The organism is Defluviitoga tunisiensis, assembly GCF_000953715.1.
GTDB lineage: Bacteria > Thermotogota > Thermotogae > Petrotogales > Petrotogaceae > Defluviitoga > Defluviitoga tunisiensis.
The window spans coordinates 634077-749419 of sequence record NZ_LN824141.1; the positions used below are offsets into that span (position 1 = coordinate 634077).

The 115343-nt window shown below is 30.9% G+C and carries 109 protein-coding genes and 7 tRNA genes (2 of these 116 cut by a window edge); 89 read left to right on the forward strand and 27 right to left on the reverse strand.

Annotated features, from left to right (window positions below):
- The 27 genes from DTL3_RS02975 to DTL3_RS03105 form a co-directional block, all read left to right on the forward strand.
- Positions 1-960: the 3' portion of an acyl-CoA mutase large subunit family protein gene (locus DTL3_RS02975; protein ID WP_045087461.1), read on the forward strand. The gene continues 720 nt to the left of window position 1, outside the view; 960 of the gene's 1680 nt are visible here — the last part of the coding sequence; the start codon falls outside the window, past its left edge; it ends in the stop codon at positions 958-960.
- Between the two features lie 324 nt (positions 961-1284).
- Positions 1285-1686 (forward strand): cobalamin B12-binding domain-containing protein, encoded by a 402-nt coding sequence (locus DTL3_RS02980; RefSeq protein WP_045087462.1) that lies wholly within the window; start codon positions 1285-1287, stop codon positions 1684-1686.
- Complete coding sequence (meaB, locus tag DTL3_RS02985; protein WP_052670308.1) at positions 1664-2608, forward strand: methylmalonyl Co-A mutase-associated GTPase MeaB; 945 nt, start codon at positions 1664-1666, stop codon at positions 2606-2608. Before DTL3_RS02980 ends, meaB begins: the two co-directional genes overlap by 23 nt.
- Positions 2592-2990 carry a methylmalonyl-CoA epimerase gene (gene mce, locus DTL3_RS02990; protein WP_045087463.1) on the forward strand — a complete coding sequence of 133 codons (399 nt, stop codon included), beginning with the start codon at positions 2592-2594 and terminating at the stop codon, positions 2988-2990. The genes meaB and mce overlap by 17 nt, the downstream gene beginning before the upstream one ends.
- A 361-nt stretch (positions 2991-3351) precedes the next feature.
- The gene (locus DTL3_RS02995) at positions 3352-4908 is read left to right on the forward strand and encodes an acyl-CoA carboxylase subunit beta (protein WP_231854042.1); all 1557 of its coding nucleotides are present in this window, start codon (positions 3352-3354) and stop codon (positions 4906-4908) included.
- A gap of 24 nt (positions 4909-4932) precedes the next feature.
- Entirely contained in the window at positions 4933-5334 is a 402-nt protein-coding gene (locus tag DTL3_RS03000) for an OadG family protein (RefSeq protein WP_045087464.1), read from the forward strand.
- Between the two features lie 15 nt (positions 5335-5349).
- Complete coding sequence (locus DTL3_RS03005) at positions 5350-5808, forward strand: biotin/lipoyl-containing protein (protein WP_045087465.1); 459 nt, start codon at positions 5350-5352, stop codon at positions 5806-5808.
- A gap of 52 nt (positions 5809-5860) precedes the next feature.
- Positions 5861-7153, forward strand: coding sequence for a hypothetical protein (locus DTL3_RS03010; protein WP_045087466.1), 1293 nt, complete (start codon positions 5861-5863; stop codon positions 7151-7153).
- A 138-nt stretch (positions 7154-7291) separates the two neighbouring features.
- A complete protein-coding gene (rpsF, locus tag DTL3_RS03015) occupies positions 7292-7702 on the forward strand; it encodes a 30S ribosomal protein S6 (RefSeq protein WP_144403465.1) in 411 nt (136 codons plus the stop codon).
- 18 nt (positions 7703-7720) lie between these two features.
- Positions 7721-8245 (forward strand): single-stranded DNA-binding protein, encoded by a 525-nt coding sequence (locus DTL3_RS03020; RefSeq protein WP_052670309.1) that lies wholly within the window; start codon positions 7721-7723, stop codon positions 8243-8245.
- Positions 8246-8274: 29 nt separating this feature from the next.
- Positions 8275-8505, forward strand: a complete 231-nt coding sequence (gene rpsR, locus DTL3_RS03025) for a 30S ribosomal protein S18 (protein ID WP_045087467.1) — start codon at positions 8275-8277, stop codon at positions 8503-8505.
- A 167-nt stretch (positions 8506-8672) separates the two neighbouring features.
- Positions 8673-9122: a 50S ribosomal protein L9 gene (rplI, locus tag DTL3_RS03030; protein WP_045087468.1), complete on the forward strand. Its 450-nt coding sequence runs from the start codon at positions 8673-8675 to the stop codon at positions 9120-9122.
- 20 nt (positions 9123-9142) lie between these two features.
- On the forward strand, positions 9143-9970 hold the full coding sequence (locus DTL3_RS03035) for an MBL fold metallo-hydrolase (protein ID WP_045087469.1): 828 nt from the start codon (positions 9143-9145) through the stop codon (positions 9968-9970).
- A 20-nt stretch (positions 9971-9990) separates the two neighbouring features.
- Positions 9991-10458 carry an NfeD family protein gene (locus tag DTL3_RS03040; protein ID WP_052670311.1) on the forward strand — a complete coding sequence of 156 codons (468 nt, stop codon included), beginning with the start codon at positions 9991-9993 and terminating at the stop codon, positions 10456-10458.
- Between the two features lie 43 nt (positions 10459-10501).
- Positions 10502-11413: an SPFH domain-containing protein gene (locus tag DTL3_RS03045; RefSeq protein WP_045087471.1), complete on the forward strand. Its 912-nt coding sequence runs from the start codon at positions 10502-10504 to the stop codon at positions 11411-11413.
- A gap of 17 nt (positions 11414-11430) precedes the next feature.
- Positions 11431-11952, forward strand: coding sequence for a hypothetical protein (locus tag DTL3_RS03050; protein WP_045087472.1), 522 nt, complete (start codon positions 11431-11433; stop codon positions 11950-11952).
- 104 nt (positions 11953-12056) lie between these two features.
- The gene (pdo, locus tag DTL3_RS03055; RefSeq protein WP_045087473.1) at positions 12057-12728 is read left to right on the forward strand and encodes a protein disulfide oxidoreductase; all 672 of its coding nucleotides are present in this window, start codon (positions 12057-12059) and stop codon (positions 12726-12728) included.
- 143 nt (positions 12729-12871) lie between these two features.
- Entirely contained in the window at positions 12872-13834 is a 963-nt protein-coding gene (gene trxB / locus DTL3_RS03060) for a thioredoxin-disulfide reductase (RefSeq protein ID WP_045087474.1), read from the forward strand.
- Positions 13835-13953: 119 nt separating this feature from the next.
- Positions 13954-14229 (forward strand): 30S ribosomal protein S15, encoded by a 276-nt coding sequence (gene rpsO, locus DTL3_RS03065; protein WP_045087475.1) that lies wholly within the window; start codon positions 13954-13956, stop codon positions 14227-14229.
- Positions 14230-14346: 117 nt separating this feature from the next.
- Positions 14347-16431 carry a polyribonucleotide nucleotidyltransferase gene (locus DTL3_RS03070; protein WP_045087476.1) on the forward strand — a complete coding sequence of 695 codons (2085 nt, stop codon included), beginning with the start codon at positions 14347-14349 and terminating at the stop codon, positions 16429-16431.
- A 97-nt stretch (positions 16432-16528) separates the two neighbouring features.
- Positions 16529-17755 carry a M16 family metallopeptidase gene (locus DTL3_RS03075; protein ID WP_045087477.1) on the forward strand — a complete coding sequence of 409 codons (1227 nt, stop codon included), beginning with the start codon at positions 16529-16531 and terminating at the stop codon, positions 17753-17755.
- Positions 17756-17786: 31 nt separating this feature from the next.
- Positions 17787-18827, forward strand: coding sequence for an HD-GYP domain-containing protein (locus DTL3_RS03080; RefSeq protein WP_045087478.1), 1041 nt, complete (start codon positions 17787-17789; stop codon positions 18825-18827).
- Positions 18824-19495, forward strand: coding sequence for a metal-dependent transcriptional regulator (locus DTL3_RS03085; RefSeq protein ID WP_084217115.1), 672 nt, complete (start codon positions 18824-18826; stop codon positions 19493-19495). The genes DTL3_RS03080 and DTL3_RS03085 overlap by 4 nt, the downstream gene beginning before the upstream one ends.
- Positions 19496-19525: 30 nt before the next feature.
- Positions 19526-20338 carry a purine-nucleoside phosphorylase gene (locus tag DTL3_RS03090; protein ID WP_045087480.1) on the forward strand — a complete coding sequence of 271 codons (813 nt, stop codon included), beginning with the start codon at positions 19526-19528 and terminating at the stop codon, positions 20336-20338.
- Between the two features lie 28 nt (positions 20339-20366).
- Positions 20367-21347, forward strand: a complete 981-nt coding sequence (locus tag DTL3_RS03095; protein WP_045088577.1) for a DHH family phosphoesterase — start codon at positions 20367-20369, stop codon at positions 21345-21347.
- Positions 21348-21428: 81 nt separating this feature from the next.
- Entirely contained in the window at positions 21429-22757 is a 1329-nt protein-coding gene (locus DTL3_RS03100; protein ID WP_045087481.1) for a hypothetical protein, read from the forward strand.
- 601 nt (positions 22758-23358) lie between these two features.
- On the forward strand, positions 23359-23982 hold the full coding sequence (locus DTL3_RS03105) for a sugar O-acetyltransferase (protein ID WP_045087482.1): 624 nt from the start codon (positions 23359-23361) through the stop codon (positions 23980-23982).
- 202 nt (positions 23983-24184) lie between these two features.
- On the opposite strand, the gene DTL3_RS03110 is transcribed toward DTL3_RS03105, so the two are convergent.
- A tRNA-Leu gene (locus DTL3_RS03110) sits at positions 24185-24274 on the reverse strand.
- Positions 24275-24426: 152 nt separating this feature from the next.
- Here DTL3_RS03110 and DTL3_RS03115 point away from each other — a divergent pair.
- Together DTL3_RS03115 and DTL3_RS03120 are read left to right on the forward strand one after the other, a co-directional pair.
- Positions 24427-25743 (forward strand): NAD(P)/FAD-dependent oxidoreductase, encoded by a 1317-nt coding sequence (locus DTL3_RS03115; protein WP_045088578.1) that lies wholly within the window; start codon positions 24427-24429, stop codon positions 25741-25743.
- Positions 25744-25801: 58 nt separating this feature from the next.
- Positions 25802-25876: transfer RNA gene (locus tag DTL3_RS03120), tRNA-Gln, on the forward strand.
- 51 nt (positions 25877-25927) lie between these two features.
- On the opposite strand, the gene DTL3_RS03125 is transcribed toward DTL3_RS03120, so the two are convergent.
- The 7 genes from DTL3_RS03125 to DTL3_RS03155 form a co-directional block, all read right to left on the reverse strand.
- A complete protein-coding gene (locus tag DTL3_RS03125; protein ID WP_045087483.1) occupies positions 25928-27844 on the reverse strand; it encodes a peptidylprolyl isomerase in 1917 nt (638 codons plus the stop codon).
- A gap of 298 nt (positions 27845-28142) precedes the next feature.
- Positions 28143-29123, reverse strand: a complete 981-nt coding sequence (locus DTL3_RS03130) for a thiamine pyrophosphate-dependent enzyme (protein WP_407919245.1) — start codon at positions 29121-29123, stop codon at positions 28143-28145.
- 13 nt (positions 29124-29136) lie between these two features.
- Positions 29137-30306 (reverse strand): pyruvate ferredoxin oxidoreductase, encoded by a 1170-nt coding sequence (porA, locus tag DTL3_RS03135; RefSeq protein ID WP_045087485.1) that lies wholly within the window; start codon positions 30304-30306, stop codon positions 29137-29139.
- A gap of 15 nt (positions 30307-30321) precedes the next feature.
- Positions 30322-30630: a 4Fe-4S binding protein gene (locus DTL3_RS03140; RefSeq protein ID WP_045087486.1), complete on the reverse strand. Its 309-nt coding sequence runs from the start codon at positions 30628-30630 to the stop codon at positions 30322-30324.
- Positions 30623-31198, reverse strand: a complete 576-nt coding sequence (locus tag DTL3_RS03145; RefSeq protein WP_045087487.1) for a 2-oxoacid:acceptor oxidoreductase family protein — start codon at positions 31196-31198, stop codon at positions 30623-30625. Before DTL3_RS03145 ends, DTL3_RS03140 begins: the two co-directional genes overlap by 8 nt.
- A 33-nt stretch (positions 31199-31231) precedes the next feature.
- Entirely contained in the window at positions 31232-32839 is a 1608-nt protein-coding gene (locus DTL3_RS03150) for a glycoside hydrolase family 57 protein (RefSeq protein ID WP_045087488.1), read from the reverse strand.
- Positions 32836-33567 carry a DUF4912 domain-containing protein gene (locus DTL3_RS03155; RefSeq protein WP_045087489.1) on the reverse strand — a complete coding sequence of 244 codons (732 nt, stop codon included), beginning with the start codon at positions 33565-33567 and terminating at the stop codon, positions 32836-32838. Before DTL3_RS03155 ends, DTL3_RS03150 begins: the two co-directional genes overlap by 4 nt.
- A 225-nt stretch (positions 33568-33792) precedes the next feature.
- On the opposite strand from DTL3_RS03155, the gene DTL3_RS03160 reads away from it, so the two are divergent.
- The 4 genes from DTL3_RS03160 (at position 33793) to DTL3_RS03175 (ending at position 34163) form a co-directional block, all read left to right on the forward strand.
- A tRNA-Pro gene (locus tag DTL3_RS03160) sits at positions 33793-33868 on the forward strand.
- 32 nt (positions 33869-33900) lie between these two features.
- Positions 33901-33976, forward strand: a tRNA-Gly gene (locus DTL3_RS03165).
- Positions 33977-34052 (forward strand) — tRNA-Arg (locus DTL3_RS03170).
- 36 nt (positions 34053-34088) lie between these two features.
- Positions 34089-34163 (forward strand) — tRNA-His (locus tag DTL3_RS03175).
- 36 nt (positions 34164-34199) lie between these two features.
- Here the strand turns inward: DTL3_RS03175 and DTL3_RS03180 are convergent.
- Genes DTL3_RS03180 through DTL3_RS03220 form a run of 9 tightly spaced genes read right to left on the reverse strand, consistent with a single transcriptional unit; the run spans position 34200 to position 41999 of the window.
- Positions 34200-35396 carry a L,D-transpeptidase family protein gene (locus tag DTL3_RS03180; RefSeq protein ID WP_052670313.1) on the reverse strand — a complete coding sequence of 399 codons (1197 nt, stop codon included), beginning with the start codon at positions 35394-35396 and terminating at the stop codon, positions 34200-34202.
- Positions 35329-36531 (reverse strand): bifunctional phosphopantothenoylcysteine decarboxylase/phosphopantothenate--cysteine ligase CoaBC, encoded by a 1203-nt coding sequence (gene coaBC, locus DTL3_RS03185; RefSeq protein WP_045087490.1) that lies wholly within the window; start codon positions 36529-36531, stop codon positions 35329-35331. The genes DTL3_RS03180 and coaBC overlap by 68 nt, the downstream gene beginning before the upstream one ends.
- Positions 36532-36554: 23 nt before the next feature.
- Positions 36555-37952 (reverse strand): glutamate--tRNA ligase, encoded by a 1398-nt coding sequence (gene gltX / locus DTL3_RS03190; protein ID WP_045087491.1) that lies wholly within the window; start codon positions 37950-37952, stop codon positions 36555-36557.
- Positions 37946-38479 (reverse strand): TIGR00725 family protein, encoded by a 534-nt coding sequence (locus DTL3_RS03195; RefSeq protein WP_045087492.1) that lies wholly within the window; start codon positions 38477-38479, stop codon positions 37946-37948. Before DTL3_RS03195 ends, gltX begins: the two co-directional genes overlap by 7 nt.
- A gap of 5 nt (positions 38480-38484) precedes the next feature.
- Entirely contained in the window at positions 38485-39195 is a 711-nt protein-coding gene (lptB, locus tag DTL3_RS03200) for an LPS export ABC transporter ATP-binding protein (protein WP_045087493.1), read from the reverse strand.
- Between the two features lie 10 nt (positions 39196-39205).
- Positions 39206-39685 (reverse strand): OmpH/Skp family outer membrane protein, encoded by a 480-nt coding sequence (locus tag DTL3_RS03205; protein ID WP_045087494.1) that lies wholly within the window; start codon positions 39683-39685, stop codon positions 39206-39208.
- A gap of 28 nt (positions 39686-39713) precedes the next feature.
- Entirely contained in the window at positions 39714-40448 is a 735-nt protein-coding gene (gene rlmB / locus DTL3_RS03210) for a 23S rRNA (guanosine(2251)-2'-O)-methyltransferase RlmB (protein ID WP_045087495.1), read from the reverse strand.
- Positions 40421-40840 (reverse strand): Mini-ribonuclease 3, encoded by a 420-nt coding sequence (locus tag DTL3_RS03215; RefSeq protein ID WP_171820577.1) that lies wholly within the window; start codon positions 40838-40840, stop codon positions 40421-40423. Before DTL3_RS03215 ends, rlmB begins: the two co-directional genes overlap by 28 nt.
- Entirely contained in the window at positions 40833-41999 is a 1167-nt protein-coding gene (locus DTL3_RS03220; RefSeq protein WP_045087496.1) for a glycosyltransferase family 4 protein, read from the reverse strand. Before DTL3_RS03220 ends, DTL3_RS03215 begins: the two co-directional genes overlap by 8 nt.
- A 275-nt stretch (positions 42000-42274) precedes the next feature.
- On the opposite strand from DTL3_RS03220, the gene mutL reads away from it, so the two are divergent.
- Positions 42275-44194 carry a DNA mismatch repair endonuclease MutL gene (gene mutL / locus DTL3_RS03225; RefSeq protein WP_171820578.1) on the forward strand — a complete coding sequence of 640 codons (1920 nt, stop codon included), beginning with the start codon at positions 42275-42277 and terminating at the stop codon, positions 44192-44194.
- Positions 44195-44285: 91 nt separating this feature from the next.
- Here the strand turns inward: mutL and DTL3_RS03230 are convergent, their stop codons facing one another.
- Together DTL3_RS03230 and DTL3_RS03235 are read right to left on the reverse strand one after the other, a co-directional pair.
- A complete protein-coding gene (locus DTL3_RS03230) occupies positions 44286-45791 on the reverse strand; it encodes a 5'-nucleotidase C-terminal domain-containing protein (protein ID WP_045087498.1) in 1506 nt (501 codons plus the stop codon).
- A 47-nt stretch (positions 45792-45838) separates the two neighbouring features.
- Positions 45839-46735, reverse strand: coding sequence for a damage-control phosphatase ARMT1 family protein (locus DTL3_RS03235; protein WP_045087499.1), 897 nt, complete (start codon positions 46733-46735; stop codon positions 45839-45841).
- 273 nt (positions 46736-47008) lie between these two features.
- On the opposite strand from DTL3_RS03235, the gene rpmH reads away from it, so the two are divergent.
- The 6 genes from rpmH to DTL3_RS03265 all read left to right on the forward strand — a co-directional run bounded on the left by rpmH (position 47009) and on the right by DTL3_RS03265 (position 50765).
- On the forward strand, positions 47009-47143 hold the full coding sequence (gene rpmH / locus DTL3_RS03240; RefSeq protein ID WP_045087500.1) for a 50S ribosomal protein L34: 135 nt from the start codon (positions 47009-47011) through the stop codon (positions 47141-47143).
- Positions 47144-47152: 9 nt separating this feature from the next.
- Complete coding sequence (rnpA, locus tag DTL3_RS03245) at positions 47153-47527, forward strand: ribonuclease P protein component (protein WP_045087501.1); 375 nt, start codon at positions 47153-47155, stop codon at positions 47525-47527.
- On the forward strand, positions 47508-47771 hold the full coding sequence (gene yidD / locus DTL3_RS03250) for a membrane protein insertion efficiency factor YidD (protein ID WP_045087502.1): 264 nt from the start codon (positions 47508-47510) through the stop codon (positions 47769-47771). Before rnpA ends, yidD begins: the two co-directional genes overlap by 20 nt.
- A gap of 40 nt (positions 47772-47811) precedes the next feature.
- Positions 47812-49200, forward strand: a complete 1389-nt coding sequence (yidC, locus tag DTL3_RS03255; RefSeq protein ID WP_045087503.1) for a YidC/Oxa1 family membrane protein insertase — start codon at positions 47812-47814, stop codon at positions 49198-49200.
- 8 nt (positions 49201-49208) lie between these two features.
- Positions 49209-49865: an RNA-binding cell elongation regulator Jag/EloR gene (gene jag, locus DTL3_RS03260; RefSeq protein ID WP_052670317.1), complete on the forward strand. Its 657-nt coding sequence runs from the start codon at positions 49209-49211 to the stop codon at positions 49863-49865.
- Between the two features lie 63 nt (positions 49866-49928).
- Positions 49929-50765 carry a hypothetical protein gene (locus DTL3_RS03265; protein ID WP_045087504.1) on the forward strand — a complete coding sequence of 279 codons (837 nt, stop codon included), beginning with the start codon at positions 49929-49931 and terminating at the stop codon, positions 50763-50765.
- An 83-nt stretch (positions 50766-50848) separates the two neighbouring features.
- Here the strand turns inward: DTL3_RS03265 and DTL3_RS03270 are convergent.
- Together DTL3_RS03270 and DTL3_RS03275 are read right to left on the reverse strand one after the other, a co-directional pair.
- Positions 50849-50923: transfer RNA gene (locus DTL3_RS03270), tRNA-Glu, on the reverse strand.
- Between the two features lie 83 nt (positions 50924-51006).
- The gene (locus DTL3_RS03275) at positions 51007-52329 is read right to left on the reverse strand and encodes a sigma-70 family RNA polymerase sigma factor (protein ID WP_045087505.1); all 1323 of its coding nucleotides are present in this window, start codon (positions 52327-52329) and stop codon (positions 51007-51009) included.
- A 350-nt stretch (positions 52330-52679) separates the two neighbouring features.
- Between DTL3_RS03275 and rsxC the strand changes: the two genes are divergently transcribed.
- Genes rsxC through rsxA form a run of 5 tightly spaced genes read left to right on the forward strand, consistent with a single transcriptional unit; the run spans position 52680 to position 57506 of the window.
- On the forward strand, positions 52680-54005 hold the full coding sequence (gene rsxC, locus DTL3_RS03280) for an electron transport complex subunit RsxC (RefSeq protein ID WP_084217119.1): 1326 nt from the start codon (positions 52680-52682) through the stop codon (positions 54003-54005).
- A gap of 1 nt (position 54006) precedes the next feature.
- Positions 54007-54984, forward strand: a complete 978-nt coding sequence (locus DTL3_RS03285; protein ID WP_045087506.1) for an RnfABCDGE type electron transport complex subunit D — start codon at positions 54007-54009, stop codon at positions 54982-54984.
- Complete coding sequence (locus DTL3_RS09750; RefSeq protein ID WP_231854044.1) at positions 54981-56318, forward strand: FMN-binding protein; 1338 nt, start codon at positions 54981-54983, stop codon at positions 56316-56318. The genes DTL3_RS03285 and DTL3_RS09750 overlap by 4 nt, the downstream gene beginning before the upstream one ends.
- 1 nt (position 56319) lies before the next feature.
- Positions 56320-56940, forward strand: coding sequence for an electron transport complex subunit RsxE (gene rsxE, locus DTL3_RS03295; protein ID WP_045088584.1), 621 nt, complete (start codon positions 56320-56322; stop codon positions 56938-56940).
- Positions 56937-57506, forward strand: coding sequence for an electron transport complex subunit RsxA (gene rsxA / locus DTL3_RS03300; RefSeq protein WP_045087507.1), 570 nt, complete (start codon positions 56937-56939; stop codon positions 57504-57506). The genes rsxE and rsxA overlap by 4 nt, the downstream gene beginning before the upstream one ends.
- Positions 57507-57577: 71 nt before the next feature.
- Here rsxA and DTL3_RS03305 read toward each other — a convergent pair whose 3' ends face one another.
- Positions 57578-59629 (reverse strand): metallophosphoesterase family protein, encoded by a 2052-nt coding sequence (locus tag DTL3_RS03305; protein WP_045087508.1) that lies wholly within the window; start codon positions 59627-59629, stop codon positions 57578-57580.
- A 161-nt stretch (positions 59630-59790) separates the two neighbouring features.
- Here DTL3_RS03305 and frr point away from each other — a divergent pair, with 161 nt between their 5' ends.
- The 39 genes from frr to DTL3_RS03500 all read left to right on the forward strand — a co-directional run bounded on the left by frr (position 59791) and on the right by DTL3_RS03500 (position 102995).
- A complete protein-coding gene (frr, locus tag DTL3_RS03310) occupies positions 59791-60354 on the forward strand; it encodes a ribosome recycling factor (RefSeq protein WP_045087509.1) in 564 nt (187 codons plus the stop codon).
- Positions 60355-61095, forward strand: coding sequence for a polyprenyl diphosphate synthase (gene uppS, locus DTL3_RS03315; protein ID WP_045087510.1), 741 nt, complete (start codon positions 60355-60357; stop codon positions 61093-61095). It begins immediately after the preceding gene.
- Positions 61096-61100: 5 nt separating this feature from the next.
- Entirely contained in the window at positions 61101-61946 is an 846-nt protein-coding gene (locus tag DTL3_RS03320; protein ID WP_045087511.1) for a phosphatidate cytidylyltransferase, read from the forward strand.
- A 23-nt stretch (positions 61947-61969) separates the two neighbouring features.
- Positions 61970-62368, forward strand: coding sequence for a type II secretion system protein (locus tag DTL3_RS03325; protein ID WP_045087512.1), 399 nt, complete (start codon positions 61970-61972; stop codon positions 62366-62368).
- Positions 62369-62482: 114 nt separating this feature from the next.
- Positions 62483-65113 carry an alanine--tRNA ligase gene (gene alaS / locus DTL3_RS03330; RefSeq protein WP_045087513.1) on the forward strand — a complete coding sequence of 877 codons (2631 nt, stop codon included), beginning with the start codon at positions 62483-62485 and terminating at the stop codon, positions 65111-65113.
- 4 nt (positions 65114-65117) lie between these two features.
- On the forward strand, positions 65118-65921 hold the full coding sequence (locus tag DTL3_RS03335; protein ID WP_052670320.1) for a patatin-like phospholipase family protein: 804 nt from the start codon (positions 65118-65120) through the stop codon (positions 65919-65921).
- Positions 65918-66583 carry a hypothetical protein gene (locus DTL3_RS03340; RefSeq protein ID WP_045087514.1) on the forward strand — a complete coding sequence of 222 codons (666 nt, stop codon included), beginning with the start codon at positions 65918-65920 and terminating at the stop codon, positions 66581-66583. Before DTL3_RS03335 ends, DTL3_RS03340 begins: the two co-directional genes overlap by 4 nt.
- A complete protein-coding gene (locus tag DTL3_RS03345; protein WP_045087515.1) occupies positions 66567-67703 on the forward strand; it encodes a type II secretion system F family protein in 1137 nt (378 codons plus the stop codon). The genes DTL3_RS03340 and DTL3_RS03345 overlap by 17 nt, the downstream gene beginning before the upstream one ends.
- Positions 67693-68112 (forward strand): hypothetical protein, encoded by a 420-nt coding sequence (locus DTL3_RS03350; protein WP_045087516.1) that lies wholly within the window; start codon positions 67693-67695, stop codon positions 68110-68112. The genes DTL3_RS03345 and DTL3_RS03350 overlap by 11 nt, the downstream gene beginning before the upstream one ends.
- 20 nt (positions 68113-68132) lie before the next feature.
- The gene (locus DTL3_RS03355; RefSeq protein ID WP_045087517.1) at positions 68133-68582 is read left to right on the forward strand and encodes a hypothetical protein; all 450 of its coding nucleotides are present in this window, start codon (positions 68133-68135) and stop codon (positions 68580-68582) included.
- Positions 68563-68958 (forward strand): hypothetical protein, encoded by a 396-nt coding sequence (locus DTL3_RS03360; protein ID WP_045087518.1) that lies wholly within the window; start codon positions 68563-68565, stop codon positions 68956-68958. The genes DTL3_RS03355 and DTL3_RS03360 overlap by 20 nt, the downstream gene beginning before the upstream one ends.
- A 194-nt stretch (positions 68959-69152) precedes the next feature.
- Complete coding sequence (locus tag DTL3_RS03365) at positions 69153-69734, forward strand: hypothetical protein (RefSeq protein WP_045087519.1); 582 nt, start codon at positions 69153-69155, stop codon at positions 69732-69734.
- A gap of 25 nt (positions 69735-69759) precedes the next feature.
- Complete coding sequence (locus DTL3_RS03370) at positions 69760-71844, forward strand: hypothetical protein (protein WP_045087520.1); 2085 nt, start codon at positions 69760-69762, stop codon at positions 71842-71844.
- Positions 71845-71877: 33 nt separating this feature from the next.
- Positions 71878-72693 (forward strand): AmmeMemoRadiSam system protein B, encoded by an 816-nt coding sequence (gene amrB, locus DTL3_RS03375; RefSeq protein ID WP_045087521.1) that lies wholly within the window; start codon positions 71878-71880, stop codon positions 72691-72693.
- A gap of 26 nt (positions 72694-72719) precedes the next feature.
- On the forward strand, positions 72720-73055 hold the full coding sequence (locus DTL3_RS03380) for an Asp23/Gls24 family envelope stress response protein (RefSeq protein WP_045087522.1): 336 nt from the start codon (positions 72720-72722) through the stop codon (positions 73053-73055).
- Positions 73056-73068: 13 nt separating this feature from the next.
- Positions 73069-74742 carry a DAK2 domain-containing protein gene (locus DTL3_RS03385; protein ID WP_045087523.1) on the forward strand — a complete coding sequence of 558 codons (1674 nt, stop codon included), beginning with the start codon at positions 73069-73071 and terminating at the stop codon, positions 74740-74742.
- Between the two features lie 16 nt (positions 74743-74758).
- On the forward strand, positions 74759-75622 hold the full coding sequence (locus DTL3_RS03390) for a glycine--tRNA ligase subunit alpha (protein ID WP_045087524.1): 864 nt from the start codon (positions 74759-74761) through the stop codon (positions 75620-75622).
- Complete coding sequence (gene glyS / locus DTL3_RS03395; RefSeq protein WP_045087525.1) at positions 75615-77681, forward strand: glycine--tRNA ligase subunit beta; 2067 nt, start codon at positions 75615-75617, stop codon at positions 77679-77681. The genes DTL3_RS03390 and glyS overlap by 8 nt, the downstream gene beginning before the upstream one ends.
- Before the next feature lie 50 nt (positions 77682-77731).
- Entirely contained in the window at positions 77732-78844 is a 1113-nt protein-coding gene (locus tag DTL3_RS03400; protein ID WP_045087526.1) for a TM0106 family RecB-like putative nuclease, read from the forward strand.
- Positions 78845-78850: 6 nt separating this feature from the next.
- Positions 78851-79393, forward strand: a complete 543-nt coding sequence (locus DTL3_RS03405; protein WP_045087527.1) for a chromate transporter — start codon at positions 78851-78853, stop codon at positions 79391-79393.
- Complete coding sequence (locus tag DTL3_RS03410) at positions 79390-79953, forward strand: chromate transporter (protein ID WP_045087528.1); 564 nt, start codon at positions 79390-79392, stop codon at positions 79951-79953. The genes DTL3_RS03405 and DTL3_RS03410 overlap by 4 nt, the downstream gene beginning before the upstream one ends.
- A gap of 35 nt (positions 79954-79988) precedes the next feature.
- Positions 79989-80681, forward strand: coding sequence for a dTMP kinase (locus DTL3_RS03415; protein ID WP_045087529.1), 693 nt, complete (start codon positions 79989-79991; stop codon positions 80679-80681).
- A 7-nt stretch (positions 80682-80688) separates the two neighbouring features.
- The gene (gene cls, locus DTL3_RS03420; protein WP_045087530.1) at positions 80689-82149 is read left to right on the forward strand and encodes a cardiolipin synthase; all 1461 of its coding nucleotides are present in this window, start codon (positions 80689-80691) and stop codon (positions 82147-82149) included.
- A gap of 288 nt (positions 82150-82437) precedes the next feature.
- Positions 82438-83379 (forward strand): ABC transporter substrate-binding protein, encoded by a 942-nt coding sequence (locus tag DTL3_RS03425; RefSeq protein ID WP_045087531.1) that lies wholly within the window; start codon positions 82438-82440, stop codon positions 83377-83379.
- Between the two features lie 4 nt (positions 83380-83383).
- Positions 83384-84373, forward strand: coding sequence for an ABC transporter permease (locus tag DTL3_RS03430; protein WP_052670322.1), 990 nt, complete (start codon positions 83384-83386; stop codon positions 84371-84373).
- The gene (locus tag DTL3_RS03435; protein ID WP_045087532.1) at positions 84346-85077 is read left to right on the forward strand and encodes an ABC transporter ATP-binding protein; all 732 of its coding nucleotides are present in this window, start codon (positions 84346-84348) and stop codon (positions 85075-85077) included. Before DTL3_RS03430 ends, DTL3_RS03435 begins: the two co-directional genes overlap by 28 nt.
- A gap of 69 nt (positions 85078-85146) precedes the next feature.
- A complete protein-coding gene (locus DTL3_RS09845; RefSeq protein ID WP_269446383.1) occupies positions 85147-85278 on the forward strand; it encodes a hypothetical protein in 132 nt (43 codons plus the stop codon).
- The gene (locus DTL3_RS03440) at positions 85269-88445 is read left to right on the forward strand and encodes a UvrD-helicase domain-containing protein (RefSeq protein ID WP_045087533.1); all 3177 of its coding nucleotides are present in this window, start codon (positions 85269-85271) and stop codon (positions 88443-88445) included. The genes DTL3_RS09845 and DTL3_RS03440 overlap by 10 nt, the downstream gene beginning before the upstream one ends.
- 215 nt (positions 88446-88660) lie before the next feature.
- Entirely contained in the window at positions 88661-89884 is a 1224-nt protein-coding gene (locus DTL3_RS03445) for a M20 family metallo-hydrolase (protein ID WP_045087534.1), read from the forward strand.
- A 45-nt stretch (positions 89885-89929) separates the two neighbouring features.
- Complete coding sequence (locus DTL3_RS03450; RefSeq protein ID WP_045087535.1) at positions 89930-90544, forward strand: CBS domain-containing protein; 615 nt, start codon at positions 89930-89932, stop codon at positions 90542-90544.
- A 31-nt stretch (positions 90545-90575) separates the two neighbouring features.
- A complete protein-coding gene (locus DTL3_RS03455) occupies positions 90576-92021 on the forward strand; it encodes a glycogen synthase (protein ID WP_045087536.1) in 1446 nt (481 codons plus the stop codon).
- Between the two features lie 46 nt (positions 92022-92067).
- Positions 92068-93063 (forward strand): galactose-1-phosphate uridylyltransferase, encoded by a 996-nt coding sequence (galT, locus tag DTL3_RS03460; protein WP_045087537.1) that lies wholly within the window; start codon positions 92068-92070, stop codon positions 93061-93063.
- Between the two features lie 542 nt (positions 93064-93605).
- Positions 93606-94793 carry an ROK family protein gene (locus DTL3_RS03465; RefSeq protein WP_045087538.1) on the forward strand — a complete coding sequence of 396 codons (1188 nt, stop codon included), beginning with the start codon at positions 93606-93608 and terminating at the stop codon, positions 94791-94793.
- 35 nt (positions 94794-94828) lie between these two features.
- The gene (locus DTL3_RS03470) at positions 94829-96076 is read left to right on the forward strand and encodes an extracellular solute-binding protein (RefSeq protein ID WP_052670324.1); all 1248 of its coding nucleotides are present in this window, start codon (positions 94829-94831) and stop codon (positions 96074-96076) included.
- A 60-nt stretch (positions 96077-96136) separates the two neighbouring features.
- Positions 96137-97024: a carbohydrate ABC transporter permease gene (locus DTL3_RS03475; protein WP_045087539.1), complete on the forward strand. Its 888-nt coding sequence runs from the start codon at positions 96137-96139 to the stop codon at positions 97022-97024.
- Positions 97025-97037: 13 nt separating this feature from the next.
- Positions 97038-97880 carry a carbohydrate ABC transporter permease gene (locus tag DTL3_RS03480; RefSeq protein ID WP_045087540.1) on the forward strand — a complete coding sequence of 281 codons (843 nt, stop codon included), beginning with the start codon at positions 97038-97040 and terminating at the stop codon, positions 97878-97880.
- 1 nt (position 97881) lies between these two features.
- The gene (locus tag DTL3_RS03485; RefSeq protein WP_045087541.1) at positions 97882-99561 is read left to right on the forward strand and encodes a glycoside hydrolase family 66 protein; all 1680 of its coding nucleotides are present in this window, start codon (positions 97882-97884) and stop codon (positions 99559-99561) included.
- A gap of 298 nt (positions 99562-99859) precedes the next feature.
- Positions 99860-102043 (forward strand): TIM-barrel domain-containing protein, encoded by a 2184-nt coding sequence (locus tag DTL3_RS03490; protein ID WP_045087542.1) that lies wholly within the window; start codon positions 99860-99862, stop codon positions 102041-102043.
- A gap of 529 nt (positions 102044-102572) precedes the next feature.
- Positions 102573-102995 (forward strand): hypothetical protein, encoded by a 423-nt coding sequence (locus DTL3_RS03500; protein WP_045087544.1) that lies wholly within the window; start codon positions 102573-102575, stop codon positions 102993-102995.
- 227 nt (positions 102996-103222) lie between these two features.
- On the opposite strand, the gene DTL3_RS03505 is transcribed toward DTL3_RS03500, so the two are convergent.
- From DTL3_RS03505 to DTL3_RS03525, 5 genes are read right to left on the reverse strand one after another with little or no spacing between them, the layout of a single operon-like run.
- Positions 103223-104107: a glycoside hydrolase family 130 protein gene (locus DTL3_RS03505; RefSeq protein ID WP_045087545.1), complete on the reverse strand. Its 885-nt coding sequence runs from the start codon at positions 104105-104107 to the stop codon at positions 103223-103225.
- A 26-nt stretch (positions 104108-104133) separates the two neighbouring features.
- Positions 104134-104967, reverse strand: a complete 834-nt coding sequence (locus DTL3_RS03510) for a carbohydrate ABC transporter permease (protein WP_045087546.1) — start codon at positions 104965-104967, stop codon at positions 104134-104136.
- Positions 104964-105851, reverse strand: a complete 888-nt coding sequence (locus tag DTL3_RS03515) for a carbohydrate ABC transporter permease (RefSeq protein ID WP_045087547.1) — start codon at positions 105849-105851, stop codon at positions 104964-104966. Before DTL3_RS03515 ends, DTL3_RS03510 begins: the two co-directional genes overlap by 4 nt.
- Positions 105852-105865: 14 nt before the next feature.
- Positions 105866-107119, reverse strand: coding sequence for an extracellular solute-binding protein (locus DTL3_RS03520; RefSeq protein ID WP_045087548.1), 1254 nt, complete (start codon positions 107117-107119; stop codon positions 105866-105868).
- Position 107120: 1 nt separating this feature from the next.
- Positions 107121-108122 carry a LacI family DNA-binding transcriptional regulator gene (locus DTL3_RS03525; protein ID WP_045087549.1) on the reverse strand — a complete coding sequence of 334 codons (1002 nt, stop codon included), beginning with the start codon at positions 108120-108122 and terminating at the stop codon, positions 107121-107123.
- Positions 108123-108464: 342 nt separating this feature from the next.
- On the opposite strand from DTL3_RS03525, the gene DTL3_RS03530 reads away from it, so the two are divergent.
- The 5 genes from DTL3_RS03530 to DTL3_RS03550 form a co-directional block, all read left to right on the forward strand.
- Complete coding sequence (locus tag DTL3_RS03530; RefSeq protein WP_045087550.1) at positions 108465-109775, forward strand: alkaline phosphatase; 1311 nt, start codon at positions 108465-108467, stop codon at positions 109773-109775.
- Between the two features lie 145 nt (positions 109776-109920).
- Positions 109921-111267 (forward strand): hypothetical protein, encoded by a 1347-nt coding sequence (locus DTL3_RS03535; RefSeq protein ID WP_045087551.1) that lies wholly within the window; start codon positions 109921-109923, stop codon positions 111265-111267.
- Positions 111268-111453: 186 nt separating this feature from the next.
- Complete coding sequence (locus DTL3_RS03540; protein WP_045087552.1) at positions 111454-113688, forward strand: hypothetical protein; 2235 nt, start codon at positions 111454-111456, stop codon at positions 113686-113688.
- 584 nt (positions 113689-114272) lie between these two features.
- Positions 114273-115211 (forward strand): carbohydrate kinase family protein, encoded by a 939-nt coding sequence (locus DTL3_RS03545; protein ID WP_052670327.1) that lies wholly within the window; start codon positions 114273-114275, stop codon positions 115209-115211.
- Between the two features lie 31 nt (positions 115212-115242).
- Positions 115243-115343 carry the beginning of a pseudouridine-5'-phosphate glycosidase gene (locus tag DTL3_RS03550; RefSeq protein ID WP_045087553.1) on the forward strand. The gene runs 823 nt beyond the window's last position, so only the first 101 of its 924 coding nucleotides appear in the window; its start codon is at positions 115243-115245; its stop codon lies off the right edge, out of view.

Sequence of the window (115343 nt, forward strand, 5' to 3'; positions counted from 1 at the left end):
AGCGGATATCATATCAGAGAGGCAGGAGCAAATTCTGTTCAGGAGGTTGCCTTTACATTAGCTGACGGAATTAGTTATGTTGAAGCTGCTATTAAAGCTGGATTAGATCCAAATGAATTTGGAAAAAATCTTTCTTTTTTCTTTAGCTCTCATAACAACTTTCTTGAAGAAATAGCTAAATTTAGAGCATCAAGAAAATTATGGTCAAAAGTTATGAAAAAACGATTTGGTGTAAGCAATGAAAATGCGATGAAATTGAAATTCCATACCCAAACTGCTGGATCAACGCTTACTGCCCAGCAACCATTAAACAATATTGTAAGAGTAACACTTCAAGCTTTAGCTGCAGTTTTAGGAGGTACTCAATCTCTCCATACTAACTCTTTTGATGAAGCATTGGGATTGCCAACAGAACAAGCTGTAACTATTGCTTTGAGGACACAACAAATAATTGCTCATGAATCTGGGATTTCAGATACTGTAGATCCATTTGCAGGTTCTTATGTTATTGAAAAAATGACATTGGAAATTGAAGAAAAGGTAGAAGAATATTTAAAAAAGATAGATGAACTAGGTGGAATGGTTAAGGCTATAGAGATTGGTTATCCCCAGCAAGAAATACTAAACACAGCATATAGAACTCAAAGACGAATAGAAGAGAAAGAAGAAATAATTGTCGGAGTTAATGAATATAAATCTGAGAATGATGAAAAAATAGAAATTTTGAAGTTAGATGAGGATATTGAAAAGAAACAAAAAGAGCAATTAAGAGCACTTAAAACAGACAGGAATCAAAAAGAAGTTTATTATTCCTTAGAACGTTTAAAAAAAGCTGCCTGCGAAAATGAAAATTTGTTTCCATATGTTATAAAATGTGTGGAATCATATGCAACTATAGGGGAAATAACAAAAGTTTTAAAAGAGATATATGGGGAATATCACGAAAATTTGTCTATTTAACAAAAATCAAAATTTTATAAAATTAACCCTCATTTTTATATGAAGTTTTAGAGATCTAGATTGAGGTTAAAATTTTGTTGAATTATAGCTTTGGAAAAGAAGGTTTTCTAAGAGTAAGCATTTGAATTAATAATGGGTCGAGGGCGTAGCCCTTCCACCTTACTCTGTACAAGCACCGAAAAGGTTAAGAGATTAAGAGTTAGTAGGGATTAGAATTGAGGAGGTATTTTGTAAAAAAATCAACGCAAAAACATATATATAATGCAGTTTTTAGAATTTCTAATGACAGAAAATTTTTTTTAGAAAGGAGGGTAGCTTTCAAGTATGAACAAAAAAATTAGGGTTATGATTGCAAAGCCAGGTCTTGATGGGCATGATAGGGGCGCAAAGATAATAGCCAGAGCATTGAGAGATGCAGGAATGGAAGTAATATATACTGGGATAAGAAGAACACCAGAAGAGATAGTAGAGGCTGCAATACAAGAAGATGTTGATTTAATAGGTCTATCTATACTCTCAGGTGCCCATAAAATTTTATGTAAAAAAATTATATCGCTTTTAAAAGAACGGGAAGTTGAAATTCCAGTTATTTTAGGAGGAATTATACCAGAAGAAGATGTATCTGAACTCAAAGAAATGGGAATAATTGAAGTTTTTTCTCCTGGAACTTCTATAAACGAAATTGTAGAGAAGGTGAAAGCTATTGCAATGGCAAGAAAAGTATGAACAACTTATACATCGATTTAAAGCTAAAGATAAAGTAGCTTTAGCTAAGATGATATCTCTTGTAGAAAACAATATAATTGAATCGTGGGATATAATATCAAAATTGCAATCAGATTCTCCGCCTAAAAATTCTTATGTTATAGGAATAACAGGGAGTTCCGGAGTTGGAAAAAGCACATTTATTTCTAGACTAGTTCAATTATTTGTAGAAAGCGAAGAGAAAATAGGAATAATATTGATAGATCCGAGTAGTCCTTTTTCTGGAGGAGCTTTTTTAGGGGACAGGATAAGAATGTTTGAACTTTCCAAATTTTCGAATGTATATATAAGAAGCGTAGCGAGTAGAGGTGCACTTGGTGGATTATGTAACTCAATTTATGACATTATAGATATTATGAAATCATTTGGTTTCGATAAAATAATTGTTGAAACGGTTGGAGCAGGACAAACAGAAACCGAAATTTTTTATGCTTGTGATTCAGTTATTTTGATATTGTCTCCCGATTCAGGAGATGAGGTACAGATTTTTAAAGCAGGGATTATGGAAATAGCTGATTGTTATGTAGTAAATAAAATTGATCTACCTTCTTCTAAAAAGTTTATGGTGCAAATGGAAAATTTTATCAATTCTGAAAAGAATATTCAAAAGAAGTTATTCGGTGTAAGTGCCTTAGAAAACAAGGGATTAGATAAGATAAAAACCTGGATAGAATTGCAACAAAAAGAAGAAAAAGAGAATACTCCAAAAAAAGAAATAAGGAGAAAAATACGAGTAAAAAATTATCTTACAAATGCCATTGAAAATATAATAAATGAATTATCAAATGATAATAATGATGATATATATTCTTTAAGAAATAAAGTGTTGAATTTTTTGTGCGGTAAATTAGGGGGTGAATGGTACGATGAAAGTAAAAATTGATCACATAGGTATAGCTGTTAGGTCAATAGAAGAATCACTTAATTTTTATCAAAACCTTCTTGAATTAGAGAAGAGTGGAGAGAAAGTTTTAGAAGATAGAGGCATAAAAGTAACATTTTTATATATAAATGATGTTAGAATTGAATTAATGGAACCAATCAGAAATGATTCTGAAATTTCTAAATTTTTAGAAAAAAGGGGTGAAGGAATCCATCATATTGCTTATCAAGTTTCAGATATAGAGCATTTTCTTAAAAAAGCTAAAGAATTGGGATACAAAACATTATCAGATAAACCTGAAGTTGGTGCTGAAGGAAATTTGGTGTTTTTTCTACATCCTAAGTCTGTACATGGGATATTAACAGAATTTGTCGAAAAATGAAAATTATAGGAAAGATTATTGATAGATGTTTAAATTTGTTATAGTAACTTTTGAAAAATAAGATTTTCTAAAAATGGGTTCAGGGCGGAGCCCTCCCTCTTTCCTAGTTACAAGTACCGAAAAGGTCAAAGAAATTCAAATAGTGACTTTTGAAAAATAAAATTTTCTAGAAACGGGTTCAGGGCGGAGCCCTCCCTCTTTTCCAGTTACAAGTACCGAAGAAAAGTTTAAATGAACTAAGAGTTAGTAAGTATTTAAAGTAGGAAAATATTTAGCAAAAAAATCAAATACTAAACAGATATAATGCAGATTTTAGAATTTCTAAAGACAGTATAAATCTATTAACAGGGGAGGATAACTAATGCCGGATGAAGAAATGCAACAAAAGATAGATGAATATAAAAAAAGGAAGGACAAGCTTTATCTCGGTGGTGGAAAAGATAGAATAGACAAGCAACATAAACAAGGAAAATTAACGGCTCGTGAAAGAATAAGCCTTCTTGTTGATGAAGGAACTTTTGAAGAAATAGATATCTTTGTTAAGCATAGATGTACTTATTTTGGGTTAGATCAAAAAGAATTTCCATATGATGGAGTTGTTACTGGATTTGGAGAAATAAATGGTAAAAAGGTCGCGGTTTTTTCACAAGATTTTACAGTTCAGGGTGGATCATTAGGAGAAATGCATGCTAAAAAGATCATGAAATTGCAAGATCATGCCTTAAAATATGGTATCCCAATAATAGGAATAAATGATTCTGGAGGCGCTAGAATTCAGGAAGCGGTAGATGCGCTTTATGGTTATGGAGGAATATTTTATAGAAACACACTATCTTCTGGTGTGATTCCTCAGATCACCATCATAGCTGGACCATGTGCTGGAGGTGCTGTTTATTCGCCAGCTTTAACAGATTTTACTATCATGGTTGATAAAACTTCTCAAATGTTTATAACTGGTCCTCAAGTTGTAAAATCTGTAACGGGTGAAGATGTTGACAAGGAAACACTTGGAGGAGCAAAAATACATAACTCCAAAAGTGGGGTAGCACATCTTTTAGCATCAAATGATGAAGAAGCAATGAAGATAACAAGAAAATTACTATCGTATCTTCCTCAGAATAATATAGATCCAGTTGAAATTTTTCCTTACGATGAGACTTATAGATTATCAGAAGATATTAATTCAATGGTATCGCCCGATCCTAAAAAGAGCTATGATGTTAAGAACATAATAGAACTTGTTTTCGATCCTGATAGTTTTTTTGAAATACATCCCCATTTTGCAAAAAATATAGTGGTTGGTTTTGCAAGACTTCAAGGACAATCAGTAGGAATTATAGCAAATCAACCAAAGATTCTTGCAGGTTCTCTAGACATAGATGCGTCGGATAAAGCCGCTAGGTTCATTCGATTTTGTGATGCGTTTAATATCCCTATTATAACTCTTGTTGATACCCCCGGTTATTTGCCAGGGGTTAATCAAGAACATGGAGGGATAATAAGGCATGGTGCCAAACTTTTATATGCATATTCTGAAGCGACTGTTCCTTTAATAACAGTTATATTACGAAAAGCATATGGAGGAGCTTATATTGCAATGGGATCACAACATTTAGGTGCCGATTTTGTATTTGCTTGGCCTACTGCAGAAATTGCTGTGATGGGACCTGAAGGGGCTGCAAATATAATATTTGCAAAGGAGATAGAAAGCTCTGAAAATCCTGAAGATACAAGACAAAAATGCATCCAAGAATATAAAGAGAGATTTTCAAACCCATATGAAGCTGCATCAAGAGGGTATATAGAAGATGTTATTGAGCCTAAAGAAACTCGAGAAAAATTAATTAAAGCTCTTTCCGCGTCTTTTTCCAAAGTAGAGTCGAGACCTTCAAAAAAGCATGGCAATATACCTTTATAACGTTAATTTATTGAGGGATAATATATGATTAATGTGTGGATGTTAACAATAATGGGTATTTTGATAGTTTTTTCTATATTAATTGTATTGTATTTTGTAATAATGTCATTTAAATTGTTCTTTAGACCAAATAAAACAAAGAAAAAACAACAAAATATACCCATTAAAGAACCTATTGAACCATTGAAATTAAAAAAGATAAAAAGCAAAGAATTAGATTTGACTGAAGAGGAACTGGTTGCGGTTGTTGCTGCGATCAGTATGTATTTTGTTGGTAAAGAGTTTGAAATAAAAAGTATAACTAGGATGGACCTTCTTTCAGAAAGATATAAAAAAAATAAATTAAAAGACTTCAATAGAACAAAATGGCAGAAACATAATCCTTCAGTTTCATGGATTCCCTATCGTAAAAAAAGGTGGAGGTAATGGAGGTTATCTATTATGAAAAAAAAATTTAAGGTTACTATAAACAACAAAACCTATGAGGTTGAAGTTGAGGATATTGGCACTGAGCTTTCGATAAGTGAAGATGCACGAACAGAGATTTCAAGAAGGGTAGAAGATGATACGAATATAAAGTCATTAGAAAAGAGGAAAAAGAAAGAAGCTAAAAAAAGAAAAGAAAAAGAAGTTTTTTCGAAAGAAGTTAATCAATTATCAGAGGAAATGGCATCGACTTCAGGCTCAGAGAAAGAAGTTAAGGCTCCTCTTCCTGGGATTATTATTGATGTTTTTGTTAGTGAAGGACAGAAGATAAATGTTGGAGACACTTTAGTAGTTATAGAAGCAATGAAAATGGAAAATGAGATACCCTCAGAATACAGTGGAACTGTTGAAAAAATTTTTGTTAAAAAAGGAGATACTGTTGAAGGAGATCAAATCTTGATGTTAATTAAATAATATATTATAATAATACATAATATAGTTAATAAATGAGGAAGGGGGTTGTAGCATGCTTAAAAAAAGAACTTTGATTATGGTCATATGTTTGTTCTTTACTTGTTTGGTTTTTGCTGTTAACTTCGAAATTGGCTTTCAAGGATTTTATGATTTTGAGGAATTTAACGACAGAATAGGAGTAAAGATTTATCATTTAGCTCCTAACTTTGATTTTGTAGCTGATATAGGTTTTTACAGTGATGATAAATACAGTTTCTACGAATCAGACTACTATTTCGATCATTACTTTTTAATTGAAAATGGTTATATTACCTTTCGCAGTTTTAATAACAACATAAAATTTAGTTCAGGAATAAAAGATTTACAGGATGAAATCAACTCACCTTATTCTTTATTTTTTTCTTCAGAAAAGATATCTCAACCTTACCTAGAATTAGGTTACGAAGATGAGCATATGTTTTATGATACCCGCTGGATTCAGTTAGTTAGTTCAAGTAATAATTATTTTGATGAACCAAAAAGTATGAATTATAAAACTTATGGACTAAAATTTGGTGATTTTAGATTTGGATATCAAGATGCAGTTGTTTACAATAGAGAGTTTGATTTCTTTTATCTTTTTAATCCACTGCCGGTGTATTTTTCACAAGAAATTAGAGCTTCAGAGAACATTATGCCATGGGCAGAGAAATCGAAAAACGACAATTCTTTGATGGGTTTTTTCATTGATTATGACAAACCAACTTATTATTTTTATTCTCAAATATTAGTTGATGATTTAAACACTAACAGGTTCTTTTATCCAGAAAAAGATCAAAATCCCGACAAAATTGCATTTTCTTCCGGAATAACATTTAAAACCAGCGCAGGCAATTTTGGTTTACACGGTGCCCTTGCTACTCAATATACGTTTGAACCTGGAGGAGGACCTTCATATACAGTATATCCTCTAAATAAATATTACGATAAAATAATTAACTACAAAGAAAATTATATTGGTTATAAATATGGAGAAAATGCCGCATCTGTCTTGGTAGATTATCTATACACTTATAAAAATAGATTTGACATATATTCGTCTTTTGAAACAGTATTCTCGGGAAGTAAATCTCCTACAAAGAATATTGCACCTACACACTTTTTAGATGAAGATACATTAGAAAAATCATTTATTTATACAATTTCAGCAAATTTATATTTTAAGTTTTTTGAGCTCAATGCTTCAGCACATGTTGGGAAAATTTTCAATGAACTCACATATGATGATACTAATGATTGCTTTGTTCCAAGCAATACAGATAAAGATTTACTTAACGTTGACTTAGGATTCAAAGTAAAATTTTAATATAATTTTTAAAGAAATAAAATAACAAACTTCATTTTTTCTGATATAATCGTACGTGAATTATCAAGAAATAAAATTCCTGCCTCTGAAATAAAAATATTAGAATCAGAGGCCATAGACCATAGGAGGAGGTATACAGTGAGCAAAAGGTATTATGAAACAATGTTTATTATACGGACAGATCTTTCAGAGGAAGAAAGAGAAAATTTAGCGCAAAAGGTTAAAAACTTCATCGAAGAAAGAATAGACGGTGAGGTCGAAGAGTTTACAAGATGGGGTGTCAGAAGATTAGCGTATAGAACCCAGAAAGGCAAATTTACCGAAGGCGATTACACCTACATAATCTTTAAGGCAGAACCAGATAAACTTAAAGAATTAGAAAGTTTCTATAGGGTAACGCAAGAAATATTTCGATATCAAACTATCAGGAGAGAAGATCTAGAGAAAAAGCAAAAAATAAGACAAAAAGAATCTAAAATAAAGGTAGAGGAGCCTGTACAAGTTATCGAAGAAGATAATAAAGAAAATAGCGAATCAGAGAATGAATAATAAGCAGGAAGTGATTTAATGTCTATTTCATATAATAAAGTCATTTTGGTAGGGAGATTAACAAAAGACCCAGAGGTAAGGTCTACAGTTAAAGGAGATCCTGTTGCCACTTTTAGGCTAGCAGTTGATAGACAATTTTCAAGTGATCCGAATGCAACAGATTTTATAAATATTGTTGCTTTTGGAAAACAGGCAGAATTTGCTTCTAACTACCTCAAAAAAGGTAAGTTAATATTAGTTGAAGGATCTCTTCGTATAAATCAATGGACAGATAGAGACAATGTTAGACGGGAAAAAGCTGAGATTTGGGCTAATAGAATGAACTTTATGGAAACGAAAAAAGATGAAGAAGAAAGAATATACTCTAATACCGATATAATTGTAGAAGAAAGTGTCCATAATAACAACGATAACAACAATTTTATTGAAAGTATTGATGATGAAACAGATGCTTCAGATTATGAATTACCAGAATTTGAAACTGATGAGTTGTTTGGATTAAATTTTGAAGATTTGGACAAAGACTTATTTTCTGAAGAATAGAGCATGAAATAATGGAGGTGCTTATATAAATGGCATATGTTAGAAGGGATAGAAAAACTGTTAAACGATGTAAATTGTGTCGAGATAACGTAGAATATATTGATTATAAGGACTTAAGACGATTAAGAGAATATATAAATGAAAAAGGAAAGATTATACCTAAAAGAATAAACGGGAATTGTGCAAAGCATCAAAGAATGGTTAGAAACGCTATAGAAAGGGCTCGAAAAATGATGCTTTTGCCATATACAAACGATTAATTAAAATGTTATGATATTAAAAATAGATAGAGGGATATACTCTCTATCTTTTTTTTAGTTTCAAGATAACATAGATTTTTTAAATAGCGTATAATTAATATATCATAATGTAAAAGATAAGAATTTCGTATGACTAATATGGTAAAATTAAGGAGGTTAAAATATCTATGAAAGTATTGTTGTTAGAAGATGTACCAAAATTAGGCAAAAAAGGCGAAATAAAAGAAGTTTCTGATGGTTATGCAAGAAATTATCTTATTCCTAGAAATTTAGCTGTGGAAGCTACCAATGGATATATAAAACATATAGAGGAAAATAAAAAAACAGAAGAAAAAAGGAAACAGAGTATAAAAGAACAAAGCGAAGAAATTTTAGAAAAGCTAAAAGATGTAACTGTAGTTATTAAAGTTAAGGCTGGTGAAAAAGGGAAGTTATTTGGGGCAGTTACTTCTCAAGACATAGCTAGCAAAATAGAAGAAATGGTTGGGATACAATTTGATAAGACATGGTTTGAAGAGAAAGTTAATTTAAAAGAAGTAGGAACCTATATGGTTAAAATTAAACTGCCACAAGGAGTAAAAGGTGAAATCAAGGTAGAATTAATACCTGAGAAATAAATTAACAGGGGTTGTCATAGTTGGAGTTTATAATTAAATCTAAGGCGCTTTACACAACATGGGTCTTTTACAAACCACAAAGATTACTTTTTGATGCAGGAGAAGGTGTGAGCTCAGAGCTAGGTAATAAGATATATGGCATTGAAAAAATTATTCTTACACACTCACACGTTGATCATATTGCAGGTTTATGGGGTATAATAAACACACGCAATAACGCGATGGGAAGTAGAAACAAAAAGTTAGAAATATACTATCCCAAAGGTTCTACAAACATTATAGAATATCTTGAATTCATAAAGAAAATGAATAAAGGGTTAAGATATCGCTTAGAAACTCATGAGCTAAATTTAACGGATACTATTAATTTGGATAATAAGAGATTTTTAAAACCATTCAAAACCAGACATACCCCAGGAGAAGTTTCATTTGGTTATCAGATATTAGAAAAGAGAAAAAGACTGAAATCAATGTATAGAGATTATCCTCAAGATGTAATAAAAGATTTAATAGTTAATCAAAAGAAAGATATTTTAGAAGAATATGTAGCAAACATTTTAACAATAACCGGAGACGCTCTACCTATACCCCCTGAATTTGCAAAAAATTGTGAGACATTGATACATGAATGTACTTTTTTTGAAGAGTCGGACAGAAAAATAAGAAATCATACATCTCTACCTGAACTAAAAAAACTTGTTAAAGCGACTTTCCCAAAAAGATTAATTGTATATCACGTATCTAGTAGGTATAATAGACAAATTAATAAAGTTAAAAATGAGTTAAGACTTGAGTTTCCAGATATAGATATAGAGATAGTCCATCCGGAAAAAGTTACAAAAATATAGTTGAAATGGGGGTTGTTAATATGGGTCAATGGGGTTTATGGGTAATATTTGCTATAATTTTTGCAATTGCAGAAGCCTTAACTCCAACATTCTTTTTTCTATGGTTTGCAATTGGTGCAGGTGCTGCTGCAATAACCTCTTTGTTTATTGCTTCTGTTTCTTGGAACCTAGCAATTTTTCTGGTTGTTTCATTCACTCTTTGGATTTCTACCAGAAAACTAGTCAAAAATTTATACAAGAAATCTACAGATCTAAAAACTTTTCAAGATCAAATTGTTGGAATGAAAGGCAAAATAATAAAAATCAATGAGAATGGCGAAAAAATATTGGTAAAGATTAAAGGAGATGTATGGCGAGCTTATCCTGATGAAACCGAAAAAGAAAAGTTAGAAGTAGATGATGAAGTCTTGATTACGAAGAGATCGGGGAATTTTGTTTATGTAAAAAAAATAAGATCCGAAAACGGTGAAGATAGCAATTTTGAATAAGCGAATTCCTTAAGTAAGCGTATATAAAAGGGGGGCAAAAGGTATGTTAGTTGTATTAATAATAGTAGTGATTTTTCTGATTATTGTGGTATCAATGAGTTTAAAGATTATTAGACCGTATGAAAAGGGACTTATTGAAAGATTAGGTAAATTTCATAAAATGGCAGAACCAGGACTTAATTTCATAGTACCTTTTATTGAAAGGCTTATTAAAGTCGATTTGCGAGAAATGTTAATCGATGTTCCACCTCAAGAAGTTATAACAAGGGATAACGTCATAGTAACAGTTGATGCAATTATTTACTATGAAATAACCGATGCTTACAGAGTAACATATAATGTTGCAGAGTTTATTCCTGCCGCTATAAAATTAGCTCAGACAAACTTGAGAAATGTTATAGGAGAATTAGAATTAGATCAAACCTTAACCTCAAGGGAGAGAATAAATACAAAATTAAGAGAAGTATTAGATGAGGCTACTGATAAGTGGGGAGTCAGGATAACCAGAGTCGAAATCAAAAAAATAGATCCGCCTCAGGATATAATGGAAGCAATGAGTAAGCAGATGAAGGCAGAGAGAACTAAAAGGGCTGTAATTTTAGAGGCAGAAGGTTATAGGGAGGCAGAAATAACAAAAGCTGAGGGAGATAGAAATGCAGCAATATTAAGAGCAGAGGGAGAGGCTGAATCAGTTAAGAAAATAGCAGAAGCAGAGAAATTCAAACTTAGTACTGAAGCGGACGGTGAAGCAGAAGCCATCTCAAAGGTTTTTGAAGCAATACATAAAGGTCATCCTACAAATGAACTTATTGCCATAAGGTATTTAGAGTCTTTGAAGGCAATCTCTGATGGAAAAGCGACTAAAATATTTATGCCATATGAAATTTCTAGTATTTTAAGTACTGTAGCGGGAATAGCAGAAATTTCTAAAGATAATATTTCTGAAGGTAACTAAAACGTAAAGAGGTAAATATGATTTTTTTAGAGATTTTATTGCTCAATACAATAGCAATCATATCTGCTTTTTATATTATTAAATTTCTTATTTTAAGAAATTATCAAATTTTTGCTTTTATTCAATTATTTAATATATACGGAGCAATGTCTTTTGTTCTTTTATTTTCATATTTAAGGTTCTTAACAGGTTATATAATAGTTCTTGAGTTGCTTACTTTTCTCGTTTTACTGTTCTTTTATATTAGGGCATTTGATGCAGCAAATAAAAAGTATCATGAAAGATTTAAAGTTATAATCTTATCGTTTGGTTATACCAAAAAGACTTATTTCAATAACTTCTTATCAAAAAAAATATTAGCAAGAGGGTTCGAAGCTTATCTTGTAGGTTTAGGCTTTTGTTATTTAGTGAATAAATTGTTTTCTTTGCTATATTGGCCTTTGAATCCCGCAATTGCAGTGATACCTTCGATCTTATTTTTTTTAGCTTCTGTTATTAAAGTAAGTAAAAATAACAAAGTATATAAATTTTTAATATAGACTAAATAATAAAATGTTAAAATACCCATAGGGGGTATATTAAATCTAAAAAATGATAAATTACAAAAATTATAATGTAGATAAAACACTCGGAGGTTTAAAAAATGGAGAAATTATTAGATAAAGAAACACGAATTAAGGTACAAGAAATTCTGGAAAACATGGAAGACAATGTTCAGTTAGTTCTAATTAAAGGTAATAATGATTATTCTGAAATTTTAGAACAATTATTGTTGGAATTGACAGAATTAAATGATTTGATTGATGTTAAAGTTTTTTCAGCAGATTCCTTTGATTACGATACGTATGAAGTAGAGAAAGATTTACTTCCTGCAATGTTCATTCTTGATAGCGAAGGTATCGATTATGGAATAAGGTTTTATGGAGTGCCTGGAGGACACGAGTTTATCACATTGTTACAAGATATTTTAATTGTATCTACCAAAAAAATTATGGATTTTAGTGAAGATAACATCGAAAAAATAAAAAGTATAGATAAGGAAATTAGAATTAGAGTTTTTGTTACTCCTACCTGTCCTTATTGTCCAAGAGCTGTGTTAGCTGCACATCAAACAGCAGTCATTAACTCAAACATAATTGGAGAAATGATAGAGGCAAACGAATTTGAAGAATTATCTGTAAAATATGATATTAAATCTGTGCCTCATACTGTAATTGAGGTAAAAGAAAATGGGATATGGGTAATGAAAAACGAATTTATTGGCGCTTATCCTCAAAATAACTATATTCTTGAAGTTCTAAAAGCCATAGAATAATAAAACAGAGTGCATCAACTACATTAACAATTATTAAGGTTAAAATGAATAAAACTTGTTTCTTTGATCTCATTTTTATCTTTTACAATGTCCGATTTATAACATATATTGTTGTTTTTGTAGGTTAGGAAGGAGGAAGCCCAGTGTTTTTTAATGTTGAGTCAGTTAATATAAATAATAAAATTAAAGAACAATACGATATAGTAATAATTGGAGGAGGTCCTGCTGGTTTATCTGCAGCTCTTTATGGGGTACAGGGCGGTGTATCTGTATTGGTATTAGAAAAAGCCTTAGAAGGGGGACAAATGAATACTACAGATGTAATAGAGAATTACCCAGGCTTTGTGTCAATAAAAGGCCAAGAGCTCTCGATGCTTATGAAAGAGCATGCAGAAAAGTTTGGAGCAGAGTTCTATTCTTCAGAAGTGATTAACATGGAGTTTAAAGATGATTTAATACTAACTAATTTGGACGATGGTAATACTGTAAAGTCTAGGGTACTTATAGTAGCAAGTGGTTCTAAGCCAAAAAAATTAGGTGTTAAGGGTGAACAAGAATTTACTTCAAAAGGCGTCTCGTATTGTGCTAGTTGTGATGGACATTTTTTTAAAAACATGAAAGTGGCTGTTGTTGGCGGTGGTAATTCTGCAGTAGAAGAAGCCGTGTACCTTTCTAATATAGCAAAAGAAGTACACCTAATTCATCGACGAGATAAATTGAGAGCAGATAAATTATATCAAGATAGAGCGTTTTCAAGAGATAATATTAAGTTTAAATGGAATTCTGTTGTAGAAGAGATAAAAGGAGATTTAAAGGTAAAAAGTTTAGTTATTAGAAATACACTAACCAACGAAGTTTATGAGGAAGAGTTCGATGGAGTTTTTATTTTTATTGGAATATTACCTGAAACTAGTTTTTTGCCTAAAGGTTTTTTTGAAACTGATGAATATGGATTCATAATTACTGATGAGACGATGTTAACTAATATAAATAGGGTTTATGCAGCTGGAGATGTAAGACACAAGGATATCCGACAGATAGTTACTGCTGTTTCTGACGGTGCAATTGCAGCTTCAAACGCTATTAGGAAATATCTTAATATATAACATAAAAATGAAATTGACAAATTAGAAATATAATTGTATAATATAGGAGAACCTTAACTCAGTTTAGGAATTATCCCTTTACTTGGTTATAGGAATAATTTGCAGGAGGTTTTTGATCGATGTCTAGAGGATTAGAACCAGAAATAAAAGAACAGATCATTCAAGAATTTCAAATTAGCGATAAGGATACAGGATCTATTGAAGTACAGGTAGCTCTTCTAACCGCAAGAATTAAGCATTTAACTGAACATTTAAAGGAACATCCAAAAGACTATCATAGTAGGCGTGGTTTGATGACTATGGTTGGAAGAAGAAGAAAGATGTTAAAGTACCTTAAAAAGAACAAACCTTTAGTTTATCAAGATATAGTTACTAAATTGGGAATAAGAGGTTAAATAAAATTAATCTATAAAAAAGCGGGGCTACTAGCTCCGTTTTGTTTTTATATTTAGCAATAATTACAAATTGAAAATATATAATGTATATTGCAAAAACAGAATGGAGGTAAAAAAATGAAAGTATGGGAAAAAGAACTTTTTGGAAGAAAACTGCGATTAGAGTATGGGAAAGTTGCTAAACAATCGCTAGGATCAGTTGTTTTGACCTATAACCAATCAACTATATTGGTTACAGCTGATGCGGAAGAAGAACCAGTAAAAGGTGGAGATTTTTTTCCATTGACAGTGGAATTTCAAGAAAAATTTTATGCGGTTGGGAAAATTCCCGGAGGTTTTATAAAAAGAGAAGGAAAACCTAGTGATGAAGCTATTCTTGCGGCCAGGCTCATTGATAGACCCATAAGACCATTATTTCCTGAAAACTTCTATAACGAAGTACAAGTAATAGTAACAGTTTTTTCAATGCTAGGTGATGATAGTATTGAAACATGGGGAATAACAGGAGCTTCTCTAGCGTTAAATCTATCGCCAATTCCATTTAACGGTTTAGTAGCAGGTGTAAGAATAGGATATGTTGATGGACGATTTATAGTTTTTCCAACGCAAGAAGAATTAAAACGATCTAAAATGGATATAGTAGTTGCTGGTACTAAAGAGGCATTAACTATGGTGGAAGGAGAAGCTTTGGAAGTTAGTGAAGAAGAGATGGTAAAAGCCTTAATGTTTGCGCAAGATGCAATTAAGGAAATTATAACTTTTGAAGAAGAGATTTTGTCAGATTTTAATGTTGAAAAATGGGAAATAGAAGAAGAAAGAGTTCCAAAGGAATTTATAGAAGATTATTTATCTCTCATAGATGAATTGGAATTAAAGAATGCTTTACTAACTCAAGGAAAAAAGAATAGAGATAAAGCAATTGCTAAGTACAAAGAAGATGTGAAAAGCAAGTTTGAAGAAGAGTTTTTAGATAAATGGGGAGAAAGTTTCTACGCTGAAAAATTTTCCTTTTTGAATAAGGCATTTGAAGATAAACTCCAAAAAACAATGAGGGCACTCATTATTAATGAAAATAGAAGAGTTGATGGTAGGGGTGTAGATGATATCAGGGAGATTAGCTGTGAAGTAGGCTTAATACCAAGAGTTCATGGCTCAGGCCTTTTTACTAGAGGCGAGACTCAATCTTTAGCTGTTGTAACATTAGGAGCTCCTATGGATGTTCAATTAGTTGATACAATATTTAGTGATGAAGAAAAACGATTTATGCTACATTATAATTTTCCTCCATTCTCTACGGGTGAAGTTAAGAGATTGCGTGGAGTAAGTAGGAGAGAAATTGGTCATGGGCATTTGGCTGAAAGAGCTCATAAAAATCTCATTCCAAGTGATATGGAATTTCCTTATACAATTAGAGTTGTATCAGAAATATTAGAATCAAATGGTTCTTCTTCAATGGCAAGCGTATGTTCAGCTTCTCTAGCACTTATGGATGCAGGTGTTCCTATTAAAAAGCATGTTGCTGGTATTGCAATGGGACTTGTTTTCGAGGAAGATAGATTTGTTATTTTGACAGATATTTTAGGTATGGAAGATCATTTAGGAGATATGGATTTCAAAGTTGCAGGAACCAGAGAAGGAATAACAGCTTTTCAAATGGATGTTAAAACAAACAAAATAGATGAAAGTGTCCTTAAAATTGCTTTAGAAAAAGCAAAAATAGGCAGATTAAAAATATTAGATTTAATGTATAAAACAATTGCTGAACCACGAAAAGAATTAGCTTCTGAGGTGCCTATAATTAAAGTTATAAATATACCAGTTTCTAAAATAGGAGAAGTAATAGGGCCAAGTGGAAGAGTAATAAAAGAAATAAGCGAGATATATGATGTAGAAATATATATTGAGCCCGATGGAAGAGTTAAAGTCAACGGTAGAAATCTTGAAAAAGTAAATGGCGCAGTTAAATATATAAAAGATATGACCGAAGAGGTTGAAAGCGGGAAAATTTTTGAAGGAACAGTAAAAAGAGTGGAAAATTATGGCATTTTTGTCGAAGTGTTGCCTGGAAAAGTTGGTATGCTACACAAATCAAATTTAAAGGACAAACTAGATACCTTTAAGATAGGAGATAAGGTAAAAGTCGAAGTTCTGAGTGTAGAAGAGCAAGGAAAGTTTCAATTGAAACAGCTTAAAGAAGAATAAAAAACGTGCGGATTTAAACCGCATGTTTATATTAATTATTGCGGTACCGCAATAATTAATATAAACATTTAAATAGTTTGAAAAGGGGTAGATAAATTTGTACAAACATGAGAGATTAGACAATGGACTAGATGTAATTTTGGTACAAAGAGAGTCGATGATGAGTGCATCAATACTTTTTGGAGTAAAAGTTGGTTCTGCAATGGAAAATGAATCTATTGCTGGTATTTCTCATTTAATAGAACATACAGTTTTTAGAGGTACAGAAAAAAGAAATAGTGTTCAAATTAAAAATCCAATTGAAGAAGTAGGAGGAGAATTAAATGCCTTTACTTCTAAAAATTTTACAGTATACTTTTCAAAGATTCCTACTACAAAAGTAAGTGAAGCGATTGATATACTATCTGGGTTAGTTTTCGAACCAAAATTTAGAAGTGAAGATATTGAGCGCGAAAAAAGTATAATATTAGAAGAAATAGCGTCATATGAAGACGATCCAGGAAGCATAGTTATTGAAAATTTATATCAACATATATTTGATGAGGATTTTGCAAGACCTGTTCTAGGTTATAGGCAGACAGTTACTAATATCAATTATGATATAATTATAGACTACTATAGTAAATTTTATCACCCTCAAAATGTCTATGTCGTAATAGTAGGTAAATTTAATGAAGATAAGGTATTAAATCAACTTAATAGTATTAATTGGTCAAAAAATAATTGTTCAATAAAGAGTGAATTAAAAAGTCCAGAAATAAAAAAAGAAGATATAAAAATCGAAAGAACAAAAAAGGATCTTTCTTCAAACTATATAGTTCAAGGTTTTATAGCCCCTCCTAAATTAAGTAAAGATTATTATGCAACACTTATCTTAAATACATTTTTAGGAAGCGGAATGAGTTCACTTTTGTTTTCAAAACTCAGAGAAGAAAGTGCCCTGGTGTATGAAGTTGCTTCTCATTATGAAGCATATCCCTTGAGAGGGTTGTTACTTTTTTTTGCTTTATCAAATGATGAAAAAATACCGTTGTTATTAGATAAATTTGAAGAAATTATAATAATGATACAAAATCAAAATAAAATTGGTAAATGGTTTAATTATGGTAAGAATCGACTAATAGGTCAGCTAACTTTAAGTATGGAAAACAATTTATCTGTTGCATTAACCATTTTTGATTTATATGTAAATTATGATAAAATTATTACAATGGAAGAGTTTATTAACCAAATTGAAAAAACAGAAATTGAGGATGTTATTAGAGTTGCAAAAAGTATATCTCAAAGCAACAAATATATATCTTTGCTTTCTCCAGGTATATAAATCTATTGAATACAAAGGTAGGTAGATTAGAATGAAAAGTGTTCCTTTCTATGAATTGAAACCTGGTCAAGTCGTCGCAGAAGATGTGTTTAAAGGTTCTACCCTTTTAATTTCTAAAGGTACCGTATTAAGGGCAAGAGATATAGAAAGGCTCAAAAATCATGGCATTAAAACAGTTACAGTTTATGATGAAACTGACTTTGTTACCGGTGCAATACAAGAAAAAATTATCGTTCAATTTGAAGATATACCTTCCTTAGTAGATGAAGAACAATATTCTCAATGGCATGAACAATTTGAAATAGTTAAGGATATCACCTATTTGAAGGAAGATACATCAGAGCTTGAAGAATTGGTTGAAGATATCTATAAAAAATTTTTAAAAGCTGACGATTTGGTTTTGAACCTTTTTCATTCTATAGGGGAGAAAGCATTAAACGCCCATTCAATAAATACAGCAATAATTTCCACGTTAATAGCTTCAAAACTTGATATGCCTGAAATGTTCTTAAACTCATTGTTAAAGACTTGTTTATTGCACGATATTGGATACAGTTTAATAGGTAATAGAGTAATATTTGATTACGACAATTTAGATGATATGACTGTGAGATCGCATATTTTGTCTGCGTATGAGATGCTGAGAAGTATTCAAAGTAAAATTGGTAAAGATGTGGTAGACTCTGTTTCGACACATCACGAACGTTTTGATGGAAATGGAATATTTATGAAATTAAAGGAAAATTCAATAAGCCCGTTAGTTAGAATACTACAAGTGGGGGACGCCTATGATTCTTACATAGAATCAGGTCATTCTCCGTATAATGCTATGAGTTTTCTATTGAGATATTCTGGTTTGATTTTTGATCCATATTATGTTAGTGTCTTTTTTTCAATTGCAGGCTTATATCCAACTGGAACAGAAGTTATTTTAAATAATGGTAAAAAAGCTGTAGTCATTCGTAAAGGGAAAACTTCTTCATTTCCAGTAGTTAAATTTGATAACACCATTGTGGAAACTGGAGTAGAATCAGGCTTGTTTATAAAAGAAGTTGTTCGAAAAGGAGAATGAATTTGGATAATAATCTTTCAGAAAGTTTAGAAAATTATCTTAGAGCAGTATATACATTACAAATAGACGGAAAAGTACCAAGAATAAAAGATATTTCCAAGATGCTCGGGGTCAAAGATGCATCTGCTGCTGAAGCAATTAAGAAATTAGAAAAAGTTGGTTATGTTAAACATCAACGTTATGGATACGTTAATTTAACGGATAAAGGTATGTTAGCAGCTGAAAGAGTTTATAGGAGATATATTATTTTAATCGATTTTTTAGTCAATGTTTTAGGAATAACAAAAGAACAAGCTTATAATTTAGCTTGCGGAATTGAGCATCACATAACCGATAACTTCTATATTGCATTAGATGGACTATTGCTCTTTTTAAAAAGAAATCCAATAGAATTTAATAAGGCGAAAGAGTTCATTTCAAAGTATCAAAAGGCAATGCCTCATGATTTAAAAACCACGCTTTGGGATTTACAACCTTCTGAATCTTGCGAGGTGGTGGATATTTCTGGTGGTGAAAAACAAAGAAAAAATTTGATTAGTAAGGGGACTTCGCCGGGTTTAAGATTAAAAGTACTTGCAAAAACGAAAAATTATATAGAAGTATTAGCTAACGAAATGGTAATAAGACTTACAAAAAATGAGGCACAACATGTTGTTGTTAGTGAATAAGTGAATTTTTAGTACAAGGAGAGAAAATATATGTCTTTAGAGATAGAAAAAGCAACACAATATATAAAAGAAAATATAAAAGTAAAACCAGTTATAGGAATGATTTTAGGCTCAGGGTTGGGGTATATTGCTGACAAAGTTGAAAATTCTATTTCTCTAAATTATAAAGATATTCCCTATTTTCCTATATCAACGGTAGTCGGACATGAAGGAAGCTTGGTTGTTGGTATGATTCAAGGTGTTCCTGTAATAGTACTCAAAGGGAGGTTTCATGCTTACGAAGGGACCGATTTAAAAAAGATTGTTTTTCCTATATATGTTATGAAAAAATTGGGAGTTCAAGGGCTAATAATAACAAATGCTGCAGGTGGAATAAATCGGACATACCATCCCGGAGATATTGTTGCAAATAAGGATTTTATAAATTACACATTTAAAAATCCTCTTATTGGTCCGAATATGGACGAATTTGGTCCTAGATTTCCTTCAATGGTTCAACCAGTTGATAAACAATGGCTTAAATCAATTATAGAAGAATCTAAGAAACAAAATATAGAAATTAAAGAAGGTACTTACCTTTGGACACTCGGGCCCTCTTATGAAACTCCTGCAGAAATAAGATTATTTGATAAATTAGGTGCAGATTTAGTAGGGATGTCAACGATGCCTGAGATAATAGCTGCTAAACATATAGGATTAAAAGTTGTTTCTTTTTCTGCAGTAACAAATATGGCAGCGGGAATTCTGCCTCAACCGCTTAGACATGAAGAGGTTTTACAAACAACGGAAAGGATAAAGAACAAGTTTGAAAAAGTTGTGTATAATGCAATAAAATCATTTTGAGATAGGGGGATTTGAGAAGTTGCATAAGGTGGATGAAAAGATAATCGCTTCAGAAATTAACAAAAGTAACAATATACTTCTTGTTGGACATATACTTCCCGATGGTGATGATGTAAGCTCATTGGTTTCCATGTCGCTAGGCCTAGAAAAACTTGGAAAAAGGACTTTAGCAGTTATAGATGACGATATTGGAGAATATCTATTAGAATTTCCTTTAGTTAAAAAAAAGATTAAAAAATTAGATAGTGAGATCGAACAGAATATCTGTAATGAATTTGATTTAATGATAGTATTGGATTCCTCTTCACCTGACCGAATAGGAAGATTAGAAAATTATTTAAATTTTTTTCATGTCATTGTTATCGATCACCATATTACTAACACAAATTTTGGAAATGTCAATTGGGTAGATCCAACAGTGGGAGCTACCGCACAGATGGTTTATAGGCTATTAAATTTTATGAGTGTTGATTATGATGAACAATTAGCCACGATGAATCTCCTAGGAATCGCAACAGATACGGGTTTTTTTAAGTATGAAAATACAGGTCCAGAAACATTTAGGGTAGCTGCAAGTTTGATAGAAAAAGGTGCAAGTATTAGCTATATTTCTAATAAAATTCATGGCAATACTCCTTTGGAGCATATTTATCTATACAAAGATGTTATATCAAATCTTAAATTAGCTTCACAAGGTTTGATAGCTTATTCTTTAATTACCCTAGATATGCTTTCAAAATACAATATTCTTCCGAAAGATTCTCCATCATTAGTAGAAAATCTTCGTTCAATTAGAGGAGTGGAAGTAGCTATGATCTTTCAAGAATTTGAAAAAAATTTATATCATGTTTCACTTAGATCAAAAGAGTGGGCTGATGTTTCAAAAATAGCTTTAGATTTTGGAGGAGGGGGACATCCTAGGGCTGCTGGTTTTTCTATAAAAGCAGAAGATATCCTTGTTGAAATTCAAAAGATTGTCGAACACATAACTAACTTTTTAAAAAGCTAAGTTGGTAATACATTAATGGATTAAATCATTATATCCAAATAAAGTTATTTATATATCCCCTAAAGAGGAGGAGAGTAAATATTGCATAATAAGAATTGCAAGTGCCCGAAGAAAATCTTATTTATTTTTATTTTGACAGTTTGTTTCATCTTATCAGTTTTTTCACAAGATATTTTAGAATTGGTTCCTTCAAATTCTAAAGCCGTATTTTATTTTAAAGATTTAGCTAAATTTTATAACGATTTGAAGTTGGTGCCAACTACCAAAAGTTTGCTTTTAGAACCATTTAATGGAGAAATGCTAGTATCCGCTTTAACACAAATGTATTTAAGTGCCTTAAAAGTCGATTATCAAAATTTTATAAGTCAGTTAGATACTAACTTAGCGTTTTTTATCCAAGAAAATACTGAAAATAATTACGCTTATGGTTTTGTTCTTGGGCCAATCAAAGATATGAATTCATTTTCCTCTGATTTAAAGGCATTACTTGATCCAATAAAAAGCTCGGGCTATGAATTTACAACCCTTCAAAAAAATATAAATAATGAAGAATATTTTATTTTAATTGCTGATGAGAATGTCTATGAATCTTCGAAAAAGGGTGTTGAACAGTTAAAAGAAGTTATTGAGGATAGAAGTGGATTATATTATATAGTAAATACTTCAGATTATCAAGGAAATGGATATTTTTATGTTATTGATAATTTATTAATGGGAAAAAGCACAGGTGATTATGATCCGGATTTTGTTGATAAAAGCTTTGTTAAAAATCCAAGTGAATATCCGTTTTTCGGAAATTTATTTATTACATCTGGTTTTATACCAAAAGATCTTGACGCATTTGCTAGCCTAATAGACAATTTTGTAGATTATCAAATCATAAAGAATCTCTTGACATTGTCTAGTGGAATAGAAGTTAATGCAGATATATTATCTATTAATTTCAATGACAACTTCTCGCAAATTTCTGAAAATAATTATATAAAAATTAAAACTGAAGCTAATGTTGAGGATATAATTCCGATATTAAAAGAGAATAATATTGAATACAAAAAAACCGCTCAGAATACACTTGAGTTTTATGTTAAAGATGAAATAGTCAAGCAGAATAATAAAAAAGAATCTGTTAAATACACATACTATGTTTGGAAAGATGATTACCTTTTTATTTCAAGAGACAACCAAAAAAATTTGCAAAAAAAGATGAATCAAAAGCCAAAATTATCTGAAAATACTTTGTTTAAAAAATTAAGTAATCAAATAGGAGTAGGAGATATAGCTTATGTATTCTTAGACATTACTTCTATTTTTAGACAGTATGGACCAGGTTTAGAAGATGAAAACGGGTTATTATTAAGTGTAAAAAATATAGGTGAAAGACGGTTAGAGATTAATTTTGTACTACAATAATACAAATAAAATTTTTCTTAGTTTATTAAAAACCAGCCGTTTTAATCGGCTGGTATATATATTGTTTACCAAACTATTATAAATTGCGTATGATATAAACCTTTTTATCTGCTTTGCTATTCTGTAAGGTTCTTTCACAAACATTTGTAAAATGCTTCTGCATAATAACATATGCTATCTACACCCTGAGCGTTTTTCAAAGAACAAACTCCATATTTTTTAACAGATTCCAAATTAAGGTAAATCATGTTGAAAATGATTAATTCAAAGTGAAATGTAATGCAAAATGCAAAGATTTAATTTAGGGACTTTGGAAATGAATGTTTTCTAAAAGTAAGCATTTAAATTTATAATGGGTTCAGGGCGGAGCCCTCCTACGGTATTGGTATAAGTACCAAAAAATTCAAATAGAGGTTATGGAAATGAATGTTTTCTAAAAGTAGGCATTTAAATTTATAATGGGTTCAGGGCGGAGCCCTCCTACGGTATTGGTATAAGTACAAAAAAATTCAAAAAATTCAGTTCTAAAGCATATATAATTAATAAGAATTTTGGAATTTCTAAAGTTAGTAAGATTTAATTCTCGAGGAGGAAAACTGAAATGAAGATGAAAGATAAAATGCACACAGGAGAGCTTTATTTTCCAGGTGATGAGGAGATTATTGAGTGGCAGACAAAATGCCTAGACAGGCTTTATGATTTTAATATGACACGTCCTACGGAATTTGAAAAACGTCAAGCACTTATGAAAGAAATGTTTGCAGAAATTGGAGAAGGTTGTTATATAGAGCCTCCTTTTCATTCAAATTTTGGTGGGGCACATTGTCATTGGGGAAAGAATATATACGCTAATTTTAATTTGACAATGGTCGATGATACCCATATTTATGTTGGAGATTATACTATGTTTGGTCCAAATGTTACCGTAGCAACTGCTGGACATCCAATCTTACCTGAACTTCGCCAGAAAGGATATCAATATAATGCACCTGTGTATATTGGTAAAAACTGTTGGATTGGTGCCGGGGTAGTTATTTTACCAGGTATAACTATTGGAGATAATGTTGTGATAGGTGCCGGAAGCATTGTAACAAAGGATTTACCATCTAATGTAGTTGCTGTGGGGAATCCTTGCAAAGTACTTCGTGAAGTTAATGAGTACGATAAGGAGTATTACTTCAAAAACAGAAAAATAGATTATTCAACAATAATAAAGGAAGAGTAGTTTGGTTAGGAAAAGATTTGAGAACTAGATTTAAGGATGATATTTTATTGTATTTAACAAAATTATTGTTATTTTACGATAACTTCTACAAGGATCTAAACTTAATAATGACATCTTAAGGTTAAATTGTGCATTAAAGTTTCAAAAATGTGTTGAAAAAAAGCTCGAAACCCTTAAATAGGATTTACGAGCTGTTGTTATTTGGTGCCGAGGGCGGGAGTTGAACCCGCACGAGGTTCTCCACCCCAACGGATTTTGAGTCCGCCGCGTCTGCCTATTCCGCCACCTCGGCGTTAAGTAAATTATATAATAATATTCAGCTTGATATTACAGAGTTATTATACTATAATTATAATAAAATGTCAAGGTGTGTTACAGTAATGATGGTATATTGAGTAAAGCTCTGATTGATAAAATTTTTAAGACAACTTGTAAGGAGTGAACATAGTGAAAAAAATAGCTTTGATAGGTTTTGGAGCATCAGCAATAGGATTTTTAAAGGGGTTTGAAGAGTTTGGATTGAATAAGATATATTCAGTTGATGTATATGAAAAAGGTGAAGATATTGGAAGAACAGGTTTTGGGGGCTTAAAATATGATGGTAAATTATTTATATCGAAAGGAATGGGTGGAGACCTGGAAATTCCATTAAGTGTACAAAGAAGGGTGGTCGAATTTTACCTACTAAAGTCTGGGTTGGCTAAAACAGATAATAAAGGAATAGTGGTATTTTCAGAAAATCTTGAAAGAGGAGCTTCTTTTGAGAATGAAGAATTATACAAAAAATTTTATCATGCAGGTTTCGAACCAATTAGGTCTCATTTCTATCACTTGGGAACAGATTTATTGACCGAAACTGTGCAAAAAATCTATGAAGATTATATAACTATAGATAATGTTAATTTTCATTTTGGAGAAGAAGTTATACAAATAATTCCACAAGAATCCAAGGTTGTGGTTGTTACAAAAAACGGAGAAGGAGTTTATGATAAGGTTATTGTAGCTGTTGGAAGAAGAGGGCACAAACTGGTAAATGACATGGTTAAAAATCACCCTGAACTAATTTTATCAAATGACAAAGTGGATTTGGGGATAAGATTTGAACTACCAGATCATGTAGTAGCGGAGTTAAACAAGGAAATGTATGAATTTAAAATTAGGTTGAGATCAAAGACGGGCTATATAGTTAGAACATTCTGTAATAATCCTTCAGGAAAAGTTACAATAGAAAAATACGATGATTTTGTTACCGTTAATGGACATGCCAATTCCAATCAGAAGACCTCAAATACAAATTTTGCTATATTAGTCACGCATTCTTTTACACAGCCTTTTAACGATCCGGTTGGTTATGGTTCATATATTTCCAAACTTTCGAATATATTAGCTGGTGGAGATAAAGTAATTCTTCAATGTTATGAAGATTTTAAAAATTCAAAAAGGACTAAGAAGTTAGGTAGGGTGGAACCAACTTTAGATTCTAGTTATTATATTCTAGGGGACTTAAATTTAGCTTTACCTAGAAGAACGATAGAATCTATTATTGATTTTTTAGAAAGACTTGAAGAGGTTATTCCAGGAATTACCTATCCAGATAATCTTTTATATGGAGCTGAGGTAAAGTTCTACACAAACAAGATAAACAATGGTTTTTTTGAAAATATAAAGATTATAGGCGATTGTAGCGGATGGACTAGGTCTATTACCTACGCTACAGCACATGGTTATATGCTAGCTAAAAGTATGTCTGAGATGAATTAAAACTTAGTTGACAAAGTTATAATCATATGTTATAATAAAACTCGGGATGATAAGTAATTGGGACGTAGCCAAGTGGCAAGGCGACGGACTTTGACTCCGTTATTCGTAGGTTCGAATCCTACCGTCCCAGCCAATATAAATAAAAGAAGCGGGGAAGTTATCTTCCCCGCTTCTTGTTTTCTTTTTATTGAACTTCCACTTCTGTAGCGGTTTTTGTGGAATCTTCTATAGCTTTTCTTGTTTCTTCAATTAATTTATCTATATCAGAGTAATATTCAGGATCAATTTCTTTTATTTTTTCTAGATAATACAATTTTAAGTCATTTAGTGATAACATTTCTGCAAGATCTAAACCTAATTCTAAAGCTTCTAACTTAATGCTAATTTCTGCTTCTTCGGACTCTATTACTGTTTGAATGTTGACAAGAATTTCATTAATTGGTTGTTGAAAAAACATAAAAAGGTACTGAGGACCTAAATAGTTTATATATTGTTTTAGTTGATTCATCTGTAATTCAGAGTATTTTACCTTTACTTTAAGATCTTGAGGATTAAATTGATAGTACAACTGTACTACAGATGAAGAAGAAGGATATTGAGCAAATAAATCTGATAATACTTTTGTTAAATTAGTCTTAGTCTTCTCAAATTTATTTTCCAATTCTATTTTTAGAGCTTCAGCTTCTTCTAAAGTGGTTATTCCCATATTTTCTACGGATTCTTTAGTGTTGAGAAAATCTCTTGCTGCCTCATACTTAGCTTTCTCATTAGCAATTTCATCGTTCTCGTCTGATAATTGATTAAGTTCTTCAATTTTCTTGTTAATCTCATCTAAACCCAATATTGAAATATTTGGGTCGACATTTTCTGACAGATAAATGTAATTATTTAGATTAGTTAACTGTGTTGAATAACTATTTAATAGATCGGTTGTTAGCATTGTATATATTGCAAGATAATCTGAATCTACTTCTAGAGAGATATCCTCACCTTCAAAAATCAAATCTTCAAGTTCTTTGGCTAAATTTTCTTTGGCTTTTTCATCTAAAGTATTTGAAAATATTTCGTGCATATACAAGAGTTTAGTGTCATAATATATTCTTCCAAAATTCTCTTCTTTTTTATAATTGACTAACCATTCCTGAAATTTTTGTTCTTGAAGGGTATTTTCAATTTCTGTGTAAACATCTTCATATAAAAATACATCTTGAGGGTTTTCAAAGATCTTTTTATCTGTTACCTTTATTAAATGGAAACCATAGGTAGTTTGAACAGGCCCTACTATTTCACCCTTGGGGGCATTGAACGCAGCGATTTCAAAATTTTCTTCTAATTCTCCATGTTTTACCCAACCAAGATCGCCAGAATTTGTTGCGTTGGATGTATCTAGCGAATACAGAGCCGCTGCTTCTTCAAAAGATAAATTTCCGCTAATGATGTCATCCTTCACTTGGTTAGCTGTAGCTTCATCTGAGACTAGTATGTGTTGTACTTTTATCTGTTCGTAATTATTTTTTATATCTTCAAAATTTTGCTCAATATAACTCATAGCTTCATCTCTAGAAACCGCAGCAACAGCATTTCGTACATTACTTTCTAGTATTCCGGAAGCTAATAGACTCTTGACAGCATCTTCGCTTCCGTAATAACTAACTATCATATTCCAATTATTTTCATTTGCCTTTAAATTGTTAATGGATTCATTCAAGGTTTTAGAATCAGGTAAAAGATTGTTTTGTTCAGCATAGTATTGAATTAGTCTTTGATCATAAAGCATATCAACTATTTGATTTTTAAGAACTAGATAATCAAAAACAGGGTCTAGCTGTTGTCCGTAGTATAGTTGATACATCTGAGCTTGTTGTTGAGAAAGGGCATTAACTTCATCCTTCATAATCCAATAAGGATACTCGAGCTCCACCCCGTCCTTAGTAATAACTAATACCGAGTTTTCTTTATTGAGGGTAGAGTCTTGAACCACAGAAGAGGTTCTTTTTGATGATAGGTATGTTGCTATAGACCACCAGACAATACCTGCTAAAAAACCTGCTATAACCAAAATAGTAATAAGCTTCTCATGTTTTTTAAACCAGTTGTTCATCTATATATTCCTCCTAACTTATAAAGAGTATAAATATTTTTAAACCATATAAAAGGTATATTCATTTAACTAGACATTTCACTGTTTAGAATACTATAACTAATAATTCGTGCATAGGCTCCATATTAAAAACAGTTTGATTTACCATATACTAATTATTTAAAATGTATCAATCAAATTTTTAAAGACACTTATCAGTAATTTTATCACATATTCGATGAAAAAGTACTAACATTATACCCTGAAATTAATAAAAAGGGGATAAAAATCCCCTTTTTAATGAGAATAGAGTTTCAACTTATATTTTTGTTCTGATAGGTTTATCTTTTGTTATTTCTTCAAGTGCTAGCAATCTATCCCATTTAGCATTTACATAGTTTTGTAACTCTTCAATGATCTCATTAGCATCTGGTCTCTTCATCAGCTTATTGTATCTACCAAGTTTTGTTATATATTCTTTTACAGGTTTAAAGGTTTTAGGTTTCTTAGTGACTTTGTATACTCCCATGTTATATTGCCATAAAGGCCAATACTTTGTTTCAACTGCTAACTTAGTTACTTCAACTCCTGAATCATCAGGTATTCTCCAAAATCTCACACATGGAGCTAATACAGCTATGAATGCAGGACCAGGGAATTCTAGGGCTTCTTGCATTTTTTTCATAAAATCCCATGGTTCTGAGGTAACCGCAGTTGCTGCGTAAACCCCTTCATGACCAGCTATTATATCAACTATGCTCTTTTTTAATTGTAGTTTTCCAGAAGAAGCTTTTCCCAAAGGTTCTGTTGTTGAATCGGCACCTGGGGGTGTAGATCCTGAACGTTGATTACCTGTATTCATGTATCCTTCGTTATCATAGAGTATATAAACAAAGTCGTGTCCTCTTTCAATAGCTCCAGAAAGAGATTGTAAACCTATATCATAGGTTCCGCCGTCTCCACCTATTGCTATGAACTTAATCTTATCATTGTCTATTTTCTTTCTATTTCTTAGTGACCTATAGGCTGATTCGACACCTGAAATTGTTGCGGCTACATTTTCAAATGCATTATGTATATAGGGAACATTCCATGAGGTGTAAGGAAATATTGATGTTGAAACTTCCAAACATCCTGTAGCTACTCCTACAACGGGTTCATATCCTAAACTTTTAGCAGCTAGCGTAGCCCAGTTTGCAACCATTGGAGCATTACAACCCGGACAAAGCCTATGACCTTGAGCAAAAGCCCAATCATTGTTTTCAACGTAATCCACTAAATCTCTTATATTAGGCACAATTGTCCACCTCCAATTATTCTCTTAATCCTAAATATCTTTGTTCGTCAGCGAGTAAATTACCATTAAAAGCGTCTTCAAAAGCTTGTCTTATCATTTTAGGAGATGTGTTTCTTCCTCCTAAACCATAAATATAAGAACCAAGCTTTGGTCTTGAAGGTACTTCGTATAATGAAGATTTTATTAATGAATACAAAGGAGCTTCTTTTCCAAAAGACATAGCTCTATCTAAAACAATAACTCCTTTGCGACCATTCAAAACTTTTTGGAATTCTTTTTTAGGAAAAGGTGTAAAAACTTGAGGCTTAATTAATCCAACCTTTTTTCCTTCTTCTCTAAGTTCATCAACTACATATTTTGCGGTTGATGCTGTAGAATTCATTATTACCATTATATAGTCAGCGTCGTCGGTTTTATATAAATCAAGAAAGTCGTATTTTCTACCAGAAATTTCTGCAAATTCCTCAAAAACTTTTGGTAATTCTTCATACGCATGTTTCATGCCTTCTTCTTGTTGTCTATGATGCTCAAAATAATAATCAAAAAGATCAACCGGTCCATAAGTTACAGGATTTTGAGTATCAAGTAGAGAATATTTGGGATTCCAAGTTCCTACAAACTCCTTAACCACTTCATCGTCAAGCATTTCAAAGCTTTCAACACCATGAGAAGTGATAAATCCATCTAAATTAACCATAACTGGTAAAAGCACATTTTCTTTTTCAGCTAACTTGGTGGCTATTATCATAAAATCATAAGCTTCTTGGTGGTTTTCAGTAAAAAATTGAATCCAACCTGAATCTCTAGCCAACATTGCATCAGAATGATCACAATGAATGTTTAAAGGGCCAGAAAGGGCTCTATTTACAACAGGCATTATAATTGGTAATCTATTTGAAGCAGCTATGTATACAATTTCAATCATTAAGGCTAATCCATTAGCAGCGGTTGCTGTCATAGTTCTAGCACCTGCAGCAGCAGCTCCAACAACTGCACTCATAGCTGAATGTTCAGATTCAACGGGGACTAGTACAGTATCAACTATTCCGTCTGCAACAAAATTTGCATAATATTCAACTACGGGTGTTTGAGGCGTGATAGGATAAGCTGCCACAACATCAGGATTAATTTGCCTCATAGCATGAGCTACAGCATGAGCTCCTGTAACAGTTAATTTCACAGGCATTTATTTTAACCTCCTTTATTCATCAAGAAATTCTGATTCTGGTTTCATTTCAATGGCATTAACCGGACAAACAGCTGCACATACTCCACAGCCTTTACAATAATCCATGTTAAATGCACCTAGTTTCATTTTTTTACCATCGATGCTACCTTCTATCGCCATATCTGGACAATATAACCAGCATTGCATACAATTTATACATTTTTCTCGATCAACAACGGGTCTTGAAACTCTCCATTCACCAGTTTTATATTGTCTTGATGTGGCTGGTTTATCTATAACCCCACCAATGGGAATATCTTTCCATCCTTTAAGGTTACTCACTAAACTTCACCTCCTGGTAGCCCCTTTCTAAAGCTCTAATGTTTGCTTGTACAACACTTTCAGAGAATTTTCTAGCAAATGCGGCTCTGATCTTCTGTTTTACAGCATCCATGGGGACGACGTCTGTTGCCCTAATTAAGGCACCTATCATAGTAGTATTAGGTATAGGACGACCAATTTCTTCTAGAGCAATTTCAGTAGCAGGAACTACACCTATTTTGCCTTTAAATTTTGTAAGCTTTCTCACTTCTTCAATACTTCTTGTAGTATTCACCAGTAACAATTTATCTTCTGATAGTCCACTGGTAATTTCCGGATTTTTCAAGAGTGTATCATCAATTACACATACAACATCTGGATTTTCTATGTCACTTCGGAGCCTGATTGGGACATCTGCAATTCTGTTGAATGCTTTCATAGGAGCACCAGTTCTCTCTGCACCGTATTCTGGGAATGAGGTAGAATATTTTCCAGATTCCTCTGCGGCCTCTGTTAGAAATTGAGAAGCACTTTTTGCTCCCTGTCCCGCTCTTCCATGCCATCTTATTTCAAAATATTTTTCAGGCACTTGTTTATCCTCCTTTCAATAGTATGAATTCTTTTAGTATTTGCTCGCAAAAATTTTATAATCTAAATCTTTAAAAATACCGTCTACCCATTCATAGTAGGAGAGTGTTTGTTCATTTATCTTTTTTTCTATGAGCATTTTTTCTAATTCCAAGAATCTGTTAACACAATTTTTAATTTTCATATTTGCATACTCTACTGTGGTATTGGTAGTCATTATAAAAGGCCAATCACTCGCTTGAATTAAAAAAACTTCACGTGCCATTTGATTCAATAATCTTTTCTCTAAAGAGGAAGGATTTTGATAGGTATTAGCATAAAGGATCATTTTTTCAGTCATGTCATAGATATATCTATATATCCAACTATTTGAGGAATTTAACCAAACATCATGATAACCATTGGCTCCCCACGAAGATTCAGCAGGTGTAACTATTTGAACCTTTTCTATCGTGTCAATTACCTTCGAAGGGGTGCATGACTCTAGATTATCAAGTTGGGCTAGATTTCTAAAAATATACTCTAAAAACAAAGGTCCTTCATACCACCAATGACCAAATAATTCAGCATCAAAAGGAGCAACTATTATTGGTGATTCACCTTCGATCGAATTCTTAATTTTTTCTATTTGAGATAATTTTTTCAAAACAAAATCTTTAGCATGGCCTTTTGCGGCGTTTTTTGCCTCATCCACATCATATATTTCTTTTTTATCTAAAGGAAGATTTTTATCAGTAACTCTGTAATATTTAATTCCAGTATTACATCTAATTCCGCTTTTGTCTATGTACGGTTTTATATACTCTTCCTCTCTTTCAAAACCTATGTCTCTATAAAACTCTCTATACCTAGGATCACCAGGATATCCTATTTGTGAACTCCATATTTGCTCGCTTGATTCGGGATCTCTAGCAAAGACAAAGACATTGTTAGGGGTAATTATTGGTCTATATACCCCATATTTTGGCGCAGGAGCGGCAAAATGAAATGCATGAGAATCAACAAAAAAATATTCGATATTTTCTTCTTTAAAATATTTATCTAGCCCTTCATAATAAGCACATTCAGCAGACCACATACCTCTAGGATGTTTTCCAAAATTCTCTTTAAATGTTGAAATAGCCACCTTTAATTGGGCACGTATAGCTTCTGGATATTCTCTGTAAAGCGGTAAATAAGAATGCGTACCATTAGATGTTATCACTTCAATGTAACCTTTATCTTGAAATTCTTTAAAAGCTTTTAGAATATTCTGATTGTATTGGTCAGAATATATCTTCATAGCTTCGATAAATTCTTGTCTATAAAATTTTGCAATTTGCATTTTTTTAGGATCTTCATTTTTAGTTCTTTGAATTTCTTTTTCTGTTAACTCAATTAATTTGGAGAGATGATTTAAATATTTGGTTTGCAAACTATTTGAAGTTAGCATTTCCATAAGTGGAGGGGAAAAGCTTATAGTCAGATTAAAAGGTATTTTGTCTTTTTCTAGGGATTTAAAAACTTTTATTAGCGGAATATAAGTTTCAGTAATAGCTTCAAACAACCAACGTTCTTCCATGAATTGCTCAAAATCAGGATGGTGTATGTATGGAAGATGTGCATGTAGAACTAACAATAAACCAGCTTTAAATTGACTCATATTGAAGAACCTCCGTCGGAAATGAAGGGAAAAAGCAACTTTTGATTGTTAACCATTTGTTTACTACTAACCTCCGTTAGTTTGGTAGGAATATCTTGTATATGGTTACTTTCTTTTTCCTCAATAATATTATTTTTCCCCTTGATTATTAGCCATTTTTCTTTATCTATTATCATTGGTGTTGATCTAGGAGTTTTTACACTTTTAGATTCTAGAATCACTTTAAAAATATTATTTTCGTCTTTTGTCCCAATTTGAACAATATAACTTGAATCTTCATGAGGTACATTGAGGAAATATTCAGAGGAACTTTCTATGGGGACAAAATCTTCAAAAATGTAATTATCCGTTGTTTCTGTTGTTTTAGGAGATTCTAATATCCTGAGAAACAGCTTTGATGCTTTTTTTGTTGAAATTTTATTTATGGTTTTTTTAGAGAAATCCCAGTAGGTGTAGACCCACCGAGGATTTACAGGTATTAATTTTAGCTTATCTTTCTTTTGCAAATTTGAATGTTCGGTTGTTTTCTCCACTTTTTGAGTATCTATCTCAAAAGATTTCTCGATTTTTTTAATTTCATTCAAAGTAAGCTTTAGTATGTCTTTTTTTTTCATATTTCTTTTTAGTTTTATACCCAAATTCTTAGCTATATTTCGTAGCTCTTGAATAGTTGGTTCATCAGCTTTGAAAGAAGTTAGATAACTTTTTTTAACTTTTTTGGTTTTCATAAATACTTACCCCCTTAAATATTTTTTTGATATTAAGGGTATAATTTAGTAAATTTTTCACATTTATACAAACGATCATAATTATTTTATCACAAAATTAATTAAGAATATATCGATTATTTATTAATTTTGTGATACCTACTTTAAATAAAAATTAGAAGGAAATTTACAAAATTGTGTTGACAAATATATATCATTGTGATATTATATATTTCGATAGGGAAACGGAGCGTAGCGCAGTTGGGAGCGCGCCGGTCTTGGGCACCGGAGGTCGCTGGTTCAAATCCAGTCGCTCCGACCATTTTTGTTGCTTTGGAACGAGATAAGTTATCTGCGGCCGTAGCTCAACTGGTAGAGTATTGGCCTTCCAAGCCAAGGGTTGCGGGTTCGATCCCCGTCGGCCGCTCCAGCGCCTGTAGCTCAAAGGATAGAGCATTGGATTTCTAATCCAAGGGCTGTGGGTTCGAGTCCCGCCAGGCGCACCAATCTTTGTTTTTTTATGTATATGTTTTTTAATAATGGTGGCTGTAGTTCAGTGGCAGAACGCCTGACTGTGACTCAGGATGTCGTGGGTTCAAATCCCACCAGCCACCCCAAATAATTAAAACCTCACGAGATAGTTTCGCGAGGTTTTAATTTTTGCTATTATATACATAAACTTCCGTTCCTAATGAAGTGATAAAATCTATTTCTTCCACATCAAAATTGAACATTCTGATACAGCCATGTGATATTCTTTTTCCTATTTCCCAAGGTTTTGTAGTTCCATGAATTCCATATTGGGGATTTGAAAGCTGTAACCATCTTGTTCCCATACCATTAAGAAGCGAGCCTGGCGGAATATATTCATCATACCAGTATAATGCGGGATCTTTTTCTTTATATGATATTCTGTAATAGCCAGGTGGAGTGTAATCACTCATTCCTACAGCTACAACGTATGTTTTTAAAAGTTGTTCATGAAAATAAAGGTACATTTTATTTTTTGAAAGATCTATTTCTAAGTGTATTGGGCTTTCATAATATTCAACTTTTCCGATTTTTAAGGCTTGGCCAGGATAGATTAGAGATGGATCTCGTAAATTATTTATGTTAACTAAATCACCCGGGAGGACATTATATTCTCTTGCTATTTTATATAAGCTTTCTCCTTTTTGTACTATGTGATAACCAATAATTTCAAATTTTTGTTGAGGTTTTAAAATATTTTCTGTTATTACTACCTCGCTTAGTTTCAAAAAAGTAGAATCTACTTTAAAATAAATACCATACCTATTTCTGAATATAAATTGAGTTCGATAAAGTCCTTCTTTAAGGTTTTTTAAGGCGTTTAGAAAATCTTCTTTACTGTCAAATTCTTTACCATCAATAATGATATCAATTAAGTATAATGTATTGTTTGGGTAAAAGTCTAGGTAATATTCATATCCATTTGGACCTATAGAAGTAGTTATTTCAACTTTAATTTCCGGAACAAAATCTTCCTTTGCCAAGAAATTATTAAAAAAATGTGATATATACTGACCATCTTTATCAGTCGAAGATACTAAGAAAGAATAAACGTCACCAGTATAAGAATTTAAATTGACATAAAAACTATATACATTTTCCCTAACTTGAGAGGTAATCAATTTTTTTCGTATTCCCCCATCATAAATGTAAACATCGGGAATACTTTGAAGTTCTATTAAGCTTTCAAGATTTATTTTAACAGTATTTTTTGATTGATCATATTCGCTTGGATACATTAAAAAGAAATCTTCAGAAAAACTTATTATAGATGTAATCAACAATACCAGCAGCAATAATTCTCTTATTATTTTTTTCAAGTCGATATTCCTCCCCATCACTATAAACAATTATCTCATTTTCGTCGGATTCAAATCCAATATCTTTTCTAGAAACATCATTTACAATAATCATATCTAAATTTTTCTCTTTGAGTTTCTTTATGGCATTTTCTTTATGATTTTGGGTTTCTGCGGCAAATCCAATTAAAATTTGATTCTTGCTTTTTTTCTTTCCCAATTCTTTTAAGATATCAGGATTTTTTTCTAACACAAGAGTAGGAATGTTGTCTTTTTTTATTTTCTGAGTAGAATAATTTTTAATTCGAAAATCGCTTACCGCCGCTGTCATAATAATTATATCACTATTTTCCGAGTGTGTTGCTATTGCTTTTTCCATGTCAATAGCGCTTTCAACCGAAATAATTTTTTTTACTAGTGAAGGAGGGGGTAAATTTACAGGGCCTGATACAAGGGTCACTTCTGCCCCCCTACAAGCAAACTCACGAGATAGTTCATATCCCATTTTACCACTAGATCTATTAGAGATAAATCGTACAGGGTCTATTTTTTCAATAGTTGGTCCAGCACTAATTAATACCTTTTTATTATGAAAATCTTTTTTGCAGAGTAAATATTCTGCATATTCTATTATTTTTTCATTGTCAGGATAGCGACCTTTTCCAGATTCTCCATCAGCAAGATGTCCAACTTCTGGTTCTACAATCATCCATCCATCTGTTTCTAAAGTTTTTAAATTTCTTTGTAAGGCTATATTTTCATACATTCTTACATTCATTGTAGGGACAATTAATTTACTATTTTTTGCAAAAGCAATTGCAGTTGATGTTAACAAGTCATCACCTATACCGCAAGCTAATTTTGCGATAATATTTGCAGTTGCAGGAGCAACAATAAATATATCTGCCCAGTTAGAAAGTTGGGTGTGTGGTATCCAACCCCCTTTTACATCAAAGGTAGAATAGTATACATCGCAATTACCTACAGCAGAAAAAATTTGGTCTGAAATCCAGTTTTTAGCGTTCTCTGTCATAATAATCTTCAAATCAACGTTCATCTTTCTTAATCTGGAAACCAGATCTATGACTTTATATATGGCAATCCCACTTGATACACCAATAAGAATTTTTTTATTTTCTAAATAGGGGTATTTCATATAACCTCCCATTTTCTCATATTTCATCTATTAATATTATTAGAAAAATCTACGGCTTTTTTTAGTCTATTTATGGTTTGTTCTTTTCCTAAAACTTTTATGGATTCATATAAACCGGGTGTAACTAGTTTTCCTAAAATTGAACCTCTAATTGATTGAAAAACATTCTTTTTTCCGGTAATATTTAAAGCTGCTATTTGTTTTAAGGTGTTCTCAATATTGTTTATTTCAAAATAATCAAGTTGTTGCAGTTGGTCTATAGTTGTTTCAATAACTTCTTTAAACCAAGGTTTGCACATGTATTTTTTTACAAATTCTTCTTCATATTCAAAGTCATCTATGAAAAAGTTTCGAGAGAATTCATATAATTCTTTCAATGTTTGAACCTTTTGTCTTGATATCTCAATTACTCTTTTTATATAAGTATCTTCTGCAGCTATCTTAATTTTACAATAATTACTCCAGTCTAAAAAATTTTGATAAACTTCATCTATCGGATTGTTACGTAAATGAACTTCATTGGTCCATAATAATTTGTTATAATCAAAGACTGTTGGGCTTTTTGATACGCTTTTTATATCGAAATCTTTATACTTCTCTCTAAAATCGAAAATTTGTTCATTTGCGTTCCAACCTAATAAGCTAAGATAATTTAGCAATGCTTTGGGTAGATATCCTTCTTTTCTAAAGTAAGATATAGATACTTCCCCGTGCCTTTTTGAAAGGGGCGTTTTGTCTTCACCTACAATTAAAGGTAAATGAGCAAATTCAGGTAAATTAAAGGATAGGGCATTATACAGCAATATCTGTTTTGGTGTGTTTGATATATGATCTTCTCCTCTAATCACATGGCTTATTTTCATAAGATAATCATCTATTACTACACAAAAATTATATACTGCAACCCCATTTGATCTTAAAATAACAAAGTCATCTATATTATCAGTATTAAATTCTATTAATCCTCTAATTAGATCATTAAAAGATATTATCTTTCCTTTCTCAACCTTAAATTTAACAACAATTGAATAGTTATCATTTGAATCTGTTTTATATTTATTAGGTAGTGGATTACCTTCAAAGACTATTTCTTCTCCTTTATATACTGAATAATATGCTTTGTCTTCTTTTAGCAATTGATCAATGTATTTTTTATAAATATCGAGTCTTTCACTTTGTCTGTATGGCCCATATTTTCCTTTTTTGTCTACACCTTCGTCGTAATCCAAACCAGCCCATCGTAGTTCCTCTATTATTGCATTTTCATATTCTATCTTTGACCTTTCTGTGTCTGTGTCTTCAATTCTAAGAATAAACTTACCGTCATTTTTTTTAGCAAAATACCAATTAAATAAAGCAGTTCTTAGTCCTCCAACGTGTAAATTACCGGTTGGACTAGGGGCAAATCTTACTCTTACCAATCTTTTTTCACTCCTTGTTCAATTTCTTTTAAAGCTATTTCCATTTCTGTGACTTTATAAACTTGCCTTAATTCTATCAATTTTCTGTTATCTAAATATTTTTCTTCAATTAAAATTTTTGTTATATTATCAGTCCAACCTCCAGTGTTTCTAAATAAAATTATAGGTTTCTTATATGAATAAGCACCCAAAATTTCTATTGCTGTTCCAATTTCTCCACCTAAACTAACAACAGCATCAACGTTTTTAAGCATTATAAATGACCGCATGTTAAAATCTAAACCGGTTTTGATAGGAAGAGTTAGATATTCATTCCCTTCTTCTCCCCAAGGTAAATATCCTATAACATAGCCACCGTTGTTTTTAGCTGCTTTTGAAACAAGATGCATAACTCCATCTCTACCGCCATTTACTAGTATCCAATTATTTTTTGCGATGCATTTTCCAATTTCAAGACATATCGATGTTAAAGATTTTATAGGTTCTTTATAAATATCACCAGAATATCCAATAACTCCTACGTTCAAGACCGTCACCAACCTAAATAATTTGCTTTGACATTTTCATCTTGTAAGACATTTTTTGGCGAACCCCTAGCAATAATTGTTCCTTTATGAATAACGTATAGTTCATCAACTACTTGTACTATTTCATCTACACTATGGTCAGTTACTATTATTGAGATTCCTGTTTCAGATAATTTTCTTATAATCTTTTGAATATCTTTAACGGTTATAGGGTCTATACCTACAAAGGGTTCATCTAGAAGAATAACCTTAGGATTAGTGAGTAAAGTTCTAGCAAATTCCAACTTTCTCTTTTCTCCACCTGATAAAGAGTAAGCATATTGATGTTCTAAGTTGTCTAATCCAAATTCTTTTATGATTGATGATATTTTATAATCAGCATTGTCTATCTTAAGCAAATCAGAAATCATTTGTAGATTATCTATAACTGTTAAGTTTCTAAAAACAGAGGGTTCTTGTGGCAAGTATGCTAAACCACTAAGAGCCCTTTTATGTATGGGTAAATGGGTTATATCTACGCCATCGAGATGGATTTTACCTGAATTTGGAACAACGAGTCCAAGAATTATTTTAAAAAGAGTACTCTTTCCAGCACCATTAGGTCCTAATAAACCAGTTACAATTCCTTTTTTAGATTGAAAGTTGACATCTATAAGTACTTTCTTTTTCCCATATTTTTTTGCTATATTTTTACAATCAATTATTACATTTTCCATATATGTAAGATTATTTCACATTTATGTAGCTTATAATAACATCCGTTAAGTCTAATGCATCTTTTACGTAAATAATTGCACTTTCATAAATTATTAAATCATAATTATTTGCTTTTGCATATTCTCCTATTTTTTGAGCTACTTCGGATACAACAGAATCAATTTTAGTTTGATAATCATTTTGAAGTGTCTGTTGATACTGATTAACAGTTGATTGTAATCTTAAATAATTTTGTTGTAGTTCTTCGTCTGTAGCCCCTGATTGTTGAAGTTGCTTGAATTGATTTTCCATTTCATTTATTTTGTTTTGGTAATATTGAATATCAGATTGATATAGTGACTGTAGATCCTGCCACTTGTAATAACTTTGAACTGTCTTTTCTAAATTAACATATCCAATCTTTAAATTAGAAGTTCCTTGAGAGAACCCTAATAGAGCAATAACCATAATAGCTCCTAACACTAACATCTTTTTTAGATTTTTAATCATAAAACACCTCCGAGTATTTTAAAGTTTTTTAATTAATCCCTTTTTTTAAAAAATCTCTCTGTTTCTTTACCTCAAAAAGAATTATTCCAGCACTTACAGATACATTTAAAGAATCAACATTATTTGACATAGGTATAGTGATCAATTGGTCACAATGCTTTTTAACATTTCTCCTTAAACCACTTCCTTCATTACCATAGACTAAACATACATTTCCGCTAAAATCTATTTCGTAGTATGGTGTACCAACTGAATCAGTCCCATAAACCCAAACATTCCATTTTTTTAATAATTCTATTGTATTAGATAAATTGGTTACCTGAATTATGGGTATTTTAAATACCAAGCCTGATGAAACTTTAACAACTATGGGAGTAACTTCAACTGTATTGTCTTTTGGAATAATTATAGCATCTGCACCAGCTGCAACTGAAGATCTTATAATAGCTCCAAAATTATGTGGGTCATGTATTTGATCTAACATTACTAAGAACAAGTTCTCTTTATCTTCTAAAATATCCAGTGATTGGTAGGAGAATTCGTTACCAATATCAATCACAATACCTTGATGTTTATTTGTCAAAGACATCTTTTCAAGTATATCATTATGTGCAAAACTATAAGAATAGCCTTTTCTTTTAGCAAGCTCTACAAATTCATTTAAAGTACCTTTTTCTGTCTTTGAATCACTAAAGAAAATATGTTTAATCTTATAATCTGATTCAATTATTTCTTTTAATATGTTTCTTCCATAGACATACAACTATCAATCACTCCTAATAGTTCCTTTATTCTTTCATAATTTTTTGTTAAAAATAAATAGCCAATAACTGCTTCAAAACCTGTAGATTTTCTATATTCATTATCGTTCCCTCTTTTTTTAGCTCCATTAGAGTTTACAGCTCTTTTATAATACTGCTTTTCGGTGTCCGTAAATTCTTCATAAATTAAGTCAATAAACCTTGAATGAGCTTTTGCACTTAAGAATTTTTTTGAGTTTTCATAAACTGTGCGAGTCTTTACTCTTCCATCACCTAATAATTTAACTTTATAAATAAGGCCTATAACTGCATCTCCAATATAGGCAAAATTATCTATAGGAATTTCTCTTAAATCTGCAAGTTGAAATTCAAATATATCTTCGATATTATTCATCTTCACCGCTCATAATCTCCCTTTCATATAAATCTAGAATATTTTTTACACAAGTTTCAATAGAGTAGTTGTTTTTGACAAAATCTTTTGCTTTTCGGGATAACTCTTCATACAGAGTATTATCTCTCAATAACCTTAGAATTTCATTAACAAAATCATCCTCGTTTAATTCTTTTATCATTATTCCACCTGCATCTTCCTGAGAGAGAAGATCATATACACCCAATTTTCCCAAAGCTACTACGGGTGTTCCCGCACTCATGGCTTCCAAAACTACTAATCCTTGTGTTTCTGTATAAGAGGCAAATATAAAGATATCAGATTGCTTATAGGCATCTATAACCTTTTCTCGAGGTTGAGCATCGGTAAAAATAACGTGTTCTTTAACTTTTAATTCTTGGGCTAAAAGTTCTAAATTTTCTTTTTCGGGTCCGCCACCAATAATTACAAATTTAACATTTTTTTCTTCTGCAAATACTTTAGAAAAGACCTTAATTAGAAAATCTATATTTTTTTCTTTACCCAATCTACCTACAAATATAAGTATTCTATCTTCTTCTTTTATCGAAGGATACTCTTTCCTTAAGTCCCAAGTTATTGGATTATCAAAAGAGCTAATATCTATTCCTGTGGGTATTACTTCTATATGATAAGATGGAACTCCATATTCTATGAGGGTATTTTTAATGTTGTTTGTTGGAGCTATTACTTTATCTAATTTCAAACACCAGTTTTTGACCACTTTTTGAGTGAGCTCAACCGGTGGCCTCATTATGGGTGGTAAATAATGCAGATAATATTCATACATAGTATGGTGGGTTCCAATATGTTTAATATTTAACAATCTTGAAACAGACATAGCCAGAATTCCCATTGAAAAAGGGTCATGAGAATGAACTATATCAAGATTTAAATCTTTTATTTTAAAAACTTTCCATGAAAAAGGAATAGCTACTCTTTGCTCTTTCTCAAAAGGAAACTTTACAGCAGGAAATTCAATTACATTTTTTTCTTCTCTTGTATAATTAATATCATATTTTGGTACAAAAAGAAAAACATTATGTCCAAGTTTTTCCATTTCATCTTTATATAATTTTAAAGCAGTAGCAACCCCATTTTTTTGAGGTATATAGGTATCTGAAAACATCCCGATATTCATTTTGTATACAGCGTAGGTTTTCTTAAATATATACGAAAATACGCCTTTCCTCCTATTTGTGAATTTTATAATGCATGAAATAATAAAAATCTGACACTCTCAAATTGCTGAGAATGATCTATTGTATATTGCGTTAAAAGATAAAAAAAGAATTAATTATTCTATACCCAAACTAATTATAACAAAAAATTAAATATTTTATAAGTAATAATAGTTTAATTCATAAAATGATATAATTAAAAACAACTGATATTATATATTTTTTTGTTAAAAATGTGATTAATTTAAGTGAAGAAAGGAGAAAAGGCGAGCCGACAGTTATGATTAGAATAAAAGAGTTACCTAAAGAAGTAATTATCAAAATAGCTGCAGGAGAGGTGGTTGCAGGTCCTAACTCTGTAGTTAAGGAACTTTTGGAAAATTCATTAGATGCTGGGGCAGATGAAATTACAATTGAGATAGTTGATGGTGGCAAAGCAATAATACGTGTTGAAGATAATGGATGCGGTATGACAGCCGAAGAAATGAAATTATCAATAATGCCACATACAACAAGTAAAATATCTACTATTGAAGACTTGTATTCACTTCAAAGCTTTGGTTTTAGAGGAGAGGCGTTGGCATCAATATCAAGAGTATCTAAAATGAAAATGATATCCAAAACTCAAGAAGAAGAGATAGGAACCCAATTAGAAATATTTGGTGGAGAAATAGTTGATGAAAAAAAAGTGAATGCAAAAACAGGAACGATAATTGAGGTGGAAGATCTCTTTTACAATATTCCAGCAAGGAGAAAGTTCTTAAAAAGCGAATCTGTAGAAGGAAGATATGTAACAGAAATCATTGAAAAATTTGCCTTATCAAACTCTGTAAATCTTGTATACTTAAGAGATAAGAGAGAAATTTACCATTTCACGAAAGACTTGGATTTAGTAACCAAGTGTTTAAAAATTTATCCCGAATTAAAAAGTAAAGATTTAATAGAAATCTTCTATGAGGATACCTCAATAATAATCTCTGGCATAATATCAAATCCCAAAGTGGCTAGGAGTAATCGAACCGCCCAAACTTTTTTTGTAAATAAAAGATATATAAAAGCCGCTTCGCTTTTTTCAATTTTAGAAAAAGGTTATGGAGAAATGTTAGAAAAAGGGAAGCATCCTTATTCGGTCATTTTTATAGACCTTCCTCCAGATACGATAGATGTAAATATTCATCCTCAAAAGTTAGAGGTAAAGTTCAAGGAGGAACAAAAAATTGTTATGTTATTAAAAAATGTTATCAGAGAATCACTCTTAAAAAAGACTAAATTCACAATAGAATTTGTAAGTACTCGCTCTGATAATGAAGAAAAACAACAACAAGAAGAAAAAATATCTAATATTAATCCAATACAGGATTTATATGTCAAAAGTGCAAATACAGAATCATTTGACGATCAGGTTTTTAAAGAAAGCTCAGTTTCATTTGATCCTAGAAGTGAAGGTAGAAGATTTGATCCAAATGAATTAAGAATCAACAAATTTAAAGAACATAACGTTCATGAAATCAATAAAAATATGTATTTTGATTTTGATAGGATTAAAAATGAATTCAAAAAGGATGAAACTTTTTTTGATTTAGATTTGAACAATTTGATTCGAATTTTAGGAACAGTGGCAAATAGATATATTATTGTTGAAACTAAAGAAAGTATTTTAATCGTGGATTTTCACGCAGCTCATGAAAGATATATCTTTGAAGAATTGAAAAAACAGATAAGTGAAAAAGGTTCTTTGAGTACAAATCTTTTAATTACTCCGTATAAAATTAATTTAGACGAAATAAGAAAAAGCATAATAATAGAAAATAAAGATTATTTAGAAAAACTAGGAATTATTATTGAAGAGAAGAGTTATGAAGTATACGTTAAGGGTTTACCTACAGGAATAGATTATAATGACATAGAGACAGTTATTTGGAACATAGCAGATGAATTACGTGTTATTGATTTTGAAGGTGCAGAAAAAATTTTTGATAAAAATTTGGCTACCATAGCTTGTCGTTCAGCAGTTAAAACAGGTGATAATCCTGTGGGTTTGGAAAAACTGTTAACTGAGATTTTAGAAAATAAGTTGTTAACCTGTCCTCATGGAAGACCAATAATGATGCATTTAAGTTTTAAAGAATTAGATAAATATTTTGAAAGAACGTAAACAAACACAAACCAGCAATATACTGATAGTAAAATAATAAAAAAGGCGCCCGTTGTTGGCGCCTTTTGAGTATGATTAATAACGAATTTTATTAATTTAAATATTTGATTCTTTGTTCGGAAGGATAATCTTCAATAACCTCCAAATACATAATATATTCTGCTAAAACATCTGCATCGGTGAATCCTGTATCATAACCAGGTTTACCGACGAGCATGGTGTAACCATCGCCACCAGCAGCCACATAGTTATTAGATACAACTTTATAAGTTTTGTTAAGATCTAAAGGTTCTCCATTTATTTTAACATTAATAGGTTTGCCATCCTTAATCTCTGCAGTCATTCCACCAACATGAAGTTTTGCTCCTTGACCGTCTGGAATAGTTGCAGCATATTCTAGAACAGCCATTAAATCTTTCCCTGTTAGTTCCATCACATAAACTGTATTGCCAAAAGGAAGAACAGTTAGGACATCCCTATATGTTATTTCTCCAACATCTATAGAGCTTCTAATACCGCCACCATTAACTAAAGCCACATCTGCACCTGTTTTCCATATCATAGAGTCTGCTATTAAGTTGCTCAAGTTTGTAGCGTGACTCCTCACATGTGCTCTTTCACCATCAAGAAGAACGTTAGTTACCCCAACAACTTGATCAAGGGCGGCGGATCCTAACTGATAGAACATATCAGAAAACATTTTTATGAAAGGATCTTCTGGAATATCTGCAGTTATAGGTATTAACTCGCCTCTCCAGTCGACAACTCGACCACTGTCTACCCATAAATCTATTCTACCTAAGAATTTACCGTGTTCTCCTGCTTGAGCAATAATGACATCATTTATTAATACAGGTGAATCTAAAACAGAATGTGTATGACCATCGATTATTACATCAATTCCTCTGAAAGATTTGGCAAGTTCATTTGTTGATGTAAATTTAACTGGAAGGTTTGGTTCGGGATTTTTATCATCATAGTAACCTAAATGTGACAAAACAACAACTACATCAGCTTTTTCTTGAACTATAGGTAAATAGTTTTCTAGAGTTTCTTTTGCATTTACTATAGTATTATCCCCTAAATATATTGGTTCTAAAACTAAAGTTTGCTCTGTTGCAAGACCTATAATTCCCACTTTTAAATCTCCAACTTTTTTAATGATATAAGGCTCAAAAATCGGTCCGCCGTGTAGATTGTCAACATAGTTAGCAGCAACAAAAGGGAACTGTGCAATTTTACTTTGTAGTTCAAGGATCTCAAAAGGTTTATCAAATTCGTGATTTCCAAGCGTCATAGCATCTAAACCCATATAACTTAATATCATAAAATCTGGCAAGGCATTTACTTGATCTGATTCTGGGACACCAGTATTAACGTCACCTGCATGAACAAAAAGTACATAGCCATCTTCTTTTTCGACCTCTTCTTTAACCTGGTTAACAATAGTCGCAATTCTTGCAAATCCTCCACCATCGTCTGTACCCCATACGTGTCCATGTGTGTCATTTAAATGTAGGATGACAAGATGCGTAGGTTTTGCAAAGATCGATAAAGCCACCAACAAAATCAGAATGACGCTAGTAAGTTTTTTCACTTGGATCCCTCCTTTAAATTTGTGATACCATATAACGGAGTAACCTATTATTTCACATTAGTACTGTTTTTTTTGAATATTAAGTCACCTACATTAACACCTAAAAGTTCAGATATGACTTTGCAATTAACAACCAAAGAAAAATATATAGGTTTACGTGAGCTAAGGTTAGCTAAACTTTCATAGTTTGCTTGGCCTTTTACTATTATTATATCAGCATTTTCAAAAATATTTTTAAAGGTTGAAGTGGAATCCTCCCACAATGTACCTAAATAATCTGAACCACTTTCAAATGGGATAGAGATTTCCTTTAAAAAAATTTCTTCGGCGTCTTTCATAGTTGCACATTTATATACAGGTTTAGATTTTACAGCAGAATGGATTATCAAATTTGGATAAATGTCTTTTATTGTTTTAATAAAAAGTTTATCAAAAACAATTTCCCCTGCATAATTATGAATAAAGAGTAAAGAATTAGCTTTTTCTAAATCTTTATTTAATTGTTGAAAGTCGTTTATAACTATCGTTTTATTTCTGAAAAAACTATTTATTTCTATCTCTAATTCCCCAAAAGAATTTTCTGAAGTATGGCTAAATAGTTCACCCATTACACAAAGCTTAAAAGCTGATTTTAAAGGGTCTTCAGTGGATAAACACAAATCAATTAAGTCGTCGTAAATCTCTAAGAAATGCTGATTTGCATTTGTTTTTTCGATATAAAAGTAATCTTTATTTGGAAAAATTTCAAAAAATGTGTCAAAAAAAATCTTAGACAAATATGAAAACTCTAGGTCTGGATTAAGTTGATTCAAAATTTTTTGGATCATTGTCTTGTAATCGTTAAAAATTTGAGTGGATGAAAAATGATTATTGGCTATTACCTTTGGCAATAATTCGGAAGCATAGTTTAGTATACAATTTATACATTTATAATCCACTTTCACATTATTCACTCCTTGAAGATTTTTTCATAAATATATTGAGATATTGAAGAGAAATTATCCTAATTAATTTTATCATCCTAAAATTAAGTAAGTATTTTATTTCTTATAGTTTTGTTAATAAATACTTGACAAAATTTGTTACCTCATTTTATTGACAATACAACAATAAACCATTATAATATTATTCGATAAATTTAAAGAATATTCTTTTAGTATAATATTGATATAATTGATATAATATATATAATAATTTTAGAACTTGGAGGTGTAAAAATGAAAAGGACATATCAACCATCAAAAATTAAACGTAATAGGACACACGGATTTTTGGCAAGGAAGAGTACCCCAGGAGGTAGGAACGTTTTAAGAAGAAGAAGAGCTAAAGGAAGAAAAAGATTAACGGTTTAGATTAGCATTATGAGTGATCAGAAATTACCTAAAAGGGAACGTCTTAAATTTAACAAAGATTTTAAAAGGGCTTTTGAAAAAGGAAAAAGGATAATCGATACTTATTTTGTTATCATTTATTTTGAAAACAATTTAAGATATAGTAGAATAGCTACTGTAGTTAGAAAAGATTTTGGTAAGGCCTTTCAAAGAAATAAAATTAAAAGATATATTAGGGAAATTTACCGAACTAATAAAACGTTTTTTCCAAAAGGGTATGATTTTGTGTTTATACCCCGAAAGTTTTTATCTGATAACTTTTGTAAAGTTAGTTATTCTGAATTAAGAGAAATGATTTTATCTATGGTTAAGAGGATGACAAAAAATGAAGAAGTTTGTTCTTAAGTCTATTGAGTTTTATCAAAAACGTATTTCTCCAACCACTCCTCCCCGTTGCAGGTATATTCCTACTTGTTCTGCTTATACTTATGAAGCAGTTGAAAGATTTGGGGTATTTAAGGGATTATATCTGGGATTAAGACGTTTTTTAAGGTGTAATCCTTTACACAAAGGAGGGTATGATCCAGTGCCAAAAACCTTTAGTTTTCTTTCTAACAAGAATAAGTCTAAAAAATGTCTAGACGTTTAGACATAGTTTTTTATTTTAAAAATGTGAAGGAGTGTGTGACTTGAAAAAAAGAATTATTCTACTTCTTTTCTTAACAACTTTAGCTATTTTTACTTTTGCGATTCCAGAGATTCAGGTTTCAGAAAGTTCTCTTCATGATACTATATTTATTGAAATGAAGCTTTATAAATTAGTACTTGATAAGGATGGACATATTGTAAGCTTTGAGCTTTATGATAATAGAACTAAGAAATTCAATTTAGTATATGAGTATATAGGTGACAGTTTTGACGTTCTAGACGAAACCACAATGGAAGAAATTTTACCGATTAGTTATGATTACTTTGTTCCAAATGATCGAGGTTATATAGAAATTAGATATTTTTATCCAGAACAAGGTGAAAAAATCTATAAATTCTATAATGATCCAAATTTTCATTTTGACGTTGAGTTTAAAAATTTAACTGGCTATATTACTTTACCAACAATATCTTATACCTCAGGAATTAGGTATAAGAATAATGATTTTGTCTCTTATATTGATAAATCACCATTAACAGGGGCTAAATTAGATGCAACATTAGCTTTTCATGCCCCATCTAATATTGAATTATATGAAAATAAATATTTATTTAAAATCAATGGTGAATCTTGCTCATTAATATCTTATTTAGGTCCCACCAAGAAATTATTTTTGAAAGAAACATTCTCTAACATAGATGATGGAGCTGTCTATTCTAATATATTAAATTTAATTAAAGATCTAGGAAAGTTTGGTTTTTTTTCTAACATATTTTATGGTTTAGTTTATTTTTTCTGGTGGCTATTTACTGTAACAGGAAATTTTGGTTGGGCAATAATTTTATTTACTTTGATAGTCAACGCAATCTTATTCCCAATCTATGGAAAGCAGAAAAAATCTGCTATTGAAATGAAACAACTACAACCTGAATTAGATAAAATTAAGAAGAAATATAAAAATCCACAAAAACAACAAGAGGAAATGATGAAGTTATATCAAGAAAAAGGTATTAATCCTGCAAGTGGATGTTTAACTTCTTTAATACCGCTACCTATAATGATCATGTTATGGCAGGTTATTTATTATTTTGAAGGAAGTTATGCCTATAATCCAAGGTTCTTTTTTTGGACAGACCTTTCTATAGGTGGGTTTAAAGCAAACTTTCCGCTTTTATTAATAGCAATTGTTGCATCGATAATAAATGCCATGTTAATGTCTCAAGATTCCAAAACTGCATGGACATCGGTTATTATGTCTGTAATTTTCCCTTTCATGTTAATAGGATTACCTGTGGGAGTATTCATTTATTATGCAATGAATAATATAGTACAAACGTTGTTAACTTTTATTTATAACAAAATCTACAAAGTTAAAGGTATTTCTGTTAGACAACTTTTTGGTTTGGGTCCTAAGCCTGTCAGGAGGTGAACGTCGAAGTGCTAAAAATAGAGCAAAAAAAAGTTTTTGAAGGAAATGATTTAGAAACGACTTTGGAAAAGGTGAGAGAAGATTTTAAGGTTCAAAGTAATGAAGAAATATCGTATAAGATTATTCAAGAGCCCTCGAAAGGTTTTCTTGGTATTGGGAAAAAACCTATTATACTAGAAGCATACCTAAACGAACAATACTTAATAAATAGGGTAAATGAGTTTTTAGAGTCAATCCTATACTATTTTGAAGAAGAGGTAGACATTAAAATTAAGTGTCATAATAAAACTATTACTATTTACTTAGAAGGGGAAAGCTTAGGTAAAATTATAGGAAAACAAGGAAGAAATCTTGGGGCGCTTCAACATCTTGTTATGATTTATGTAAACAGAATGACTGACACTAAATTTGACGTAAGATTGGATGTAGGAGAATACAGAAAAAAAAGGAAAAAGAATTTAGAATTAATTGCCGAGCAAGCTGCTAAAAGAGCTATAATAACGAATACTAAGGTTGAACTATCTCCCATGTTTGCTTTTGAACGCAAAGCAATACATGAGTATATAAAGAACAATTATCCCAAATTAGCAAGTGTTTCGGTTGGATTAGAACCATATCGAAAAGTTGTTATATATCCATCAAGAAATGGGAAACGTAGATACTAGTATATAGTGTACATGGTTTTATCTTTAGTTTTAGTAACTAGCATACTTGGGGGAGGATAAAAAGTGCGAACAATTTATCAGTATCAAGAACAAACTCTCTCCATTATTACAAAAGACAAAAATCCAGATTTAGGAATAATTGGTGGAATTGAAGTAGAGCACATAGTTGATAAAATAAGAGATAATTCAACCATTGTTACTCAAGTCGGAGGACCTGGTGGAAAACTCGCATTATATTTAAATGATTTCTTTCATTTAAAGCCTATAATATTAGATTTTCTTAGTATAGATGAGTATTTTGATCTAATATTAAAAACTTTCCAAATGAAGAAAATACAAGTTGTTTGGTTAGATAAACCTTTGGGTAACAAGAGAAAAATAAGAATCTTAAATGAAGATAAAGAGTATATAGATCTAAGAGAAACGAAATTGAAGATTGAGGCAGAATTTTTGATCCAATTTTTACATAATTTAAAAAATGTATATGTATGTTATGAAGATTGGAATCAAAAAGTTTTAGATTTTATTAATTCAAAAAATCGAACAATTTTTGTACATCTAGATAATCAAAAAATGGATAATGATACAGTATTTTACTGTGATTACCTATTTTTAATTGCCAAAGAATCTACAAATCTACAAGGTGTCAATAACTTATTAAAAAATCTTAATACAACAAGCAATATAATCATTTCCAAAGAAGCTATAATGTTTCAAGACAAGATTTTAGAGGTACGCGTAATGCAAAAAAAATATTTTGATGAAGCTGTTGCAGCGTTTGAAGCTGCTTTTATAAGTTGTCTAACAAAAGGAGCCACCCTAAAAACAGCTCAAGAAAATGCTTTTGGATTGTACTGTCATGTATTAGAAAATGGATCTATTCCTACTGAAAGACTATAAAAGTTATATAAAATGAAAATGCAGCGATGGCGTTGTCATCGCTGCATTCTTCAATTATACAACTTAGAAGAAGTTAGATGGGGTGGCAGCCCCACAGGGAATCGAACCCTGACTCTTGGACTGAGAATCCAATGGACTAACCATTATCCTATGGGGCCATCGTGAGCTACATCATACATTCATAGAAATTATATCATTATTGGTTAATCCTGTCAATCACTTTTTTAGCTTAATATTGCGATTAATACTCATTAAGTATATTTTCGATCATCTTTCTTCTAACAGGATGTTTTAGCTTTCTAATAGATTTAGATTCTATCTGCCTTATTCTTTCTCGAGTAACGTTGAAATATTCCCCGACTTCCTCTAATGTTTTTTGCTTACCATCAATAAAACCGAATCTCATCTTTAGTACCATAGCTTCTTTAGTTGATAATGTGTCAATTACTTCTTCAACCTTTTCACGAATAATCATCTTACGTCCTTCTTCATGAGGGGTAGGGATATCAGAATCAACGAAATCTAATAATTCAGATTCACCCTCACTATCAACATCATTTGATATCGGAGCATTTAAAGAATAAATATTTTTAGAGCTTACCAATATTTCTTTCATCTTTTCAACAGGTTTATCCATTAATTCTGCTAGAGTTTCCAAATTAGGAGCTTCACCGTTTTCTTGAACATATTCATTAACAATGCGGTTCATTTTATTAATCGTTTCTACAAGATGTACAGGTATTCTTACAGTTCTGCCTTGATCTGCAATTGCTCTAGTAATTGCTTGTCTTATCCACCAATAGGCATAAGTTGAAAACTTATACCCTTTTTTCCAGTCAAACTTTTCTACTGCTTTCATTAGTCCAATGTTTCCTTCTTGTATTAAATCCAAAAAGCTTAGACCTCTACCTGTATACCTTTTTGCTATACTAATTACTAACCTAAGATTACACTTAATTAATTCATCTCTAGCTCTTTTATCGCCTTTTTTTGCCCTCATTGCTAATTTTCTTTCTCTGGAAGGTGTCAGAAGTTTACTTTTGCTTATTTCTTTAAGGTAGATTTTTATAGGATCTTGCATTGAAATGTTGTCACACATTTCAACTTCTAACTCAGAAAAGCCCTCAAAAATATTATCTATTTCTTCGTCAGTGAAATCTTCGTAAAAACTCTCTAAGACGTTTTCGTTATCCTCATCTTCTTTAGTATTAGATCCATATTCTGACCCCAAATTTTCGCAATATTGCTCCAGTTCATCACCATCAATTACAGATATCTCTGCTTGCTTTAACTTATTGTAAAAATCTATGAGGAACTCAAGGCTAAATTCGTCGTTGTTAAAAGATGTTATGACCACTTCTATTTCTTCAAAGGTTATTGTGTTGTTGTTTTTCAAGGCTTTATTTTTAATCTTTTTGACAATATCAACTCGTTCACCGTTTTTTTCCTTTGGAGATTTAGTGGTCAATGTTCGAGAGGTAGTTTCTTTCTTTAGGTAAGGCTCCGATACTTTTACTTTTGATGTGTTAATGTTAGAATCACAACATTTCTTTTCTTCCAACATTCAAAAATCACCTTCTACTATTAAAAAGTAAGAATTAACATTATTAGAAAATTAAATTAAAGTTTAAAAGTTAAACTTATTAAGTGCAAATATAATTCATTAATAACATGAAATTCTAATAACTAAGATTAAATTTGTATTTTTACTTATATAACTGTAACTATTATACAATTTTAATATTAACAACACATGAATACGCAATTAACAAACAAAAATTTAATAATTTTCACAAAGAATACATTATTAGTGTCTGTATTTGATGTTATAATAAAAGCGGTGGAGATACAATTATACAAGTTACTTTTTTCACAACTTTTAAATTTATAAAATATTGCAAAGGAGGTAATTTTGTGCCAACATTTACTTTTAAAGGTGGTGTTCATCCTCCCCAGATGAAAGAACAATCTAGGGATAAAAGTATTCAAAAACTTCCGCTGCCTGACATAGTTTATCTGTTTATGAGTAACCATTTAGGAGTGCCTGCAAAACCAGTAGTTAAAGAAGGAGACTTTGTGAAAACTGGTCAACTTGTTGGTGAAGGTGCAAAAGGTATATCTGCTAATATCCATTCTTCGGTAACTGGTGAAGTTATGGGGATTGAATCTATAGTTAATGCTTCAACCGGAAGAAGAGATCAGGCTGTTGTTGTAAAAAGAACTTCCGAGGATCAGTGGGAATATGTAAAACATGATGCTGATTTTAAAAAATTTACTAAAGAAGAAATAATTCAAATAGTAAAAGATTCAGGAATTGTTGGGTTGGGTGGAGCAATGTTTCCAACTCATATTAAAATGAGTATTCCTGATAATAAGGTTGTAGATTATTTGATAATTAACGGTGCTGAATGTGAACCTTATATTACCATAGATGAAAGAATAATGAGAGAAAAAGCTAATGAAATCATAAAAGGTATTGAAATTATGGATTATGTGCTAAATCCGAAGAAGATTTTCATTGGTATTGAAAATAACAAACCAGAAGCTATTGAAACTCTAAAGAAAAGTATTAAGAATAAAGTAAAAATTGAAGTAGCCCCATTACAGACCAAATATCCTCAAGGTGCTGAGAAGCAATTAATAACAGCAATTACCAAAAGGGAAGTGCCAGAAGGTAAGTTGCCAATTGATGTTGGGACGCTGGTTTTTAATGTTTCTACTGTTTATGCTGTATATGATGCAGTAATAAATGGGAAACCTTTAGTTGAACGAGGAATCACTATAACGGGGAAAGGGGTTAAAAATCCTGGTAATTATTGGTTTAGGATAGGAACCAAAGTTTCAGATCTTTTAAATTTTGTTGGTATTGTTGAAGCAAAAATTGATAGAATTCTATACGGTGGTCCTATGATGGGGATTCCGATCCCAAGTATTGATTTACCAACATTTAAAGGTAACAATGCTATAACAGTCTTGACAAACGAAGAAATATTAAGAAGAAGAACTTATCCTTGTATAAGGTGTGCATCTTGTGTTGAGGTTTGCCCCATGGGTTTGCAACCCTATTATCTCAAGAAACTTGCCGATGCTAGAAAGAACGATTTGGCTCAAGAAAATGGGATATTAAGTTGTATTGAATGTGGTGCGTGTTCATACATTTGTCCGTCAAATATTGATTTATCTAGAACTTTTCAGACAACCAAAAAAGTAATTCAGGCAATTCAGAAAAGGAGGGGTTGATTTGAGACTTAGTACCGAAGCTGCTCCCCATTTTAGAACAAATGATACTACCCAAAAAATAATGTTAGATGTGTTAATAGCTTTAACTCCTGCTGTTATCGTATCAACATGGATTTTTGGTTTAAGGGCTCTTTTTATTATGCTTTTTTCAATGGTATTTGCAGAGGTATTAGAATATGTAACCGTAAAATTTTTGAAAAAACAAAAGGATTTTAAACCAGATTTTTCTGCCTCTGTTACGGGATTGCTTTTAGGAATGAATCTCTCATTAGGAGTTAATTGGTGGCAAATAATGATTGGGGTAGTTGTGTCTATATTAATAGCTAAGCACGCTTTTGGTGGATTGGGACAGAATTTTTTCAATCCAGCTTTAGTTGGAAGGGTATTTTTAATGATTTCTTTTCCTACTGCTATGACTACTTGGTATCAACCTTTTTATTATAAAAGTCCAAGTATAATGACTGCTGCTTCACCTTTATCTATGTTATCGGAACAAGGAATTGACCAAGTATTAAGCAATTATAGCTATTGGGAAATGTTTGTTGGAAAGATTCCTGGTTCTATTGGTGAAGTAAGTGCATTAGCTCTAATTATAGGGTTCATTTATTTGCTTGTGAGAAATAGAGTTAAAGTTATGATTCCATTATCTTATATTGGGACCGTTGTAGTATTTAGCTCCATTCTCTATTTTGTAGATCCTATAAAGTTTGGCAATCCATTATTTCATATCTTGACAGGTGGATTGATGTTGGGAGCGCTTTTTATGGCTACAGATATGGTAACTACTCCTATGACCCCAAAAGGTGAATTTGTATTTGGAGTAGGTGCAGGTGTTTTAACCATTTTAATAAGGTCATTTGGTGGTTATCCGGAAGGAGTATCTTTCTCAATTTTAATAATGAATGCATTTGTTCCATTGATAGATGATTGGCTCAAACCTAGAATATATGGCACTTCTAAAGGAGGTGCTGAAAATTGAAAGAACACTTAAAAACAGGTCTTATCTTAGCAGTATTTATGTTGGCCTCCGGATTATTAGTATCAATTGTTTATAATTTTGTAAGTCCATATTTAGAGCAAGGAGATATATCAAACACATTAAAAGCTATAGAAGAAGTTTTAAAGGATCCTACATCTGGATCATTGATTATTTCAAGTATTCCAAAAGATAAAAAGTCCCTTGATGAAGCTGTTTGGAAAGATAGTCCAGATGGAGTGCTGTATACAAGTTCAAAAGGGGCTAAAGTGTATTCTCCGTCCTACATGTTTAAAGAAGGTAGCAAGGAGATATATGTTTTAACTGTCTCTGGTTTAGGTTTTGGTGGAGAAGTTAAAAGTATTCTTTCTTTAGTAAAAGAAAATAATGAACTTAAATTAAACAAAATTGAAGTATTAGATTATTCTGGTGAAACGCCAGGCCTTGGTGCAAAAATTGCTCAAGATTCTGTAAAAAGCAGATTTTACAATATTCCACAGGAAGGATTGATATCAGGAATCCGAGTTGATAAAGATGCAAAAGCTAGTATATCAACAGAAGAGATAGACAGTTACAAAGAACAAGGAATTGTAAAGACAAGTGATATTATGACAGGTGCTACTATAACAGCAAGAGCAGTAGCTGATTCAATAAACGCTGCTGTAGAATTTTTAAATCAAGAAGGAGTTCTTAAAGCTGAATTGAAGGAAGTTTCTGTAGAGCCAAGTGATGTTCAAGAAGAAATTGATTGGAACGTTATTTTACAGGCAATTGATAAGATTCTTATCGATAGTGAAACTGGAGAATATCTTGTTTCAGACGTACCTACAGATCTAGATAGTTTAGAATCAGCCATTTGGAAGGAAAATTCGGATGGAGTATTATATACAAGTTCAAAGGGTGCAAAAGTATATTCTCCTAGTTATAAGTTTACAGAAGATGCCAGAGAGATATACGTTTTAAATATTGCAGGAAAAGGCTTCGGAGGGGAAGTTAAAAGTATAATATCCTTTGTTAAGGAGAATAACGAACTAAGGTTGAACAAAATTGAGGTTTTAGATTATTCTGGTGAAACGCCAGGCCTTGGAGCCAAGATTGCAGAAGATAAGGTTAAAGAAAGATTTTACTCAATACCTTATTCTGGTCTATCTTCTGGTGTGAAAGTTGATAAAGATGCTGGTGTTACAGTATCTTCAGAAGAAATAGAAAACTACAAAAAACAAGGTGTAGTTAAAACTAGTGATGTAATGACCTCTGCTACAATTACTGCCAGATCAGTAGCTGATTCAATAAACGCTGCAGTAGAATTTTTAAAACAGGAAGGGGTGATTGAATAAAATGGCTGATATTAAAAATTTTACTAATGGCTTGATAAAAAACAACCCAACTTTTGTTCAAGTTTTAGGAATATGTCCTACTCTAGCAACAACGACAAGTGCTAAAAATGCTTTAGGCATGGGAGTAGCTACATTATTTGCTTTGATACTATCTAACATAGTTATTTCATTAATAAGAAAAATTGTTCCTGAAAATGTTAGAATTCCGATATATATAGTGGTTATAGCTTCTTTTGTTACTGTTATAGATTTATTGATGCATGGTTTTCTCCCCGAGTTATGGGAATCTCTTGGTATTTTCATACCCCTTATAGTTGTTAATTGTATTATTATGGGAAGAGCAGAAGCTTTCGCTTCAAAAAACGGAGTAATAGATTCAATATTTGATGCACTTGGTAATGGTTTGGGTTTTACAGGTTCTTTGTTTTTAATAGGAACAGTGAGAGAGTTAATAGGAAATGGAAGTATATTAGGAATAAATATTTTTGGAAATTCTTTTAAGGTTCCCTTACTTGTTTTAGCACCTGGAGCTTTTCTGACTTTAGGTTTGTTACTTGCAATGTTTAATTCAATAGGTAATTCTAAGAAAAACAAGCAGAAAAAGGTAGGTGCTAACAAATGAATTTAGTTTTACTTTTTATTTCAGCAGCGTTAATAAACAACGTTCTCTTGTCTAGATTTTTAGGAGAATGTCCTTTTTTAGGGATGTCAAAGAGTAAAGATTCAGCTATAGGAATGGGACTTGCTGTTATTTTTGTTATTACTATATCAGGAGCCATAACATGGTTTTTAAACGAATTATTAGTAATTTTAGGACTAGAATTTTTACAAACTATATCTTTTATTCTTATAATTGCTGTGTTAGTGCAATTTGTTGAGCTTTTCTTGAAAAAAACAAGTCCCTCTCTTTACGATGCATTAGGGATATATCTTCCTTTAATAACTACAAATTGTGCTATATTAGGTATGTCATTATTAAATATAAGAGAAAATTATAATTTTATAGAGGCTGTAATCAATTCATTTGGTTCAGGATGTGGATTTGCACTTGCATTGATAATATTTTCAGCTATTAGAGAGAAAATGCAATTAAATGATGTTCCAAAAGCATTCGAAGGAACAGCTCTAGCATTGGTAACTGTGGGGTTGTTATCTATGGCGTTTATGGGTTTTTCAGGTTTAGTATAGTTATACTCTGTCAATTTTTAAGGCATAAGATAATCTATAAGGGAAGATTGATATCAATCTTCCCTTTATTATTAATGTATGTAAAACTCATCTATTATCTCGTTTATCTCATTATATTCATTTGGAAAAAGAGGATTTATAATTTCAGCCACAGCAATAACAGTTGCTTTTACAGAATCTTCAGTAACTTCAAAATTGATATAGTGCAATTTACCTAGTACATGTTTAATATGCCAGGCTAAAGGTTCCGCACTGTGATCTGTGTTAAGTTTGGCTCCACCACCACCTGTTGTTATAAACATTATGCCATCCTTATAGTAACGTTCATAGGCGTGAATATGACCATTTATAACTACATCTACTCCATATTCTTTGAATAAGGGTAACCAGTATTTGGTATTATAATGACCGTCCGGAGAATTTTCATCCATAGGTCCATATTCGGTTGCTGTAGTCCAAAAAGGATGATGAAAAGCAACAAAAATGAAGGCACTATCTTGGTTATTTTTTAAGTCGTTTTCAAGCCACTTAACTTGTTCTTGAAATAAAGAAGTATTTTCAAGGATATTTGAGTCCAAAATGATAAAGTGAGAGTTTCCATAATTAAAGGAATACCATCTTTTTGAATAATCACCGCCTCCACGAGGTAACTCAAAAGCTCTATAATAAAGTTCATTGTTTCGCTCATGGTTACCTAAAGCTGTGTAATAAGGAACTTGAGAACCTATTGGATAAGCTGATTCAAAAAAATTTGACCAACTCTTTTCAGAGCTTCCCTCTTCTGTATGATCACCAGGTTTAACAACAAAAGCAAAGTTTAATATATCTGAATTATCATTAATTATTCTATTAACTACATAGCTGTGTAAATAATCATATATTTGAGTATCACCGTAAACTAAAAAGTTAAAACTTTTAATTTCTTCATCATAAGGCTTTATTTGAAAGCTTTTTGTCTCAGATTCTAAAGAGTTACTATAAGTATCGTCAACTCTTATAGTATAATTATATATCCCACCAGGTTTTAATCCTTGAAGAGAAACATGATGATATTCCATAGGAATTAAATCGTAGGTCTGTAAAATATCATTAGGATTGTTTTCAAGATATACTTCAATTTCCGCTCTAGCAGGAATAAATGTTCTGAAATTAACTGTTATGCCATTTTCTGATTTATTAGTTAAAAGTGGTTGATAGAAAAAGTAATTTTCAGGAACATCTAATATAATATAATCACTGTTTAATAAACTCATCGATTCAGTTTTCAAATTTCCAAAATCAACTTTGATTTGGTAATCGTCATTTGATGGAATAAAAAATAAAGCCATTTCATTTTCATCGACTATTTGAACAGATCTAATTTTTTTTAACTTATCTTCGAGCACCACTCTTATCCCTTGAGAAGATTTTCCATTATTTAGCTGGATTTTTTTACCAAAGGTCTGAAAAGCTATACCATGCATTTCATAATACTCTTTTTCAATATCTGCAATACTTTTTTCTACCTTAATGACCCTGTTAAATGTAACTTTTTCATTAGAATTCAATGTAAGTATTGATATATTACTGATCATATTATTTCCAGGAATGATTCTATCAAAAGAAGGTTTATCAAGAGGTAAATATCCAAAACCTCCATAATCCTGTTGCAGCAAAAAAACATGATTATTCATTAATTTTGTATTACTAAAAAATGGGAATGTATCTGAATAATCAATTATTTCAACTAACTGAGATTTTTTTGTTTTATTTGACAAATTTATTATAGTCGTAGAAATAAATATATTATTGTTTTCTAAAGTGTATTTAGTAAGAACTTCAAGTTCATGTCCATAAGATATAAAGCTAATTGAATTGTCTGAAGTCTCTTGTATTTCACTTATTAAACTACTCCCAGAGATTAAAAATTTGTGGTTTGAAATGAGTGACTGATCAAAATTAGCTAATTTGACAGATTTTATGAATCCAACGTTTTCTCCGTCAGTAAAAAGTTCTACCTTTAAGTAATCGTTGTGCAAAGTACATGAATTATTTTGTGAAATATTAGGGTTAACAGAAAATAATGTTATAGAAAGAAATAAAAATAAAAAGAAAAAGAAAAAGATAAAATAACTTTTTTTCATAAATTGTACTACCTCCTTCAAATTGGGATAAAAAAATTAATGCAATGTGATATAATAAATTTTGATTCTGATATAAAAGTACATAAATTAATTATACTACACTCTATTTGATTAATTTTGCTAAAGACTTTTTTATATCTTGAACAAGTGGAGGTGAAATAATGGCAAGGAAAAGCGTTTATGCTAAGCAAACAGAAGAAAAGATGGCGAAAGTAGTAGAACATTTTGAAGAAGAGTTAAAAAAAGTAAGAACCGGTAGACCATCAACGGCTTTTTTTGAAGATATTAAAGTAAACTACTATGGAACGCCTACCCCAATTAATCAAATTGCCAACATGAGTATAGGTGAAGATAGAACTGTCATAATTAGTCCATGGGATAGAAAGATGCTTGAAGCTATAGAAAAAGCAATAAACTCCTCAAACTTTGGCTTCAATGCAATAAACGATGGGAATGTGATTAGAGTAAAGTTTCCAACCCCTACTGTAGAGGATAGAAAGAAATTAGTAAAACTTACTAAAGAGATGTTAGAAGAAACAAAAGTTGCATTAAGAAATATCAGAAGAGAAGATATAAAAAAGGTAAAAGATGACAAAAATAATTCCAAATTGAGTGAAGATGAAGCTAAAAAGATTGAAGAAGAAATTCAAGAAGTCTTAAAGAGTATGGAAGAAGAAGTCGAAAAAATTTATGAAAGAAAAGAAAAGGAGATTATGGAAAATTAAATGGAGATCTCTAACGAAATTCCAGATGGTATTAATTTACCTACCCATATTGGAATTATAATGGACGGAAATGGTAGATGGGCTACAAAAAATAATAAAGATAGATCGTATGGTCATGAGCAAGGGGCGGTTGTGGCAGAAAAAGTGATAGAATGGACTAAAGAGTTTAATGTAAAGTATCTCACTCTATACACTTTTTCGGAAGAAAATTGGAAAAGGCCAAAAGAAGAAATAGATTTTTTGTTTGAGCTTTTTGTAGGTTATTTTCAAGTAAACTTTAAAAAGATAATCGATAATGGGGTGAAGATTGAATTTATTGGTAGAATTGACAAGTTACCAGATGAAGTGTTTAAATCTTGTATTGAAATAAGAGAAATGAGTAGTCAAAATAAAGATTTAACTGTCATTCTTGCACTAAATTACAGTGGTAGACAAGAAATTGTTGATGCAGTCAACAAAATTTTAAATCAATCTAAAGAACAAGTGAGTATAGAAGACATTAACGAAAATCTGTATCTTTCTAATGTTCCATATCCTGATTTAATTATAAGAACAGCTGGTGAAAAAAGACTTAGTAATTTTCTTCTTTGGCAGTCGGCTTATGCAGAACTTTATTTTACTGATGTATTGTGGCCAGATTTTTCTCGTGAAGAATATATTAAGGCACTTTTAGATTATTCCAAAAGAGAAAGAAAATTTGGAGCAATACCTATCCAAGCTAATATAAATCAAGTGGAGTGACGTCTTTGAATAAAAAAGAGCTCGCAAAGAGAACAATATCAGGTGTGATATTAGGTCCAATTGTTGTTTTTTCTTTTTTAACCTATCCTACTCTCCTTGGATTAGTCACTGCTATTGTTATGATTTCATCTTTTGAATTGATAGAAATGTTTACAAGTGATTTAAAAAATCCTTTAATTAAATTTCTTATAACTTTTATCGTAGGAGCCTCAACTTTAGTATATGGTTTTGCTCTTGAAGCTGAATCTAGAGGGATTTTACCTTTTGAAGCTGAAGGTACTTTCTTTTTAGGTTTTGTAATCTGTATTATTTTGATATTGATAAATGTGAAAGAAATAAAATATACAAAAAGATTAATTGAATCATCTGCTTTGAGCTTATTATATGTTTCTTTCTTTCTTTCTCATTTTTATTTAATTCAAATGAATTATGGATCTGGTTTAGCGATCATGGCTCTTACATCTGTTTGGGCTTATGACGCAGGCGCTTTTTTTATAGGTTCGAAGTTTGGTAAACATAAACTTTCTCCACATTTCTCTCCTAAAAAAAGTTGGGAGGGATTAATTGGAGGAATTGCATTTACTTTTGTGTATTTGTTTATTTTTGATTTTATTGGATTATTATTTTCTGTAATGCCGAAAATGGATATCTTGCATTTTTTTATATTCGCCTTAATGGTTGGAATTTTTGACACTATTGGAGATCTTATGGAATCTGTTATTAAACGATATTATAATGTTAAGGATTCAAGTAAGATTCTTCCCGGACATGGAGGAATGCTTGATAGGATAGATGGCTTATTGATAGCCACGCCTATGTGGTATCTGCTTTTGGCTATAATAGGGGTTTAAATAAACATAAGGATGGGTTAAAAATGATTAAGCAGAAATTTAAAGAAGGATTTACACTAATTGAGGTACTGGTTGTGTTAGGTGTTATTGCTATCATTGCTAGTATTGCCGTTCCCTCAATTAAAGGGATTATCACTCAAGCCGAAGCTACAAAAGTAATAACAGATATGAGAAATGTAGAAGTTGCTGTATTAAATTATTCACTTTTTAATAGCAACTTAAAAGATTTGAACATTGAAACATTAGTTAATGAAAACTATTTAAGTACAACTCCTGAGAATATACAAATATCCGCAGGTGGATCAAGAGAAATTAAAATAGAATATACAGGTGAAGATCTATCTGGAAAAGATTTATATAAAATCGATAAAGATATCTCTTATTCAGAGGGTTCTTTCCCCTATTTACTTGTTACATATTAGCGCTTGAGGTATTTTGAGATATGGGAAAATATATAGATGAGAATAGTTAGGGAAAAATGTAATTACACAAATTTTCAAAAAACAAAACTGGTAAAAACAGGAGGAATTGTTTAGATGAACTATTTGAATTCGGACGAAATAAGAGAAAAATTCTTGTCGTTTTTTGAATCTAAAGGTCATAAAAGATTGCCAAGTGCTTCATTAATACCAAATGATCCACAGTTACTATTTACAGTTGCTGGGATGGTCCCATTTAAGCCAATATTTTGGGGTAAAGTTGAACCTACCTATACTAGAGTAACTACATGTCAAAAATGTATTAGAACTAATGATATAGAAAATGTGGGACGTACACCTAGACATCATACTTTTTTTGAAATGTTAGGGAATTTTTCATTTGGCGATTATTTTAAAGAAGAAGCAATAGAATGGGCATGGGAATTCTTGACAAAAGAATTAAATATGAATTCTGAAAAATTATGGGTATCAGTTTATGAAACTGATGATGATGCTTTTAACATATGGAAAAATAAAATAAACATACCAGAGAATAAAATATTAAGATTTGGGAAAGACGATAATTGGTGGGGTCCTGCAGGACCTACAGGACCTTGTGGTCCGTGTTCAGAAATTTATTATGATACTGGACACGTTGAAAATTGTCCTGATCCTGACAATTGTACACCTGCATGTGATTGTGGAAGGTTTGTAGAAATTTGGAATATTGTATTTACCGAGTTCTATGCGGATGAAGAAGGAAATTTATCTCCTTTACCAAGAAAGAATATTGATACTGGTGCGGGATTTGAAAGAATTTGTGCTGTCGTTCAAGGAAAATATGATAATTTTAAATCAGATTTGTTTAAAGAAATTATTGAAGAGATTGAAAAGACGTTCAATGTGAAATTTGGACAAGACAAAGAAACTGATGTATCAATAAAAGTTATAGCTGATCACGCTAGAGCAATATCCTTTTTAATCTCAGAAGGCATTCTTCCCTCTAATGAAGGAAGGGGATACGTACTTAGAAGGTTGATTAGGAGGGCTGTGAGGCACGGAGCTTTATTAAATGCCGAAGGACCATTCATGAGAAATATTTTAGAAGCTGTCATAGAAAAAATGGGAAAAACATATCCAGAGCTGATCGAAAAGCAAGAGTTAATTAAAAAAATCACTTATATAGAAGAAGAAAAATTTTTTGAAACCTTAGAAAAAGGTGTAGAAAGGTTAAATAAAATAATTGAAACATTAGATAATACAAAGGTTCTTCCTGGTTCTATTGCATTTGAACTATATGATACCTATGGTTTTCCTTTAGATATTACTAAAGAGATTTTAGAAGAAAAAGGAATAATGGTTGATGAAGATGAATTTAATCAATTAATGGATACTCAAAGAGAAATGGCAAGATATGCTTCAGGGTCGGTTGAATACGATAAAACCAAATCAATTTACAAAGAGGTTATCAAAAGAATAAATCAAACTGAGTTTATAGGTTATGAAATGCTCGAATCTGTTCAGGAAGTAAAACTGATTGTTAGAGATAATAATTTAGTTACAGAAGCCAAAGAAGGTGAAGAAGTCGAATTATTCTTCTTAAAAACCCCTTTTTATGCTGAAAAGGGAGGACAGGTTGCAGATAAAGGAATAATTTTTTCAAACCTATTTGAAAGTGAAGTAGTAGATGTTCAGTTCGTCAGTGAAAAAGTCATCTCTCACTTCGTAAAAATAAAAAGAGGGAATATAAAAGTTGGGGATGAAGTAACACTTAAAGTTGATGAATCCCGAAGAAAAGCAATTGAAAAAAATCATACTGCCACACATCTTATTCATGCTGCATTAAGAAAAGTAATTGGTAATCATGTTAAACAAGCAGGTTCGTATGTAGGACCTGAAAGGCTGAGATTTGATTTCACTCATTTTGAATCATTAAGAGAAGATGAAATCGTAGAAATCGAGTGTCTTGTCAACGAACAAATTCAAAAAGCTTTACCAGTAATTACTTATATAAAAAGTTTAGATGAGGCAAAAAATCTAGATGCACTTGCACTTTTTGAAGAAAAATATGGCGACACTGTTAGAATCATTGAAATAAATGAATTTTCGAGAGAATTTTGCGGTGGCACCCATGTATCTAATACCGGTGAAATAGGTATGTTAAAAATTATTTCCGAATTTTCAATTTCATCTGGTGTAAGAAGGATAGAAGCTATTACTGGCATAGAAAGTCTTAAATATGTGAATCATTTAGAGAAAATAGTAAATAGTATTGCAACTAAATTAGAGGTGTCAAGGGATAACATTGAGAGTAAAATAGATGAATTTATGAAAATAATAAAAGAACAAGAGAAAGAAATCAAGAAATTACAATCTCAACTTGCATCAAAGGAAATCGAAAGATTCCTAGAAAATCCTATATTAGTGAAAGGTGAAAAAGTTATAGTTGCTATTTTAGAAAACGTTGACAAAGACGTACACGCAAATACAGCGGATGTTTTATCACAAAAGCTAGGTAAAGGTGTTGTTATCTTATTTAATAAAAATAATGAAAGCAATGTCAGTATCATAGTTAAAGTTTCAAAAGAGCTGATTAACAAATTTAACGCAGGACATATTGCTAAAAAGATTGCTTCTTATCTTGGGGGTGGAGGTGGAGGAAGTCCTATCTTCGCTCAAGCAGGGGGTAAAGAAGTAAAAAAGCTTGAAGAGGTAGTTAAAAACATTTCAAATTTTCTGGAGGACTGATTTTTTGCGTGCACTAGCTTTATCAGGCGGCGGAGCAAAAGGCGCTGCACATGTGGGCGCTTTATTGGAATTAGACAGAATGGGAATAAAGTTTGATATGGTGGTAGGAACTAGTATTGGCGCATTAGTAGGGGTAGGGTATGCAGCGTTAGGAAACGTAGATTTATTGTATGAATATGCATTAAATTTGCAAAATACACCGCTGATTAAGAAAGCCCCGTCGTCAAAAGAGATTAAACCTTTTATTAAGTGCTTAGGATCTAGCATGTTGCCAGCTAGTTTACCATCCTTTCTTTATTTTTGGGTTTTAAACAAAATTCTAAAAAACTTGAGATTTGAAGACTTACCTATACAATTTGCATGTACCGCTGTGAATATTGAAAACGGTGAATTAACAGTATTTACACAAGGAGATATTTTACCTGCCGTGAAAGCAAGTATGGCAATGCCTGGTGTATTCAAGCCTGTTAAGATAGACGGGAAAAAATATACAGATGGTGGAACCTTGGAAATTCTTCCAATAAGAACAACTAAGAGATTAGGGGCTGACGAAATCGTTGGACTAAAATTGCTTTCAAAAAAGCGAGATTATAGTGAAGTAAAGAATTCAGCAGACGCATTTGATAGAATAGATGGAATAAGAGAGAATATATTACAAACTATTACAGAAAGCGATGCAAATATTATTATTGAATTACCTACTGAAAAATATAAAACATTAGATTTTACGCAGACTCAAGAACTTATAGAAACAGGAAGAAAAGCAGTAATAGATAAAAAAGACGAAATATTGGAGAAGCTAAGATGATATTAGTTAGTGGTGGTTTTGGATGGAATGGAGTCAAAGCCGCAATGAATCTTAGAGAACTAGATTTATCAAAGTATGATAAAGTTATTACAAATGGACTAACTGGATTTTGTCTGAGTTGTTATAAACTAGGAAAAATTATGCTTTTAAAGGAATCACTTAATATAATAGAGCCATTCTTAAATAAAATAGATAAAGATTATTTTTTTATTGGAAATATTAGAAATTGTCTCTACCTTTCAAAGGGTTTAGGCAATTTTGATTACGAGATCAAAGATACAGTAAAGATCAATTTTAATCTAGAAATAGAGCTTATAGATTTAAAGACTGAGGAGATCAAATTAAAAACGATAGAAAATTTAAAAGATGCTTTATTTTATTCTACGCTTATTCCAGGCATAAGGCCTCCAAAAGATTGGCTATATAACACTGCATCTTTATCAAGAACACCGTGTTACTCTCTATTGAAATTGAAGAATGAAGACATACATATTTATGATCTAGGTTATAATTATTATAAGCATTCAACAATTCAAAGAACATACAAGACGATACAAGTCATGAGAAGTAAATATTTTTATGAAATATGTTTAGACATACTTAAAAAAAATAATAACGTAAAAATATTTAAATTTGAGGAAAAAAATGAAAAAACTCTTTAAAGTAGAGCTCATAGACAAGTTTTTGGATAAACAATATGTCTGTTATTTGCTGCTAAATAAAGAAGAAGAGGTATACGAACTTTTCAGTAATCTTGAATTAAAAGTTATCAACATTCGTGTTGATAACTTTTATTTTTCCACAAAAAAAATTAATGTTGATAAAATGAAAATAATAGTTGAAAACTTATATTTGCTTGTAAATTCGGGTTTAACGTTATTTGAAGGATTGAGCTTCTTAGTTTTCAACGATCAGGTTGATAAGTTCATAAGAGGTGTGTTGTTCAAAAGTTATTTTATGGTGAGAAAAGGATTGGATTATGAAACCTCCTTTGATTTTTATGAATTGGACGAGTATTTTAAGTACGTAATGAATATATCTAAAACAACATATTCTTTAAGGAAAAATTTGGCAAACCTAAAAGATTATTATGATAATATGATACTTTCTAGAGAAAGTGTAGAAAAATCAACAATTTATCCTTTTTTAGTTTTTTCTTCGATTGTGGTGATATTAATTCTTTTAAAGTTTTTTATCATTCCAGAATTTTCATCATTATTAGGTTATGAAATTAATTTAAAGTTGTCAACATATTTATTGACATTTTTGTTGATAACTTTTTCATTTACGTTGATAATTTTAATCATTGGGAAAAAAAACGACGTAATATGGACAAAAATTCCAATATTAAAAACATTTTATAAAAATTATATACTTTACACATTTACTAGAGAAATTAATCTCTTGATAAAAAGTGGTCTAACCCTCTATGATTCGCTTGAAGTAGTTTTATCCAACACTCAATCTCAGTATATATTATCCAAGTTTTTATCCGCATCAATTTATTTAGAAAGTGGCCAAGATATAAATGAAGTATTTTCAAAAGTTAATGATGTTAAAGAGTTCTCTTTAACTATGAGTATTTCCAAGTGGAAAGGCGACTACAAGGAAGTATTTGATTTTTTAGAAAGGTATTATTACTCTTCTTTTAAAAGGGCATCAGAAAAATTATTGAAGATGTTAGAGCCGATGTTAATAGTTTTTTTATCATTAATTGTTGTTAGTTTAGCATATGAAATATACTCCAACGTATATATAGGAGGGATGGGTTTTGAAATATAGAGAAAATAATACTTCAAATGCAGGATTTTTGATTATGGAGGTTATAGTGTATCTGCTGATTGAGATAATTTTTTTTGGAATAGTTGGATATTTTGTAATATTTCCTATACAAGAGATGTTTAGCATCCTTACAGAAAGATTTATAGCTTCAGAAGTAGTGTATAAAACAAGAAGTGCATCAGTACACTATGGTGCAAATAATCTCAACGGAATCTTTTCTAGTCATATAATTCAAGGAAAGGTTAAGTTTATTACAAATGATATAAGATATAGAATTGAATCAAATTCAAATGAAAACCTGTTTTGGAGTTCTGGAAAAATAGTTGGTAGAGGCGGAAGAATAGTAAATAGTGAAGGTAAGACTATATTTAATGTTGTGCCCGTAACAGGGGCACTTACAATACCATAAGTATTTTTAGAGAAAATACGATGATAAAGTTTAATTATAAAAGAAAAAAAGTAGTTATAGACCATATAGATTCTTTCATAAAACCATTTCAAAACGAATTTCAATTTAGAAAGACATACTTTAATGAAATATCTAATAAGTTAATCTATTACAAAAAAATATTTGTATCTGACATAATTTACTATTATGTATTGTCAATGAAAGATTATAAAAAGTACAAATATTCATGTTTTATAGATACTTTTTTTCCTGTACAAGCACTGATTTTAAGAAAAGTTTTGAGTTTAGATCAAGGAAAATATATTATTAAAACTAGTTTTTATAATTATGAGTTTATTCGAAATCACGAATATGGGTTTTCAGGGATTATTGTAAAAGAAAAACCTAACATTATTATAAATGATGAAGAATTAAAATCTTTGGCAATAGATTCTTTGGAGGATTCAAAAAATGTTCTTTATAGAATCTAGTTTAAGAAAGTGGTTGAAATATGTATTTGTTCTAATGATATTATGTATATCAATATTATTAATTTTTGAAATATACGGAAAATATATCGTCATCAATGATTTTCAGGTTCAGCAAAAAAAATATGAAGCCCAGTATAATCAATACATCAAGCGTGTAAATCAACAGAGAGAAGAGTTTAAAGAATTTTTTGAATTTCTAATTGAAAATGACCTCTACCTTATAGAATTTGATTATTCTTATTCCGGTGGTATAAAAGCAAAAGTTTCTTCTTTTCTTGAACCTTCTACAAAAATTGTTTCGAAATATGAAATTATAGAAATAAGTAAATTAAAGATAAATGATAAATACTATGTGGTTCTAGAAATAAGCCAGTAAATAGATACTTTAGGAATGAAGATTTTCTAAAAATGGAATTTTTAACTTATAATGGGATTAGGGTGTGGCCCTCCCCATTCCTCGGTGCAAGTACCGAAAAGTTTAAAAATGAATTATTTTGTAATTTCTAAAGCGAGGATAAATCAGTAAACTGAAGGAGGACAACAATAAAACATTATCTAATAATATTTATCTTGATATTAATAACCCTTATTTTTGTTAAAAATTATAAATTAAAAGAATCTCAAAACAATATTTTTGAGATTTATATTAGTGAAGACATAGAAGCAGTTTATAATTCAACATATAAGTTAGAAGAAGATTTGCAAGATGTTTTTGAATCACAGTTGTTAATAGAACATTTAACTTTAAAAAGGCAAGACGACCTTTTTTTAGAATTAAGTAACACTTTTAATCTTTCTGTGGTTTTCTCCCCTCCAATATTCAATTATGTAGGAATAAACAAAAAAACTTCAAATTTAAAACCTGACAATATTCAATCTTCTCATAATTTTGATCCCCTGTCTACTTTAGCAATAGAATTTAACGAATTATGGAATAACAAAGAGTTTTTTACAAAATATGAGAAACCAGGCGTAGAATTTTCAGGGGTATATAAAGATATGAATGGAGAATATAATGGTTTTATCTACTTTTTTGATTCTTTAATGAAACTTTCTCCAAAAGAAAAACTTGGTGAAGATTTAATTTTAGAGATATTTGACGACGGAATATTGATATTGACTAATCAAAATGAATTTCAAGTACTTTTTTAAAATATATACAAGGGGGACAATACAAATGAGAACAAAAAAGGAGACCTTTTTGACAATCATTTTTGTATTTTTATCTTCTTGCGTTTTTAGTATATATCTTGATTATGATACTCAAAAAAATGCCAATATAGTGTTCTTAGAAACAGATATAAAATTCAAATATACATATAATGACTCAAAAACAATATATAAGTTTATATTTGAAGAAGATATTTTTAAAGAAGGTAGTTATCAAATTGCAAAAGGTCCTGTTAAAGAGATTGAAACATCTAAAAATATAATGGTAATAAAACTATTGTATCCTATTGCACATATAGATATTAAAGATAATACAATTTTTTTCTATGGATATGAACCATATACGTTTCAAAAAATGAATTTTAAAAAAATAAGGTTAACAGATGCTATAGGACTAATTTTCGATTATGCAGGTTGGGATTGGATAAAAACGAGCGATATTCCTGAAGTTGACTTTTCTGTTAACGCTACTCAATTACAATTAGAATATTTTTTAAGGATATTAGAAGAAATTTATTCATTATCTACCATATTTTATGATGAAAAGACGGTTTTTATTGGAGATAATTCTAAAATATTTGAGAATGAATTACCTATTTATATAGAAAGTTATTTAAACAATCCAGAAAAAACAGATGAACTAATATTTTCAAAGGAGTTCAATATTCATATAGAAGAAGATAACAAAGAAGATAGAAAAAACACTGAATTATTCTTTTTTGAATCTAATCACGATTTAACGTTGCTGAAACAACTTTTTGATTGTAAAGTGGTGATGTTTGAAGAAAAGTACTATGCTATTCTTGCGGATGTAGAAGAAAGTGAAAAGATTACTCAAGTGATAAACTTGTTAAATCAGATACCTTTAAAAGATGATAAGAAGTCAGCAAATGAAAATGAAGTTATTGAAAAGTATCGTTTGTTAAATTCAAACTATGACCTTTCTTTTTTGGATCAAATAACAGATGTAAAGGTATATCCCTTGGATAAAAACAGATATTTTTTGTTGGGAGATGAAGTATCTTTAAATATTGCCGAAGATATAAATAATATAATTAATTCACAGATTTCTCAAGAAGAAAATGAAAACCAAATTGTTATAACTACCATCAAAAAGGAGCTTGCTGTTATAAATGTTAAAAATACCCCAATTTTTGATAGAATACTACTAGAAGAAAAAATAAAATATTCAAAAATAGGGAATTTTGATGACAAAATAATATACATTTTAGAATATGAAGAAGAAAAGAGTGATTTAATAAAGGACATTAAAAATGTTTTAAATATTGAAGAATTATATGGGGAAATTTATTTAAAAGATTTACTAGCATACGTTGCTAAAATTGAAAAAATAAACATAATATATGATTTTAATGAAAACAGGAAGATTATAGTAAACAACTTTGATTTGACAATGTCGACATTAATGTCTTATTTGATATCTCAAGGTATTAATTATCATTATGTAAATGAAAATACTATAAGATTTTTTGAGAATGGTAAATTGTTAAAATTTGAGGTATTTGTTTTTTCTGGACAAAATATTGAAAAATTGTCCATAGAAGAACTTTATCTTCTTAGTAAGCAAAACGTTGGAATAAATGGTATAATTAATAATAACAAAGATAAGGCATTTTTGGTTTCTAAGCCTGTTATATATGTAAACGAGGGTAATACTGCAACGATAAGATCTGTTTTATCTGTTCCGGTATTTGACGATGAAGGTAAGATATATTCTAAAATAGAATCAGGTTTTAAAATGGATGTACAAGGAATCTATGATAACATTACAAAATTGGTAGATACTCATTTAGAAATAAGTATAAGTGAGCTAAAAAATGAGCAAAAAAACATAATTGATGAGAGAAGTATAAAGAGCAACTTTATAATTCCAAGTGGTGGATTTATAAAAATAGGAGGATTAAACTTTATCAGTTCAATAGAGAAGGAAAAAGGTATTCCTATTATTAAAGACATTCCAATTCTAGGAAAAATTTTTTCTACTTATGAAACGACAGAGAGTTTATACGATTTAGTAATCATAATCAGAGCAGAAGCGTTAAATCGACCAGATTTGGGAGATCATTTTTAAATTTAAGTGAAATAAGTTTTTGGAGGCTAACAAATGGTTAGAGAACCAATAGTTTCAGGAACATTTTATCCTTCAAATCCGAAACGATTAAAAAGTATGCTAGAAAGTTTTTTTGGAAAAGAATACGTTCCTAATCTAAGTAAATTAATGCCCCCTACTGCGGTGATAGTTCCCCACGCAGGTTATATTTATTCAGGGGAAACAGCTGCTAAAGCTTATAAAAAAGTATTTCAAGAAGGTAAGGCAAATAGGGCTTTCTTAATAGGTCCTAACCATACTGGATTAGGTTCATCTGTATCTGTCTATGAGAAGGGAAGTTGGAAAACGCCATTAGGTTCGGTAGATGTGGATAGTGAGGCAACGAAACATATAATATCAAGAATAAAACAACCTAATGATGAGTCTGCTCATTTAAGGGAACATTCATTAGAAGTACAATTACCTTTCCTTCAATATATTTTAAATAATGATTTTCAAATAATTCCAATATGTTTGATGGATCAAAGTCTTAGTACTGCTAGAAAACTGGGCGGTATCTTAAAAGAAATAATACAAGATGGAGATTTAATAGTAGCATCTACTGATATGAACCATTATGAAAATCATGAAAAAACAATAGAAAAAGATGGAAAAATAATAGAAGCTATTAAAAAACTAGATTTAGACACGATGTATAATGCCATAAGGCAGTATAATATATCAATGTGTGGATATGGAGCTGTTGCAACTGCGATAAGCATCGGTTTCAAAAAAGTTGAGATAATTGAACATACTACTAGTGGAGAAAAAAGTGGAGATTACCACGCAGTCGTAGGTTATCTATCTGGTGTTTTGAGTGAACTTACATAAAGCCAAAAACTACGGAGGTGAATTTTATGTTGATAGAAACAGAATATGGAACTATTGATATCAAAAATGATGTTATAAGAGATTTAGTTTATAAAGCAGTTATTGAATCTTATGGTGCAGTAGAAATGTATGGAAAATCTGGTTTTTTCGATAAGATACTAGGAAAAAGCGAAGATAAAGGCATAAATGTTTCTGAAGATGAAGAGCACTTAATTATTGATTTATATTTGATTCTTGAATATGGTTTACCTATAAAAAAAGTCGCCGAAAACATTCAGGAAAACGTTCATCACAGAGTCAAGTCTATGTTAAATTTCGAGAATTTAAAGGTGAACGTGAACGTCTCGGGCTTAAAATGCTAAAAGGTGTATAGAAATGAAAAAATATTTATATGCTAAAGATATATACCTTGCTATAAAAAAAGGTACAGAAGAATTAGCAAGGCATAAAGATGAAATTAATGTGTTGAACGTTTTTCCAGTGCCTGATGGAGACACAGGAAATAATATGTTAGCAGGCATGCTTGAAGCTTGCAAATGGATGGATGCCGTTGAAAACAAGAACGATATGAAGGAAATGATGGAAGCACTTAGAAAAGGATTACTTTTAGGTGCTAGAGGTAATTCTGGTGTTATAATTTCTCAGATCTTTAGAGGAATTACCGAAGTATTAGAAAAAAAGAAGAGAATTACAACACAGGATTTTATAAAAGCTCTAAACAATGCTAAAGACCGAGCTTATAAAGCAGTTATGAAACCGGTTGAAGGAACAATGTTAACGTTAATTAGAAGGCTTTCAGAGAAATTGCAAGAGACGATGACCGGTGAAGAAGATTTTCTAAAATTGTTTGATGCAATTGTAGATTATTCTTTTGAGATTGTAAAAGAAACTCCTAAATACTTAAAAAAATTAAGAGATGCCAATGTGGTAGATGCGGGTGCTAAGGGTCTGGCTTATATTTTTAAAGGCATGAGGGACGCAATACACGGAGATGTAGAGGTTGATTTGGAAGTATTAGGAGAGGCAACTCCTGAACAAATAGCTCAAATAGCCTATGAAGAATTGACGTTCCAATATTGTACTGAAGGAATAGTACAATTCAATAAAATTCCAATAAAAAAAAGTGATTTAGAAAGCATCAGAGCATTTCTTGAAAGTATAGGTGATTCAATAGTATTAGTCAATCAAGATGAGGTTTTGAAGTTTCATATACATACTAACCATCCAGGTACCGTCTTTGAAAAGGTTCTTGAATATGGTGAATTAATGAAAGTTAAAGTAGATAACATGAAAAGCCAGCGCAAGCATGTTTTAGAAGAGCAAAAAGAGTTAAGGGGAGCTTCGGAAAAAATAGAACATGCATTGGTTGGTGAATATATGAATTCTAACAATAAAAATTGGGGAGTAGTAGCTGTATCACCAGGAAAAGGTATAACTCAGATCTTTAAAAGTTTGGGTGTGAACGAAGTAGTTACGGGAGGTCAAACCGTAAATCCAAGCGTTAAAGATTTAGCTGAAGCTGTAAATAAACTCCCCCATAAAAAAGTTCTAATACTACCAAATAATCCTAATATTATTATGACTGCAGAGAAAGTATCTGAACTTACAGATAAGAAAGTTGTAGTAATTCCTACCAAGCACGTTCAAGAAGGTATAAGTGCAATGTTAGGATTTGATGATAATCTTGAAGAAGAAGAGTTAAAAGAATCTATGATGAGTTACGTTCAATCTATAGTTCCAATAAACGTTACTTATGCCATACGTGATTCTCAAATAGATGGAGAAAAGATTAAAAAAGGTGAATATTTGATATTTGTTGGTAGAGATTTAAAAGCTCACAGCAGATATGTATATAAAGAAACTGAGAAAATACTTGAAGAACTGATAAAGAAAGGATATCAAATTGTAACCATCATATATGGTGAAGGTGCCAAGAAGGAAAAAATAGACGAAATAGTTAAGAATTTAACAAAAAAATACCCTAACATTGAAATGGAAATTCATGAAGGTGGTCAAAAACATTATCCGCTTTTAATATCTGTAGAATAATGGAGGCGTAACAAAATTGTTTATTCAAGATGTAATCATGACTTTAGAAAAGTACTGGTCAGAATTAGAGTGTATAATAGATCAACCTTATGATTTAGAGATGGGGGCGGGAACGTACAGCCCCTCTACTTTTTTTAAATCTTTAGGGGACAACATATGGCGTGCAGCCTATGCTCAACCATGTAGAAGGCCAACAGATGGAAGATATGGAGAAAATCCAAATAGAATGCAGAGATTCTATCAATATCAAGTTATCTTAAAACCTTCACCAGAAGAAATACAAAGTATTTATCTTGATTCTTTAAAAATTTTGGGAATCGATCCTAAAGAACATGATATTCGATTTGTAGAAGATAACTGGGAATCACCAACTTTAGGGGCATGGGGGGTAGGATGGGAAGTATGGCTTGATGGAATGGAGATAACCCAATTTACTTATTTTCAACAAATGGGAGGAATCCCTTTAAGATATATACCTGTAGAAATAACGTATGGTGTAGAAAGAATAGCAATGTATTTACAAGGGATAGATAATGTTTATGAGACCAAATGGAGTGCTAATGTTAAATATAAAGAACTATATAAAGAAAACGAAAGGCAATTTTCTCACTATAATTTTGAAATAGCCGATACTGAAATGCTTAAAACCCTATATACTCTTTACAAAAAAGAATTTATAAATCTAATAAATAATAATTTCTATTTACCAGCTTATGATTATATGATAAAAAGTGCCCATGTTTTTAACTTGTTAGATGCAAGAAATGCTATAGGTGTAAATGAACGGCAAAAATATATTTTAGATATTAGAGATATGGCAAAAAGTTGTGCTAATTCTTATCTAAAAAGTTTAAACACGGAGGTTGTCAACCTTGAATAAAGCATTATTTGAAATAGGCGTTGAAGATCTTCCATCAAGTGAATTTGATAGTATAGTTGAGCAACTTAAATCAAATCTTGTTGAATCACTAGAAAGGCACAAGCTATCTTTTAATAACCTAGATATTTTTATTACTCCCAGAAGGTTTGGAGCATATATAGAGGGGCTACCTTTAAAACAAGAGGATCAAAAAGAAGAAAGAAAAGGTCCTCCTAAAAGTATTTGTTTTGATAAACAACATCAGCCTACAAAAGCCTTAGAAGGTTTTGCAAAAAGTATGGGTGTACCTGTAGAAAATATACAGTTCAAGTCATTTAATGGTTCAGAATATGCATATATTGAGTTGGTTAAAATAGGTGAAGCTACCAAAAAAGTTCTAGAAAATATAATTCCTGAAGTTGTTACAAAAATGACCTTTAAAAAACCAATGAAATGGGGAACAGGCGAGTTTTCTTTTGTAAGACCTGTACATTGGGTCTTGGCATTATACAACGATGAGATAATTTCTTTTGAGATATTTGGCAAAAAGTCGTCAAATATAAGTTTTGGACATCGATTCTTTGGTGACAAGATAATTGTAAATAATATAGACGCTTTTTTTGAACAGTTAAGAAATCAATATGTATTACCTTTTTATGAAGAAAGAATTCAAAAGATTAAAAAAGAAATAAATGCAATAGAAATTGAGAATAAAATCACCGTATCAATTGAAGAACATGAAGATCTCGTGCAAGAGGTCGCTAAAATGACCGAGTATCCAACAGCGGTATTAGGAAGTTTCAACGAAAAGAATTTATTCTTACCTCCAGAGATTGTTACGGTAACTATTAAACACCATCAAAGAAGCTTTGTTGCCTCAAAAGAAAATAAATTATTAAATTTATATATATCATTTCAAGATGGTTTTGGAAGAGAGCAAAATGTTGTGAGTGGATATACTAGGGTTATCAACGCTAGATTAGACGACGCTGCATTCTATTTTGAAGATGACATGAAAGCGGAGATAGAAGAAAGGTTGAAAGAACTTTCAGAAATTACATATCAGAAGGAACTAGGAAGTTACCGAGATAAAGTTGAGCGCATTTCAAGGATTTCAGAGAAAATAGCCCAGATGCTAAATTTTAAAGACCTCAACATTGTTAAAAGAGCTGGCTTGTTATGTAAAATAGACATACCATCAAAGGTTGTTTATGAATTTCCCGAACTTCAAGGCGTTATGGGAAGAATTTATCTTCAACATAAAGGAGAAGAAGAAGACGTATACCTAACCGCCCAAGATCATTATAAACCAGTATCAGAATACGATGAAATATCAACAAATTTGATATCAAACATTGTGTCCTTAGCTGATAGACTTGATGATTTAGTTGGATATTTTGGCATAAATAAAATACCCACTGGATCAAAAGATCCTTTTGGATTAAGAAGAAAAACTTTTGGAATATTAAGAATATTAATAACACTTGAATGGGATCTCAATCTTAATGATTTGTTTAATCTCACTTTGCAAACATATTTAGAAACAAACAATCAAAATATATCTTTGGAAGGAAAAGAAGAGATTTTAAAAGAATTTATTGATAATAGATTAGCCACAATATTAGAAAGAGAAAATATTTCTAAAGAGGCTATTAATGCTGTTTTGATAAACTCATTTAAACCACTTAGAGCTTATCTAGCTGCTAAATCCTTAGATGAGTTTTTAGAAAAAGAAGAGTTTCAAGATTTCTTAATTGCATTCCAACGTGTTAATAATATTTCAAAAAACCATAGCAGTTTAGATTATCAAGGAAGATTATTTGTAGAAAATGAAGAAAAGATATTATTCCAAAAATACCTAGAAGTTAAAACTCGTTTTGAAGAATACATAAAAAAATTAGATTATTCAGGCGCAATTGAAACGCTTCTATCTTTAAAGAAAGATATAGATAGATATTTTGACAATGTGTTTGTTATGTCGGAAGATGAGGCTATCAGATTAAACAGATTAGGATTTTTAAAAAGCTTAGCCGCATTATTTTACGATATTGGTGATATTGAAAGATTATATAAAGGATAAATGCAAACGATTAATTAAGTTAAATAGAAAGAAAAGGTGTGCATAAAATAATGGATTTATTGTACTATGAAAATTTTAAAAATTGCGGATATTTTGTTCCTACTTATAAAAGGCAAGGGATCTATTTTAATGTAAATATTGAAGATATCAACGTTCAAGCTAATTACGAAAGTATAAACGATGGCATCGTGAAAATTACTAGATTGGGGAATAATTTCAAGAAAACTTATTGGTTACATATTTATGCAGTATACACATACTTTAAGGAAAAAAAAGTACCTATAAAAAGAATAGTGTTAGAAACCTCAAATGCTAGTTATGAAGTTCTCCCTAGCGATATTATATTGAGAGAGAAATGGATAAAAAAAGATTTTAATGATCTTAAAAATGTTCCAAAAACTCACGGACCACACTGCAAATTCTGTAAAATCAAAAAAACTTGTCACCTTGAATTCTTAAATAATGGTGACATTTCTGTTGTTCCAAATTTTAATCAAAATTTAATCAAAGAGTTAAAGTCTATGCAGTTGGATCCTGTTTTGATAGTAAAGAGCAATCAAATAGATAAAATGGATCGTAAATTCAGAAAACCTCTTTACAACCTTAAATCTTTATTAGAAGATAAGATTATTGCTGTAGAGCCCTTTAATTTTCCAGAAGATTACATAGTTTTTGATGTAGAAAGCTATATGAGAAAAGATTTTCTCTTTGGTTTTTTAGAAAATGACAACTATACACCTTTTTTCCTAGGCAACAATGAATCAAAAAGTGTAGAAAAAATGATATCTTATTTATCTAATAAAGATAAACCACTTTTACATTATGATAAAAGTGATATCCTAGCCTTAAAAAAGATAGCAAATAAATATCCAAAGTATAAGACAATTATTAATAATAAAATCGCTAATTCATTAGACTTATATGAGGTTATCAATGAGAATTATACATTGCCTGTAGTTTCTTACTCTTTAAAAGACATTAGCAAATATTTTGGATACCAATGGAAAACTGAGTTGAATGGATTTGCTGTAATTTTAGAATATAGACTGTATCTAAAAGGAGATAAACGATCTTTAGAAAGAATTTTTAAATACAATGAAGAAGATTGCAGAGCTACCAAATTGATAGTAAATAGACTAGATTCACTAGAAAAATTGGAGTGATGCTGATTGAAAGAATTGTGGGAGCTATTTAAAGTTTTTGCTCAAATAGGTGTCCTAACATTTGGTGGAGGATATGCAATGCTTCCAATGATTCAAGAGGAAATTGTTGACAAAAGAGGTTGGGCAACAGACGAAGAGATCCTCGATTATTATGCAATAGGGCAAAGTACCCCTGGAATAATTTCAGTAAATACAGCAACCTTTATAGGATATAAAAGAAAGGGTATTTTGGGGGCTATTGTAGCCACTTTAGGAATAGTATTTCCATCTATTGTAATTATTACTGTTATTGCTATTTTTTTTGATCAATTTGAACATTATCAGATAGTTCAACATGCCTTTGCTGGAATTAGAGTAGCTGTTGCTGCACTTATATTAAATGCAATAATAAGCATGTGGCAAAAAGCTATAAAAGATTATTTGGGAATAATTATTTTTTTACTCTCCTTTTCTGTTGTTGCTTTTTTAGATATTTCTCCCATATGGGTAGTTATAATATCTTTTTTAGTTGGTGTAATAATTAAAGGTAAAAAGGTAGATTCAAAATGATTTATATAAAATTATTTTTTGTTTTTTTTAAAATAGGATTATTTTCTATTGGTGGTGGGCTAGCAACAATTCCTTTTCTACAAGAACTAATTGATACTTACGGATGGATTACATCTCAAGAATTACTAGATATTATAGCAATTTCCGAATCAACACCAGGTCCAATAGGTATTAATGCAGCGACTTATGTTGGGTATAAAACATCGGGCATAATGGGTGGAATAATAGCCACGTTAGGAATAGTTGCACCATCTATTATAATTATTTCATTAATAGCTAGTTATTTTAGGAAAGTAAATGAAAAACCTATAGTTCAAAATGGTTTTTATACTTTAAGGCCAGCAGTTATAGGATTAATAGGTGCAGCTGGATTTGAGGTTTTCAAAATAGCTCTTTTTAACATAGACTTATTCGCTCAAACACATAATTTTTTAAACTTATTTAATATCAAAGCTATAATCTTATTTGGAGTAATTTTGGTTTTAATGAAAAAGGTTAAGTTGCATCCCATTGTATATATTGGATTAGCAGCTGCAGTAGGAATAATATTTAAATACTAAAATTAGTCATAAAGAGAATAGAAATGAGGGTGAATATGAAAAAAGGTGAATTAATTGTACTAGAATCTGGTACAGATGCGAGCGGCAAAGCCACTCAATCTGATTTACTATATAATCGTCTTATTAATGAGAAAGAAACAGTATTGAAGGTAGAATTTCCTAATTATAAAAGTGAATCTTCAAGCTTAATAAAAATGTATCTTAGAGGTGAATTTGGAGAAGATGCCGAATCTGTTAATCCTTATGCATCCTCAACTTTTTTTGCAGTAGACAGGTATGCTACATATAATCTAGAATTAAAACAATTCTATGAAGAAGGTGGCATAATAATTGCTGACAGATACACAACCTCAAATATGATATATCAATCATCAAAATTTGAAACAAAAGAAGAAAAAGATAGTTTTTTAGACTGGCTGTGGGATTTAGAATTCAACAAATTTGCTTTACCAAAGCCTTCTTTGGTTATTTTTTTAAATATTCCCCCAAAAATAAGTGTTGAATTGTTAAAAAAAAGAGATAAAAAGGTTGAAGGAATCGGTAAAAAAGATATACATGAAAAAAACATTAATTATATAAACAAAACCTATCAAAATGCCATGTATGTGGCTTCTAAATATAATTGGAATATAATCAATTGTTTAAAAGATGACGGCCGACTAAAAACAAAAGAAGAAATACACGAAGAAGTATATAATATATACAAAAATATAATAAATAGAAGGTAAGATAGTAATGTATTATATTTTTTCCGGCAAATTTGAGTTTTGGACTTTATTTGTATTAATTTATGCTGTAATTGCAATAATTGTAGTAATCTTGGAGAGAAAAAGGCCAGAGAAAACGATAAGTTGGCTGTTAGTTTTTGCGGTCTTTCCTTTGATAGGTTTTGCGGTATACTTATTCTTTGGAAGAAATTGGAAAAAAAGTAAACTTACAAGTGATATAGATTTAGAGTCTAGTTTAACTGTAACAGAAGAAGAGATAAGAAGACTGGAAAAAGTTTTGGGAAATGTATCAGATGAATATATACAACTAATAAATCTTTTAGAAAGGACTTCAAGATCTCCCTTGTATTTTGGTAATGACGTCACTATTTTTAAAGATGGTAAAGAAAAATTCAGATCATTTTTTCAAGAAATAGAGAATGCTAAAGAAACGATACATTTAGAATACTACCTTGTTAAAGGAGATGACACAGGCAAAAAACTTAAAGAACTTCTTATAAAAAAAGCAAATGAAGGTGTAAAAGTAAAATTTATAATTGACAAAATAGGAGCAAGGGTAAGAAGAAGCTACATTAAAGATCTTGAAGAAGCTGGTGTAGAATTAGCTCTATATACTTATTTTCTATCTCCTTTATTAAAGTTAATTAATACTCAAGTAAACTACAGAAATCATCGAAAGATAGCTATAATTGATAGCCAAATTGCTTACATTGGTGGATTAAACATTGGTGATGAATATCTTGGCAAAGGAAGGTTAGGTTATTGGAGGGACGTACATTTAAAAGTTGAAGGCCAAGCGGTAAATGGACTCCAGAAAGTTTTCTTAGAAGATTTTCGAAAGATAAAGAGTATAGATGGAAAGAAAGAATTTGATTTAGATACATCCAAATACTATAAAAATCATGAAGAAAAAGGGGATGCTATTTTACAAATAGCTGTCAGTGGGCCAGAATCAGAAACTCCTTCCATAATGCAGATGATTCATAAAATGATTACCACTGCAAAAGATCATATTTATATTTCAACCCCCTATTTTATTCCTCCAGAAAGCATAATGACAGCTCTAAAAATAGCAGCTCTTTCAGGTGTGAAAATAAAAATATTATTTCCAGGTAAACTAGACCATTTTATGGTTTACTTTGCATCCAGAACATATTTAGCAGAATTGATAAAAGATAATGTCGATATCTATTTTTACAAAAAAGATAGATTCACTCATTCCAAATTCATAACAATTGATAGTAAAATCTCTACGGTAGGAAGTGCTAATATAGATATAAGGAGTTTTGATCTTAATTATGAGGCAAATGTATTGATCTATGATAAAGAAAAAACTAAAGAATTAGAAAATATATTTCTAGAAGATTTAAAGATAAGCACAAAGTTGCCTCAGAATTATTTTGAAAAAATACCTTGGATAACCAAGTTTACAGAGTCTTTTTGTAGATTATTTTCAAATCTTTTGTAAAAAATTTAATCACTATTGACAAGTTTAAATTAAGGTGCTATAATATGGAAAATTAATATTGTGTAAAGAGAGGATTACCATGAAAGAAATTTCATATAAAGATAAAACTAGAAACATAAAAAATAATGGATATTTTTACTTTTGGTATTGGAAAGACACCCGGTTTGGTGCCTTCCAATGCCTTTTTACGTCGTAATTAGGCGAAGGCGAATTCAGATTGGGTGTCTACAAAAAAGTAGACACCCTTTTTTTATAGCTATTTTCAAAAACTCCAGGAGGTGTTTTTTAATGAAAAGATTAGTGTTAACATTGCTTTTGGTAAGTTTATTCACATTAACTTTTGCTGTCGTTAAAGTTGGTATTACACAGATAGTAGAACATCCTGCTTTGAATAAAATCTATGAAGGAATAGTAGATGTGTTAAACAGTTCTGGGCTAGATGTAGAAATTGAATATCAGAATGCCCAAAATGTATTTCAGAATGCGATAGCCATAGCAAAAAAGCTCAAAACTGATGTAGACATAATTGTAGCAATAGCTACCCCTTCAGCACAAGCAGCAGCAACCGAAATAAAAGATAAACCAGTAGTGTTTAGTGCTGTAACAGATCCGATAAGTGCTGGATTGATACCAAAGTTTGGAAAAAATTCAGGGAATGTAGTTGGAATAAGTGATATGGTACCAGTAGAGACACATGTTAAACTTATTAAGACAATATTTCCAAACGCAAAAAATTTAGCAGTACTCTATAATCCAGGAGAAGCAAACTCTGTTTTTATAGCCCAAGAGACTAAAAAATATGGAAGTCAAATAGGTTTAAATGTTATCGAAATAACTGGGACTTCTGCAAATGAACTAGTTACATCACTTCATGCCAATGCAAATAGAATAGATGTAGCCTATTTATCTACTGATAATTTAGTTGCTTCTTCTTCTGAGATTCTGGGACAAGTATTTGAGAAGTTAGCTATACCCGTAGTTGGAGGGGATATTGATATAGCTAGAAATACGTCTGTTTTAGGTTTTGGATTTGATTACTATCAACTGGGGGTTGAGACCGGTCAGATTGTTCTAGACCTTATTAATGGAAAAAAACCATCGGAGATAGAATCGAGAATAGTTAGTGCAAATGCTTTATCTTTTTATATAAACTTAGATAGAGCAAAAAAGCTGAATATAACAATACCACAGGAGTTTTTAGAAATAGCTGATGAAGTAGTAGGAGGATAATAAAATGGATTTAATAGGTATTATAGAACAAGGACTTATAGCGTCGTTAGCTGCTATCGGAGTTTTTATTAGTTTTAGAGTTGTTGATTTACCAGACCTAACACCAGATGGGTCCTATGTACTAGGGGGAGCTGTTAGTATTTCACTAATGTATTTAGGATTACCATGGATTTTGTGCTTGATTTGTGGAGGCATACTTGCGGGATTTTTTGGTATATTAACTGCTTCCATACACAATAAATTAGGTGTAAATTCTTTACTGGCCAGTATTTTAATTATGACGATGCTTTACTCAATTAATATTAGAGTTATGAACGGGCCAAACATTTCAGTTCCAAAGGAAGTTGCAGCTCAAGAAGAGGCTCGATACACAGAAAAGACAAAATTAGATGACCTATTAGGAATAAAACCAAACACACAAATGTCTGAAATAGAAACGTCCAAACAATCAAAAAAAACTATTTCACCATTTAGAGAAAAGTCTGGATATAATTCAACAATACTGATAGGCGTAATAGTGGCAGTTTCAGTTTTTAGCACGATTATATTTCTTAGAACAGAATTTGGCATTGCATTAAGGGGATATGGAGGAAATAAGGAAGGAATAAAGAATCTAGGAATAAATCCAGAAATAATGAGCATAGTAGGGCTTTTTTTAGGGAATTTTTATGCGGGTTTAGCAGGTTCTTTATTCTCAATGTATGGAGGTTTTGCAGACGTAAATATGGGACAGGGAGTTGTAGTTACTTCATTAGCGGCAGTAATACTCGGGGAGATTATTTTTGGGAGATTTCATTTATTTTATAACATGTTGTGTCCTGTGATAGGTGCAGTTGTTTATCAAATACTGCTGGCTTTAGCAATGAGATATGGTTATACAATAGGTTTTCAATCCAGTGACATGAAGTTAGTTACCTCCCTGTTTATAATAATAGTAATAGGTTTAAGGAGGGTTGAATTAAGAAAATGGTTGAACTTAAAAACATCAGAGTAGTCTATAATAAGAGCCACACAAATGAAAAACAGGCGTTAGATGGGTTAGATTTAACGATAAAAAAAGGAGAATTCGTTACAATAATAGGTCCAAATGGAGCAGGAAAAACTACGTTGTTAAAAATTTTAACTGGAGAAGTTTATCCTGAAGAAGGAGAATACATATTAAATAATAAGAATATTAGACACACTAAACCATATAAACTTTTTAGAAATGTTGGAATAGTATATCAAGAACCAGATAGAGGTGTATTTCCGGATTTAACTATAGAAGAGAACCTAATTTTAGGATCAAAAAAGGGAAATAGATTGTTCTCTTTTGGAAAGTATAAGGGATTGGAATTACTTAAATCTTTAAATATGGGTCTAGAAGATAGGTTAAAAACAAAGGTTAAAGAATTATCCGGTGGTCAAAAACAAGCACTTTCAATGATATTGGCTGCGATTACATATCCCGACCTTCTTTTATTGGATGAACATACCGCTGCTTTAGATCCCAAAAATGTTGACAAAGTTATGGACTTAACCTTAAAAATTAACAACGAAATGGGAATAACAATCATTATGGTAACACATAACATGAAAATAGTAGAAAAATATTCAAAAAGAATAGTAGAGATAAAAGAAGGAAAAGTTACCAAAGATTTTCTGTACGAAAGACCTTTATCTCAAATAGGATCAGAGAAGATAAAAGCCACTTTGTAATATAAATCCTGTTCTAATATTAAAGAGAGGCGCCTAACAGGCGTCTCTTTTTAATATAGTCTTGGAAAAGTGGACTATAATAGAAAGCAATCAATTCATTTTTTTGAAAATGAAAAAGCTTTGTATGATATAATAAATGCAGGATGTAAAAATATTATAATATACTATGAAATAAAAGGGTTGGTAGGAAAATGGGTATAAAAAAAGTTGATATATATAAAGAAATAGATAATCCTAACAGGAATTTTTTTATCTCTGCTTCAGCGGGAACTGGCAAAACTTATCTGTTGACACAATACTACCTTAAAATTTTAGAAACAAACTTTCCTAACTCTGATATAGTCGATAATATACTTGCAGTTACTTTCACAAATAAGGCTGCTGCAGAAATGAAAAACAGAATAATGGATTCAGTTTCAAAAAAATCTACAAAAAAGCCTCCTTCTGGATACAATGAATTTGAGTGGAGCAGATATTGGAATGAGATAAAAATAAATTTATCAAGGTCTTGGATTAGAACAATTGATAGTTTTTGTTCGCGTATAATACGGGAAAATAACATAGCAATTGGTGTAGACCCAAACTTTATTATTATTAGTGATTTTCAAAAGAAAAGAGAGATCGACAAAGCAGTTTATTCTGCCCTGAGGGTTATATTAGAACTCTATGAAGAGAAAGACACCGATTGGATAAACTTTTTACCTACGAAAAGAAAAGAGAATATAGAAAATCAAATAAAACAAATAATAGCAGAAAAAGATAGATTTAAGGTTACATTTAAACATATCTTAAAGGAAATAGGATTAAAGCAGTTAAATAAAGTCTTAAATAAGATAATAAGCGACTGGCGATTAGAAATGTCAAGAGCAAACGTAGTAGAAGATTTTCAACTTTCAGACCAAACATTTAGTGAGATATATCAAGATATCTTATGGTTGTTAAAAATATTATCACTCATAGCTTGTGAATTCTTTTTAGGTCAAACTGTTGATCTTTTCATGTATGATTTTAAAGCCCTTTCCGAAAAAGTATTAGAGGTATTTGAAGATCCGTTTTTACTTAAAAAATATCAAGATAAATTTAAATACATAATAGTAGATGAATTTCAAGATACTAATTACTTACAAAAAGAAATATTTGATAAACTTCATACAAATGACAATTATTTTTTCTATGTAGGTGACAGAAAACAATCAATTTATAGGTTTAGAGGAGCGGACGTTTCTGTTTTTTCTAAGACATTGCTTGATTCCGAAAAGTCATCTGAAGAAGTCCTTCTAGGAGAATTAACAATTAACAGGAGGTCTCATAAAGGAATAATAGATTACGCCAATTTTATTTCAGAAAATGCTTTGTTCAACAAAGATAACATCAATTTAGAAGATATAGACCCCTTATTGTTAAATACATTTATATTTAATAGTGGAGATAAATTTTCTTCTGAGATACCTCCTAAAGAAGATGAGATTGTACCTTCATTAAGTGGAACTGATAAAAAAAGAATTAAATATGTAACTGTTTATGAAGACGAATATATTAAGTTAAATAATGTTGATGATCGAATATATCATGAAGTTGAAACTATAGCAAAGGTAATAAAAAAATTATTAGGTCAAGAAATTGATTTTTTGATGAGAAAGAATGGTGAACTTTGTTATGAGAGAAGAAAAATTGAACCGAAGGATATAGCTATACTTACAAGAGATCTAAAAAACTCCGAAGGAACTATTAGAGAAGTTTTCTCAAAATATAACATCCCTTTTTATATATCGGGTAGTAAAACTTTTTACAATAGACCAGAGATTCAAGCAATTTTTGCTGCTATCAGTTGTGTTCAAAATCCATACAATGACTATGAATTTGTTAGGTATATGATGTCATTATTAGTCGGAATGAGCTTTCAAGATTTATCAAAATTGGTACAATATAGAGAAGGTTCGCTATTTGAAACATTTGAAAAAATAAAAGATATGTTTTCAGATGGAATAGTCAATAGCTATGAAGTTTTAAAAAAATATAAAGATCTAAAATATTATTTAACCCCATCAGCTATATTTAAAGGTATAATAAATGAAAACAACTACTTTTTAAAATTATCATTAACAAAAGATCCAGAAGTTGCAATATCTAACGTTAAAAAGCTAATGAACGATGCTGAAAATTATAACAACATTGCAAATTCCTTTTCAGAATTAGTTAGATATTTAAAAAGTGCAACTTCATTTTCAGAAGAAGAAGCCTCTATCGAAGATGAAACTTCTAATAGTGTGAAAGTAATGACAATTCATAAAGCAAAAGGGTTAGAATTTCCAATAGTTATATTGATGGGTTTACATAGAAATATTCAAGTTACCGATACTCATGATTATATTGATGTAGAATTTTCGCTACCAGATTTGAATGGAAACAGGTATTATATTTTAAAAAACAAAAAAATTGAAAAGATCTTTCAAGAAAGCGATAATTGGTTATTAAAGTGGTATAAAAACAATGATTTTCTAGAATTAACTGAGGCCAATAGACTTATTTATGTAGGAATAACCAGGGCAAAAGACTTGCTCATTCCTATTTTAGTTTTAGGTGATGGGAAAGGTACCCTAAATACTTTTTTTAAAATTGAAAAAAATGATCATATTGATATAATAGATAGCCGCGATATTGAAATTGAAAATACAGAAGAACTAACAAGCGATGAAGACAACGAAAATATTTTTAAAGAGGTTCCTCAAGAAAATCTAAAAGACTTTAGAAATTTGGCCTATAAACAGTATATAGCCCCAACTTATTTAATCCACGAAGTTAAGCCTTCAGAATTACAAGTTACAGAAGATTTGGAAGATAGTCAAATTAACCTATCTCTTACTTTCGAAATAGATAAGTTGTTCTCAGAGCAAAATCTTTTAAAAAAAGGCTCCGAATTACACAAAAAATTATGTAGTGCTCAGAATTTGAGCCATATACGAAATATGATCGAATTAGGTGAGTTGCCAAGAGGTTTTGATAAATTAGAAATAATTAGAAAAGCATTTTCACCTGAACCTAATAAAATTATAAAAAACGAATGGCGACTCATGAAAAGAACAAAATATCAAGACAGGGAATACATGCTTTTTGGAATTCCAGATAAAGTTATAATACAAGATGGAGAGATTGAGATACTAGATTTCAAATTTTCAGACCTAAATGATCCAAAAAAGATAAATGATTATAATTTTCAAATTCAATTTTATATGTATTTACTTAAAGATTTTGGTAAACCAAAAGCTGGATATATAGTTGGAATAAAAAAAATTTTGGAACCAATAAAGATAGAATACGACTATAATTTTGAAGAAATTCTCTCAAAGACCTTAAAAGAATTAAACTAAAATAATTTTTATACTTTAGAAGCTAAGTCTTTCTAGAAAATAGGATTTTGAATTTATAAGGCTACAAATTTCAAGTTTCCTCTTTGTTTTTGGGATGAACACAAAAGAACAGTTAGGAATTGTTTCAAATAACTAAACACTTTAGCATTTATTGAATAATGGTTTCACAAATTTTAAAATGTCTATTAAATTGATCAAAGGAGGAACTTCAAAGAATGAAAAATAAGATAGACGAAAAAGTCGATTCTTTAAGTCAAGAAATTGTCAATAGTTCTAAAAAATTCATCTCCATAAATTCTGTTAATCCTCGAACAGGAGGACCGGGAGAAAAAGAAGCAGCAGAGTGGCTAGAATCCTTACTAAAACAATGGAATTTTGATGAAATTAAAAGATACGATGCCCCTGATGAAGAAGTTAAATACGGCTATAGGCCTAATATTGTTGCAACATATAAAGGAACAGATCCAGATAAGACTATTTGGTTTGTTACACACATGGATAAAGTTCCTGCAGGAGATCTAAGTTTATGGGATACAGACCCCTTTACCCCAGTAGAAAAAGACGGAAAGATCTTTGGAAGAGGAAGTGAAGACAACGGAGCTTCTTTAATCGCAACTATATATGCATTAAAAAGCATTATGGATTTAGGAATCAGACCCAAAAATAATATTGCTATTGCTTTGGTTTCTGACGAGGAAACGGGTTCTGATTATGGAATAAAATATCTTTTGAAGCAAGGTATATTTGAAAAAGAAGACTGGTTTTATGTGCCAGATGCAGGAAATAGTAAAGGAGACTTCATTGAAATTGCAGAAAAATCAATTATGTGGGTAAAAATTACTACAAAAGGTAAACAAGGACATGCTTCAATGCCAAATGTTTCAATAAACGCCCATAGGGCAGGCATGCAATTTGCGTTAGCTTGTGATAAATATATACATGAGAACTATAATTTAAAAGATGACTTGTTTGATTATCCATATTCATCATTTGAACCCACTAAGAAAGTTACTAATGTTGAAAATGTAAATACCATTCCAGGAACTGATGTTGTATACTTTGACGGAAGAATATTGCCAAATTATGATATAGAAGAATTAATAAATGAATTAAAAAAACTTTCTAAAGAATTTGAAAAAAAGTTAAATGTTAGAATACAAATTGAACCATATCATGTAGAAAAAGCTGCACCGTCAACTTCACAAAATCATTCATCGGTTATTTTACTAAAAGAAAGTATAAAAGAATTAAGAAATTTTGAACCAACTGTTGGTGGAATAGGTGGTGGAACTTGTGCGGCGATTGTTCGAAGGGCAGGATTTCCCGCAGTAGTTTGGTCCACAATAGACGGTACAGCTCACCAACCAAATGAATATGTCAAGGTAGCTAATTTAATAGAAGATACAAAGGTTTTTGGGTATTTGATGTCACAGCTATAGATAAATGAAACACTTTTATTTTATATAATTATTGGGGGCCAGAAAATGTACATCAAATTATGGCAGAATACACATTTTGCAAAAATTGATTACTATGAAACAGTCCAGGAGGCTATAAATAAACTCATCTCAATTGGAGATTCTTTAGTTGTTATAAGACGAGATGGAACACTATATAATCTCTTATCACAAATGGATATTGAATTCTTGAAAACATATGAACCTAATAGAAAATTAATAGAAATTCTTGATCCTACTGACAGTTTTTTATTTGATGACGATTTGGTAGAAGACGCCTTAGTAATCATGTTAGAAAATCGAGTTAAAGTTTTACCTGTTGTGGATAGTGAGTTGTTCCCGGTTGGTACCTTTGGATTTTTCGAATTACTAAAGGCCTTTAAAACTATTTCAGCAATGGATGAAGCTGGTACAAGGGCTATTATAAAAATAAAAGATGAACCAGGAGAGCTAAATAAAGTTTTAGCTGTTTTTGCCAGAGAAAAAATCAATGTTTTATCGTTAATGACTGCAAAAATATCAGAAAACAAAAGAATGGTTAGTTTAAAACTAGGTATTAAAGATATAAATAAAATCTCAGAAATCTTAGAAGATCAAGAAATCGAATATGAAGGGATTTATGAAGAAGACAAAGGTATGTAAGGACAGAATATCAAAGTAAGGAGGTTCTTTTGTGAAAATTGCTTATGTATCATATGAGGTTTCTCCATATGCAAAAGCTGGTGGATTGGCTGATGTAGCGGGTGCTCTTCCCATATATTTAAAAAAGATGGGTGCAGAACCTTACGTAATTATGCCTTTGCATAAAAGTATTGAAAAAAATTTTGATGTTTCTCAGTTTAAGTTGGTTAAAGAAAATTTGATGCCAGATTCTCATACTTATAAAATTCCTTTTTCTGTATATCAAGGCTATTTACCAAATTCCGAGGTTAAAATATACTTCATAAAAACAGACAAATTATTCGATTCCAAAAATATATATGAAGAAGAGAACATATTTTTAAAAACGTCTTTTTTTTGTGATGCTTCTTTGAAAACAATAAAAGAAATTGAATCAGATACAGATGTAATAAATATAAATGACTGGCATACCTCTCTTATTCCAGTCTACTTAAAAACTAATTATTATGAAGATACCTCACTTAGAAAAATAGCTACAGTTTTAACTATACATAATATTGGATATCAAGGATTATTTGATTCTGGAGTACTAACAACAGCAGGTTTACCTTCTTATCTTTTTAATATGGAAGCCTTGGAATTTTATGGAAAAGTCAACATATTAAAAGGTGGAATTATGTTTAGTGATGTTATCAACACTGTTAGCCCAACCTATGCAAAAGAAATACAAACAAAAGAATACGGATTTGGGTTAGAAGGGATTTTAAAGATAAGATCAGAAGATCTTTATGGCATATTAAACGGGATAGATTACTCTGTATATAACCCACTAACTGATCCACATATTTTTTATCCAATAAAAACCTACGAAGACAAGCTAAAAAATAAAAAAAAGTTGCAAGAATACCTCAATCTACCTCAAAAAAAGAGTGCAACAATCGTTTCTTTTATAGGCAGATTATATGAACAAAAAGGTATAGATTTGATAAAAAATATGATAAAATATCTTCTTCTTACAGATATTCAATTTGTAATCCTTGGAACAGGCAATGAAAATTATGAAGGATTTTTCAAATCCTTAGAAAATGAGTTTCCACAAAAGGTTTCTATAAATATCACTTTTGATACAGATTTAGCCCAAAAAATATATGCGGGTTCGGATATTTTTCTAATGCCTTCAAGATACGAACCATGTGGACTAGGTCAAATGTACTCAATGAGATACGGAACAATTCCGGTAGTTAGATATACAGGTGGGCTAGAGGACACGGTTATAGAATATGACCCGATTTCAAAAGTTGGAACAGGGTTTGGTTTTTATGAATACAATGAAAGCGAACTGCTAATGACATCTTTAAAGGCGGTATATTACCATCAAAAAAAGAAAGATGACTGGAAAATATTGTTTCAAAATTGCATGGGCGCAGATTTTTCATATGATAAATCTGCAAAAGAATATTTAGAACTTTACAAAAAAGCTATGTCGAAAAAAAGTTAGAATCCAAAGACATGAAAAATTATAATAGGTAGGTGTCATAAACAAAATGATAGAATTGAGAAAAGATCCCATTGTGAAAAGATGGGTTATTATATCTTCGGAAAGGTCAAAAAGGCCAATAGATTTTAAAAAGGTTGTTGAAGAACCTGAAACGTTTTTTTGTCCTTTTGATTATGGTAATGAATATAGTACCCCACCAGAGGTTTTGGCGTTTAGAGAACCCTCTTCGAAACCCAATTCATCTGGTTGGTGGTTAAGGGTCGTTCCAAATAAATTTCCTGCATTAAGTACTGAACATGAATTGAAAAAACAAGGATATGGAATATATGACCAGATGTCAGGATATGGATACCATGAAGTAATAATTGAAACTCCAGAACACAATACCTCTCTCGCCAAAATGCCAGAAAGTCAAATTAGAGAGATAATGTGGGCATATGTCAAAAGATTTCAAGAGATCAGAAAAGATAGAAATATTAAATACATACAAATTTTTAAAAATAAAGGAAGAGAAGCTGGTGCTACACTATCACACCCCCATTCACAGCTTATAGCCACCCCAATTGTTCCTATTACAATTCGTTCAGAAATTGAAGGTGCTAAATCTTATTATGATTTCAGAGAAAGATGTGTATTTTGCGATATAATTTCTCAAGAATTATCTGAAAAGGTTAGAGTTGTTTTCAGAACTTCTGAGTTTGTAGTAATTGAACCCTATGCTTCTAGATTCCCATATGAAACATGGATATTACCTATAAAACATTCTCATGATTTTGGAAGTATTGAAACAAAACCACCTCTAGTTGAAGATCTTGCAAAAGCTGTTTCAATAATTGCTAAAAAGTTTGAAAAAAAGATAGATGATCCTCCTTTTAATTTAGTAATACACACTGCACCTTTTATTGAAGGCTTAGAACACTATTATCATTGGCACATTGAAATAATCCCAAGACTAACAAACATCGCAGGTTTTGAATGGGGAACAGGGTTTAATATTAATCATATTGCTCCTGAACAAGCTTGTGCAGACCTATCTGAATAAACAATCACTAATAAATTTTTCCTATTGAAAAACTTAAACAAAACATATAAGACAATTTTTCCGTTGAAATTGTTTAGGGTTTTTGTACTTGTTTTTCAAACTTCAAAAAAATATCTTAGAAATTGAGAAAAAGTTAGAAATACAACAATAATTGTATCTAACTCCTTCTAAACTTTCCTCATCACATATAATCATACTTGTTTATTTTTTAAATATAACCTATAATAAAAATAAACTTACTTTCCTTAGTAAAGAAAGAAAGTTAAATAACCTTCTAAAAACATATATTTTAAATATATAAATTCACATCATGAAATCCTCTAATTGTCTCTAGCAAGCTTTTAAATATGATTTTTTTAATGGATTTAGTGTAAAGCACTCTCCTCTTTCCTCGGTACAAGTTACAAAGGTTTAAACAAATTAAGAGTAAGTTTGGATTATAAGTAGACTGATATTTTTCAAAAACATCAAATACTAAACATATATAATGGCGGATTTTAAAACTTCTAATGTCAGTATTAAATCAATAAAAGGAGATAAAAATGTCAATAATAGGAAGTAGAGAATTAATAAGGGACATAAATGAAAAAACAATCTTAAAAACAATTTTTCTAGAAAAACAAATTGATAGAGCGTCTCTTGCCAGAAAAACAGGTCTTAGTAGTGCGACAGTGACGAAAATAGTTTCAATTTTGATTCAAAAAGATTTAGTAGTTGAATTGGGTGAAAGTGATTCGACCGGTGGAAGAAAACCAATTTTACTTTGTGTAAATAAAGATTATGGAAACATTTTGGGGGTTAAAGTGGGAGTGGGATATTTATACATAATGATAACCAATTTAAATGGGGACGTACTATCAAAATCGCGACTAGATTATGGTGAAGAAGCAGATCCCGTAAAAATTACCAACATAATAAAAAATTATGTTGATGAGCAAAACAAAAATAGTCTAGTTGGAATAGCGATTGCAGTTTCAGGAACAGTAGACCCTAAAAAAGGTATAGTACTTGATTCATTCCTTCTAAATTGGAAGAATGTAAAACTTGCTAGTTTAATAAAACATGTACTTAAAGCACCAGTATATTTAATTAATGATGTGGATTCTTTTACTATAGCCCACTTATGGAAAGGAAAATTAGTCAATTATAAGAATGCGTTAGTACTTACTTTAGGAACAGGAATTGGAGGATCGATTGTTATTGGAGGTGAACTGTATACAGGTAATGGAGGGGCTGGGGAATTTGGTCATATGACATTGATTGATAAAGGTAATACCTGTAGTTGTGGGAGTCAAGGTTGTCTAGAGTCTGAGGCAGGATTTGATGCCCTTGCTACTAATATCTATGAAAAAACTAAAAGTTTAACCTTGAAAGAAGCTTATAGAAATTACCGAAATCTTGAGACCTCTCAGATTGATTTTTTAAAGTTAGCACTTAAAGAAGATGAAAATACATTCAAAACAGTTTTTGATGAATATTCATATATTGTTGGAATTGCTATTAAGAATTTAATTAATATCTATGCGCCAGAATGTATCTTAATAGGGGGAGAGGCTTTAGAGTTTTCAGACTACTTTTTAGAAAAATCAATCAAGTTTGCAAAAGCTGCAGCCTTTGGTAATTTAGGTGAAAGAGTAACTTTCGAAATCGACAATCTTGGTACAGATGCATGGATTTTGGGGGGAATTTATAAGGTAGTTCAAGAAGAAATGTTTTATGTTGAAGTGTAAAAAGTATTTTCAAAATTTTGAAGGAGGAGAGATCTATGAAAAAGACTTTTGTTTTGGTGATTTCTTTACTGGTAAGCGTTTTTATTTTGGCTCAGATGAAAGAACTTATTTTTTGGCATAGTTACTCAACAACTTCTGGAGAATATAAGCTTTTGACCAAAGAAATAATTCCGGAATTTGAAAAAGCACATCCAGAAATAAAAGTTACTGAAGTACAAGTACCTTACGACGAAATGAGAAAAAGATTAATTGTGAGCACAGCTGCTGCCCAATATCCAGATGTTATGAGAATGGACATAATATGGGTTCCTCAATTTGCGGATATTGGAGTACTTTTGGCTATAGACAAGGAGTTCCCACAAGATTTTGCTAAAATCAAAGAAACATTTTTGCCTGGACCTCTTTCAACAAATTATTGGAAAGGTAACTATTATGGAGTTCCTTTAGATACGAATACGCGAGTTCTTTTATGGAACAAAAAAATGTTTGAAGAAGCTGGTTTGAAAGAACCTCCCAATACTATGGAAGAATTCATAGAATATATTAAAATTCTAACAAAAGATGTTGATGGTGATGGAGAAAATGATCAATGGGGTTTTGCAGATACAGGTTTTGGGCCATGGAATAGTATCCCTTGGATTTATTCATTTGGAGGACAGATTCTTGATACTACAAATTCTAAAGCAGAAGGATATGTGAACTCTTCTGAAAGTGTAGAAGCTTTAAAAATTTTTAGAGAATTATATGAGCAAGGGTATATAGCCCCAATTGGTGGAGGAGGAATAGGAGTTCTTGAAGGTTATGCTGAAGGTATTTATGCAATGACTTTTGATGGCCCTTGGGCTTGGAGTATTATCAAAGGTCAATACCCAGAAGCAGAGATTAATTTTGCATTAGTACCACAAGGAAAGGGAGGTTCCAGATCTGTAGTTGGAGGAGAAGATATCGTAATATTTAATTCAACTAAATACAAAGAAGAATCATGGGAATTTGTAAAATACATGACTTCCAAAGAGGTGCAATTAAAATTTGCGACAGTTGGCCAAATGCCTGTTTTAAAGGGCTTGTTAGATGAACCAGAAATAAAAGTTCATCTTTTCTTTCCTGTATATTTAGAGCAGTTAGAAACTGCTGTTGCTCGTTCTCCTCATCCAGCCTGGAATGAAATTAATGACATAATGGACTCTGCATGGCAAAATTCTGTGATTGGTGGAGTAGATCCAAAAAAATCTTTGGACAATGCTGCCAAGGAAATAGAAAAAATTCTTCAGAAATATAAATGAGGTTCTTAAACGGTGGGGGCCTCCTCCACCGTTTATTGATAATTATAGGGAGGTTAATTCATGACAAGAGAAAAAAGGAGAAAATTAATAGGTTTATTATTTGTATTACCTGGATTGATCAGCTATTTTGCTTGGACCTTGTATCCTATTTTCAAAAGTTTTATCATGAGTTTATTTGAGTGGAACATAAATCCTGCTATACCAAATAAATTTATTGGATTAGCAAATTATTTTGAGTTGTTTCAAGATCCAAAATTTTATACATCTTTGAAAAATACTATGTTATATACTGCTGTTACAGTACCTGGACAAATGATATTAGGTTTTTTAGTTGCAATCTTACTAAATAGAAAAATGAAAGGTCAAACGTTGTTTAGATTATTATATTATTTACCGGTTGTAACTTCTTGGGTTATTGTATCTATTTTATTTCAATATTTATTTGCAGCACGAGGAGGATTAGTTAATTTTCTACTTAAAGACATTTTGCATATAATACCAAAGAACATCGCTTGGCTCTCTAATCCAAAAACTGCCATGGTTCCAATTTACACTTTAGGAATATGGAAAGGAATAGGATGGTCTATGCTCATTTTTTTGGCAGGTCTTCAGGGTATACCAAAAGAAATTTATGAAGCTGCTTCATTAGATGGTGCAAACAGTTGGAAAAAGACTATAAAAATTACGATACCTTTAATGGTTCCTACTATAGTTTTTGAACTAGTGATGCTAACTATTGGTGGCTTTAATGTTTTCTTGTCAGTTTATGTAATGACGGGTGGTGGTCCAATGTGTTCTACGGAAGTTTTGTCTTCCTACATGTTTAAAGAAGCTTTCGATTATTTCCACTTTGGGTATGGAGCTGCAATATCTGTTATTTTCTTTTTAATTGTTTTTACTATCTCACAACTACAAAGAAAACTCTTATCCAAGAGAAGCTTATATTGAGAGGTGAAAATTCATGTATAAAAGGAATTCAAAAATAATTAATAATGTACTTATTTACGTTATTTTAATTTTAGGGGCCATAATAATGACTTTCCCTTTTTATTATATGTTTATAACTTCACTTAAAGAGAGCGCATACATTTTTTCTTTACCGCCCCAACTTATACCAAAACCCATGACTTTTCAAAATTATGTCACAGTTTGGAAAGAGGCAGATTTTGCTAGATATTTTGTTAACAGTGTTACGATTACATTGCCTGCTATACTGTTGAATGTTTTACTTTCCACGTTAACTGCATATGGTTTTGCTAGATATAATTTTCCATTTAAAGAAACTTTTTTCTCTCTATTAATAGCTACTTTGGCAGTCCCAGGATTATTATTAATCATTCCTCAATTTGATATAATAAGCAAGATAAAATGGCTTATGGATAATAAAGTTACCCTTATTTTTACAGGAGGAATAGGTGGAATTGCATTCAATGCCTTTTTCCTTAGAGGATTTTTTGAAGCAATGCCTGTAGAATACGAAGAAAGCGCTGAAATAGATGGAGCTAATGCTTGGCAAAGATTTATCCATATAGTTTTCCCTCAAGCTCTCCCAGCAGTGGGTGCCTTAACAATAATGTCTTTTATGGGTATCTGGGATGATTATTTTTGGCCTTCTTTGATATTAAGTTCTAAGAATAATTGGACTTTACCTATCGGAATAATGGGCCTTAAAGGACAATTTAGCGTACAATGGAATATTTTATTTGCAGGAACAATGATATCACTTTTGCCGGTTTTAGTAATATATGTTATATTCCAAAAATATTTTATTCAATCTGTTTCTGAAGGTGGCTTAAAACTGTAGGGTGGATTTCTTAGATGCTTCAGAAAAAAAAGGTTTTTCACTGATTGAAAAATTTTTGTTAATAACTAATTCAATACTATTTTTTTCATCTATGTTTGGAGGTGAATTTGTGGATATATTGTTCGATAAGTCTTATTATTATCCAAACGAAACTATTAATATCAGAATTTTAAATATGCTTGAAGAAAACAAACAAATTAAAGTTGAAATAACCCAAGGGGTTCAAAAAGTTTCTGAATTCGCTATTGATAATTATTTAGATAGTAAGGAAATCAATTTCTCGTTTAAGTCTCCTTCCACAACAGGAGGATATGGATTAGATTTATTTATAGACAATAAATTAGTATTAAGCAGAGGTTTTTCAGTTTTAAGTTCTTGGCTGGATTCTCCAAGATATGGATTTCTGACTGATTTTTCAAAAGGTAGGTTTGATATAGAAAAGAATTTTGACTATTTAGTTCAATATCACATAAATTCTCTGCAATATTATGACTGGATGTATGACTACGGAGATTTAGTATATGAAGAGGGAGAGGAATATAAGGATGCATGGAATAGAGAAAAAACAATATCTAATGTTGTTTTAAAAGAATTAATAGAGAAAGGACATGAAAAAAACATTTTTTCTATGGCATATGTTTCTATATATGGTGTTGAAAGAAATTTAGGATTACAACGTCCTGAGTGGCTATTGTATCAGAAAAAAGGAGTAAATTATGAACCGGTGGATTTTTATAAAAAAATACTTATTACAAATACTTATAATGATTCAGATTGGACAAAATTTCTTATTGAAGAGTGTAAAAAAACTCTTGAATTTGGTTTTGATGGAATACATCTTGATCAATACGGATATCCCAAAGATTATACTTCGCTTTTTCTGAAAAATGGAGAATACAAGCCGTATCTAACTTCAAAAGGTTTTAAGGAGTTTATAAATTTGTTAAAGAAAGAAACTCAGTCCCCTGTTTTTTTTAATTACGTAAATAATTGGCCTAACGAAATTCAATCACATACTAATGGAGATGTCATTTACATTGAACCATGGGAATCTTGTAATACTTATTTGGATTTGTACTTGATGATTAAACAAGCAAAAAAGGATAGCAGGAAAGACGTTATATTAGCTGCTTATATAAATGAAAATTTTGAAGAAAATGTTCTATTATCCGATGCTGTTATCTCTGCTAGTGGTGGAAGAAGGCTTGAGCTTGGAGAATTCAGGCTTTTACTTGCAGGTCCGTATTTTCCAGGAGATGCTGGAGTGGCAAGTCAAAAATTACTTGATGGACTTAGAAATTATTATGATTATCAGATAAGATATGAACAATTTCTTGACTTACCAGAAAAGGAGTTAAGCTTAGAAGGATCAAATTTATCCTTAATTCCTAAAAAGAATTCTATTTGGTATAACATAAAGGGAAATTCAGAGTATGTTTTTATAAATTTTATAAATTTTATAGGAATAAGTACAGAACTTTGGAGAACGAAGACAAAGAAACCAGAGATAGTCGAAAATTTAGAAATATTCTTACCTATTAAAAATGTTCAAAATGTTTATTTTGCCTCACCTGATACTCAAATAGCTTTTTCTAAAATAGATTATGAAGTCGAGGATGAGGGAATAAAAATATTTGTTTCAAAAGTTGAATATTGGAGTTCCATTTTAATTGAACTGTGATTAAGATAACGTTAGGTGTTGGGAGAGGAGGATCTTTAGTAATAAATAGTAATTTATTTAAAATTCCGCTCTTTAAAGCAATATCTAAGGTTACCTCTAGCTTACACAACATTCTTGACAATATCAAAAAATACAAATTGCTATATAACTTTTTGTACAATAATAATCCATTTCCTAAATTGAAATGATATAATAATCGTAAGTTTTATTATATAAATAACAGAATATCCATTTATTTATATCTTTTATTGGAATTATTTTCTAAAAAAATGTAAATTTTTTAACAGGAGGAGAATAAATGTTTAAAAAAGCACAGATTTCAGCTCAAACACACTTATATAGAAGTGGGGAACCCTTTAAAACGGGGGCGGTTATTCTAGATTTAAGTAAAGTCAATTTTCAAGATAGCCCTAGAATTCCATATTTTGAAATTGAAACGAATGATAAAGAAACAAACCTTATTTATAAAATGCAAAAAGATGACGTTGTTTATGGCTTAGGAGAAACCTTAGGTGCCTTAAACAAAAGAGGGAAGATTTACCAATTTTATGCCACAGATGATCCCCTGCATACCCCCGACAAAAAGGCTTTGTATGGTTCTCATCCTTTTATGATCTTAGATGGAGAAAAATCATTTGGATTGTTTATTGACTATCCTTCTGAAATTATTTTTGATATAGGTTTTACTCATAAAGATTACATAAAAATTACTATCTTTTCAAAAGATCTTGATATTTATTTATTTGAGTGTGATGAAAAATTAACTATAATAAAGGAATATTTCGCCTTAACGGGAAAACCTTACATACCTCCAAAATGGGCTTTTGGATTTCAACAATCTAGATGGAGCTATTTTTCTGAAGAAGAAGTTAGATACGTTGCAAATAAGTATAGAGAACTTGATATTCCTCTAGATGTAATATATACAGATATTGACTATATGGATGGTTATAAGGTTTTTACCATTAATCGTGAAACCTTTCCAAACTACGAAGGAATGGTTAAAGATTTGGCTCAAAAAGGAATTAAAGTTATTCCCATCATTGATCCTGGAGTAAAAATAGAAGAAGGTTACCATGTATATGAAGAAGGAAAAATGAATAAATATTTTTGTGTTGATAAAAATAGAGAAGACTTTGTTGCAGCTGTTTGGCCAGGGTTAACTCACTTTCCTGACTTTTTAAATTCCGACGTGAGGAAATGGTGGGGGAGACAATACAAGATATTTACAGATATGGGTATAAAAGGCGTTTGGAATGATATGAACGAACCTTCAATTTTTTATACACCAACCAGGGTGCAAAAATTATTTGAATCATTAGAAAAAGCGAAAGTTGAAGAAAATGAGCTAGGTCAGAAATTATCGTTAATACAAGAAGCTATCAAAAATATTCCAAACAATAGAGAAGACTACAAAAGTTTTTATCATAAACTAGATGATGGAACATTAATAAATCACGATCTTGTACATAATTTATACGGATTAAAAATGACAGAAGCGGCCTCAGAAGCTTTAAAAACGCTTTTGCCAAATGAAAGGCCGCTTTTACTATCAAGAAGTAGCTATCCAGGACTTCACAGAATGGCTTCAATATGGATGGGCGACAATATGTCTTGGTGGGAACATATGTTAGTCAATATTAGACTGTTGCAATCTTTGAACATGATGGGATTTTTCTATACAGGGGCAGATATAGGAGGTTTTGGTGGTGATGCTTCACCTGAATTAGTTATAAGATGGATGCAACTCGGTGTATTTAATCCATTTTATAGAAACCATGCTGCCTTAAATACCCGGCCTCAAGAGCCATGGCAGTTTGATGAAGAATCTTTAAACATAATGAGAGATACAGTTAGACTTAGATATGCTCTTTTGCCTTATACATATTCAGAATATATGAACTCTGTGAAAGAATCAGAACCTTTTATAAAGCCTTTATCCTTTGTATTTGACGGAAAAAAAGAGAAGGATATAGAAGATCAGTTTATGTACGGGAATTCTTTAATGGTAGCTCCTGTTCATGAACAAAACAAAAAGGGAAGATATGTATATCTTCCAGATGTAAAATGGCTCAATTGGACTGCCACAAAATTTGAAGAAAGAAATATGACGGTTTATAAACCAGGAGATTATTACATTGAAGCAGAATTAAGTCAAATACCTCTTTTCATAAAAGAAAATAATTTGTTGGTTTTAACTGAACCAATGAATTATGTAGGTGAAAAAGAAATTACCGAGTTATGGATTGTTGGTTTAGTAACCTCACAAGCAGTATATACTTATTACGATGATGATGGATTGACCTACAATTTTGCGAAAGGAGAATTTGGACATTTGAAAATAGAAATTTTAAAAGAGAGTAACGATTTTAAGGTTCAAGTAGAAAAGGAAGATCCGAAAAATATGATAAAGGTAAATAAAATACATTTTGAAATATATGATGAAAGCGGTAATGTTGTAAAAAAAGATATGATAATATAAAATATAAAAAACCACGACTTCAGATGTCGTGGTTTTTTAATTTCAACTTAGTTTAGAACTATTTGAAGATGTTTTGAATATTCTCATTATTAGATTAATGATACTAAAAATAACAAATATAATAAGAGAAATTAAAAAATAAAGTGAAACAAAAATTATAAAAATGACCTTTTCTCCAAAAATAGCATACGTTAAAAAGAAAATTCCTAGAATAAATAAGATAATTTGTAATGCATGAGAAGAAACAAAAAATATACAAATTACAAAAATCATAGATAGGAAAATTAGAGATAAATAATTAAGATTTTTAGACAAAACGATATCTCCCTTGCTTTATTATGTGTTATAGTTAACTATAACACATAATCATACAAAAGTCAAGTATGATAAATAATATAAAAAAGCTGTTTACTTACATTTTAATTGTAAATTCATAATGATAATATAAAATAAAAATGAAAGATTATGGGGGAAAATCTAATGAAAGTCTAGAGGTAACAATATAATCTATATTAGAGGAGTGATTGAATTGAAAAAATTATTATTAATGTTATTTATTGTAGGTATTATTTCAATAATATATGCTCAAAATGGTTTTCTGGGAAAGATTGATTATTTCGTTGAAATTACCGTTGGGGATGCAGCAATCGTTTCAGATTCTAAATCGAAGGATCAAGGGCCACCACCTTGGGCTCCAGCGCATGGTTACAGAGCAAAATATACCTATCGATATTATCCTGATGCTTTTGTATACTATGATACTAACAGAGGTCTCTATTTCTATCTTTCAAATGATAAATGGGAATTTTCACTATCGCTACCTTCTTTTATCAAGTTGAATAAGGATCAATCTGTTGTATTAGAAATGGATGTTGACAAACCATATATATTTCATTCAGAAGTTGTTGAGAGATATCCACCAAAAAATAACCGAAAAACACCAAAAAAGTAAAAATACCCAAAAATTTCATATAAATATGGTTAATGTGAATTAATAGAAAAATAAAAGAGAAGCCACTTTAACCTATTTTCGCCCCTCTCAATATAAGGCAGCTAATCTAAGCTGCCGATTTTTATTTCATAATTAAATGTTAAAATTGTTATTAATACTATTTATTAATGTTAAATTAAAAAAGGCTTAGGATATATCCTATCTATCCTAAGCCTATAATGAAATATTTATTCATTAATCCATTTGAAAACTTCTTCTTTTGAGATAGTAGCTAAAGCGATATAATTGTCTGCAGCTCCATAATAAACATAATACTGGTCTTTATACTCTACCATAGCATCTGAGAAAACAACGTTTGGAACTCCTCCAAATATTTCCCATGTTTCTTCAGGTTCTAAAATTGGTTCTTCGGATCTTTTTAATACCTTTGTAGGATCATTTAAATCTAGTAGCATAAATCCAAGTCTGTAAATAGGTCGAGCGTCGTCTTGGACTCCATGATATAAAAATAGCCAACCATACGGAGTTTTCAACGGAGGACCTCCCGCTCCTATCTTCAAGTTATCCCAATAGTTTTTACGTGGTGATGCAATTTTCACATAGTTACTCCAATGAAGTAAATCATCAGAATATGCAAACCAAATATCTGGTTCTAATCTATGAATAAGGACATACTGACCATTAATTTTTTCGGGGAATAAGGCAGCATCTTTGTTAGGGCTTTCGGGTAATATTATTCCATATCTTTCCCAAGAGATAAAATTTTTTGTAGAAGCCATAGCCACACTTATATTCTTTGGAGAATATGCTGTATAACACATGTAGTATCTACCATTTAAAAAAGTAAGCCTTGGATCTTCTACTCCGTACAACTCATTTTGATGTTGGGGTTCAAAAACTGGTCTTTCCATTCTGTTAAAATGAACTCCATCCAAACTTACAGCATACCCCATTCTTGAAACCATGTCTTCACCTTGTGCTCGATAGAGCATATGAAATAGTTCGCCATCATACACTACAGCCGGATTGAATACAAATCTTGATTCCCATAAGTGCATAGGGTTTGGAGCGAACAAGGGGTTTAATGGATGCCTTTTTAGTTTCAAATTCAAGATAAATCCCTTCCTTTCTTAGTTTCTTATTTTAATGTCATTGATATGCCTTGCAAGAAAGCTTTTCTGAAAATAATAAATATTAAAACCATTGGAATAGTTTGTATAACAGACCCAGCCATTATGGGACCAACATACGCACCATATTCATGATTAAAAGTAGCTAATAGTACAGAAAGTGGCATTTTATTATAGTCTTGAATTACTATTAAAGGCCACATGAAGTTATCCCATATACCAATGAATGTGAAAAGCCCAACTATAGCCATAGCCGAATTGTTCAATGGGACCATTATTCTAAAAATTACGAAAAAATCAGATGCCCCATCCATCTTTGCAGCTTCTATATAGTCGTTGGGGGTTCCTTTGAAACTTTGGGTTAACATAAAAATACCCCAGCCACTCATAATCGAAGGTAGTATTAGTGCTCCATAACTATTTAGTAAATTCAGATTCCTAATCAAAATATACATTGGTATTGTAAACATAAAACCAGGAAACACCATCTGAAATATAATAAAATTAAATATTCCTTCTCTAGCTTTAAATTTATATTTAGACAAAGCAAACGCAATAATTGCTGAACTTATCAAAACACATAAAGTTACAGTTATAGAAACAAACAAACTATTAAAAAAAGCTCTAACAAAAGGTCTATTCATTCTTTCGGCACTTTCTAGAATGAATCTAAAATGTTCTAACGTGAATTTTGTAGGCCAAAATCGAGTATAAATTTCTGCAGATGGTTTTACAGATGCTAAAAAGAGCCATATATAAGGATACAGCCAAATTAGCGCCAAGCCAAACATAACTATGTGAAGGATTACGCTTCCTGTTTTTCTCATTTTTTTAGTTTTCATACTAAATCAACTTCCCTCTCCATAATTTTTCTTACAAGCCAAACCATTCCAAAACTTATTCCAGCAACAAATACAGCCATTGTAGCAGCATATGTTGGATCCATTCTTTGAAATGAGGTTGTAATCATGTGCATCATTGGAGTCAGAGTAGTTCTCATTGGACCTCCTCCAGTTATCATGTATGGTTCAGTAAATATTCCAAAAGCTAGAGTTATTGCCAATACCATAACCATAACAATAGAAGGATTTAAAAGAGGTAAAGTGATTTTAAAGAACTTTGTAAAACCACCAGCTCCATCTAATTCTGCTGCTTCATATAAAGACTCAGGGATGGCGCTAATTCCAGCATATAGAATTAGCCCATAATACCCGATAAATTTCCAGATAACTATTAAAGCAATTGAAAACATTGCTAGTGATGGACTTGTGAACCATGGAATAGTTACTCCAAATAGATTATACAAGAGTTTATTTATAGGTCCATTTACTGCAAAAAGATTTGAGAACATTATTGAATATGCTACTCCTGATGATACATTAGCGACTAAGAAAGAAAGAGTAACAAAGGTTTTTCCATATTTAAGCTTGTTTAAAGCGATTGCAAAAAGCATAGCTCCTAAAAGAACAAGAGGAATATAATATAGCATAAAACGAAAAACATTAAGAACGGTTTTCCAGAAAAGAGGGTCCGATAAGACCCTCGTTATGTTTTTAAAACCAACAAATTGAGGAGATCCTACAAATTTCCATTTAGAAAAAACTAGAATAAATAGCCAAACAAAAGGATAACCCCAAAATATAGCAGCATAAATGAGATATATAGAAGAAATTGAAAACCCTTTTATTGCCTCCTTCTTTGCTAAGTTTTTATTTTTTTTAGACATTTTCTCTCCTACCTTTACCAAAGAATCTTATTTATAGCTTTAACAGCATCGTCTAAAGCCTTTTGTGGATCTTTTTTCTGATACATTAAAGGTTCTATAAATTCAAAAGTCATTAAATCTTGAACATCGACTGTTTGAGTTATAGGTGCAGGAGGAACAGCGTAGGCAACATACTTAGCATATTCAGCTGCCAAAGGATTTTCATTCCAAAAATCTTTGAAATCTTCATTATCCAACAAATCTTCTCTTGCAGGAGGCATTTTTGTGTATTCAAGCCATTTTACATCAAAATCTTCCTTTGTAAATAACCATTTTACGAAATCCCAAGCTTCTTTTTGATGTTTTGAACTTTTAAGTATTACTAAACCTTTAGCGTCAGCAAAGGTGTAAATAGGTTTATCTTTTGGATAATTGTCAGGAACTGGTGGAGGTGTAATTACAATGTCATTAATAATTTCAGGAAATTGTGTTTGAGCAAAAGATATTTCCCAAGGACCTCTTAAACCACCTGCTATAGCACCAATATAAAGAGGATTGCTTACAAGTTCTACAGCAGTCCATCCGTTTTTAAACATTGTATCAATAAAAGTAGCAACTTCTTTTCCTGGTTCGTTATTAAAGATAGCTCTACCTTTAGATGTATCTATATAAGGTTCTCCTTCACTAGCAGCATAATAATAAGTAATGAAGTCAAACCATCTATCCCACCAGTTTCTTCCTTGAATAATTTGAACAGAATATCTTTCTTGAGGTATAACAAATTTTTTTGAAAATTCATAGATTTCAGAGTAGGTTCGTGGTGGGGTATCAAAACCAGCTTCTTTAAGTAAAGAAGCTCTCCACCACATCAGGATAGGATTTGAATAAATTGGTATGACGTAATTTTTACCGTCTATCTTCCACCCTTCAAGTATATTACCCATTTTTCTTTTTTCCACAACCTCATCAAATCCTTCAAGTTTGTCAAATTCGACAAGTTGATCGATTTCAACTAATTGAGCAGCAAAACCAGAGAAAATATTAGTACAGACGTCAGGTGCTCGTCCTGAAGCTATAGCTGTTAAAATTGCCTCTTCTGAGCTTCCAGCAGCTGGAATTGTTGACCATTCAATATCAATCTCAGGATGTAATTGTTCATATTCTGCAACTAATTCCTTCCAAAAAACTTCCTGTTGTGGATCTGGTGCTGTCCAGAATACCAATTTAGTCACTGAAAAAGAAATCACACATAACAAAGCTACTAAAGATAGAATCAACACTCTCTTCATGTTACTTAACCTCCTTTTCTTTTTTAGTTGTTTCTCTTTCCATGAACGTGGTAAAAAGAGAAATCAATACAGGATGAGGATTTTTCTCATTAATCAAGTCTATTAATCTGCTCAATGCGATGTTTCCCATCTCGTATTTAAAAACTTTAAGTGTAGAGAGTTTTGGTTCAGAAATTGAAGCAGATATAATATCATCGAAACCTATTAGTTGGATATCGTTTGGTACGGCAATCCCTATTTTTTTGAGTGTATTCAATATAGTTAAGGCTATAACATCATTTGATGCAAAAATAATTTCAGGATTTTTTGACAAAGCTAAATTCAATGCATACGAAATTCCTTCAGGGGTCTCATCACATTCAAATGTTTGAGGCAATAAACCATTATCACTCATTGCAGCAGTATAACCATCAAATCTATCTCTAAAACCATAAAAACTAACAGAGCCATGAATGTGAACTATCCTAGTATAACCTCTTTCAATCATCTTATTTATAGCATAATAAGCTCCATCAAAACCGTTAGAAACAATTGAATCAACCTTAAGTGTAGGAATATAATTATCAACAAGAACTTTTGGTAGATCACATTCTTCTACACATCTAGGCAATTTATCGCCACCAACTACTAGAAAACCATCTATAGTTTTTAGAAAATCTCCCCTACATTCTTCAAATGTTTTTACTTCAAAAGATATATTGTTTTCTTTAGAATATGATTCAATACCTGTTAGTACAGTAAGATAAAATTCGCTTATACCGTAATGATCTCTATTTTTTAATATTTTTGCGATTCTTTCACTGATAATAACTCCAATTTGAAAAGAAGTTTTCTTATTAGCAAGATCTCTGGCAATTGTTGAAGGTTTATAGTTTAATTCTTCAATGACTTTTAAAACTTTTTCTCTAGTTTTTTCTGAAACAGTATTTTTTGAATTTAAAACTCTTGAAACAGTAGCTATAGAAACTCCCGCTAATTTGGCGACTTCGTCTATTGTTGGCATAGGTAATTTTATCCTCCTTTATGTGTAAGCGCTTACGTAAACATTCTACCAAAAATTAAAGGTAAGTGCAAGCGCAATTTTAGACATTTAGGGTAATTTATGTTGAAATATTAGCATTTAAGTAGAAATAACCAGCAGTTTCCTTAGTCCGATAAATATATTTATCAAAACGTGAGATATTTTATGATTTCTGAGCTTAAATTGCTTTAATGCTTTCTAATTATCTTTATTTGACTCTAATATTCTTTTGAAATTATTGTCAATTATATTATAATATTTTTGTAAGCGCTTACAAATAATTAGCTGGATTCAAGAGACTTCTTTAGAAAAAGGTGAGTTAAAATGAAAAAAATAGTTTTAATCTTTCTTCTAATTGCTTTGTCATTGATTATATATGCAGGTGAAATTCAAAATGTCATATTATTTATTGGTGATGGAATGGGACAAAATCATGTGGTTGCAACTAGGTTTATAGAGGGTAAAGAACTCAATATGTTAAAAACAGACCTGTTCGGATATGTACAAACTTTTTCCTTAAATAATGAAGTGACAGATTCTGCTGCAGCTGCAACCGCACTTGCTACGGGATATAAAACTAATAATGGAATGATCGGAATGCTTCCAAATTGTGAAGTTATTCCCAACTTGACAGAGATCTTATCTAATAACGGTTATAAAACAGGAATAGTAGTTACTTGCAGAGTTACTCATGCAACCCCTGCTGGGTTCTATGGGCATGTTGAAAGCAGAGATGAAGAATCAAAGCTTGCTAAGCAGTTAGTAGATAGCAATTTAATGGTTGTATTTGGTGGGGGAGCAAATTACTTTGAAGAGTTGCAAGAAGATTTGAAATTTAATAGGTTTGATTATTTAAAAACAAAACAAGAGATGATTTCTTATGTTGGTAAAAAAGGGAAAAAGGTCATAGGTTTATTTAGTGAAGATCATCTTCATCCTGTAACTCAAAGAACCAGTGATGAACCTACTTTACCTGAAATGACAAAAAAGGCAATAGAAATTTTGTCAAAAGATGGTAGTCCTTTCTTTCTTATGGTTGAGGGTTCTCAAATTGACATGAGATCTCATGAAAATGATCTAGATGGACTTATAAAAGAAGTCCTAGAGTTTGATGAAGCTATTGGAGTAGCGTTAGAATTTGCTGAAAAAAATCCTGATACTCTGGTTTTAGTTACTGCTGATCATGAAACAGGTGGGTTAATTTTAAATGTGAGCGGTTTGAATTTAGCTACCAAGAAAGGACTGTCTATGCCTATCGGAGGTAGTCAAACTGTTGATTTAGAAACAATGAAGAATTTTCAAAAAGAAATTACTCAAGTAATATCACATTCATCAAATATAAATGAATTGAAAAATAGTATAGAAAAATGTTTTGAAATTACTTTAACTCCAACAGAAATCAATTCCATTGAAGATTCACAAGATAGACATAGCGCAATTTTCAAAGTAATAGTTGGAAAAGCTAATTGCACAGCAAAATGGTCTACTACAGAACATACTGATGCATTAGTACCAATATATGCCTATGGACCTGGAGCCGAACATTTTAGCGAGGTTCTAGATAATACAGACGTACCTAAAACTATTTTACAATTGGTAGAAATTTCTTCTACTAGTTTAATAAAAACTCCATAGATTTTAGTAATATCAATGGCTTCAAAGTTAACCAGAAATAGCTCCAAGGTTGTAGTAAAGAAATTCAATGTCTAAATAATTATAGAATCTGAGTTTCATGATTTTAAAATGAGAATGAAAAATTTTGTAAGGAGGAGGTAGTAGGATGAAAAATATTAGAATGTTTTTTGTGTGTTTGTTAGTTGTTTTAATGTCTGTTGCAGTATTTTCTGCTGAAAAGGTAATAAAAGTTGTAACCGACCAAAAGACAAACCTTGAGGTACCTTATGTTATGAGTTTTTCTGAGTTATTGGATTTAGTTGGTGAAGATTTTGATGCAAATTGGTATTCTATTAGAGTGAAGGATTCAAATGGAAAAGATCTTCCATATCAATTAGTAGATGTTGATAAAAATGGGAAGATTTCATCAAAAGACTTACTTCAATTTACCTTCAAAAAAGAAGCAAAATTAGTTGTTTCTGATGATTGGGATTTAGATTTACTTCAGTTTGCACCTAGTTTGAAAGTTGAAGAAAAAGATGGTGAATATATTGTATCTTCTGACAAATTTACAGTAAAGGTGAATTCTTATGGCCTTGCTAGCTTTGTCAAATTCAATAATGCTGAAGGGAATTTGTACAATGAGCTTGGAACAGCAAGAGTAGCAGGTTGGTCTGGAAGCACATATTATGTCGACGGATATTTAGGTAAACATGTGGAAACAACTTCTTCTGGTCTAAAGGTTAAAGAATTAAATGTATTTCAGCCAGGTCCGGTTGCGGTTACTGTTGAAGCATTATTATATTATGAAGAATTACCAGGTTTTAACCAGAAGATAACCACCCATATATTTAAAACAGGTGACGTTATCGTAGAAAACGAATTTTCATTCACTAATTATGTTGATATAATGAAATTACAAGTTATGGCAACTTCACCATTGACAAGCTTAGATGATAAAGCTGTTCATATTATGCCTATGTTTAGAAGGATGCTTTGGGCTGAACAATTAGGAATTTCACCATATGACTATTGGAAGGAAAGAAATGCAGTTAAGATGGTTGATAACAATCCATTCATAGTATTTCCTGCTATTGATCCGATGAAACCATTGTGGTGGGGTGCAACATATTGTTATGCCTCAATGGAAAATTGGAGAGCAAATTTTTCTGATAGTTATGATATAGTTGCCGCTGAAATTCTTCCTGAAAAACCAGTAATTTACTCGGATCTTAAGAAATTTGTATATAACGATTTTTGGTTCTATGAAAGTAGAGAGTTTAGAGATGGAATCTTTAGATGGGTTCCTGGAGAGTTAGAAATTTACGAAGCTACTAAAGGAGTTTTTGAAAATACACATGAAGCAGATTGGATGGCTCAATTTAAAGCAGGGGACAAATTAACTTATACAAGATATTTTTCAATGTATTCTTCTAAAAATGTTGATGAAGCTATAAAACTTCTTGAAAATAGAACACATGAAATTCAAAATTTAAAAGTTGTAGCTGAGTAATTTTATAAACCTCTGCAGAAATTGAGAATGCTGCAGAGGTTTCACTTTTATTAGCTATTATTTAACGAAAATATTCAATAAAGCTGAAAAAAACTTTTAGTATAAATTTCCAAACATAAAATTGATTGTTCAAATTAGTTCAACTATCTATTCACTTATTAATCATGATTCAAGGGAGGTCACATAATGAAAAGAAAATATTTTATTATATTTACCATAATATTTATGCCGTTAACATCTTTAGGAATGCCTGAATTAAATCTAAATCATCTAGAATTTTTAAGAGATGAATTTCAAATTGAAAACGAAACAAAGATAGGATATTGGATATATGCTGAAAAATATGGTGACAAATATGTACACACAGAGGCTAAAGGTGAAGGAGTTACTTGTGTGGATGATGTAGCAAGGGTGGCTGTGTTATATACTGAATTATATAAACTTGATAATAATGAATTTTATTTGCAAAGGGCTAAAGAGGCCTTGGATTTTGTAATGGCTTTCCAAGATACCGATGGAGATTTTTATAATTTTGTTTTTGAAGATGGGAGTATTAATAAGCAAGGTATTACAAGTAGAAAATCAGCAAATTGGTGGGCTGCTAGAGGTTTCTGGTCTATTTCCAATGCCTTAGAAATTTTTGAAAATGATAAAGAGTTTCAAAAGAAATTAGAAAATTCAGCTAAGTTAGCCTATAATTTTCTATCAAAAAATTTAGATGAAAATTACTTTTTAAACCATAATTCAGATGTTTCTTCTGTTTTTTTAATGGGGGTAGTTGAATATTATAAGTACACAAAAGACGAAAAAGTAAAAGATTTAGCAATAAAAATAGGTGATTCTATTTTAAGTAAGCAAATTAAAGATGGTTTTCTAAAAGGTGCGTTCGACGAAGGTGAAGAGACACCCTTGTGGCATAGCTGGGGTAGCAGGCAAGGTGAAGCCTTGCTTGAATTGTATAAAATAACACAAGATGACAAGTATTTGAAAGCGGTAAAGTTACTTGCAGATGAGTTTTACCCAGTTTTGCTTTCCTTAGGACCTGTTTATCAAATAAGTGAGTATATAATGCTTTATCCTCAAATCGCTTATGGTGTTGAACCTATCGTATCAACTTTGGTTAAGTTATATTCAGTAAGCAAAGACGATAATTATGCGTATATGGCTTCGTTATTTGGAGGCTTTTTTGAAAAGAATAACAATTTAAAAACACCTATGTATGGTCCAAATGGTGAAGGATATGATTCATTACATTCTGTATATATTAATACTAACTCTGGAGCAGAATCGACAATCTGTGCTTTATTGAGCATTACCAGACTTAAAATCTTACCTATGAAATTTCAAGAAATAACTGAAGCAATAATAGTTTCAGGAAGAAAGACCAATTTGTTAGAAGCAGAAAAGATGAATACTGGTATATATAGTTTTACTCTTGATAATATAAACAACATTGCTTTAAAAACAGATGAAAGCATAAGAATTAGACAGACTTTAAAGGATTTTTATCCTGGAGAATACGAAATATACGTTAGTGGAATATTTGAGCCTAATACCACAGTTAAAGTTACTTCTGGTGAGAATTCTGTGGAAGTAACTTTGAAATCATCAAAAGGAATAAGCAGTATAGGAAAAATACATATGAGTAAAAATGAAATAATACTTTATTTTAAACCAGATGGAGGAAATATATATATTGATCAGGTTATTATAAAGCCAGTTGATCACCTTTTTGTGTATAAATTAAAAGATAATTATTATGAGTTTAGTAAAACGGGAGTGAAACAAATAGAATATGCGATAGCAGACGTTAAAAGTCAATATGTTCAAAAAGTTGAAGTGCCTATTGAAAAGGTCAATGAAAGTTATTTGTTTAACTTGGAAGAGTTGTTTAATAATGATGGGATAGTTGATTATGCAAATAGAAAATCAGGTAACTTTGATAACTTTGATGGAGTTATTGGCGCTAAATATCCAGTAGAAGAGCTTCAAAAGAAGTTAGACAACAATGTTTTTTATTTTGAAAAAGAAGATGTGTATTTTAAATTTAAAACTGAAGGAGTAGATAACCTAATATGTACATCTCAAGAGATCTATTTAAAAAACTTTGATGTTTCTCCTTCTAATCTATATATAGTGGGTTCTTGTGATCATGGTAACTATGAAGGATATTTAACTATAGTGTATAGTGATGAAACAATAGAAGAAAATAGAATAGCTTTTTCAGATTGGTGTCAAGACCCTGCTTATGGAGAAACAATCTTAATGGAATTTGATTATAGATATGACAATCTAGGAATCAAAGAAAACATAACGACCAGGTTGTATCTAAATAAGATAGTATTGAAAGAAAAACCCATTAAATCTATTTTCCTTCCTCAGATACCGACAATGCATATTTTTGCTATTACTCTAAAATAAAATAAAATAATTTAACATCCTATGTTAAGGGGCCTTAGTTATATGCTTAAGAGGCCTCTTTTTTATTTAAAATTATACTGTCTTCAGAAATTCCAAAATCTTTATTTCTAAGGTCTCTGATTAAAAATTTTAAATAATTCATAAATTCAATACCTGGTTTCATTAGAATTTTATGCATTACATACGAATTGAAAAATAATAAATTCATATAAATATTTTTTGTCTAGTTAAGTTATAATATTATGTAGATTATTTTTAAATAAAAAAAGGAGATTTTCTAAAAGTAAGTATTTGAATTAGTAATGGGTTCAGGGCGAAGCCCTCTTCCTGCCTTGGTACAAGTATCCAAAAGAGTTTTAAAGAAATGCAGATTTTCTAAAAGTAAGCATTTGAATTAGTAATGGGTTCAGGGCGAAGCCCTCTTCCTGCCTCGATACAAGTATCTAAAAAAGTATTAAAGAAATGCAGATTTTCTAAAAGTAAGCATTTGAATTAGTAATGGGTTCAGGGCGAAGCCCTCTTCCTGCCTCGATACAAGTATCCAAAAGAGTTTTAAAGAAATGCAGATAAAGGAGAATATAAAGTTGTTAAAAAAAGTCTCCTGTATAGGAGGAATTAATCTTGATATTAAAGGATCTCCATTCAAAAGGCTAGAGCTTCAAACTTCAAATCCTGGAAAAGTATTCTATTCTTCAGGGGGTGTGGCTAGGAATGTTGCTCATAATTTAGTTAAATTAAATGTTCCAATTAATTTAATAGGAGCAGTTGGAAATGATAGTTTTGGAGAAATTATTTTGAATGAAATGAATAATTTGGATATAGAAACAGGCCATATAAAGATTTCTAAACATTTTCAGACAGGTGTTTATTTAGCTATTTTAAATGAAATTAGAGATATGTATGTTTCTATATCTGATATGCAAATAATGGAAGAAATAGATACAGTTTTTCTCGAAGAGAAAAAAGACTTTATAATTGATTCAAAGATAATATTTCTAGATACAAATTTGAATGTAGATGTAATAAATTTTGTGCTAAAATTAGTTGAAAATAAAAATATAAAGGTAATAATAAATGCAGTTTCTATTGCAAAAGTAAAAAAATTGCTGCAGGTAGATAATAACGTTGATTATTTAACCTTGAATTTTATGGAATTGAATTCGTTATTAGATAAAGAACTCGAATTTCCAAATAGAGAAGGTATAATAAAAAATATACAGCAAAAGATTCCAAATTTTACAAATATAGTAATAACCAATGGAGCAGATGGCATTTATTTTTTTAGTAGGAAAGATAATAATCTAAATTTTTTTCCTGTTAAAGAAATGAGTTCAGAAGAAATCATTGATACTAATGGAGCTGGAGACGCCTTTACTGCTGGTTTTATATATGGATTATACAATGATTTGGGCATAAATCAATCAATTTATTATGGCATAAAAGCTTCTCAGATTACAATGAAAAGCTATAAAACGGTATCTGACGAGCTATATAAAATTTTAGAAGAAACCGAGAATAATTGAGAGGTATAATATAGCGATGGGAGGTTTGAAATTGAATCTCAAATACTTTGACATAAAAGAAGAAGTAGCAAAAGCTATAAAAAAAAATAAACCAGTTGTAGCATTGGAATCTACGATTATTTCACACGGAAT

Bases quoted from the DNA above. Each gene is read 5' to 3' on its own strand.
- DTL3_RS02980 (WP_045087462.1), top strand. From the start codon at position 1,285: ATGAACAAAAAAATTAGGGTTATGATTGCAAAGCCAGGTCTTGATGGG.
- mce (WP_045087463.1), top strand. From the start codon at position 2,592: ATGAAAGTAAAAATTGATCACATAGGTATAGCTGTTAGGTCAATAGAA.
- DTL3_RS02995 (WP_231854042.1), top strand. From the start codon at position 3,352: ATGCCGGATGAAGAAATGCAACAAAAGATAGATGAATATAAAAAAAGG.
- DTL3_RS03000 (WP_045087464.1), top strand. From the start codon at position 4,933: ATGATTAATGTGTGGATGTTAACAATAATGGGTATTTTGATAGTTTTT.
- DTL3_RS03005 (WP_045087465.1), top strand. From the start codon at position 5,350: ATGAAAAAAAAATTTAAGGTTACTATAAACAACAAAACCTATGAGGTT.
- DTL3_RS03010 (WP_045087466.1), top strand. From the start codon at position 5,861: ATGCTTAAAAAAAGAACTTTGATTATGGTCATATGTTTGTTCTTTACT.
- DTL3_RS03020 (WP_052670309.1), top strand. From the start codon at position 7,721: ATGTCTATTTCATATAATAAAGTCATTTTGGTAGGGAGATTAACAAAA.
- rpsR (WP_045087467.1), top strand. From the start codon at position 8,275: ATGGCATATGTTAGAAGGGATAGAAAAACTGTTAAACGATGTAAATTG.
- rplI (WP_045087468.1), top strand. From the start codon at position 8,673: ATGAAAGTATTGTTGTTAGAAGATGTACCAAAATTAGGCAAAAAAGGC.
- DTL3_RS03040 (WP_052670311.1), top strand. From the start codon at position 9,991: ATGGGTCAATGGGGTTTATGGGTAATATTTGCTATAATTTTTGCAATT.
- DTL3_RS03045 (WP_045087471.1), top strand. From the start codon at position 10,502: ATGTTAGTTGTATTAATAATAGTAGTGATTTTTCTGATTATTGTGGTA.
- DTL3_RS03050 (WP_045087472.1), top strand. From the start codon at position 11,431: ATGATTTTTTTAGAGATTTTATTGCTCAATACAATAGCAATCATATCT.
- pdo (WP_045087473.1), top strand. From the start codon at position 12,057: ATGGAGAAATTATTAGATAAAGAAACACGAATTAAGGTACAAGAAATT.
- rpsO (WP_045087475.1), top strand. From the start codon at position 13,954: ATGTCTAGAGGATTAGAACCAGAAATAAAAGAACAGATCATTCAAGAA.
- DTL3_RS03070 (WP_045087476.1), top strand. From the start codon at position 14,347: ATGAAAGTATGGGAAAAAGAACTTTTTGGAAGAAAACTGCGATTAGAG.
- DTL3_RS03080 (WP_045087478.1), top strand. From the start codon at position 17,787: ATGAAAAGTGTTCCTTTCTATGAATTGAAACCTGGTCAAGTCGTCGCA.
- DTL3_RS03085 (WP_084217115.1), top strand. From the start codon at position 18,824: ATGAATTTGGATAATAATCTTTCAGAAAGTTTAGAAAATTATCTTAGA.
- DTL3_RS03090 (WP_045087480.1), top strand. From the start codon at position 19,526: ATGTCTTTAGAGATAGAAAAAGCAACACAATATATAAAAGAAAATATA.
- DTL3_RS03105 (WP_045087482.1), top strand. From the start codon at position 23,359: ATGAAGATGAAAGATAAAATGCACACAGGAGAGCTTTATTTTCCAGGT.
- DTL3_RS03125 (WP_045087483.1), bottom strand. From the start codon at position 27,844: ATGAACAACTGGTTTAAAAAACATGAGAAGCTTATTACTATTTTGGTT.
- porA (WP_045087485.1), bottom strand. From the start codon at position 30,306: ATGCCTGTGAAATTAACTGTTACAGGAGCTCATGCTGTAGCTCATGCT.
- DTL3_RS03150 (WP_045087488.1), bottom strand. From the start codon at position 32,839: ATGAGTCAATTTAAAGCTGGTTTATTGTTAGTTCTACATGCACATCTT.
- DTL3_RS03155 (WP_045087489.1), bottom strand. From the start codon at position 33,567: ATGAAAACCAAAAAAGTTAAAAAAAGTTATCTAACTTCTTTCAAAGCT.
- coaBC (WP_045087490.1), bottom strand. From the start codon at position 36,531: ATGAAATACCCCTATTTAGAAAATAAAAAAATTCTTATTGGTGTATCA.
- lptB (WP_045087493.1), bottom strand. From the start codon at position 39,195: ATGGAAAATGTAATAATTGATTGTAAAAATATAGCAAAAAAATATGGG.
- DTL3_RS03205 (WP_045087494.1), bottom strand. From the start codon at position 39,685: ATGATTAAAAATCTAAAAAAGATGTTAGTGTTAGGAGCTATTATGGTT.
- DTL3_RS03215 (WP_171820577.1), bottom strand. From the start codon at position 40,840: ATGAATAATATCGAAGATATATTTGAATTTCAACTTGCAGATTTAAGA.
- DTL3_RS03220 (WP_045087496.1), bottom strand. From the start codon at position 41,999: ATGAATATCGGGATGTTTTCAGATACCTATATACCTCAAAAAAATGGG.
- rpmH (WP_045087500.1), top strand. From the start codon at position 47,009: ATGAAAAGGACATATCAACCATCAAAAATTAAACGTAATAGGACACAC.
- rnpA (WP_045087501.1), top strand. From the start codon at position 47,153: ATGAGTGATCAGAAATTACCTAAAAGGGAACGTCTTAAATTTAACAAA.
- yidD (WP_045087502.1), top strand. From the start codon at position 47,508: ATGAAGAAGTTTGTTCTTAAGTCTATTGAGTTTTATCAAAAACGTATT.
- DTL3_RS03275 (WP_045087505.1), bottom strand. From the start codon at position 52,329: ATGTTGGAAGAAAAGAAATGTTGTGATTCTAACATTAACACATCAAAA.
- rsxE (WP_045088584.1), top strand. From the start codon at position 56,320: ATGGCTGATATTAAAAATTTTACTAATGGCTTGATAAAAAACAACCCA.
- rsxA (WP_045087507.1), top strand. From the start codon at position 56,937: ATGAATTTAGTTTTACTTTTTATTTCAGCAGCGTTAATAAACAACGTT.
- DTL3_RS03305 (WP_045087508.1), bottom strand. From the start codon at position 59,629: ATGAAAAAAAGTTATTTTATCTTTTTCTTTTTCTTTTTATTTTTATTT.
- frr (WP_045087509.1), top strand. From the start codon at position 59,791: ATGGCAAGGAAAAGCGTTTATGCTAAGCAAACAGAAGAAAAGATGGCG.
- uppS (WP_045087510.1), top strand. From the start codon at position 60,355: ATGGAGATCTCTAACGAAATTCCAGATGGTATTAATTTACCTACCCAT.
- DTL3_RS03325 (WP_045087512.1), top strand. From the start codon at position 61,970: ATGATTAAGCAGAAATTTAAAGAAGGATTTACACTAATTGAGGTACTG.
- alaS (WP_045087513.1), top strand. From the start codon at position 62,483: ATGAACTATTTGAATTCGGACGAAATAAGAGAAAAATTCTTGTCGTTT.
- DTL3_RS03340 (WP_045087514.1), top strand. From the start codon at position 65,918: ATGATATTAGTTAGTGGTGGTTTTGGATGGAATGGAGTCAAAGCCGCA.
- DTL3_RS03345 (WP_045087515.1), top strand. From the start codon at position 66,567: ATGAAAAAACTCTTTAAAGTAGAGCTCATAGACAAGTTTTTGGATAAA.
- DTL3_RS03355 (WP_045087517.1), top strand. From the start codon at position 68,133: ATGATAAAGTTTAATTATAAAAGAAAAAAAGTAGTTATAGACCATATA.
- DTL3_RS03360 (WP_045087518.1), top strand. From the start codon at position 68,563: ATGTTCTTTATAGAATCTAGTTTAAGAAAGTGGTTGAAATATGTATTT.
- DTL3_RS03370 (WP_045087520.1), top strand. From the start codon at position 69,760: ATGAGAACAAAAAAGGAGACCTTTTTGACAATCATTTTTGTATTTTTA.
- amrB (WP_045087521.1), top strand. From the start codon at position 71,878: ATGGTTAGAGAACCAATAGTTTCAGGAACATTTTATCCTTCAAATCCG.
- DTL3_RS03380 (WP_045087522.1), top strand. From the start codon at position 72,720: ATGTTGATAGAAACAGAATATGGAACTATTGATATCAAAAATGATGTT.
- DTL3_RS03385 (WP_045087523.1), top strand. From the start codon at position 73,069: ATGAAAAAATATTTATATGCTAAAGATATATACCTTGCTATAAAAAAA.
- DTL3_RS03400 (WP_045087526.1), top strand. From the start codon at position 77,732: ATGGATTTATTGTACTATGAAAATTTTAAAAATTGCGGATATTTTGTT.
- DTL3_RS03410 (WP_045087528.1), top strand. From the start codon at position 79,390: ATGATTTATATAAAATTATTTTTTGTTTTTTTTAAAATAGGATTATTT.
- DTL3_RS03415 (WP_045087529.1), top strand. From the start codon at position 79,989: ATGAAAAAAGGTGAATTAATTGTACTAGAATCTGGTACAGATGCGAGC.
- cls (WP_045087530.1), top strand. From the start codon at position 80,689: ATGTATTATATTTTTTCCGGCAAATTTGAGTTTTGGACTTTATTTGTA.
- DTL3_RS03425 (WP_045087531.1), top strand. From the start codon at position 82,438: ATGAAAAGATTAGTGTTAACATTGCTTTTGGTAAGTTTATTCACATTA.
- DTL3_RS03430 (WP_052670322.1), top strand. From the start codon at position 83,384: ATGGATTTAATAGGTATTATAGAACAAGGACTTATAGCGTCGTTAGCT.
- DTL3_RS03435 (WP_045087532.1), top strand. From the start codon at position 84,346: ATGGTTGAACTTAAAAACATCAGAGTAGTCTATAATAAGAGCCACACA.
- DTL3_RS03440 (WP_045087533.1), top strand. From the start codon at position 85,269: ATGGGTATAAAAAAAGTTGATATATATAAAGAAATAGATAATCCTAAC.
- DTL3_RS03445 (WP_045087534.1), top strand. From the start codon at position 88,661: ATGAAAAATAAGATAGACGAAAAAGTCGATTCTTTAAGTCAAGAAATT.
- DTL3_RS03450 (WP_045087535.1), top strand. From the start codon at position 89,930: ATGTACATCAAATTATGGCAGAATACACATTTTGCAAAAATTGATTAC.
- galT (WP_045087537.1), top strand. From the start codon at position 92,068: ATGATAGAATTGAGAAAAGATCCCATTGTGAAAAGATGGGTTATTATA.
- DTL3_RS03465 (WP_045087538.1), top strand. From the start codon at position 93,606: ATGTCAATAATAGGAAGTAGAGAATTAATAAGGGACATAAATGAAAAA.
- DTL3_RS03470 (WP_052670324.1), top strand. From the start codon at position 94,829: ATGAAAAAGACTTTTGTTTTGGTGATTTCTTTACTGGTAAGCGTTTTT.
- DTL3_RS03475 (WP_045087539.1), top strand. From the start codon at position 96,137: ATGACAAGAGAAAAAAGGAGAAAATTAATAGGTTTATTATTTGTATTA.
- DTL3_RS03480 (WP_045087540.1), top strand. From the start codon at position 97,038: ATGTATAAAAGGAATTCAAAAATAATTAATAATGTACTTATTTACGTT.
- DTL3_RS03490 (WP_045087542.1), top strand. From the start codon at position 99,860: ATGTTTAAAAAAGCACAGATTTCAGCTCAAACACACTTATATAGAAGT.
- DTL3_RS03510 (WP_045087546.1), bottom strand. From the start codon at position 104,967: ATGAAAACTAAAAAAATGAGAAAAACAGGAAGCGTAATCCTTCACATA.
- DTL3_RS03515 (WP_045087547.1), bottom strand. From the start codon at position 105,851: ATGTCTAAAAAAAATAAAAACTTAGCAAAGAAGGAGGCAATAAAAGGG.
- DTL3_RS03520 (WP_045087548.1), bottom strand. From the start codon at position 107,119: ATGAAGAGAGTGTTGATTCTATCTTTAGTAGCTTTGTTATGTGTGATT.
- DTL3_RS03525 (WP_045087549.1), bottom strand. From the start codon at position 108,122: ATGCCAACAATAGACGAAGTCGCCAAATTAGCGGGAGTTTCTATAGCT.
- DTL3_RS03530 (WP_045087550.1), top strand. From the start codon at position 108,465: ATGAAAAAAATAGTTTTAATCTTTCTTCTAATTGCTTTGTCATTGATT.
- DTL3_RS03535 (WP_045087551.1), top strand. From the start codon at position 109,921: ATGAAAAATATTAGAATGTTTTTTGTGTGTTTGTTAGTTGTTTTAATG.
- DTL3_RS03540 (WP_045087552.1), top strand. From the start codon at position 111,454: ATGAAAAGAAAATATTTTATTATATTTACCATAATATTTATGCCGTTA.